General features: G+C 60.9%; 61 protein-coding genes and 2 pseudogenes (1 of these 63 cut by a window edge). 30 read left to right on the top strand and 33 right to left on the bottom strand.

Annotated elements, in window-relative coordinates:
* From AO240_RS09830 to AO240_RS09815, 4 genes are all read left to right on the top strand, one after another.
* Positions 1-10287, top strand: a 10287-nt coding sequence (locus AO240_RS09830) for a non-ribosomal peptide synthetase (protein ID WP_143505351.1), incomplete at its 5' end; no start/stop codon positions are given.
* A 339-nt stretch (positions 10288-10626) separates the two neighbouring features.
* Positions 10627-31827 (top strand): non-ribosomal peptide synthetase, encoded by a 21201-nt coding sequence (locus tag AO240_RS09825; protein WP_099236376.1) that lies wholly within the window; start codon positions 10627-10629, stop codon positions 31825-31827.
* A 122-nt stretch (positions 31828-31949) separates the two neighbouring features.
* Positions 31950-33101: a macrolide transporter subunit MacA gene (gene macA / locus AO240_RS09820; protein WP_058411217.1), complete on the top strand. Its 1152-nt coding sequence runs from the start codon at positions 31950-31952 to the stop codon at positions 33099-33101.
* Between the two features lie 2 nt (positions 33102-33103).
* Positions 33104-35062, top strand: a complete 1959-nt coding sequence (locus AO240_RS09815; protein WP_099236375.1) for a MacB family efflux pump subunit — start codon at positions 33104-33106, stop codon at positions 35060-35062.
* 58 nt (positions 35063-35120) lie between these two features.
* On the opposite strand, the gene AO240_RS09810 is transcribed toward AO240_RS09815, so the two are convergent.
* From AO240_RS09810 to AO240_RS09795, 4 genes are all read right to left on the bottom strand, one after another.
* Positions 35121-36461, bottom strand: a complete 1341-nt coding sequence (locus tag AO240_RS09810; protein WP_099236374.1) for a diaminobutyrate--2-oxoglutarate transaminase family protein — start codon at positions 36459-36461, stop codon at positions 35121-35123.
* Between the two features lie 390 nt (positions 36462-36851).
* A complete protein-coding gene (locus AO240_RS09805) occupies positions 36852-37694 on the bottom strand; it encodes a helix-turn-helix transcriptional regulator (protein ID WP_241679180.1) in 843 nt (280 codons plus the stop codon).
* Between the two features lie 83 nt (positions 37695-37777).
* Positions 37778-38407, bottom strand: coding sequence for a LysE family translocator (locus AO240_RS09800; RefSeq protein WP_099236373.1), 630 nt, complete (start codon positions 38405-38407; stop codon positions 37778-37780).
* Complete coding sequence (locus tag AO240_RS09795; RefSeq protein ID WP_058411213.1) at positions 38404-39294, bottom strand: TauD/TfdA family dioxygenase; 891 nt, start codon at positions 39292-39294, stop codon at positions 38404-38406. The genes AO240_RS09800 and AO240_RS09795 overlap by 4 nt, the downstream gene beginning before the upstream one ends.
* Before the next feature lie 180 nt (positions 39295-39474).
* Between AO240_RS09795 and AO240_RS09790 the strand changes: the two genes are divergently transcribed.
* Positions 39475-40425 carry a LysR substrate-binding domain-containing protein gene (locus AO240_RS09790; protein ID WP_256585909.1) on the top strand — a complete coding sequence of 317 codons (951 nt, stop codon included), beginning with the start codon at positions 39475-39477 and terminating at the stop codon, positions 40423-40425.
* 223 nt (positions 40426-40648) lie between these two features.
* Complete coding sequence (locus AO240_RS09785) at positions 40649-41926, top strand: serine/threonine transporter (RefSeq protein WP_099236372.1); 1278 nt, start codon at positions 40649-40651, stop codon at positions 41924-41926.
* Between the two features lie 112 nt (positions 41927-42038).
* Here the strand turns inward: AO240_RS09785 and acnB are convergent, their stop codons facing one another.
* Entirely contained in the window at positions 42039-44648 is a 2610-nt protein-coding gene (acnB, locus tag AO240_RS09780; protein WP_099236371.1) for a bifunctional aconitate hydratase 2/2-methylisocitrate dehydratase, read from the bottom strand.
* A gap of 393 nt (positions 44649-45041) precedes the next feature.
* Between acnB and AO240_RS09775 the strand changes: the two genes are divergently transcribed.
* Positions 45042-45512: a DUF1289 domain-containing protein gene (locus tag AO240_RS09775; RefSeq protein WP_099236370.1), complete on the top strand. Its 471-nt coding sequence runs from the start codon at positions 45042-45044 to the stop codon at positions 45510-45512.
* 575 nt (positions 45513-46087) lie between these two features.
* Here the strand turns inward: AO240_RS09775 and AO240_RS09770 are convergent.
* Positions 46088-46951: a universal stress protein gene (locus tag AO240_RS09770; RefSeq protein WP_099236369.1), complete on the bottom strand. Its 864-nt coding sequence runs from the start codon at positions 46949-46951 to the stop codon at positions 46088-46090.
* A gap of 157 nt (positions 46952-47108) precedes the next feature.
* Here AO240_RS09770 and AO240_RS09765 point away from each other — a divergent pair, with 157 nt between their 5' ends.
* A complete protein-coding gene (locus AO240_RS09765; protein ID WP_099236368.1) occupies positions 47109-47711 on the top strand; it encodes a tRNA-(ms[2]io[6]A)-hydroxylase in 603 nt (200 codons plus the stop codon).
* On the opposite strand, the gene AO240_RS09760 is transcribed toward AO240_RS09765, so the two are convergent.
* Positions 47667-48866, bottom strand: coding sequence for an MFS transporter (locus AO240_RS09760; RefSeq protein ID WP_099236367.1), 1200 nt, complete (start codon positions 48864-48866; stop codon positions 47667-47669). The genes AO240_RS09765 and AO240_RS09760 overlap by 45 nt on opposite strands.
* 128 nt (positions 48867-48994) lie before the next feature.
* Complete coding sequence (gene idi / locus AO240_RS28920; protein WP_256585908.1) at positions 48995-50524, bottom strand: isopentenyl-diphosphate Delta-isomerase; 1530 nt, start codon at positions 50522-50524, stop codon at positions 48995-48997.
* Between the two features lie 307 nt (positions 50525-50831).
* On the opposite strand from idi, the gene AO240_RS09745 reads away from it, so the two are divergent.
* Entirely contained in the window at positions 50832-51779 is a 948-nt protein-coding gene (locus AO240_RS09745; RefSeq protein WP_099236366.1) for a polyprenyl synthetase family protein, read from the top strand.
* A 44-nt stretch (positions 51780-51823) separates the two neighbouring features.
* Here AO240_RS09745 and ampC read toward each other — a convergent pair whose 3' ends face one another.
* Positions 51824-52966, bottom strand: a complete 1143-nt coding sequence (ampC, locus tag AO240_RS09740; protein ID WP_099236365.1) for a class C beta-lactamase — start codon at positions 52964-52966, stop codon at positions 51824-51826.
* 131 nt (positions 52967-53097) lie between these two features.
* On the opposite strand from ampC, the gene AO240_RS09735 reads away from it, so the two are divergent.
* Both AO240_RS09735 and AO240_RS09730 read left to right on the top strand, forming a co-directional pair.
* A complete protein-coding gene (locus AO240_RS09735; protein ID WP_099236364.1) occupies positions 53098-53988 on the top strand; it encodes a LysR substrate-binding domain-containing protein in 891 nt (296 codons plus the stop codon).
* A gap of 52 nt (positions 53989-54040) precedes the next feature.
* Entirely contained in the window at positions 54041-55225 is a 1185-nt protein-coding gene (locus AO240_RS09730; RefSeq protein WP_099236363.1) for a DUF2252 domain-containing protein, read from the top strand.
* Between the two features lie 29 nt (positions 55226-55254).
* Here AO240_RS09730 and yghX read toward each other — a convergent pair whose 3' ends face one another.
* Positions 55255-56142, bottom strand: coding sequence for a YghX family hydrolase (gene yghX / locus AO240_RS09725; RefSeq protein ID WP_099236362.1), 888 nt, complete (start codon positions 56140-56142; stop codon positions 55255-55257).
* Positions 56143-56186: 44 nt separating this feature from the next.
* The gene (locus tag AO240_RS09720; RefSeq protein WP_099236361.1) at positions 56187-56681 is read right to left on the bottom strand and encodes a PaaI family thioesterase; all 495 of its coding nucleotides are present in this window, start codon (positions 56679-56681) and stop codon (positions 56187-56189) included.
* Positions 56682-56776: 95 nt separating this feature from the next.
* On the opposite strand from AO240_RS09720, the gene AO240_RS09715 reads away from it, so the two are divergent.
* A complete protein-coding gene (locus AO240_RS09715) occupies positions 56777-57331 on the top strand; it encodes a YceI family protein (RefSeq protein WP_256585907.1) in 555 nt (184 codons plus the stop codon).
* Here AO240_RS09715 and AO240_RS09710 read toward each other — a convergent pair.
* Positions 57328-58218, bottom strand: coding sequence for a DMT family transporter (locus AO240_RS09710; protein ID WP_099236359.1), 891 nt, complete (start codon positions 58216-58218; stop codon positions 57328-57330). The two genes, AO240_RS09715 and AO240_RS09710, sit on opposite strands and share 4 nt — an antisense overlap.
* Positions 58219-58319: 101 nt before the next feature.
* Here AO240_RS09710 and AO240_RS09705 point away from each other — a divergent pair, with 101 nt between their 5' ends.
* On the top strand, positions 58320-59645 hold the full coding sequence (locus AO240_RS09705) for a PLP-dependent aminotransferase family protein (protein ID WP_099236358.1): 1326 nt from the start codon (positions 58320-58322) through the stop codon (positions 59643-59645).
* Positions 59646-59673: 28 nt separating this feature from the next.
* Here the strand turns inward: AO240_RS09705 and AO240_RS09700 are convergent, their stop codons facing one another.
* Both AO240_RS09700 and AO240_RS09695 read right to left on the bottom strand, forming a co-directional pair.
* The gene (locus tag AO240_RS09700) at positions 59674-60105 is read right to left on the bottom strand and encodes a nuclear transport factor 2 family protein (RefSeq protein WP_099236357.1); all 432 of its coding nucleotides are present in this window, start codon (positions 60103-60105) and stop codon (positions 59674-59676) included.
* A gap of 273 nt (positions 60106-60378) precedes the next feature.
* Positions 60379-62088: an amidase gene (locus AO240_RS09695; RefSeq protein WP_099236356.1), complete on the bottom strand. Its 1710-nt coding sequence runs from the start codon at positions 62086-62088 to the stop codon at positions 60379-60381.
* Between the two features lie 772 nt (positions 62089-62860).
* Between AO240_RS09695 and AO240_RS09685 the strand changes: the two genes are divergently transcribed.
* On the top strand, positions 62861-63181 hold the full coding sequence (locus AO240_RS09685; protein ID WP_099236355.1) for a DUF2834 domain-containing protein: 321 nt from the start codon (positions 62861-62863) through the stop codon (positions 63179-63181).
* Between the two features lie 66 nt (positions 63182-63247).
* On the opposite strand, the gene AO240_RS09680 is transcribed toward AO240_RS09685, so the two are convergent.
* On the bottom strand, positions 63248-64459 hold the full coding sequence (locus tag AO240_RS09680; protein WP_099236354.1) for an MFS transporter: 1212 nt from the start codon (positions 64457-64459) through the stop codon (positions 63248-63250).
* Between the two features lie 97 nt (positions 64460-64556).
* On the opposite strand from AO240_RS09680, the gene AO240_RS09675 reads away from it, so the two are divergent.
* Positions 64557-65378 (top strand): helix-turn-helix domain-containing protein, encoded by an 822-nt coding sequence (locus tag AO240_RS09675; RefSeq protein ID WP_099236353.1) that lies wholly within the window; start codon positions 64557-64559, stop codon positions 65376-65378.
* 35 nt (positions 65379-65413) lie between these two features.
* On the opposite strand, the gene AO240_RS09670 is transcribed toward AO240_RS09675, so the two are convergent.
* A complete protein-coding gene (locus AO240_RS09670; protein WP_099236352.1) occupies positions 65414-65920 on the bottom strand; it encodes a GAF domain-containing protein in 507 nt (168 codons plus the stop codon).
* 52 nt (positions 65921-65972) lie between these two features.
* Positions 65973-67475, bottom strand: coding sequence for a glycine betaine/L-proline transporter ProP (gene proP / locus AO240_RS09665; RefSeq protein WP_058411193.1), 1503 nt, complete (start codon positions 67473-67475; stop codon positions 65973-65975).
* A 153-nt stretch (positions 67476-67628) separates the two neighbouring features.
* On the opposite strand from proP, the gene AO240_RS09660 reads away from it, so the two are divergent.
* Together AO240_RS09660 and AO240_RS09655 are read left to right on the top strand one after the other, a co-directional pair.
* Entirely contained in the window at positions 67629-68159 is a 531-nt protein-coding gene (locus tag AO240_RS09660; protein ID WP_099236351.1) for a GNAT family N-acetyltransferase, read from the top strand.
* A 144-nt stretch (positions 68160-68303) separates the two neighbouring features.
* Positions 68304-69707, top strand: coding sequence for an MFS transporter (locus AO240_RS09655; RefSeq protein WP_058411191.1), 1404 nt, complete (start codon positions 68304-68306; stop codon positions 69705-69707).
* A 42-nt stretch (positions 69708-69749) separates the two neighbouring features.
* Here AO240_RS09655 and AO240_RS09650 read toward each other — a convergent pair whose 3' ends face one another.
* The 3 genes from AO240_RS09650 to AO240_RS09640 all read right to left on the bottom strand — a co-directional run bounded on the left by AO240_RS09650 (position 69750) and on the right by AO240_RS09640 (position 71857).
* Positions 69750-71042 (bottom strand): sorbosone dehydrogenase family protein, encoded by a 1293-nt coding sequence (locus tag AO240_RS09650; RefSeq protein ID WP_099236350.1) that lies wholly within the window; start codon positions 71040-71042, stop codon positions 69750-69752.
* Positions 71039-71452: a DUF2231 domain-containing protein gene (locus tag AO240_RS09645; protein WP_099236349.1), complete on the bottom strand. Its 414-nt coding sequence runs from the start codon at positions 71450-71452 to the stop codon at positions 71039-71041. The genes AO240_RS09650 and AO240_RS09645 overlap by 4 nt, the downstream gene beginning before the upstream one ends.
* Positions 71453-71542: 90 nt before the next feature.
* Complete coding sequence (locus tag AO240_RS09640) at positions 71543-71857, bottom strand: hypothetical protein (protein ID WP_371918613.1); 315 nt, start codon at positions 71855-71857, stop codon at positions 71543-71545.
* 301 nt (positions 71858-72158) lie between these two features.
* On the opposite strand from AO240_RS09640, the gene AO240_RS09635 reads away from it, so the two are divergent.
* Together AO240_RS09635 and AO240_RS09630 are read left to right on the top strand one after the other, a co-directional pair.
* Complete coding sequence (locus AO240_RS09635) at positions 72159-72638, top strand: ATP-binding protein (RefSeq protein ID WP_099236348.1); 480 nt, start codon at positions 72159-72161, stop codon at positions 72636-72638.
* Entirely contained in the window at positions 72635-73408 is a 774-nt protein-coding gene (locus tag AO240_RS09630) for a nucleotidyltransferase domain-containing protein (RefSeq protein ID WP_099236347.1), read from the top strand. Before AO240_RS09635 ends, AO240_RS09630 begins: the two co-directional genes overlap by 4 nt.
* Before the next feature lie 11 nt (positions 73409-73419).
* On the opposite strand, the gene AO240_RS09625 is transcribed toward AO240_RS09630, so the two are convergent.
* On the bottom strand, positions 73420-77454 hold the full coding sequence (locus AO240_RS09625; protein ID WP_099236346.1) for a bifunctional nitrate reductase/sulfite reductase flavoprotein subunit alpha: 4035 nt from the start codon (positions 77452-77454) through the stop codon (positions 73420-73422).
* Between the two features lie 530 nt (positions 77455-77984).
* Here AO240_RS09625 and nirB point away from each other — a divergent pair.
* Entirely contained in the window at positions 77985-80546 is a 2562-nt protein-coding gene (gene nirB, locus AO240_RS09620; protein ID WP_099236345.1) for a nitrite reductase large subunit NirB, read from the top strand.
* Complete coding sequence (nirD, locus tag AO240_RS09615) at positions 80546-80908, top strand: nitrite reductase small subunit NirD (RefSeq protein ID WP_099236344.1); 363 nt, start codon at positions 80546-80548, stop codon at positions 80906-80908. Before nirB ends, nirD begins: the two co-directional genes overlap by 1 nt.
* A gap of 237 nt (positions 80909-81145) precedes the next feature.
* Here the strand turns inward: nirD and AO240_RS09610 are convergent, their stop codons facing one another.
* On the bottom strand, positions 81146-82012 hold the full coding sequence (locus AO240_RS09610) for an aldo/keto reductase family oxidoreductase (RefSeq protein ID WP_099236343.1): 867 nt from the start codon (positions 82010-82012) through the stop codon (positions 81146-81148).
* A 72-nt stretch (positions 82013-82084) separates the two neighbouring features.
* On the opposite strand from AO240_RS09610, the gene AO240_RS09605 reads away from it, so the two are divergent.
* Both AO240_RS09605 and AO240_RS09600 read left to right on the top strand, forming a co-directional pair.
* Positions 82085-82729 (top strand): TetR/AcrR family transcriptional regulator, encoded by a 645-nt coding sequence (locus AO240_RS09605; RefSeq protein ID WP_099236342.1) that lies wholly within the window; start codon positions 82085-82087, stop codon positions 82727-82729.
* A gap of 4 nt (positions 82730-82733) precedes the next feature.
* A complete protein-coding gene (locus AO240_RS09600) occupies positions 82734-83195 on the top strand; it encodes an NUDIX hydrolase (RefSeq protein WP_099236341.1) in 462 nt (153 codons plus the stop codon).
* Here the strand turns inward: AO240_RS09600 and AO240_RS09595 are convergent.
* A complete protein-coding gene (locus AO240_RS09595) occupies positions 83192-83752 on the bottom strand; it encodes a cysteine hydrolase family protein (protein ID WP_099236340.1) in 561 nt (186 codons plus the stop codon). The genes AO240_RS09600 and AO240_RS09595 overlap by 4 nt on opposite strands.
* Positions 83753-83981: 229 nt before the next feature.
* Between AO240_RS09595 and AO240_RS09590 the strand changes: the two genes are divergently transcribed.
* Positions 83982-86180 (top strand): OsmC domain/YcaO domain-containing protein, encoded by a 2199-nt coding sequence (locus AO240_RS09590; RefSeq protein ID WP_099236339.1) that lies wholly within the window; start codon positions 83982-83984, stop codon positions 86178-86180.
* A 233-nt stretch (positions 86181-86413) separates the two neighbouring features.
* Here AO240_RS09590 and AO240_RS09585 read toward each other — a convergent pair whose 3' ends face one another.
* Complete coding sequence (locus AO240_RS09585) at positions 86414-87580, bottom strand: cystathionine gamma-synthase (RefSeq protein ID WP_099236338.1); 1167 nt, start codon at positions 87578-87580, stop codon at positions 86414-86416.
* The gene (locus AO240_RS09580; protein WP_099236337.1) at positions 87577-88953 is read right to left on the bottom strand and encodes a cystathionine beta-synthase; all 1377 of its coding nucleotides are present in this window, start codon (positions 88951-88953) and stop codon (positions 87577-87579) included. The genes AO240_RS09585 and AO240_RS09580 overlap by 4 nt, the downstream gene beginning before the upstream one ends.
* Before the next feature lie 246 nt (positions 88954-89199).
* On the opposite strand from AO240_RS09580, the pseudogene AO240_RS29290 reads away from it, so the two are divergent.
* From AO240_RS29290 to AO240_RS09570, 3 genes and pseudogenes are all read left to right on the top strand, one after another.
* Positions 89200-89973: pseudogene (locus AO240_RS29290) on the top strand (PAS domain-containing protein); the annotation flags it as partial.
* Between the two features lie 102 nt (positions 89974-90075).
* Complete coding sequence (locus AO240_RS29285) at positions 90076-90513, top strand: methyl-accepting chemotaxis protein (RefSeq protein ID WP_241678237.1); 438 nt, start codon at positions 90076-90078, stop codon at positions 90511-90513.
* 130 nt (positions 90514-90643) lie between these two features.
* A complete protein-coding gene (locus AO240_RS09570) occupies positions 90644-91102 on the top strand; it encodes an Hsp20 family protein (RefSeq protein WP_099236335.1) in 459 nt (152 codons plus the stop codon).
* Positions 91103-91168: 66 nt separating this feature from the next.
* On the opposite strand, the gene AO240_RS09565 is transcribed toward AO240_RS09570, so the two are convergent.
* The 3 genes from AO240_RS09565 to AO240_RS09555 form a co-directional block, all read right to left on the bottom strand.
* A complete protein-coding gene (locus AO240_RS09565; protein ID WP_099236334.1) occupies positions 91169-91594 on the bottom strand; it encodes a cupin domain-containing protein in 426 nt (141 codons plus the stop codon).
* Between the two features lie 202 nt (positions 91595-91796).
* Positions 91797-92690, bottom strand: a complete 894-nt coding sequence (locus AO240_RS09560) for an arginase family protein (RefSeq protein WP_099236333.1) — start codon at positions 92688-92690, stop codon at positions 91797-91799.
* Between the two features lie 152 nt (positions 92691-92842).
* A complete protein-coding gene (locus AO240_RS09555) occupies positions 92843-93817 on the bottom strand; it encodes a helix-turn-helix domain-containing protein (protein ID WP_371918612.1) in 975 nt (324 codons plus the stop codon).
* A 404-nt stretch (positions 93818-94221) separates the two neighbouring features.
* Here AO240_RS09555 and AO240_RS09550 point away from each other — a divergent pair, with 404 nt between their 5' ends.
* Complete coding sequence (locus AO240_RS09550; protein ID WP_099236332.1) at positions 94222-94554, top strand: DUF6124 family protein; 333 nt, start codon at positions 94222-94224, stop codon at positions 94552-94554.
* Positions 94555-94963: 409 nt separating this feature from the next.
* Positions 94964-95296: a DUF6124 family protein gene (locus AO240_RS09545; protein ID WP_099236331.1), complete on the top strand. Its 333-nt coding sequence runs from the start codon at positions 94964-94966 to the stop codon at positions 95294-95296.
* Between the two features lie 128 nt (positions 95297-95424).
* Here the strand turns inward: AO240_RS09545 and AO240_RS09540 are convergent.
* The 4 genes and pseudogenes from AO240_RS09540 to AO240_RS09520 form a co-directional block, all read right to left on the bottom strand.
* A pseudogene (locus AO240_RS09540) lies at positions 95425-95547 on the bottom strand (LysE family translocator); the annotation flags it as partial.
* Positions 95548-95664: 117 nt separating this feature from the next.
* Positions 95665-95967: a hypothetical protein gene (locus AO240_RS09535; RefSeq protein WP_099236330.1), complete on the bottom strand. Its 303-nt coding sequence runs from the start codon at positions 95965-95967 to the stop codon at positions 95665-95667.
* Between the two features lie 541 nt (positions 95968-96508).
* Complete coding sequence (locus AO240_RS09525) at positions 96509-96928, bottom strand: hypothetical protein (RefSeq protein ID WP_099236328.1); 420 nt, start codon at positions 96926-96928, stop codon at positions 96509-96511.
* A 199-nt stretch (positions 96929-97127) separates the two neighbouring features.
* The gene (locus AO240_RS09520; protein WP_099236380.1) at positions 97128-97493 is read right to left on the bottom strand and encodes a hypothetical protein; all 366 of its coding nucleotides are present in this window, start codon (positions 97491-97493) and stop codon (positions 97128-97130) included.
* Between the two features lie 460 nt (positions 97494-97953).
* Here AO240_RS09520 and AO240_RS09510 point away from each other — a divergent pair, with 460 nt between their 5' ends.
* A complete protein-coding gene (locus AO240_RS09510) occupies positions 97954-98169 on the top strand; it encodes a hypothetical protein (protein ID WP_099236327.1) in 216 nt (71 codons plus the stop codon).
* A gap of 213 nt (positions 98170-98382) precedes the next feature.
* Here the strand turns inward: AO240_RS09510 and AO240_RS09505 are convergent, their stop codons facing one another.
* On the bottom strand, positions 98383-98697 hold the final stretch of the coding sequence (locus AO240_RS09505; protein WP_099236326.1) for a LysR family transcriptional regulator. Its footprint extends 609 nt past the window's final position; 315 of the gene's 924 nt are visible here — the last part of the coding sequence; the start codon falls outside the window, past its right edge; the stop codon is at positions 98383-98385.

Raw genomic sequence — 98697 nt, 5'->3', positions numbered from 1 at the left:
GGCGACCTGGTAGCCTGGCGTGCCGACGGCACCTTGCAGTACCAGGGACGCAACGACCAGCAAGTAAAAATCCGTGGTTTCCGCATCGAACTGGGTGAAATCGAAACCCTGCTGGGCGAACACCCGCAGGTCAAGGACGTGGTGGTACTGGCGCGAGAAGACGAGCCAGGAAACAAACGTTTGGTGGCGTATTTCACCGAGCGTGTCAACGTTGAAATCGAAGCACTGCGCGACCATCTGCAAGCGCAGTTGCCGGATTACATGGTGCCCGCCGCCTATGTGCGCCTGGACAACCTGCCGCTGACCAACAACGGCAAAGTCGACCGCAAGGCGCTGCCGCTGCCGGATCAGGCTGCGCTGCTCAGCCGTGGTTATGAAGCGCCACAAGGTGAAGTTGAAAACGTTCTGGCAAAAATTTGGGCGGACGTACTCAAGATCGAGCAAATCGGCCGTCACGACAACTTCTTCGAACTCGGCGGCCATTCGCTGCTGGCGGTCAACCTGATCGAACGCATGCGCCAGGCCAGCCTCAGCGCCGACGTGCGGGTGCTGTTCAGCCAACCCACTCTGGCGGCACTCGCGGCGGCGGTCGGCAGCGGCCGTGAAGTAACAGTGCCGGCCAACCTGATTACGCCTGAGTGCCAGCGCATCACGCCCGAGCTGTTGCCGCTGGCGGACCTTGATCAATCGGCCATCGACCGCATCGTTGCAACGGTGCCGGGCGGCGTGACCAATGTGCAGGACATCTACGCGCTGGCGCCGTTGCAGGAAGGCATCCTCTACCACCACATCACGGCGGAGCAGGGCGACCCGTACCTGTTGCAATCACAACTGGAATTCGACAGCGTTGAGCGCGTGCAGGACTTCGCCCAAGCCTTGCAACACGTGGTCAACCGGCATGACATCCTGCGTACCGGCGTGGTCTGGGAAGACCTGGCCAGCCCGGCGCAGGTGGTGTGGCGCGAGGCACGTTTGCCGGTGGAAGAGGTCAACCTCAACCCGGCTGACGGCGACATTCTGGGCCAGTTGCACGCGCGTTTCGATGCGCGGCATTACCGACTGAATGTCAGCCAGGCGCCGCTGATTCGCCTGGTGTATGCCGAGGACGCGGCCAACCAACGGGTGGTGGCGATCCTGTTGTTCCATCACTTGGCACTCGACCATACCGCGCTGGAAGTGGTGAGCGAAGAAATGCAGGCCAGCCTGCTCGGGCTAACCGAGCCGCTGGCGGCGCCGATTCCGTACCGCAACTACGTGGCGCAGGCGCGTTTGGGCCTCAGTGAGCAAGAGCACGAGGCGTTCTTCAGTGACATGCTCGGCGACATTGATGAGCCGACGCTGCCGTTCGGTTTGCAGGATGTACAAGAAGAAGGGCATGCCATTCGTGAGGCGTCGCTTACCCTCGACGCCGGGTTGAGCCTGCGCCTGCGGGCTCGGTCGCGCCAATTGGGGGTCAGCGCGGCCAGCCTGTTCCATCTGGCGTGGGCCAAGGTGCTCGGGAGTATTGCCGACTCACGCAAGGTGGTGTTCGGCACCGTGCTGATGGGCCGCATGCAGGGCGGCGATGGCGCTGATCGCGCGCTGGGCATGTTCATCAATACCCTGCCGCTGCGCGTCGACATCGATGGCCTGGGCGTGCAAGCCGCCGTCAAGGCGACCCATGCACGCTTGACTGGTCTGCTCGGCCACGAACACGCGTCGCTGGCGTTGGTGCAGCGATGCAGCGGGGTGGCGCAATCGACGCCGCTGTTCAGTGCGTTGCTCAACTATCGGCATAGCCCGGCGACGGATACGCCGATCAGCGACGACGTCGCGCAGGCATGGCGCGGCATGCGCTTTCTGACGTCCGAGGAGCGCACCAACTACCCGATAAGCCTGAGTGTGAATGACTTGGGGGCGGGCTTCAGCCTCGATGCCTTGACGGTCGCCTCTGTCGATCCGCAACAGGTATGCGGTTATCTGGTCACACTTATCGAGCAACTGGTGGATGCGCTGGAGCACGCGCCACAGCGCTCGCTGGACAGCCTGTCGATTCTGTCACCGGCACAAACCCGCCAACTGTTGGTGGATTTCAACGCCAGCGACGCCGACTACCCGCGTGACACCAGCGTGGTGCAGATGATCGAGGCGCACGCGCGTCAAACGCCGCACGCCATCGCGCTGGTGCTGGGTGACCACGCCGTCAGCTATGCCGAACTGAATCAGCACGCCAACCAGATTGCTCATCACCTGCAAAGCCTCGGCGCCACGGCCGACACGCGTATTGCGATCTGCATGGAGCGCAGCCCGCAGATGATTGTCGGGTTGCTCGGCATCCTCAAATCCGGTGCCTGCTACGTGCCGCTCGACCCTGAGTACCCGGCGCAGCGCCTCGCGTTTGCGCTGGAAGACAGCCAGCCGCTGGCGGTGCTGGTGCATGCGCCGACCCGCGCGGTGCTGGCGGGCAGCGCGGTTGCGCTGGTTGACGTGGACGCTGAGCATTTGCTGAATCAGCCGACCCACAACCCGGCGCCGGTGGCAGGCCCGAACGACCTCGCGTATGTGATCTTCACCTCCGGTTCCACCGGCCGCCCCAAAGGCGTGATGGTCGAACACGGCTCGCTGGTCAACCACATCGCCTGGCAGGCCCGTACCTTTGGTTTTGATGCCAACGAGCGAATCTTGCAGCGCACCTCGGTGGCCTTTGATGCGTCGGTGTGGGAGATCTGGACCCCGCTGGCCATCGGCGCGCGCCTGGTGCTGTTGCCGGCGCACGCTTCAAGGGATGTCGAGCAAATGGCGCGCACGCTGGTCGAACAGCAGGTCAGCGTCGCGCAGTTTGTGCCGAGCCTGTTACGCCTGTTGGTGCAACTGCCAGCGCCCGCGGTGCAGTGCCGTTACCTGTTTAGCGGCGGCGAAGCGCTGGAGCCGCAACTGGCGGTGCAGGCCCGCGCGCTGACTACTCACGGCATCGTCAACCTGTACGGGCCCACCGAGGCGACCATCGACAGCACGTCATGGACCTGCGATGGCAACGCTGTGGTCGAATCGGTGCCGATTGGCAAGCCGATCGCCAACGCGCGTGCCTATGTACTCGACAGCCGCTTGCAGCCAGTGGCGATTGGCGTTGCCGGTGAGCTGTACATCGGCGGCGCGGGTGTCGCACGCGGTTACCTGGGGCGTGATGACCTGACGGCCGAACGTTTCCTGCCGGACCCGTTCAGCGGTAGCGGGCGCCTGTACAAGACCGGCGACCTGGTGCGCTACCTGGCTGACGGCACCTTGGAATACCTGGGGCGCAATGACGACCAGGTCAAGCTGCGTGGCTTGCGCATCGAGCTGGGTGAAATCGAAGTGCGCCTGGCGGCGCATCCGAGCGTGCAAGAGGCCGTGGTGCTGGTGCGCGACGAGCGTCTGGTCGCCTATTGCACGCCACGCGAGGCGCAGGTTCAGATTGACGTTGAAGCGCTGCGCGAGCATGTGCAGCAGCATCTGCCAGCCTACATGGTGCCGCAGGCTTATGTGGTTCTCGCTGAGTTGCCACTCAGCCCCAACGGCAAGCTGGACCGCAAAGCATTGCCGGAGCCGGGCATGCAGTCGGTGATCAGCCGGGGTTATGAAGCACCCATAGGTGACGTCGAAACACGGCTGGCGAACATCTGGGCCGAGGTGCTCAAGGTTGAACAAGTCGGTCGGCATGACCACTTCTTCGAGCTGGGCGGGCATTCGCTGTTGGCGGTCGGCCTGATCGGGCGCATGCGCCAGGCAGGCCTGAGCGCCGACATACGCGTGCTGTTCAACCAGCCGACGCTGGCAGCGCTGGCGGCTGCCGTGGGCAGCGGGCGCGAGGTCGCGGTGCCGGCGAACGCTATTCCGCAGGGCTGCACGCACATCACGCCGAACCTGCTGCCGCTGGTGACGCTGGACCAGCCGAGCATCGACCGCATCGTCGCGACCGTTGCGGGCGGGGCGGCCAACGTGCAAGACATTTACCCGTTGGCACCGCTGCAAGAGGGCATTCTTTACCACCATATCAGCGCCGAAGAAGGCGACCTTTACATCCAGCAAGGGCAATTCGCCTTTGCCAACCTTGAGCGCATGCAGTGCTTCGCGCAGGCGTTGCAGCAGGTGATCGACCGCCACGACGTATTGCGTACCGGGTTTGTCTGGGAAGGCCTGGAACACCCGGTGCAAGTGGTGTGGCGCAAGGCTCAAATGCAGGTTCGGGCGCTGCACCTTGACCCGTGCGACGGTGATATTGCCGAGCAACTGGCGGCGCAGGTTGACCCGCGCCGCCACCGCCTGGATGTCAGCCGCGCGCCGCTGATGCAGTTGGTCTACGCCGAGGACGAGGCTGGCCAGCGCGTGGTCGCCACGCTGTTGTTCCACCACACGATCATGGACCACATGGCCATGGACGTGGTGTGGCGTGAGATGCAAGCCTTCCTGATGGGCGAGGGCGACACGCTGAGTGCGTCGGTGCCGTATCGCAACTATGTGGTGCAAACGCGCCTCGCCAGCCGTGAGCAGGAACACGAGGTGTTTTTCCGTGACATGCTCGGCGACATCGACGAGCCGACGCTGCCGTTTGCGCTGCGCGATGTGCGCGCCGATGGTTACGACATCGATGAGGTCGATTTGGCCCTTGATACCGGCCTGAGCCAGCGCCTGCGGGCACTCACGCGAAAAAACGGGGTTACGCCTGCCAGCGTGTTTCACTTGGCCTGGGCCCGCGTGTTGGGGGTGGTTGCCAGCACCGAGCGGGTGGTCTTCGGCACGGTGATGATGGGCCGCTTGCAGGGCGGTGAAGGCGCCGACCGGGCGATTGGCATGTTCATTAACACCTTGCCGTTGCGCGTCGACATCTCACAGGTCGGGGTGCTGGACGCGGTCAAAACCACGCATGCGCGACTCTCGGGCTTGCTCGCTCACGAGCTGGCATCGTTGGCCCACGTGCAACGCTGCAGCGGCGTGCCGCAATCGATGCCGCTGTTCAGTGCATTGTTCAACTACCGGCATACGCCGACCGACAGCGCCGAGGTCAGTCAAGCGGTGGTGCAGGCGTGGCAAGGCATGCACATGTTGCAGTCGCGCGAGCGCTCCAACTACCCGCTGACCCTGAGCGTCAACGATTTGGGCGAGGCCTTCAGCCTGAGTGCGCTGGCGCTGACCTCGATCGGTGCGCAACGTATCTGCGACTATGTGAACATCGTAGTCGAACAACTGGTCGAGGCGCTGGAGCACGCGCCGCAGACGCCGATGAACAGCCTGTCGATCCTGCCCGCCAGCGAGCGCGAGCAACTGCTCGCAGGCTTCAACGACACGCGTTTTGACTACGCGCACGGCTTGACCATTCACCAGCGCTTCGAACTGCAAGTGGCGCTGTACCCGCATGCAATTGCAGCGGTCTATCAGGCGCAAAGCCTCACGTATACCGAGCTGAACCGGCAGGCCAACCAGTTGGCACACCAACTGATCGAACTCGGCGTGCGGCCCGATGACCGCGTGGCGATCTGTGCCCGGCGCAGCCTGGAAATGCTCGTCGGCCTGGTGGCGATTCTCAAGGCCGGTGCCGCGTACGTGCCGATTGACCCGGCGCACCCGGCGGAGCGCTTGAGTTACCTGCTCAGCGACAGCGCGCCGGTGGCCGTGTTGATCCAACCGGTGCTGGCCCAGCGCCTGCCGGCGGTGACGGTGCCGGTACTCGAGCTGGACAGCCGCCTGTGGCAAGGCCCGACGAAGGGCAACCCGCAAGTCTACGGGTTGACCCCTGCGAACCTGGCCTACGTGATCTACACCTCCGGCTCCACCGGCTTGCCCAAAGGCGTGATGGTGGAACATCAGACGCTGGAAAACCTGGTGGATTGGCACTGCGATGCGTTTGACCTGACGCACGCCAGCAACACCTCCAGCGTCGCCGGTTTTGGCTTCGACGCCATGGCGTGGGAAGTCTGGCCGACGCTGTGCTCGGGGGCGACGCTGCACCTGCCGCCGGCACAAGACGGCAGTGAAGACATCGATGCGCTGCTTGAATGGTGGATGGCGCAGCCGCTGGACGTCAGCTTCCTGCCGACGCCGGTGGCCGAATATGCTTTCAGCCAGAACCTTGAGCACCCGACCCTCAAGACCTTGTTGATCGGCGGTGATCGCCTGCGTCAGTTCAACACGCCGCAGCGCTTTAACCTGGTCAACAACTACGGCCCGACCGAGGCCACGGTGGTCGCCACGTCCGGGCGGGTTGAGGCCGGCCAGGTGTTGCACATCGGCAAGCCGGTGACCAATACCCAGGTGTACCTGCTTGATGAAAATCAGCAGCCGGTGCCATTGGGTGTGGCGGGCGAGCTGTATGTGGCCGGCGCCGGGGTGGCACGTGGTTACCTGAACCGTGCGCAAATGACCGCCGAACGTTTCCTCAAGGACCCGTTCAGCAGCAACCCGGCTGCACGCATGTACCGCACCGGTGACTTGGCGCGCTGGCTGGCGGACGGCACCCTGGATTACTTGGGCCGTAACGACGACCAGGTAAAAATCCGTGGTGTGCGTATCGAACTCGGTGAAATCGAAACCCGCCTGGGCGAGCATGCGCAGGTGCGCGAAGCCGTGGTGCTGGCGCGTGAAGGGCGCTTGGTGGCTTACTTTACCGAGACTCGGCCGCTGGACATCGAGGTGCTGCGCAACTGGCTGCAAACGCAGTTGCCGGAGTACATGGTGCCGGCCGCCTATGTGCGCCTGGAAAGCCTGCCGCTGACCGCCAACGGCAAGCTCGACCGCAAAGCGTTGCCGGAGCCGGGGCTGGACGCGCTGCTCAGCCGTGGTTATGAAGCGCCGAGCGGCGAGGTGGAAACCACCCTGGCGCAGATATGGGCGGACGTGCTCAAGCTGGAACTGGTGGGCCGTCACGACAACTTCTTCGAGTTGGGCGGGCATTCGTTGCTGGCGGTCGGTTTGGTTGAGCGTATGCGCCAGGCCGGTTTGCAGGCTGACGTGCGCGTGCTGTTCAGCCAGCCAACCCTGGCGGCGCTGGCGGCCGCGGTGGGCGCCGACAACGAAGTGGCCGTACCGGCCAATCGCATTGCCCACGACTGCACGCAGATCACGCCGGACCTGTTGCCACTGGCCACACTGGATCAGGCGAGCATCGAGCGTATCGTCGCCAGCGTGCCGGGTGGCGTCGCCAACGTACAGGACATTTATGCGCTGGCGCCGTTGCAGGAAGGCCTGTTGTACCACCACATCAGCGCCGAACACGGCGACCCATACCAGCAACATGTGCTGTTCGCGTTTGACAGCCGCCAACGCTTCGACGCGTTTGCGCAGGCCTTGCAACAGGTCATCGCGCGTCACGACATATTGCGTACCGCGCTGTTCTGGGAGCAACTGGAAGCACCGGTGCAAGTGGTGTGGCGCGAGGCGCCGCTGGACGTGCAAGAGTTCGTCGCGCAACGCGGCGATGTGCTGGCGCAGTTGCGTGAACACTTCAGCCTTAACCGCCACCGCATGGACATCCGCCGCGCACCGATGATGCACCTCGGGTTTGCGCACGACCCGCAGCAGCAGCGCTGGGTCGGCATGCTGTCGTTTCACCACTTGGTCAACGACGCAACGTCGATGGGCGTGCTGGCGCAAGAAATCGAAGCGCACATGAGCGGGCACGAGCAGCAGCTCGGGGCGTCGGTGCCTTACCGCAACTACGTGGCACAGGCCCGCCAGGGCAAGGACCGCGCGGCCCATGAGGCGTTCTTCGGCGAGATGCTGGGCGATGTCGATGAACCGACCCTGCCGTTCGGGATGCAACAGATCGACGCTGCGCACGATGCCAGCGAAGAGGCGGAGCACTGGCTGGGCGCGGCGTTCAGCCAGCGGTTGCGTCAGCAGGCGCGGCAGTTGGGCGTGAGTGCGGCCAGCCTGTATCACTGGGTTTGGGCGCAGGTGGTGGGCGCGGTGTCGGCCAGCGACGACGTGGTCTTCGGCACCGTGTTGCTCGGCCGCTTGCAGGCCGGTGACGGTGCGGATCGTTCGTTGGGCATGTTCATCAACACCTTGCCACTGCGCGTGCGCCTGGCGGACGAAAGCCTCAGCGCGGCGGTGAAACACACCCACGTGGCGTTGAGCCAATTGCTCGCGCACGAGCATGCCTCGCTGACCCTGGCGCAGCGTTGCAGTGGCGTGGCCGCACCGGCGCCGTTGTTCAGCGCGTTGCTCAACTACCGTCACGGTTCGACCACGGTTAACGAAGGCCGGCGCGCCGCGTGGGAAGGCATTGAAATGCTCGGCGGCGAAGGGGTCGACAGTTATCCGTTGATCCTGTCGGTGGATGACGTGGGCGAGGACTTCCGGGTCAATGCCCTGGCACCGCGCTCGGTGGGCGCCCAGCGCGTGCTCGGGTATGTGTGCAACGTGCTGAACGGTTTGGTGGACGCGCTGGAGCAGGCACCGCATACGGCCACACGCCGCGTGTCGATTCTGCCGGCAAACGAACGCCTGCAACTGGTGCAGACATTCAACGCGACGCAACGTGACTACCCAAGCAGCGAACCGCTGCACCGGGTGTTCGAGGCGCAGGCACAGGCTCGCCCGGATGCGCTGGCCGCGGTGCATGGCGAACAACGCGTCAGCTATGGCGAATTGAACGCGCGTGCCAACCGCCTGGCGCATCACTTGATCGGCCTTGGCGTCAAGCCAGGCGCGAGCGTTGCAGTGGCGCTGGCGCGTTCGATTGACCTGCTGGTCAGCCAACTGGCAATCAGCAAATGCGCAGCAGTGTATGTGCCGCTGGACATCAATGCGCCGGTTGAACGCCAGGCCTTTATGGTCAGCGACAGCGCAGCCGCGTTGCTGCTCAGCCACGCACACCCGACGCTGACGTTTGACGTGCCGCGCGTCGACCTGGATGGCCTGAACCTTGACCACCCGCCGCTGCATAACCCGGCGCTTGAGCAAAGCGCCGAGACCGCGGCGTACATCATGTACACCTCTGGCTCCACCGGCACGCCCAAAGGCGTGCTGGTGCCACACCGGGCGATCACGCGGTTGGTGATCAACAACGGCTATGCCGAGTTCAATGCGCATGACCGTGTGGCATTTGCGTCTAACCCGGCGTTCGACGCGAGTACGCTGGAGGTGTGGGCGCCGCTGCTGAATGGCGGCGCCGTGGTGGTGGTCGATCAGCACGTGCTGTTGTCCCGCAGCGGTTTTGCCGAGCTGTTGCAGGCGCAATCGGTCAGCGTGTTGTGGATGACCGCAGGCTTGTTCCATCAATACGCCGAAGGGCTGTTGCCGGTGTTCGCGCAACTGCGCTACCTGATCGTCGGTGGCGACGTGCTCGACCCCAGCGTGATTGCGCGCGTGCTCAAGGAGGGCGCACCGCAGCACTTGCTCAACGGTTATGGCCCGACTGAGGCGACGACGTTCTCGACCACCCACCGGATTACGCGGGCGGACGAGGGCAGCATTCCTATCGGGCGGCCAGTCGGTAACAGCCGCGCCTACGTGCTGGATAACCATCAGCAACCGGTGCCGGTGGGTGTTACCGGCGAGCTGTATGTCGGTGGCCAGGGTGTTGCGCTGGGCTACTTGAACCGTGCCGAGCTGACGGCGCAAACGTTCCTCAGCGACCCGTTCAGTGACGGCGGTTTGATGTACCGCACCGGCGACCTGGTGGCGTGGCGCGCCGACGGTACGTTGCAGTATCAGGGGCGTAACGACCAGCAAGTGAAAATCCGCGGTTTCCGTATCGAGCTGGGTGAAATCGAAACCCGCCTGGCCGGTTGCCCAGGCGTCAAGGACGCCGTGGTCCTCGCGCGCCAGGACGCGCCGGGGCACAAGCGTCTGGTGGCCTACTTCACCGAGCGTGAGGCGTTGGACATCGAGGTGCTGCGCACGCGTCTGCAGGGGCAACTGCCGGAATACATGGTGCCTTCGGCCTATGTACGCCTGGACAGCCTGCCGCTGACCAACAACGGCAAGGTCGATCGCAAGGCCCTGCCGGTGCCGGACCATGAGGCGTTGCTGAGCCGTGTTTACGAGGCGCCGCAAGGGCCGGTGGAAGTGGCGTTGGCGCAGTTGTGGTCGCAGGTACTCAAGGTGGAGCAGGTGGGGCGGCATGACCACTTCTTTGAATTGGGTGGGCATTCATTGTTGGCCGTCAGCCTGGTGGAACAGATGCGCAAGCAAGGCCTGGATGCCGACCTGCGCGTGCTGTTGGCGCAGCCGACGCTGGCCGGCATGGCAGCGGCGGTCGGCAAGGTAGAACACCTGGAGGTGCCGCAGTCGAGCGTGCCGACGCTCGAACGCAAACGCCGGATTTAATCAACGCGCCTGGCGGCCTTCGGGCCGACCAGGCGCTTTGCATTGCCCAGGTACAGCGTCAAACCGCCACACACCAAGGCTCGCGTTTTGCCTGCGAACACCTTGCCCCCCCGCAGTTGTCCCTGCTTCCTATGACAGACACCTCCCCACCGATGTTTTAGTTTTCCTGCGCAGTGGGAAGCCCCAGAGCGCGCGCTAAACCCATGCTCTTTTTGAACCTGACGGCTACAGCATTTGGCCCATGAAGGCCCAAACGCTGCTGTTCGACGCTCGGACATTACGTTGCATCTGAAGCCGGACTTTCTCGTCACCGTTTCCGAATCTTAAGCAGGTTACAAAATGCACTTCAGCGAATTGATGGCAGTTCTTTCAACCCACGCGATCCACCTGCAACGTGAAGGGGATGACCTGGTTATCCTGGGCGACGATGAGGGGCTCGACGATGAGCTGTTCGACAACCTGCGCAAGCACAAGGCGCAATTGCTTGAGTTGATTGGCCGCAACGGTGGTGACTGGGTCAGCCCGGCGTATCGCATCACCCCGCAGATGCTGCCGCTGGCAGCGCTCGATCAAGCCAGCATCGACCGCATCGTCGAGGCTGTGCCCGGTGGCGTGGGCAACGTCAAGGACATCTATCCGCTGGCGCCGTTGCAGGAAGGCATGCTGTACCACCATTTGTCCGCCGAACAGGGCGACCCTTACCTGCTGCAAGCGCACTACGCTTTTGACAGCCGCGAACGCCTTGAAAGCTTCACTCAGGCGCTGCAATACGTGGTGCAGCGCCATGACATTTTGCGCACCACCGTGGTCTGGGAAAGCCTCGATGAACCGGTACAGGTGGTGCTGCGCAAGGCCACGTTGGTCAGCGAAGAGGTGCACCTGGCGCCGCGTGACGGTGACGTGCTGAGCCAACTGCAAGCGCGCTTTGATGCGCGCACTTACCGTTTGGATATTCGCCAGGCGCCGATGATGCGTGTGGCCTTTGCCGAAGACTCGCCGAACCAGCGCTGGGTGGCCGTGCTGTTGTTTCATCACATGGCGCTGGACCACACCGCGATGGACGTGGTGTTGCGCGAAATGCAGGCGTTCCTGCTGGGGCTGACCGAGCACTTGGGCGAGCCGGTGCCGTACCGCAACTATGTAGCGCAGGCGCGTCTTGGGGTCAGCGAACAACAGCACGAAACATTCTTTCGCGAGATGCTTGGTGACATCGACGAGCCAACCCTGCCGTTCGGTCTGCAGGACGTGCAGGGCGACGGCCACGGTATCGAAGAAAGCCGCTTGATGGTTGAGCCCGGCATGAGCCAGCGGCTGCGTGCGCAGGCGCGGCAACACGGGGTGAGTGCCGCCAGCGTGATGCACCTGGCCCTGGCGCAGGTGCTGGGCAAGGTGTCTGGCCGCCATGAAGTGGTGTTCGGCACCGTATTGTTGGGGCGCATGCACGCGGGCGAGGGCTCGGACCGTGCCCTTGGGATGTTCATCAATACCTTGCCGTTGCGTGTCAGCGTGGGCGAGCAAAGTGTGCGCAGCGGCCTCAAGCTGACGCATGATCGCCTGACCGCCTTGCTTAAACACGAGCACGCCTCGCTGGCCCTGGCCCAGCGCTGCAGCGCCGTGGCAACCCCGACGCCGTTGTTCAGCGCGATGCTCAACTACCGTCACAGTGCCTCTGGCGGCAGCGCCGAAGCCGAGTCCGCCTGGGCCGGCATGCAAGCCTTGGGCGCGGAAGAACGCACCAACTACCCGTTGACCGTCAACCTTGATGACCTCGGCGACGACTTCCATATCACGATTCTGGCGGATGTCGGTATCGGCGCCGCGCGTGTCGCGCACTACTTGCACGCCGCGCTGGAAAGCCTGGTGGCCGCGCTTGAGCAAACGCCGGATGCGCCGTTGCAGAGCCTCGGCATTTTGCCCGCCACCGAGCGCCAACACCTGTTGCACCACTGGAACAGCACCGACGCCGTGTTTGCCGACAGCGCGCTGATCCACAGCCAAGTCGAAGCGCAGGCGGCCGCACAGCCGGACGCAATCGCCGTGCTGTTTGAAGGCGAGGCCCTCAGCTACGGCGAATTGAACCGCCGCGCCAATCAGCTCGCACACCACCTGCTGAGCCTCGGCGTGTGCCCGGATGAGCGCGTGGCGATCTGCGTCGAGCGCGGCGTGCAGATGATTGTCGGCCTGCTCGGCATCCTCAAGGCCGGTGCCGGTTATGTGCCGATTGATCCGGCGTACCCGCAAGCACGCATCAGCTACACGCTGCAAGACAGTGCGCCGGTTGCGGTGCTGGTACAGGCGACCACCGCCGCGCGCGTCGCCGAGTTGTCGGCAGCGGTTATCGACCTGGATGCCGGCGATTGGCAAGCCCGGCCCACGCACAATCCGCAGGTGGCGGGCCTGACCTCGGCCAACCTGGCCTATGTGATCTACACCTCCGGTTCCACCGGCCTGCCCAAGGGCGTGATGATCGAGCACCGCAACGTGGCGCGCCTGTTCAGCGCCACCGAAGGCTGGTTCAACTTTAACCAGCATGACGTGTGGGCCTTGTTCCACTCGTTTGCCTTCGACTTCTCGGTCTGGGAAATCTGGGGCGCGCTGGTGCACGGCGGCCAATTGCTGGTGGTGCCGCAACTCACCAGCCGTTCGCCGGATGAGTGTTATGCACTGCTGTGCAGCGCCGGCGTGACCATCCTCAACCAGACCCCAAGCGCTTTTCGCGCGTTGATCGTCGCGCAGGGCCAAAGCCAACTCACACACTCGCTGCGTCAAGTGATCTTTGGCGGCGAAGCGTTGGAACCGGGGATTCTCAAACCCTGGTACGCCCGCGCCACCAACGCCGGCACGCAACTGGTGAACATGTACGGCATCACCGAAACCACGGTGCACGTGACCTACCGCGCGATGCACGCGGCCGATGCGCAGTTGGTCGGTGTGAGCCCGATTGGCGGGCGCATTCCTGACTTGCAGCTGTACGTGCTGGATCCACGCGGCGAGCCGGTGCCGGTTGGCGTGGTCGGTGAGTTGTATGTGGGTGGCGCAGGCGTTGCGCGTGGCTACCTGAACCGGCCTGAGCTGAACGCCGAACGCTTTATCGTCGACCCGTTCAGTGGCCGCGCCGATGCACGCCTGTACCGGACCGGCGATTTGGGGCGGCGCCTGGCAGACGGCAGCATCGACTACCTGGGACGCAACGATGACCAGGTTAAAATTCGCGGTTTCCGTATCGAGCTGGGTGAGATCGAAGCGCGCCTCGCCGCGTGCAACGGTGTGCGTGAAGCCGTGGTGATCGCGCGTGAAGACCAGCCCGGCGACAAGCGTTTGGTGGCCTATGTGATTGGCAGCGAAGGCGCGCAGCCGAGCGCTGCCGAGTTGCGCACGCAATTGCTGCTGTCACTCGCCGACTATATGGTTCCTGCCGCGTTTGTGCTGCTGGAGCAGTTCCCGCTGACCACCAACGGCAAGCTCGACCGCAAAGCCCTGCCGGCGCCGGACGCCGATGCGTTGGCCCGCAGGCACTACGAAGCGCCCGAGGGCGACGTAGAAGTTGCAATCGCGGCGATCTGGCAAGACTTGCTCAAGGTTGAGCAAGTAGGCCGCCAGGATCACTTTTTTGAACTGGGCGGCCACTCGTTGTTGGCGGTCAAGTTGATCGAGCGCATGCGCCAGGTCGGGCTGGGCGCCGATGTACGTGTGCTGTTCGGGCAGCCCACCCTGGCCGCACTGGCGGCGGCGGTGGCCGGCGCGAGCAAAGGCGTGGAGGTACCGGCGAATCGCGTGCCGAGTGGCTGCGCACACATCACCCCGGACATGCTGGCGCTGGCCGAACTCGACCAAACCGCTATCGAGCGTATCGTTGCGACCGTGCCGGGCGGTGCGGCCAACGTCCAGGAAATCTACAGCCTGGCGCCGCTGCAAGAGGGCATTTTGTATCACCACCTGGCCGCCGCCCAAGGCGACCCATACTTGCAATACGTGACCTTCAGCTTCGACAGCCGTGAGCGCCTGCAAAGCTTCGCCAGCGCGCTGCAAGGGGTGATTTCGCGGCATGACATTTTGCGTACCGCCGTGGTTTGGGAGCGGCTGGACGAACCGGTGCAAGTGGTCTGGCGTGAAGCCGAACTGGGCCTGGATGAAATCCACCTGGACCCGGCCGCCGGCGATATTGCCGAGCAACTGAGCGAACACCTCAGCCCGCGTCACCATCGCCTGGATATTCGCCAGGCGCCGATGATGCGCATCGGTTACAGCGAAGATGTGCCCAACGCGCGTTGGGTGGCTGTGTTGCTGCTGCACCACCTGGTCGACGACGCCACCTCGCTGCGCATGCTGACGGCCGAAATTGAAGCGCATACGCGTGGTGAAGAGGCGCAACTGGCCGCTTCAGTGCCGTACCGCAACTACGTGGCGCAAGCGCGCATGGGCGTCAGCCGCGAAGAGCATGAGGCGTTCTTCAGTGAAATGCTTGGTGACATCGATGAGCCGACGCTGCCCTTCGGTTTGCAGGACGTGCAGGGCGAAGGCCACGGTGTTGAAGAGGTTAACCGCCTGCTCGATGACACGCTCAGCCAGCGCCTGCGCGCTCAGGCGCGCCAGTTGGGCGTGACCCCGGCCAGCCTGTATCACCTGGCGTGGGCGCGGGTACTCGGCGGCGTGTCGGGGCGCGATGACGTGGTGTTTGGCACGGTGTTGCTCGGGCGCCTGCAAGGCGGTGAAGGTTCTGACCGTGCGCTGGGCATGTTCATCAATACCTTGCCGCTGCGCATCAGCCTGGGTGAGGCGGGCGTGCGCGCGATGGTCAAGAGCACCCACGCACGCTTGACCGGGCTGCTCGGCCACGAGCATGCCTCGCTGGTGCTGGCGCAGCGCTGCAGCAAGGTCGCGGCGTCGACGCCGCTGTTCAGTTCGCTGCTTAACTACCGCCAGCTCGGCGGTGCCGACGTGTCCGAACAGGCCGCCGCCGCATGGGAAGGCATCAGCGTGCTCGACAGTAAGGAGCGCACCAACTACCCGCTGACCTTGTCGGTCAACGACATGGGTGAAGCGTTCAGCCTGTCGGTCATGGCTGATGGCGCGATTGGCGCCGAGCGCGTGTGCGGTTACATGCAGTGCGCCGTGGAGCACCTGGTCGAGGCGCTCGAACAGACGCCGCAAGCGTCGGTGCTCGGGCTGTCGATTCTGCCGGCCGTTGAGCGTGAGCAACTGCTGCAACACTGGAATGCTACCGACAGCCTGTTCGCCGACGCCGCGTTGATTCATCACCAGGTTGAGCGCCAGGCACGCGAACGGCCGCACGCCACGGCAGTGGTATTTGAAGACCAGCGCCTGAGCTACGCCGAATTGAACCGCCGCGCCAACCAGGTCGCGCACCACTTGTTGAGCCTGGGCGTACGCCTGGATGAGCGTGTAGCGATCTGCGTCGAGCGTGGCCTGGAAATGATCATCGGCCTGCTCGGCATTCTCAAGGCCGGTGCCGGTTATGTGCCGATTGACCCGGCGTACCCGCAAGAGCGCATCAACTACACCTTGCACGACAGCGCCCCGGTGGCGGTGCTGGTGCAGGCCGCGACTGCCGCGCGCGTCATAGAGCTGTCTGCGCCGGTGATTGATCTGGATTCAGCGCAACTGCACGCCGCGCCCGAAACCAACCCGGTCGTCGCGGGCCTTACCTCGGCCAACCTCGCCTACGTGATCTACACCTCCGGTTCCACCGGTTTGCCCAAGGGCGTGATGATCGAACACCGCAACGTAGCGCGGCTGTTCTCGGCCACCGAAGGCTGGTTCAACTTTAATGATCAGGACGTGTGGGCGTTGTTTCACTCGTTCGCCTTCGACTTTTCGGTCTGGGAAATCTGGGGCGCGCTGGTGCACGGCGGTGAGTTGCTGGTGGTGCCGCAACTCACCAGCCGTTCGCCGGACGAGTGCTACGCGCTGCTGTGCAGCGCCGGCGTGACCGTGCTCAACCAAACCCCAAGCGCGTTCCGCCAATTGATCGCGGCGCAAGGCCAGAGCGCCTTGAAGCACTCCTTGCGCCAAGTGATTTTCGGCGGTGAAGCGCTCGAACCGGGCATGCTCAAACCGTGGTATGCGCGTGTCGCCAACACCGGCACGCAACTGGTGAACATGTACGGCATCACCGAAACCACGGTGCACGTGACGTACCGTGCCCTGCAAGCAGCCGATGCGCAGTTGGTCGGCGTCAGCCCGATTGGCGGGCGCATTCCCGACTTGCAGGTGTACGTGCTCGACAGCCAGCGCGAACCGGTGCCGGTCGGTGTGGTGGGCGAGTTGTATGTGGGCGGCGCGGGCGTTGCGCGTGGCTACCTGAACCGGCCTGAGCTGAACGCCGAACGCTTTATTGCCGACCCCTTCAGCGGTCGCGCCGACGCGCGCCTGTATAAAACCGGTGACCTGGGGCGCTGGCTGGCCGACGGCAGCATCGACTACCTGGGGCGCAACGACGACCAGGTGAAAATCCGTGGTTTCCGTATCGAACTGGGCGAGATCGAAGCGCGGCTGGCCGCGTGTGACGGCGTGCGCGACGCGGTGGTCATCGCCCGCGAAGACCAACCGGGCAACAAACGCCTGGTGGCTTACGTTATAGCCACCGACGGCGCTGAACCTTCGGCGGCTGACCTGCGCACGCAGTTGTTGCTGTCACTGGCTGACTACATGGTGCCCAGCGCATTCGTCATGCTCGCAAGCTTGCCGCTGACCACCAACGGCAAGCTCGACCGCAAGGCCTTGCCAGCACCGGACGCCGACGCGTTGGCCCGTCGCGAGTACGAGCGGCCGCAAGGCGAAGTCGAGCAAACCCTCGCCGCGCTCTGGCAAGAACTGCTCGGCGTTGAGCGCGTGGGCCGCCACGATAACTTCTTTGAAATGGGCGGCCATTCGTTGCTGGCGGTCAAGCTGGTCGAGCGCATGCGCCAACTTGAGCTGAGCGCCGACGTGCGCGTGCTGTTCGGCCAGCCGACCCTGGCTGCGCTGGCGGCCGCGGTCAGTGGCCATCAGGAGCGCGTGGTGCCGGCCAACCGGATTACCGCCGATTGCCAACACATTACCCCCGACTTGCTGCCGCTGGCAGCGCTGGACCAGGCCGCCATCGACCGTATTGTCGCCAGCGTAGCGGGCGGCACGCGCAATGTGCAGGACATCTACAGCCTGGCGCCATTGCAAGACGGCATGCTCTATCACCACTTGGCCGCGCCGCAAGGCGACGCCTACTTGCTGCACATGAAGTTTGCCTTTGCCGGCCCGGAGCTGGTCAATCAGTTCGCCAAGGCGCTGCAAAGCGTGATCGACCGCCACGACATTCTGCGCAGCAGCATGGCCTGGGAAGGGCTCGACGAGCCGGTGCAGGTAGTCTGGCGCCAAGCGACGATGGGCCTTGAAGAAGTGCTCATCGACCCGGACGAAGGCGATGTGCTTGCGCAACTGCACCGCCAGTTCGACCCGCGCCACTACCGCCTCGACATGACCCGTGCACCGCTGATGCACCTGGCGTACACCCAGGACACGCCTAACCAGCGCTGGGTGGGCATCTTGCTGTTCCACCACATGGTGCTCGACCACACCGCGCTTGAGGTGTTGATCGGCGAAGTGCAGGCCAGCCTCAAGGGCAGTACCGAGCAGTTGCCGCCGTCGATTCCCTATCGCAACCATGTGGCGCAATCGCGCCACGGCGCTGATCGCGAGGCGCACGAAGGGTTCTTCCGCCAGATGCTCGGCGACATCGACGAACCGACGCTGGCGTTCGGCTTGCAGGATGTGCAGGGCGACGGCAACGGCATCGAAGAAGCGCACCTGATGCTCGACAGCGTGCTCAGCGGGCGCTTGCGCGAGCAGGCACGCGTGCTGGGCGTCAGCGCTGCGAGCCTGATGCACTTGGCGTGGGGCCAGGTGCTGGGGCAAGTGGCGGGCCGCGATGAAGTGGTGTTCGGCACCGTGCTGCTCGGTCGCCTGCAAGGCGGCGAAGGCTCCGGCCGGGCCTTGGGCCTGTTCATCAACACCTTGCCGTTGCGCGTCAGTGTGGGCGCGCACGGCGCCCGCGAAGCGGTGCGTGCGACCCACGCGCAGTTGTCGCAACTGCTTGCGCATGAACACGCCTCGTTGTCGCTGGCTCAGCATTGCAGCGGTTTGCCTGCGGCGCAGCCACTGTTCAATACCTTGCTCAATTACCGCCACAGTGCACAGGCCGAGGTATCCGGCGCTGATATTGCTGCCTGGGAAGGCATCCAGGCGCTGAGCATGGAAGAACGCACCAACTACCCGCTGGTGCTCAACGTCGATGACTTTGTCGCAGGCTTCCAACTGAATGCCCAAGCCTTGGTAAAGGTCGGCGCGCAACGGGTGTGCGGCTATATGCAGGCCGCGTTGCAGCACTTGGTCGATGCGCTGGAACATGCGCCGGGCACCGAGTTGCACACGATGTCGATTTTGCCAGCAGCCGAGCGCCAACAATTGCTGGAAACCTTCAATCAGACCGCGCGTGCCTACCCGCATGCGTCCACCGTGCACGCGCTGTTTGAAGCGCAGGTTCAGGCACGGCCGCAAGCGCCTGCGGCGGTCCACGGCGAACAGTCGCTGAGCTACGAGCAATTAAATCGCCGGGCTAACCGCCTGGCGCACCACCTGATTGGCCTTGGCGTAACGCCAGGCGACAGCGTGGCGATCCTGCTCGAGCGTTCGTTTGAACTGCTGGTCAGCCAACTGGCGATCAGCAAGTGCGCGGCGGTGTATGTGCCGCTGGACATCAATGCCCCGGCGGACCGTCAGGGCTTCATGATCGAAGACAGCGGCGCGCAATGGTTACTCACCACCCGTGACGAAGATGCCGTTCACGCGGTGCAGCGCGTCGACCTGGATGCGCTCGACCTGGTAGATGTGCCCGAACACAACCCGGGCCTCGAGCAATCGGCGGAATCGGTGGCGTACATCATGTACACCTCCGGCTCCACCGGCGTGCCCAAAGGCGTACTGGTGCCGCACCGGGGCATCACGCGGTTGGTGATCAACAACGGCTACGCCGATTTTGGCGCGCATGACCGCATCGCCTTTGCCTCCAACCCGGCGTTTGACGCCAGTACCATGGACGTGTGGGGCGCGTTGCTGAATGGCGGCCAAGTGGTGGTGATTGATCACGCTACGCTGCTCAACCCGCAGCGCTTCGGCGAGGTGTTGAGCGCATCGGCAGCCACCATTTTGTTCACCACCACCGCGCTGTTTAACCAGTATGTGCAGCTGATTCCCGACGCGCTCAAAGGCCTGCGCATGCTCTTGTGCGGTGGCGAGCGCGCCGACCCGGCGGCGTTCCGCAGCCTGTTGGCGCATGCGCCGCAGTTGCGCCTGGTGCATTGCTATGGCCCGACTGAAACCACCACCTATGCCACTACGTTTGAAGTGCGCGCGGTGGCTGAAGAGGCCGAGAGCGTGCCGATCGGCGGACCGATTTCGAACACGCGCATTTACCTGCTCAATGAGCGTCAGCAACCGGTGCCGCTGGGCGTCATCGGTGAAATCTACATTGGCGGCAAAGGGGTGGCGAAGGGTTACCTGAACCGCCCTGAGCTGACGCTCGAGAAGTTCCTCGTCGACCCGTTCAGTGATGAAAGCGCTGCGTTGATGTACCGCACCGGTGACCTGGGCCGCTGGTTGGCCAAGGGCGAGCTGGAGTGCCTGGGCCGTAACGACGACCAGGTGAAGATTCGCGGCTTCCGTATCGAGCTGGGGGAAATCGAAAATCGCTTGAGCGAACACCCGCAGGTCAAGGATGTGATCGTGCTGGCGCGTGAAGACGAGCCGGGGCACAAGCGCCTGGTGGCGTATTTCACCGCGCACGCGGCGCTTGAAATCGAAGCGCTGCGTGACTACTTGCAAGAGCAACTGCCGGACTACATGGTGCCGAGCGCGTATGTGCACCTCGACAACCTGCCATTGACCAACAACGGCAAGGTCGACCGCAAGGCGTTGCCGGTGCCCGATCAGCACGCGTTGCTTAGCCGTGGCTACGAAGCGCCGCAAGGCGAAGTTGAAATCGCGCTGGCGCAGATCTGGAGCCAGGTGCTCAAGGTCGAGCAGGTCGGGCGTGAGGACCACTTCTTTGAACTGGGCGGGCATTCGTTGTTGGCGATGCGCTTGATTTCCCAGGTGCGCCTGCAACTCGGGGTTGAGCTGGACCTGGCGGCGCTGTTTGACCACCCGCAACTGTCGGCATTGGCGCAGGCAGTGGCGAAGACCGGGCGCAGTAACCTGCCGCCGATTCTGCCGGTGTCGCGTGAAGAAGCGCTGCCGCTGTCGTTTGCGCAGCAGCGCCTGTGGTTCCTGGCGCAGATGGAAAACGTCGGGGCCGCCTACAACATGCCCATCGGTCTGAGCCTGCGCGGTGAACTCGACGCGCTGGCGCTGGAACGCGCGCTGGCGCAGATCGTCAGCCGCCACGAAGTGCTGCGCAGTGCGTTTGTTCTCGATAATGATCAGCCGCAGTTGCTGATCACGCCGGTCGAGGGCTCGTTTGTGCTGGTGCAGAATGATTTGCGCGAACAGGCTGACGCGCAGCAGCAGTTGCAGGCATTGACCGAACACGAAGCGCTGGCGCCGTTTGACCTGGTCAACGGCCCGTTGCTGCGGGCGCGTCTGGTGCGCATGGGCGATGCGCACCATGTGTTGCTGATGACCTTGCACCACGTGGTCTGCGATGGCTGGTCGATGGGCGTGCTGACCCGCGAGTGGGTGGCGTTGTATGCCGCCTTCAGCCAGGGCCAGGCCGACCCGTTGCCAGCGCTTGAATTGCAATACGCCGACTTTGCCGTGTGGCAACGCCGCTGGTTGAGCGGTGAGGTGCTGCAAAAACAAAGCCTGTACTGGCAGCAGACCCTGGCCGGTGCGCCGGCGATGCTGGCGTTGCCCACCGACCGTGCGCGCCCGCCGCAGCAGGACTTCACCGGTGCGGTGCTGCACCTGCAATTGGACGCAGAACTGACGCAGGGCCTCAAAGCCTTGAGCCAGCGGCATGGCACTACGTTGTACATGACCACACTGGCGGCGTGGGGCGCGCTGTTGAGTCGCTTGTCCGGGCAGGATGAGGTGGTCATCGGTTCGCCGGTGGCCAACCGCACCCGCGCTGAAGTCGAAGGCCTGATCGGCCTGTTCGTCAACACATTGGCGCTGCGCATCGATGCTTCCGGTGCGCCGACCGCACACGCCTTGCTGGCACGCGTCAAGGCCCAGACCCTGAGCGCACAGGCGCATCAGGACCTGCCGTTCGAGCAGGTGGTGGACATCATCAAACCGGCGCGCAGCATGGCTTACAGCCCGGTTTTCCAAACGATGCTGACCTGGCAGAACAACGAGGGCGCAGCGTTGGCACTCGGCGATCTGGTGCTGGAGAGCATCGGCCAGATCAACACTGCGGCGAAATTTGAGCTGTCGTTGGAACTGAGCGAAGCCGAGGGCCAGATCATCGGCGCGTTGAGCTATGCCACCGCGCTGTTCGATGAAGCCACGGTGATTCGCCATCTGGGCTATTTCGAGCGCCTGTTACGCGCGATGGTCGCGGACGATCAGTGCGTGCTCGAGCAAGTGCCGCTGCTGGATGACCAAGAGCGTCAACATCAATTGGCCGACCTGAGCGGCCTGCGCACGGCGCTCAACCCGGCCACGGTTCACAGCCTGTTCGAAGCGCAGGTCATGCGCACGCCTGATGCCGTGGCCGTGCAGGCTGCCGGCGAGGCGCTGACCTACCGTGAGCTTAACCAGCGCGCCAATCAGCTCGCCCATCATTTGCGCACGCTGGGTGTGCAGCCGGACGTGCGCGTGGCGATTTGCGTGCAGCGCAGCGCCGAGCTGATCGTCGGCCTGCTGGCGATTCTCAAGGCGGGCGGCGCCTACGTGCCGATCGACCCGAATTACCCGATCGAGCGCATCCATTACATGCTGCAAGACAGCGCGCCGGCAGCATTGCTGGTGCATGGCAGCACCGCGCACTTGGCCGCCGAGCTGAGCCTGGCGGTGGTCGACCTCGACCACGCGGGTGCGACCGAACAAAGCCTAAACAACCCGCAGATTGCCGAGCTGGCCGCCACGCACCTGACCTATGTGATTTACACCTCGGGCTCGACCGGCCAGCCAAAAGGCGTGATGGTCGAGCACCAGGGCGTGGTCAACATGCTCGGCTGGTACCTCGATGAAGTCGGGCTGAACGCGCAGGACGCGGTGTTGCTTTTGACCTCGCACAGCTTCGACCTGACCCAGAAAAACATCTTCGCCAGCCTCGCGGTCGGCGCCACTTTGCACCTGGCGGACAGCCCGTTCGACCCTGCGAGCATCGTGCGTCAGATCGCCGAGCAGCAGATCACCCACATCAACCTGGCGCCGAGTGCGTTCTATACGCTGATCGAGGCCGATCAACAGCACGCGTTGAGCAACCTGCGGCGGGTGGTGCTGGGCGGCGAGCCAATCAAACTCTCGCAGTTGGAAAAACTCGCGGTGCCACGGCCGCAGTTCATCAACAGCTATGGCCCCACTGAATGCAGTGACGTGGTGGCCTGGCATGCGGTCAACCCAGACTTTACCCAGTACACGGCAGGCGAGATTCCGTTGGGCCGGCCGCTGCGCAACGTCACGCTGTACGTGCTCGACGCCTGCGCGCAACTGCTGCCGACCGGCAGTGTCGGTGAGTTGTACATCGGCGGCGCCGGCGTGGCGCGCGGTTACCTGGGCCGCGAAGACCTCAGCACCGAGCGCTTCCTCGACGATCCGTTCACGGCGCAGGGGCGCATGTACCGCACCGGCGACCTGGCGCGTTACCGGCCCGATGGCACGCTTGAATACCTCGGCCGCAATGACGACCAAGTGAAAATCCGCGGCCTGCGCATCGAACTCGGCGAAATTGAAGCGCTGCTCGCCGCACATCCGCAGGTGCTCGAAGCCGCTGTGTTGGTGCGTGACGAACGCCTGGTCGGCTACTTCACGCCGCAGGCAGGCGCGCAGGGGCCGCAGATCGAGGACCTGCGCACGCACCTGCAAGGCGTCTTACCGGAGTACATGGTGCCGTCGGCGTATGTTCAGCTCGCGGCATTGCCGCTGAGCCCCAACGGCAAGCTGGACCGCAAGGCATTGCCGGCGCCGGGGCTGGACGCCGTGGTCAGTGCTGCCTATGAAGCGCCTGAGGGCGAGATCGAGATCACGCTGGCGCAGATCTGGCAGGAACTGCTGGGGCTGGAGCAGGTGGGTCGCCAGGGGCATTTCTTTGAATTGGGCGGGCATTCGCTGTTGGCGATGCGCTTGATCTCTCAAGTGCGTCAACGCATGGGCGTAGAGCTGGCGCTCGGCGAATTGTTCGCCCAGCCGCAACTGGCCGCCTTGGCGAAAGTGCTGGCGCAGGCTGCGCGCAGCACCTTGCCGGCGATCTTGCCGGTGCCGCGTGACCAAGACTTGCCGCTGTCGTTTGCCCAGCAACGTTTGTGGTTCCTGGCGCAGATGGAAGGCGCCAGCACCGCCTATAACATGCCGCTTGGCTTGGGCCTGCGCGGCCAGTTAGACGCGGACGCGCTGGAGCAGGCGCTGACGCGTATTGTTGCGCGCCACGAAACCCTGCGCAGCCGCTTTGTTCGACACAACAACGAACCGCGCGTGCACATCGACCCGGCCCAGCGCGCCTTTGCGCTCTTGCGCCTCGACGTGGACGGCGACGACGCCCTGCAAACGCGGGTGCGTGCCGAAGCCCTTGAACCGTTCAACCTGGAGCAGGGGCCGCTGATTCGAGCGAGCCTGTTGCGCCTGGCGGACGACCACCATGTGCTGTTGCTGACCATGCACCACATCGTCTCCGATGGCTGGTCGATGGGCGTGCTGACCCGCGAGCTGATGGCGCTGTACGCAGCGTTCCGTCAAGGCCTGGACGACCCGCTGCCCGCGTTGACTTTGCAATACAGCGACTTCGCCGTGTGGCAACGGCGCTGGTTGAGCGGCGAAGTGCTGCAGCAACAAAGCCAGTATTGGCAGCACGCGCTGGCCGATGCACCGGCGTTGTTGATGTTGCCGACCGACCGCCCACGCCCTGCGCAACAGGATTACAGCGGCGCAACCTTGAGCCTGCTGCTGGATGTTGAGCTGACGGCCGGGCTTAAAGCCTTGAGCCAGCGTCACGGCGCGACCTTGTACATGACCATGATGGCGGCGTGGGGCGCGTTGCTGTGTCGTTTGTCCGGGCAGGAAGAGGTGGTGATCGGTTCGCCGGTCGCCAACCGCATGCGCGCTGAAGTCGAAGGGCTGATCGGCCTGTTCGTCAACACCCTGGCGGTGCGCATCGAAGCCGGTGCAGCGCTTAACGTGGCCGGTTTGCTGGCCCATGCCAAAGACCGCACGCTGGCCGCGCAAGCGCATCAGGACTTGCCGTTCGAACAGGTAGTGGAGGTGGTCAAACCGCCGCGCAGCCTGGCGCACAGCCCGGTGTTCCAGACCTTGTTGACCTGGCAGGCCAGCGACGGCCCAAGCCTGGTACTCGGCGACCTGCAATTTGAAGGGGTTGGCGAAACCAGCAATTTTGCCAAGTTCGACCTGTCGCTGGACCTCAGCGAAGTGCAAGGGCACATCGCCGGCAACCTTGAGTACGCCACGGCGCTGTTCGACGAGGCCACGGTGCGCCGTTACATCGGCTACTTCGAGCGGCTGTTGCACGCGATGGTCGCCGACGACCAGGCGCTGCTGGCGCAGATCACGCTGCTCGACGCCGAGGAACGTGCCTACCTGCTGCATGAACTTAATGACACCGAGGTGGCCTACGCCCACGACAGCACGATTCATCAGCTGTTCGAAGCGCAGGTCGAGGCGCGCCCCGAGGCCGTTGCGGTGGCGTTCGAAGATCAGCGTTTGAGTTACGCCGAGTTGAACCGCCGCGCCAACCGCCTGGCTCACCACCTGATTGGCTTGGGCGTTGGCCCCGACGACCGCGTGGCGATCTGCGCCGAGCGCGGTGACGAAGTACTGGTCGGCCTGCTCGGGATTCTCAAGGCAGGCGCGGCGTATGTGCCGCTGGACCCGCATTACCCGCCGGAGCGCCTGGCCTACATGATTGAGGACAGCGCGCCGTCGGTGCTGCTGACCCAGCACGCGTTGCTGGACCGCTTGCCGGCGCTGGCCATCGCGCAAGTGCTTCTGGACACGCCGTTGAGCGGTGCCGAGCACAACCCGCAGGTGCCAGGCCTGACCGCCGAGCACCTGGCGTATGTGATTTACACCTCGGGCTCTACCGGTAACCCCAAGGGCGTAATGATCGAACACCGTGGGCTGGTCAACTACAGCCTCGACGCGGCACGCCTGTTCGGGTTGACGCCGGACGACACGGTGTTGCAGCAAAACACCTTGAACTTCGACCTGTCGGTAGAGGAAATCTTCCCGGCCTTGCTGGCGGGCGCCACCCCGGCGCCGAGCCGGCACGTGTTCGGCACCGACGCGGCGCAGGACCCGGCGATCCGCCCGACCTTCCTGCACCTGACGGCCGCGCACTGGCACACCCTGGCCGCTGAATGGCACCACACGCCGTTGCAGGCCGAGGAGCGTTTGCGCCATGTACGCCTGATTAACGTCACCGGTGACGCACTGTCGGCGCAGAAATTAAAACTCTGGGACGAGGTGCGCCCGGCCCATACCCGCTTGATCAACACCTATGGCCCGACCGAGGCGACCGTGTCGTGCACCGCCGCCTACGTCAGCCACGATGCGCTGGCGGGTGTCGAAGGCAGCGGCAACGCAACCATCGGCAAACCGATGGCCAACACACGTATTTACCTGCTCGACAGCCAGCAACAACCCGTGCCGTTCGGCGTGGCCGGGGAGATTTTCATCGGCGGCGATGGCGTTGCCCGAGGCTATCTGAACCTCGACGCGGTGAGTGCCGAGCGCTTCCTCGCCGACCCGTTCAGTGAGGTGCAAGGCGCGCGCATGTACAAAACCGGTGACTTGGCGCGCTACCTGGCGGATGGGCGTATCGAGTACCTGGGGCGCAATGACTTCCAGGTCAAGGTGCGTGGCTTCCGTATCGAGTTGGGCGAGATCGAGTCCAGGCTCGGCAACTGTGTCGGGGTCAAAGAGGCCGCGGTGATTGCGCGTGAAGACCGCCCTGGCGAGAAGCGCCTGGTGGCCTACGTGGTGCCGCATGCCGGCGCCAGCTTGAGCGCCGCCGGCTTGCGCAGCTACCTGGCGCCGCTGTTGGCGGAATACATGATCCCGGGCGCGTTTGTGCTGCTTGAGGCATTGCCGCTGACACCGAACCGCAAGCTCGACCGCAAGGCGCTGCCGGCACCGGACCAGTCGGCCGTGGCCAGCCGTGATTACGAAGCGCCGCAAGGCCGTATCGAACGCAGCCTGGCGCTGGTCTGGGCGCAGGTTTTGCAACTGGAGCAAGTGGGGCGCCACGACAACTTCTTCGAGCTGGGCGGGCATTCGCTGCTGGCGGTCAAACTGGTGGAGCGCCTGCGCCAGGAAGACCTGCGGGTCGACGTCGGTGCACTGTTTACCCACCCGACGCTGGCCGGGCTGGCCAAGGTAGTGGGCGGCAGCCGCGCGCTGGTGATCCCGCCGAACGCTATCAGCGCTGATTGCCGACGCATTACCCCGCAAATGCTGCCGCTGGCCAGCCTTAGCCAGGATGAAATCGACAGCTTGGTTGCCGGTGTGCCGGGCCAACTGGCCAACGTGCAAGACATCTACGCGATGACGCCGTTGCAAGAGGGCATCCTTTACCACCACTTGCTGGCCGAGGAGGGCGACCTGTACCTGGAGCAGGCGTCGTTTAACTTCGATTCTCACGAGCGGCTCGCAGCCTTTGCCCTCGCGTTGCAGGGCGTGATCGAACGTAACGACATCCTGCGCTCCGCCATGCGCTGGGATGGCTTGAGCGAGCCGGTGCAGGTGGTGTTGCGCCACGTACCGTTCGCGCTGGAAGAGATCGCGCTGGCAGGCGATGCCGAGGCGGGCGCGCAATTGCGCGAGCGCTTCAACCCGCAGCGTTTCCGCATGGACCTGCGCGACGCGCCGCTGATGCGCCTGGTGTATGCCTACGACGCACAGCAGCAACACTGGGCAGCTTTGTTGATGTTCCATCACATGCTGTTCGACCACGTTGCCATGGACATTCTGCAACACGAATTGCAGGCGTTCCTGTCGGGCCAGGAAGGCCGTTTGAATGCGCCAGTGCCGTACCGCAACTATGTGGCTCAGGCACGCCTCGGGATGACCGAGCAGGAGCATGAAGCGTTTTTCAGCGAGATGCTTGCCGACATCGACGAGCCAACCCTGCCGTTTGGCCTGCACGACGTGCACGCGGGCGGCGTGCTGGAGCTGGCGCACCTGCGCGTGGACGACGACCTCGGCCAGCGTGTGCGCGCCAGTGCGCGGCAATTGGGCGTGAGCGCCGCAAGCCTGATGCACATGGCGTGGGCGCAAGTGCTGGGGCATGTGTGTGGCCAGGCTGAGGTGGTGTTCGGCACCGTGTTGATGGGCGGCATGCAAGGTGGCGAACGCGCGCTGGGGCTGTTTATCAATACCTTGCCGCTGCGCATCAGCGTGGGCGCCGACAGTGTGTATGCCGGGGTCAAGGCCACGCATGCACGCTTGAGCAGGTTGTTAAGCCACGAACACGCTTCGCTGGCGCTGGCACAGCGTTGCAGCGGCGTGGCCGCTCCGGCGCCGCTGTTCAGTGCCTTGCTCAATTACCGGCACAGTGCCGCTGCGGCTTCCAGTGAAGACATCGCGGTATGGGCGGGCATTCAGGCGCTGGGCGGCGAAGAACGCAGCAACTACCCGCTGTCGCTGGACGTCGATGATTTTGGCGAGGCGTTTGGCCTCACGGTCCAAGTCACCCCGGGCGTGGGTGCACAGCGTCTTTGCGGCTATATGCACGGCGCGCTGGAGAGCCTGGTCGATGCCCTGGAGCGAACCCCGGACGCCTCGTTGAGCAGCCTGGATATTTTGCCGTTGGCCGAGCGCCGCCAGGTGCTGCTGGACTTCAACCAAACGCGTACCGACGCTGCGCAGGACCGCTTGATCCACGCGTTGTTCGAGGAGCAGGTGCTGCTCCACGCCGATGCAATCGCTTTGGAGTATGAAGGTCAGCAACTGACGTACGCCGAACTGAATGCCCAGGCCAACCAGTTGGCGCATCACCTGATCGCCCTCGGTGTGCAACCGGATGACCGCGTGGCCATCGCGCTCGAGCGTGGCCTGCAGATGATCGTGGGGTTGCTCGCGACGCTGAAGGCCGGTGCCGCTTACGTGCCGCTGGACCCGGCGTATCCGCCACAACGTTTGGCGTTCATGCTCGCCGACAGCACACCGCGCGTGTTGCTCAGCGAGTACGCGGTACTGCCGTTGCTCGGTGCACTGCCGGAAAGCGTGCAGGTTCTGACCTTGAACAGTGCGCTGCAGCCGTGGCGCGAGTTGAGCCCGCACAACCCGCTGGCCGAGGAGCGTGGGCTGACCGCCGAACACCTCGCTTACGTGCTCTACACGTCCGGTTCTACCGGGCAGCCCAAAGGCGTGATGATCGAGCATGCCGGGCTGTGCAACGAGATCCAGGCGATTCGCGACTTGACCGGGCTGACCGCTGGTGACCGCACGCTGCAATTTGCGACGATCAACTTCGACGCGTCGATTGAGGAAATTTTCGGCGCGCTGACTTGTGGCGCCACCCTGGTGCTGCGTAGTGCCGCCTGGTTGACCGATGCCGCGCACTTCTGGGCATTGGCGGCGCAAGCACGCTTGTCGATTATCAGCCTGCCCACGCGTTTCTGGCAGGGCCTGGCGCAAGACCGCGACGCCGCAATCCCGGCCTCGGTGCGCATGATTGTGGTGGGTGGCGAGGAACTGAGCCCGGACGCGGTGCAGCATTGGTTCCTGCGCAGCGGGCATACGCCGCGCTTGCTGAATACCTACGGCCCGACCGAAGCGACGATTATTGCCACCGCCAGTGAAGTGTTCGCCGCCAACCCGCAGCCACGCAAGATCGGCAAGCCGATTGCCAACATGCGTGCGTACGTGCTGGATGCGCACGGCAACCCGACCGGGGTGGGCGTGACGGGCGAAATTCACCTCGCCGGTGTTGGTGTTGCGCGTGGCTACCTCAATCAACCGCAGTTAAGCAGCGAGCGTTTTCTGAGTGACCCGTTCAGCGACGGCGTGGGCCGCTTGTATAAAACCGGCGACCTCGGCCGCTGGCTGGTGGATGGCAGCCTGGAATACCTCGGGCGTAACGATGACCAGGTGAAAATCCGTGGGTTCCGCATCGAGCTGGGCGAAGTCGAAAGTGCGCTGCTGGCCTGCGAAGGCGTGCGTGCGGCGGTGGTAATGGCGCGCGACGACAGCGCCGGGCAGGTCAGTGGCAAGCAGTTGGTGGCGTACCTGTGTGGTACGACGGGCACGCTTGAGCAACTGCGCGAAGAGCTGTTGACCCACCTGCCGGAGTACATGCTGCCGAGTGCCTTTGTGCACCTGGACACGCTGCCGGTCACGCCGAACGGCAAGCTCGACCGCAAAGCCTTGCCGGCCCCTGAACAGGCGGTGCTCAGCCGCGACTACGAGGCGCCAGCGGATGCGCTGGAAGAAACCCTCGCCGCGTGCTGGGCCGAGGTCTTGAAGCTGGTGCGGGTAGGGCGCCACGACAATTTCTTTGAAATGGGCGGGCATTCCTTGCTGGCGATTCGTCTGGTCAGCCAACTGGCGCAGGCGAATGTTCAGGTGACGTTGGCGGAGTGCTTCCAGCACGCCAGTGTCGCGTCGATGGCGGCGATGCTGCGCCTGCGCACGCAGGCGCCACAGCCGCAGCACGATGGGCTGGTCACGGTGCGCCGTGGCGGCAGTCAAACCCCGCTGTTCCTGGTGCATGAGTTCAGCGGGCTCGACGTGTATTTTCCGGCGTTGGCGCAACACATCGACGCGCAGATTCCGGTGTATGGCTTGCCGGGTTTGTCGTGGGGTGAACCGCAACTGCGTAGCATGGAGTGCCTGGCGACGCGGCATATCGCACTGATGCGCTCGGTTCAGCCGCACGGGCCGTACCGCGTGGCCGGCTGGTCGTTCGGCGGCGTGCTGGCCTATGAGATCGCCGCGCAGTTGCTCGGCATGGACGAGGCGGTGGAATTCGTCGGGCTGATCGACACCCATGTGCCGCGTCTGGTCGACCAAGGCAAGGCGCGCTGGTCGGCGGCCAACGCCCACAGCCTGCACCTGCTGGAGCTGTGCAGCGCGTTTTGCGCCGCGCAGCCGCCGTTGGACCCGCAAGCGCCGGCCACCCTGGCAACACTTGAGCGCGAGGTGGCGCACCTCGACTTTGACAGCCTGTGGCAGCGTTGCCGTGACGCCCGGTTGCTGCAACCGCAACTGGCGGCGCTGCCGCGTGAGGCGTTGTTTGCCTACCTGGACCGTGAAGTGGCGCATGGGCATGCGCAGGCGCATTACACCCTGTGCCCGCTGACCGTCCCGGTGCATTTATTTACCGCCGAACAGCGTACCGACGAGGCCTCGCGCAGCAGCGCAACGTTGGGCTGGGATCAGGTGGTTCCGGCTACGTTGTTGCAGCGCATCGATGTACCGGGCGATCACCAAAGCATGATGCAGGCGCCGCATATCCAGGCACTCGGGCAAGCCATTGGCGCCGCGCTGGCCAAGGCACCGGCGCTTGCGACTAATGCGCCGTATCAACCGCTGTTAACCATTCAAAGTGGGCAGGCAGGGCGTGCACCGGTGTTCTGCGTGCCGGGCGCCGGCGACAGTGTGACCGGTTTTATCGGCCTCACCGATGCCTTCGGCCCGACTTGGCCGATTCATGGCCTGCAACCGCGCGGGCTGGACGGCAAAGCGGTGCCGCATAGCCGCGTGGAAGCGGCGGCGAGTGCCTATCTGGTCGCGCTTGAGCAGGTGTGTCCAAGTGGCCCGGTGCATCTGTTGGGGCATTCCTTCGGCGGCTGGGTGGCGTTCGAAATGGCGCTGCAGTTGCAGGCGCGTGGGCGTGAAGTGGCGTCGTTGACCTTGGTCGACAGCGAGTCGCCCGGCGGCAATGGCGTGGTCGGCAAGCCCTACACCGCAACGCAAGTGCTGGAGCGGCTGATCGACACCATGCAACTGGCGGCAGGCAAACCCTTGGGCATTGACCGGCAAGCGTTTGTCAGCCTCAACGAAGCGCAACAACTGGCGGCGTTGCACGCGGGAATGGTGCGCGCGGGCATGCTGTCGGCGCGTTCGACGCCGGAGGTGATGTACGGACCGGCGCGCGCTTTCGGCGCGGCGTTACGCACGGTTTACCGGCCCCGCCAGCACTACATCGGCCCGGTGCGCCTGGTGCTGGCCGATGATCCGAGCCTGGATGCGCAGGGCAATCAACGCGAGCAAGCCGACATGATCGAAGGCTGGGGCAAATACGCAGAGGGTTTGGAAACCTGGTACGGCCCAGGCAACCATTTCACGCTGCTCAAGGCGCCGCACGTGTACAGCCTCGCGTCGTGGTGGCACGACGGCTTGGTCGTACCGGCAGGCAAGGTGACGTCATGAACCATGTCAAAGGGGGAGCCGGCACAGGCGCTTGCGCCCTTATCTGAAGCGAACCGTCACGCAGCTTAGTGCGCAGCCCGGCGATTGGCCGGGTCTACCTTTCAACGTATTAGTGGTCATCTATGGAAAAGCCAAAGTTTCGCAAGATTGTCTGGGGCCTGGGTCTGGTTGTTGTGGCAGGGCTGATTATCTATTCCGTGCAAGCGCCGGCTGAGCCGCCGCAGTACCTGACCGCCAAGGTGGAACGTGGCGAGATTGAAAACTCGGTGCTGGCCACCGGGATTCTGCAAGGGGTCAAGCAGGTTGACGTGGGCGCGCAAGTCTCGGGCCAATTGAAGTCACTGAAGGTCAAGCTCGGCGATAAGGTCAAGAAGGGCCAGTGGCTGGCGGAAATCGACCCGCTGGTGCTGCAGAACACCCTGCGTCAGGCCCAAGTCAGCGAAGAAAACCTGGAGGCGCAGCGCAAGGCCACGTCGGCGCAACTGGCGCAGACCAAATCGGTGTGGGAGCGCTACAGCAAACTGCAATCGGATGCGGCGATTTCCAAGCAGGATTTCGAAACCGCTGAATCCAATTACCTGGTGCAAAACGCCAACCTGGTCGCGTTGGATGCCCAGCTGAAAAATGCACGCATCCAGATCGACACCGCCAAGGTCAACCTCGGCTACACGCGCATTATTGCGCCGATCGATGGCGACGTAGTGGGCATCGTTACCCAGGAAGGCCAGACCGTGATCGCCGAGCAATTGGCACCGGTGCTGCTCAAACTGGCGGACCTGGACACCATGACCGTCAAGGCTCAGGTGTCGGAAGCGGACGTGATCCACATCCAGCCGGGCCAAGAGGTGTACTTCACCATTCTTGGCGAAGCCAACAAGCGTTATTACGCCAAACTGCGCGGCACTGAACCGGCGCCGCAGAACTACCTCGACACGCAGGCGGCGGGTACGCCCAAAACCAACACGGCGGTGTTCTACAACGCCTTGTTCGATGTACCCAACCCGGACCACCGCCTGCGTATTTCGATGACCGCCCAAGTGCGCATCGTGCGCGATACCGCCAAGGATGTGTTGTTGGTGCCGGTGGCCGCACTCGGCAAACGCAATACCGACGGCTCCTACGTGGTGCGTGTGCTCGACGAGACCGGCCACGCGCAGGACCGCAACGTTAAAGTGGGCATCAACAACAACGTCAAGGCGCAGATCAACGACGGCCTGGCTGAAGGTGACAAGGTGGTGATCGGTGATCCGACGCCGGCCGTGGCGGGGATCTGACCATGACCCAAGCACTGTTGGAGCTCAAAGGCATCAGCCGCAGTTTTATCGCGGGCGAAAAGGCCTTTATGGCCCTCAAGGATGTCAACCTGACCATCAACGCCGGGGAAATGGTGGCCATCACCGGCGCGTCGGGGTCCGGCAAGTCGACCCTGATGAACATTCTTGGCTGCCTGGATTACGCCACCGACGGCAGTTACACCATCAGCGGCCGCGAAACCCGCGACTTGGGCGACCAGGAACTGGCAGAGCTGCGCCGTGACCACTTCGGGTTCATCTTCCAGCGCTACCACTTGCTGCCGCACCTGAGCGCCATGCACAACGTCGAGATGCCGGCGATCTACGCAGGCGTGCCCGAGGGCCAGCGCCACAGCCGCGCCAAGGAACTGCTGGCGCGGCTCGGGCTGGCGACGCACTTGGCCAACCGCCCCAGCCAGTTGTCTGGCGGGCAACAGCAACGCGTGAGTATTGCGCGCGCGTTGATGAATGGCGGGCAAGTGATTCTGGCCGATGAACCGACCGGCGCCCTCGACACCGCCAGCGGCAAAGAGGTGATGAATATCCTATTGGAGCTGCACGCGGCCGGCCACACCGTGATCATCGTGACCCACGACCCCAAGGTGGCCGCGAACGCCGAGCGCATTATTGAAATGCGTGACGGTGAGGTGCTCAGTGACCGCGTCAATGAGCGCGTCGGCGTGGAGCTGGCAGCCCCCGACGCCACCGCGACCAAGGCCAAACCCGGTCGCCGCCTGGTGGCGAGCCTGGGGTTGTTCAAGGAAGCGTTTGTGATGGCGTGGGTCGCGTTGATTTCACACCGCATGCGCACGTTGTTGACCATGCTCGGTATTGTCATCGGCATCACCTCAGTGGTGTCGATCGTGGCGATCGGCGAGGGCGCCAAGCGCTACGTGCTGAGTGACATTCAGGCGATTGGCAGTAACACCATCGACATTTACCCCGGCACCGATTTTGGCGACAGCCATGCCTCGGCCATCGAAACGCTGGTGTTGGCGGATGTCACGGCGCTGAGCCAATTGCATTACATCGACAGCGCGACCCCCAACGCCGGGCGCAACCTGTTGCTGCGCTTTGGCAATATCGACGTCGACGCGACGGTCAACGGGGTCAGCGCCAGCTCGTTCCAGGTGCGCGGGATCAAGTTGGCCGAAGGCATCACCTTCAGCCAGGATGACGACACCCGCCAGGCGCAGGTGGTAGTGATCGATCACAACACGCGTAACCGCTTGTTCGGGCCGAACGTTGACGCCCTCGGCCAAATAATCCTGGTGGGTAACTTACCCTGCACGGTGATTGGCGTGGCGGCAGACAACAAAAACATCTTCAACACCAGCAAGGCGTTGAATGTGTGGGTGCCTTACGAAACCGCGGCGGGCCGGCTGTTGGGCCAGCGTTACCTTGACAGCATCACCGTGCGCATCAAGGACGGCCAGCCGAGCAAGGTGGTGGAAGACAACGTGATCAAACTGATGGAGCAACGCCACGGCACCAAGGACTTCTTCACCTACAACCTCGACAGCATTATGCAAACCGTGCAGAAAACCAGCCAGTCGCTGGCCTTGCTGCTGTCGCTGATCGCGTTGATTTCGTTGGTGGTGGGCGGCATCGGCGTGATGAATATCATGCTGGTATCGGTGACCGAACGCACCCGCGAAATTGGTATCCGCATGGCCGTGGGCGCACGTCAGTCAGATATTCGCCAACAGTTTTTGGTGGAGGCGGTGATGGTCTGCCTGATCGGCGGGGTTATCGGTATTTCATTGTCATTCGGTATCGGCTTTGTGTTTTCGCTGCTGATCAAGGAATGGCAGATGGTGTTTTCGCTGGAGTCGATTATTACCGCGTTTGTGTGTTCAAGCCTGATCGGCATTATCTTCGGGTTTGTGCCGGCACGTAATGCGGCGCGGCTGGACCCGATTGAAGCGCTTGCCCGCGACTGAGGCGGCGTAAAAAAGCCCGCCAACCGTGACCGGTGGCGGGCTTTTTTGTAGCGTTGGCTCAGGCCGATTGGCCGACCACGTGCAGGCGGTTTTCAGTTGCCGCGCTGATCGCATCTTCAAAACGTTCAAGTACGCTGCCGACCTCGGCTGCGCTGATGGTCAGCGCGGGCAGGAAGCGCAAGACCGAGCTGTGGCGGCCACCGGTTTCGATAATCAGGCCATTGTCGAAGCAATTGAGCTTGATCGCCCGGGCCAGCGCACCGTCGCCTTGGCCGGGTCGGTCCTCGGCGCCCGGCTTGGTGATCTCGACACCCAGCATCAGGCCGCGCCCACGTACGTCGCCGATCTGCTCATAACGCAGGGCAATGTCGCGCAAACCATTGCTCAATTGTTCGCCGCGCTCGGCAGCGTGCTCAACCAGTTGGTGTTGCTGGATATGCCGCATGGTCGCGCGACCGGCGACCATGGCGATCTGATTACCCCGGAACGTGCCGGCATGCATGCCCGGCCCCCAAGTGTCGAGGTGCTCGGCGTAAACAATCACCGACAGCGGGTAACCGCCGCCAATCGCCTTGGACAGCACCAGAATGTCGGGCGTGATGCCCGCGTGCTCGATGGCAAAGGTGCTGCCGGTACGGCCCAGGCCGGTCTGCACCTCATCAACGATCAGCACAATGCCCAGCTCGCGGGTAATTTCTCGCAGCCCGCGCAGCCATTGGGCCGAGGCCGGAATGCAACCGCCTTCACCTTGCACCACTTCGACGAGCACTGCGGCCGGGCGCGTGACGCCGCCTTCCGGGTCCGACAGCACGGTGCGAATGTAATCAATCGAGAGTTGGTCGGTTTGCTTGCCGTCGGTGCCGAAAGGGCAGCGGAAGCGATAAGGGAAGGGCAGGAAGTGGGTGTTCTGCGTGGTGACGTTATTGATGCTTTTGGGGCCGAGGTTACCCATCGCCGACAACGCGCCGGCCGTCATGCCATGGTAACCGCCATGAAAGGCCATCAGTGTTGAGCGCTTGGTGTAATGCCGGGCGAGCTTTATTGCAGCTTCGACGGCGTCCGAACCACTTGGGCCGCAGAACAGGATTTTGCTCGAGTCGCGCATGTTGGCCGGCAGTTGGGAGAATAGTTCCTGCACAAACGCATGCTTGGCCGGTGTGGCCAGGTCCAGGGCTTGTTGCAGTTGGTCGCTGCCGAGAAAGTCCATTACGGCGGCTTTCACTGCGGGCGGGTTGTGCCCCAGCGCCAGGGTGCCAGCGTTGGCCAGGCAGTCGAGGTATTCCTTGCCCTGGGCATCCTTGACCCACACGCCTTTGCCGCTGACGAACAGCCGTTGGAATGTCGCCGCATAGCTGCGCGCATTCGACTCGATTTTTTTCAGATAACTTAACTCTTCCATATTCATGCACTCATCGGCTGTGGGAAAGAACAGCACTGGATAGTTGATGAAACAAAGCCACGGGAGCGTGTAAACGTATAAATGGCCAGCGTGTTAATTAGCCGGTAGTTAAGCCGCAGGGCCAACGTTTACGCGTGTTTTAGTGTGTAGGAAGGAGGTCTTGATCGCCATGTATTCAGGCGTGGGATGTCCCTGAAATCTATGTCTTTAGCGGGTTTTTTTAACGGCTGATAAATATGACCGCTGCCAGGCCATACGCATGAAAGTTTGAATATAAAGGGCGGGTCAACGATCGCTTAGTGTTGCTGATGCAAAATCAGCCGCAGGGTAATGAGGCATACGCGAGTACGTTCTGCCTCATTGTCAGGTGTAATCGAAACGGGCTTTATTTCAGTGAACGCGGCGATCAGGTTGCGCTGAGGCCGTCATCAGTGAAGGAGTGCCGGGTGCCGCGTGCATCCAGCGAATCAGTGAATGCCGACCACTGATGCCCATTTTGATCACCGCGCGCTTGAGGTAACTCTCGACGGTATTGACCTTCAGCGAAAGCGCTTCAGCCAGCTCGGGTGCAGTGCGCCCCGACAGAAGGCCTGTGCAGATTTGTTTTTCACGCGTGGACAGGTGCAGGCCCGATTGCGCCAGGCGGTCTTCAAAGCGCTGCCTGAGGGTATGGATGTCCCGGTTTTCCGGGACAAGCAGGTCAGCCGGAAGATTTTTATTGATCCGCGTCTGTGGACTTATCGCATTAATGTGTTTCTCTACCAACGGCAGCAGCAGGGACGAGAAATCCTTAAGCATTAGCTGCTCTTGTGCGGAGAAATCGTTCGCCTGTTGTTCGCGATAAACCGAAATAATGTAGCAGTATTCGTCTTTACGCGAGGTCAGGTGCAACTGGGAATTGAACTCTACCGGGCGACGGTCAGGCACATCGGACGAGAAGTCGGTGAGGCGGCGATGAATGGCGCGCTCATCAGCGTCAACGAGCAATGGCGGAGTTTTCATGAAGTTGGACCCGATCAATGAATCCATGCAGGCCGGACTTACCCACTCAACACTGGCATCGTTCGCCCCCTCGGACGACAGCGCGCTGCTCTTTACCCGAAGTTGAGTAATGTGCGTAGCGTCCACGGGCAATTTGGTCAGTATTAAATCGTGCAACAGTCGCGAGAAGTTACGTTTGCCTGTATTGGCGATGACCTTACCGATACGCGGGAACAACGTTTGTGAGTTCATCATTTTCACCGGATGTTTCAGGGTTGAAAGGGGGAACGGTTAGGTGAGTTTGATTGGCACGAGCCACAGATCAGTGCGAACGACTAGTTAAAAATAAGTTGTACGTTTTTCACGGCCAGCAGTTTTTCGGTGCCCATGTAAATCGACAACAGGCCAATCGCAAGCAGAAAAATACCCGGTGCCTTGGTCATGATTTTTTGCACCTCGTTATAGGGCAACAGTTGTCGGGAGACCGCACCGTAGGCCAGTAATATTGAGGCATCGATGACGCCCCAGATCACTGCCAGTATCAGGCCCTGCTGGAGGAAGCTACCGCCGGGTTCGATGAAGCCGGGCAGGAAAGCCAGGAAAAACAGAATGTCTTTGGGGTTCGACAAACCGACTTTAAGGGCTCGCCAGAAAAAGTGCCGTTGACTGTATTGAATGCTTGCAGGTCCGTCGGCCTTACGCAGCAGGGCGGTTATGCCCAACCAGGCCAAGTAGAGGCCGCCGACCAATTGGCCCCAATCCAGCAGAACCGGGCTGACGTCCAGCGCGGTATAGATGAGTGTCAGGGTCATTAGCAGCAATAATTGGGCGGACACCACACCCCCCGTGATGGTGGCTGCAGGCCAGGCATGTTTGGCGTCGGAGATGACCAATGCCACCACCGGACCAGGAGAGGCAATCAGGAAAAATACGGCGAGGGCAAAGGTCAGGTGCAACGAGTTCATCGGCTGGTTACCAGATCAAGTACGCGTTGGTTTTTTCCGAATTTTTGCGCGTAGTGGCGGTAGCCGGTCACAGCGAACGTGCGCTGCATCCAGCGATCATTGCCATCCAGATTGGCCGAAAAGGCACTGCGTGCATGGGCGGTTTTACGGTTGTCGATAATCAGCAGGTCGCCGGCCTTCATGTGCACGGGCTCCGCCACTTGCCAGGCGGCCTTGCGCAACACCTCCAACTTCATTTGCGCGGATTTGCTCCGCGCGACCATGAACTGAGGGTCGAAGCGAAAGAACGGAGCGTCAGGATCACCGTAGAGAACGGTTTGTTTTTGGTTGATGTCAATGCGACAGTTCTTTTCTGTGATGCAATAGTCCGAAAGGAAATTGTATTTTTCTTCGAGGAAATAGCGGATGTCGTCAGGCGTAAGGTGGTCGCGAATACGGTCGATGGAACTGATAAAGGTTGCTGCCTCGGCAGCCGGATCCTGGCGCAGGCACAAGAGCACCAGATAATCAGGTGAAACAGTATGAAATGCGTTTTCGGTGTGCAACTCCAGCTCACAGTCATAGCTGTCTGAGTTAGTGTCTTTGGAGTGTTTTTTTTGCGGAAAAAAGTTGTTGATAATGTCGCCGTTCGACTCTTGTATATAGCCGATCGGATCACCCAGTACAGCCGTTGCTTTAAGAATTGTATGTTCGCTTATTGTGCAATTCTTTTGCAGCGTGGCACGGTCCATGGGCGTGGGTGGAATATCACCAATGGGTAAGTTTTCGAGGTGCAGGTAACCTTTTTTATTACCAAATAACCGAAAATTTAAGAGGGCCGACTGAAGGGTTTCGTCGAGTTTTGTGTGAGTGATGCTGCGGGACAGAATATGATCGAAATCGGGCATTTTAAGGAGTCTGCTATGTGTTAACTAGAGTAAGGGCTGCAGAGGAATAAGCGTCCGATACACAAATTAAGTAGTCGAAATAGGGCTGATCCGCTTTCCGATTTTTATAAGTCTTATTTATGCCGCTAAGTATTTGGCAAATTCGCTGCCTTTAAAAGCAGAAAAAAAGGATGGGTAAGGATGAGTATGAGTCATGATGCTCTAGATCACACGCCACGCCGCCTGCCGCCGCTGTATGCACTGCGTGCTTTTGAGCTGGCGGCACGTTTCAGTTCATTCACATTGGCTGCTGATCATCTTTTTATTACTCAAAGTGCCGTCAGCCGCCACGTGAAAACCCTTGAAGAGCATTTTGGCTGCGCGCTATTCGAACGCAGAGGGCCAAGAATCTATTTGACCCAGGCCGGAAAGTTGTTGGCGCAGGAACTCAAAATCGGTTTTCGATTGATTGAACAAGCCTGCACGACTATCAGCCGCAAGGAGAAAATACTGCGCGTCAAGGCGCCCTCTACCTTGACCATGCGCTGGTTGTTACAGGTACTTGATACGTTCAACACGTTGGACACTGAAGAGCAGGTTCAGTTGTCCAGCGAATGGATGGACGTAGACTTTGTCAACTTCCATATTGAACCGTTCGATTGCGCTGTGCTGTTAGGCAATGGGCGATTTTCCAGCGACCTTGAGTCGATTAAACTGTTTGATGAGTGGCTGATCCCTGTTTGTTCACCCGGCTTGCTCGAACAGCGTAACTTGAGTGCGCAAGATGTGTTCTCCGCCGGGTTGATCCACCCGTCCCGAGACCGGCGTGACTGGCAGTGTTGGTTGGAACGCGTGGGCATGATCGCCGCCGTTTCGTGGCAGAAAGGCAAGATTTTCGACACGTTGGAGCTGGGCATATCAGCCGCCATTCAAGGCCGTGGCGTGTCCATGGGCGACCTGACGCTGGTGGGTGATGAACTGGTGAAGGGCGCGTTGGTGCTGCCCTTTAACAAAGCCGTCAGCACGGGCGACAGCTATTACCTGGTGTGGCCGAAGCGCAGCAACAGCAACGCGACACTGGCCAACTTCAGGCGTTACTTGCTGGAGAGCGTGCCGGTGATCAATCAGCGGGGTCTGGAGTTCTTGAGTTGAACCGCCTCAAAATGCCTTGAAAAACCGCTGGCAGAGGGCGAAAAATCCATAAAAAGCGTGGTTTATAGCTGCCGTTGAGAGGCTGCACCGCAGCACCATTCCTCAGCTAAGTCTTTGCATACTCACGATAATCCCGGACAATCGCGCCCCTGTTACGGTCGGGGCGCTGCCTGTCAGGTTTTTCTGACTCGTCCCGGCTGTGGAAATGCGGAGATCCGACCGGATGAATGATCATGCCAATAGCGTCGACGAACGCTATGCAACGACACCTGCAACCCTCACACGCTGGAGCCGCCAGGACACCACCTGGATGCTCGGTTTGTTCGGCACCGCGATTGGCGCCGGCACTTTGTTTTTACCCATCAACGCGGGCCTGGGAGGCTTCTGGCCGCTGGTGATCCTGGCGCTGCTGGCATTCCCGATGACCTTCTTTGCCCACCGTGGGCTGACCCGTTTCGTACTGTCCGGCCGTGAAGGCTCCGACATTACCGATGTGGTCGAAGAACACTTCGGGCTCACGGCCGGTGCACTGATCACCTTGCTGTACTTTTTCGCGATCTTCCCGATCCTGCTGATCTACAGCGTGGCGCTGACCAACACCGTGGGCAGCTTCATGGAACACCAACTGCACATCATGCCGCCGCCTCGCGCGATCCTGGCGTTTGTGCTGATCCTCGGCCTGCTGGCTGTGGTGCGCTGCGGTGAGCAAGTGATCGTCAAGGCCATGAGCCTGATGGTGTATCCGTTTATTGTCGCGTTGCTGTTTTTGGCGGTGTACCTGATCCCGCACTGGAACGGCGGCATCCTCAGTACCGCAACTGAAGTGCCGGCGCCCTCAGCGTTGCTTAGCACGCTGTGGCTGGCGATTCCGGTGATGGTGTTCTCGTTCAACCACTCGCCGATTATTTCCGCGTTTGCGGTGGACCAGAAGCGCCAGTACGGCGTGCATGCCGATGAGCGCAGTTCGCAAATTCTGTCACGCGCGCACTTACTGATGGTGGTGATGGTGCTGTTCTTCGTGTTCAGCTGCGTGCTGACCCTGTCTCCGGCGCAGTTGGCTGAAGCGAAAGCGCAGAACCTGTCGATCCTGTCGTACCTGGCCAACCATTTTGATAACCCGACCATTGCGTTCGCCGCGCCGTTGATTGCGTTTGTGGCGATTGCCAAGTCGTTCCTCGGCCATTACATCGGCGCCAGTGAAGGTCTTAAAGGGTTGGTGTTGAAGACGGGGCGGCGTCCGGCCGCCAAGGTGCTGGACCGCATGACGGCTGCGTTTATGCTGGTGGTGTGCTGGGCGGTGGCGACGTTGAACCCGAGCATTCTGGGGATGATCGAAACCATGGGCGGTCCGATTATCGCGTCGATTTTGTTCTTGATGCCGATGTACGCGATCCGCAAGGTGCCGGCGATGGCCAAGTACCGTGGGCAGGCGTCGAACGTGTTCGTGACGGCGGTGGGGTTGGTGGCGATTACTGCGCTGGTGTATTCGTTTATTGCTTGAGCCAACGTGAGAGGGGGCTTGCTCCCGATAGCGGTGAATCAGTCACTGAAGTTATTGACTGACCCACTGCAATCGGGAGCAAGCCCCCTCTCATTTGTTACATCAACACAGCTTAGGCTTGAATCACCGGAATGTTGGCGCTTGCTGCGATTTTACGGAACTCGGCGATCTGGTCGAAGTTCAGGTAGCGGTAGACGTCACTGGCCATGGTGTCCAGTTTCGCTGCGTAACCCATGTACTCTTCGACGGTCGGCAGGCGACCCAGCGTGGAGGCGACCGCCGCCAGCTCAGCCGAGGCGAGGTAGACGTTCGCGCCATCACCCAGACGGTTCGGGAAGTTCCGCGTCGACGTCGACACCACGGTCGAGTTCGGCTCTACACGTGCCTGGTTACCCATGCACAGCGAGCAGCCCGGCATTTCCATGCGCGCGCCAGCTTTGCCGTAGATGCCGTAGTAGCCTTCTTCGGTCAGTTGGTGAGCGTCCATCTTGGTCGGCGGCGACAGCCACAGACGCGTTGGCAGCTTGCCCTTGACCTGCTCCAGCAACTTGCCGGCAGCGCGGAAGTGACCGATGTTGGTCATGCACGAGCCGATGAACACTTCGTCGATCTTCTCGCCGGCAACGCTGGACAACAGACGGGCATCGTCCGGGTCGTTCGGTGCGCAGAGGATTGGCTCGTTGATTTCAGCCAGGTCGATCTCGATGATTTCGGCGTATTCCGCGTCGGCATCGGCTTCCATCAGCTCCGGGTTGGCAACCCAGGCTTCCATCGCTTGGGCGCGACGTTCCAGGGTACGTGCATCGCCGTAGCCTTCGCCGATCATCCAGCGCAGCAGGGTGATGTTGGAGTTCAGGTACTCGGTAACGGAGGCTTTCGACAGTTTGATGGTGCAACCGGCAGCCGAACGTTCGGCCGAGGCGTCAGACAGCTCGAACGCTTGTTCCAGCGTCAGGTCGTTCAGGCCTTCGATTTCAAGGATGCGGCCGGAGAAGGCGTTCTTCTTGCCCTTTTTCTCTACGGTCAGCAGGCCAGCCTGAATCGCGTAGTAAGGGATGGCATGCACCAGGTCACGCAGGGTGATGCCAGGTTGCATTTTGCCTTTGAAGCGCACCAGGATCGATTCCGGCATGTCCAGTGGCATGACGCCAGTGGCTGCGGCGAACGCGACCAGACCGGAACCGGCCGGGAACGAGATGCCCATCGGGAAACGGGTGTGCGAGTCACCACCGGTGCCGACGGTGTCCGGCAGCAGCATGCGGTTCAACCAGCTGTGAATGATGCCGTCGCCCGGACGCAGCGATACGCCGCCACGGGTCATGATGAAGTCAGGCAGCGTGTGGTGGGTGGTCACGTCGATCGGCTTTGGATAGGCCGCGGTGTGGCAGAAAGACTGCATCACCAGGTCGGTCGAGAAGCCCAGGCACGCCAGGTCTTTGAGTTCATCACGGGTCATCGGACCGGTGGTGTCCTGCGAGCCCACGGTGGTCATTTTCGGTTCGCAGTAGGTGCCAGGACGAACGCCTTTGCCTTCTTCGAGGCCGCACGCACGGCCAACCATTTTCTGCGCCAGGGTAAAGCCCTTGTCGCTTTCAGCCGGAGCTTCCGGCAGTTTGAACAGGGTCGAAGGTGGCAGGCCCAGCTCGGTACGCGCTTTTTCAGTCAGGCCACGGCCGATGATCAGCGGGATACGGCCGCCAGCGCGGACTTCGTCCAACAGCACCGGGGTCTTCATTTCGAAGGTGGTCAGCACTTCATCGGTGCCGTGCTTGCAGACTTTGCCAGCATGCGGGTACAGGTCGATTACGTCGCCCATGTTCATGTTGGTGACGTCGAATTCGATTGGCAGTGCGCCAGCATCTTCCATGGTGTTGTAGAAGATTGGAGCGATCTTGCTGCCGAAGCAGAAGCCACCGGCGCGCTTGTTCGGCACGTAAGGTACGTCGTCGCCGAAGAACCACAGCACCGAGTTGGTTGCCGACTTGCGCGACGAACCGGTACCGACCACGTCACCGACGTAGGCAATCGGGAAACCCTGGCCGCGCATCTCTTCGATCTGCTTCATCGGGCCAGTTTTGCCTTGCTCGTCCGGCACGATGCCTTCACGGGCCATTTTCAGCATGGCCAGGGCGTGCAGCGGGATGTCCGGGCGCGACCAGGCATCAGGCGCAGGGGAGAGGTCGTCGGTGTTGGTTTCGCCGGTGACCTTGAACACGCGCAGGCTGATCTTGTCGGCCAGGGTTGGGCGGTTCTTGAACCACTCGCCGTCAGCCCAGGACTGGATCACGGCTTTGGCATGCGGGTTGCCGTTCTTGGCTTTTTCGGCCACGTCGTGGAACGCGTCGAACATCAGCAGGGTGTGCTTGAGTTGGGCGGCAGCGACAGGCGCAAGCGTAGCGTCGTCCAGCAGCTCGACCAACGTCACGATGTTGTAGCCGCCTTGCATGGTGCCGAGCAGTTCAACAGCGCGTTTTTTGTCGATCAGGGGGGAAGTGGCTTCGCCCTTGGCCAGGGCAGACAGGAAACCGGCCTTGACGTAGGCAGCTTCGTCAACGCCTGGTGGAATGCGGTTGGTGATCAGGTCAACGAGGAATTCTTCTTCGCCAGCCGGGGGATTTTTCAGCAGCTCGACCAGGCCTGCGGTTTGTTCGGCGTTAAGCGGCTGGGGAACGATACCCAGTGCTGCACGCTCTTCGATATGTTTGCGGTAGGCTTCAAGCACAGTTATTACCCTCATCAGTGGTCCCACGGGACGCTCATCCAGAAATGATCGGCACGCGTGCGCTCGGGGCTTTTTGGGCCGCAAAGCCAGCGCTGCCGGCATTTCTCACAGAAGCTGCTTTCAAAGTTTTACGCCTGCAGAACGGTGCTGATGAGGGTTGGCGCGGGTTTGACCTACCGGGTCATGCCCGCGCCAACACCGTTCTGAAGGAACGACTGTGCTCGTGACGCTTTGAAAACAGCTTCCAGCGGATTATTGGCGCCTTACAAGGCCGGATGATTCTACGGCAAAAAAAATTTAAAGGTAAGTTGCCTAACCAAGTTTGCTGGGTGATCAACCTTAGACAAAGGGCTAACATGGCGCACTGTTTCGCTGATTTGCGTGTCATTGCCCATGTCCAGCCACACCATCAAAACCCCCTGCGTCGGCCTGTGCTCCACGGTTTACGGCGATCTTGTGTGCCGCGGCTGCAAGCGGTTTCACCACGAGGTCATCCAGTGGAATGGTTATAACGAAGAGGAAAAACGCGCGGTCTGGCTCCGGCTTGAGCAATTGTTGGTGCAGGTGATGGCCGGTAAACTGGAAGTCTTCGACCCCAAAACCCTGCGCGGGCAACTGGAGCAACGCAAGATCCGCTTCGTGCCGCACCAGTCCGAGTACTGCTGGGCGTACCAATTGATCGCGCGCGGCGCGCGAGTGATTTCCAATTTGGAAGCCTACGGCATGGTCCTGCTGCCGGAGTTTCGTGACTGGGCATTGCCGGAACTGCGCGACGCCATCGACCGGGAGTTTTTCATCCTCTCCGAAGCGCACTACCAACGCTACATCGCCCCCGGTTTCCTCAGGGATGCGTTCGCCGACTGACCTACCGCCATCGGGAGCAAGCCCCCTCCCACAGTGACCTCCAATGTTTGTGAGGGCGGGGTTTTGTGATTGGGCATTGCCGCCACTGAATCGAGCCGGGTTTCCTGAGGAATGCTTTTACTGCCTGACAACACAGATCAACACTGTGGTAGCAAGCCCCCTCCCACAGTGACCTCCAGTGTTTGGGAGAGCAGGGTTTTGTGACTGGGCATCGCCGCCACTGAATCGAGCCGGGTTTTCTGAGGGATGCTTTTACTGCCTGACAACACAGATCAAAACTGTGGGAGCAAGCCCCCTGCCACAGTGACCTCCAATGTTTGGGAAAGCAGGGTTTGGTGACTGGACATTGCCGCCACTGAATTGAGCCGGGTTTTCTGAGGGATGCTTTTGCTGCCTGACAACACAGATCAAAACTGTGGGAGCGGGCTTGCTCGCGATGGCGGTGCGTCAGCTGCAGATAAATGGGCTGACCCACCGCCATCGGGAGCAAGCCCCCTGCCACAGTGATCTCCAGTGTTTGGGAGGGCGGGGTTTGCTGGCTGACAGCACTTTTTTGATGGTTTGAAATTCTTGAGTCAGGCCTTGGTGGCCAGCTCTTCAAGGTGATCCATCAAGGCCTGTGGCTTGAGCACCAGCACGTCGCTTTCCACCGCATCGAGTATCACTTCCGCGGTGTTACCAATCAGTGCCCCCGAAAGCCCGGTGCGCGCCACGGTGCCGATGATGGTCAGCGCTGCCTGCCATTGATGCGCCGCATGCGGGATCAGCACGTCTGCCGGGCCTTCTTCGATGTGCAGGTGCGCGTCATCCACGTCGAACTCAGCCTGAAAAGCCTTGCACTGCTCGCGATAGCGCGCCTCGATGGTTTCCTTGAGCTGAAACGTCGGGTCCGCCGCCGACAGCATCGGCGACGGATGCGCACTGATCACGTGCAGTTGCGCCTTGGCCAGGCGCGCAATATCAAACCCGTGGTCGATGATGGTGTTGTGCAGCGCCTGGTGTTCGCTGTCGCTGTTGCCCACATCAATCGCCGCCAGCACCACTTTGTCGGCCCAAGGCGTCGAGGTTTTCACCAGCAGCACCGGGGTAGGGCAGTAGCGCAGCAGTTTCCAGTCCGCCGGCGTCAACAAGGCCTTTTTCAACGTGCTGTCGGCAACGTGCTGTTTGATCACCAGGCCACAGCCTTCGGCTTGCTGCACGTCGATGATGGTTTCATGCAGGCTGTCATTCCACGCCTGCTCCGTGGTCACGCTGTAGCCAGCTTCGTGCAAGCCGGACTTGAGCTGGCTCAACAAAGCCGAATGCTCGTGTTGCTTGTCGCAGACCAACAAATGCAGGTGCGCGCCGGTGACCCCGGCGATCAGCTTGGCGCGCTTGAGGGCCAGGCTTTCAGGATGCTCGGGCTCGATGACCACGAGGATGCTGCGGATAGCTTGCATGGACTGATCTCCAGAGACGCAAAGGAAGGTGCCTGCAATCACTATAGTTGCTGCCCGCCAGACGGCATGTTGATACACATCACGGCCGGTGGCTGGTGGTCTGCGGCGCGGTCGGTATAATCGGCGATCTTTTGTGACCCTCTTGCCCGTGAGCCCGATGAACCTGCCCGAAATCCACGACTTCCTCGGCTGCCGCACGCCCGACGCCTGGGTACAGGCTGCGTTGGCCGATCAGCCGACCCTGCTGATCGACCACAAGAACTGCGAATTCAAGGCCGCCAGCACCGCGCTGAGCCTGATCGCCAAGTACCACGCGCACGTCGACCTGATCAGTATGATGTCGCGCCTGGCCCGCGAAGAGCTGGTGCACCACGAGCAAGTCATGCGCCTGATCAAAAAGCGCAAAGTCGAATTGCGCCAACTGCATGCGGGCCGTTATGCCTCGGGTTTGCGCAAAGTGGTGCGCAGCCACGAACCGGTCAAACTGGTGGACACGCTGGTGGTTGGCGCGTTTATCGAAGCGCGTAGTTGCGAGCGTTTTGAAGCACTGGTGCCGCATTTGGACGAAGAACTCGGCAAGTTCTATTTCGGTTTGCTGAAAAGCGAAGCGCGGCACTTTCAGGGTTACTTGAAGCTGGCGTACCAGTACGGTGACGCTAAAGACATCGCCCAGGTGATTGAGCGGGTCAGGGCGGCCGAACAGGAACTGATCGAGTCACCCGACACCGAGTTCCGTTTTCACAGTGGCGTGCCAGCCTGACGCCACGGCCAGCCCGAGCAGCGCGGTGATTGCGCTCAACAGCAAGATCACCGTTTGCGTGCCCAGCGGCGCCGCCAGCAGCGCAATCATCAAGCCAGCCAATGGCTGGGCCAGGTTGTTGAGCAAGGTGATCACGCCGACGGTCTTGCCAAAATCCTGCAGCGGAATCACCCGCTGACGGGTACTGCGCAGGTACACGTTAAACATCTTGTCGAAGCCGCTGACCAGCAGGAAACCCACGGTGTAAGCCCATAAGTGGCTGCTGATGGCCATGATCAACGCGCCCGCGGCTATCAGCGAATATGCGAGCCCGCCCATGACCTTCAGCGGCAACGTGGCGCGTGCCAGGTAAAACAGAATGGCGATGGTGACCAGCGCGCCCGCCGCCTGCAGCAGCGCGTAAGCATCGTTGCCCGCAGCAAACTGGCCGGTGACCATCGCGGCAGAAGTGGCCAGCGTCACGCCGATGATCAGGTTCACACCCAACGCCAGCGTGATGATGCGCTTCAACTCGACCACGTTGCGGATATGCGTGAGCGCAATGCGCAGCGGTTGCAGCCAGATACCCTGATGCTGTTCGAAGGTGTGCAGGTTCACCGTGCTGTTGCGCTGCCAAACCCGCATCGCCAGGTCCGCCAGCACAAACAATCCGGCAACCCCCACCACCACCCAGTGCCACGCCCACACTCGCAGCATCAGAGCTGCCAGCAGCGGCCCCAGCACCAGCCCGCTCTGGTCGGCTATTTGTGAGTAGGACAGCGTCTTGGCGTAGGTGTAATGCTTGAAAATATGCGGCATCAGCACTTCGCGGGCCATGATGCCCTGGGTGGTCAACACGCCGCACAGCGCCGACAGCGCGACCAACCAAAACAGACCGTCGAACAGCGCGTACAGGGCCACCGCCAGGCCACACGCCAGCGCCCGGTAGCGCTGGCTGATCTGCAGAATGCGTACCGGCGAAAACTTGTCGCACAAGGCGCCGCACACCGGGAATGCCAGGTAACGCGGCAGCGACTCGACAAAAAACGCCAGCCCGGCCCACGACACACTTTGGGTGGTCTGAAACACCACCAGTGGCACGATGAACAGCAAAATTTGATCCGCCAGCCGCGACAGGAACAGCGAAACAAAGAACGCCAGGTAATCCTTGCGCATACAACTCCCTGGGAATGGCGTTACAGATCGCGGGCAACCGCGTGTGCCGCCTAGCTTGCCACCTGGAATGCGCGCACTTCAATCTGCTCACCTACGCTGAAGTGAGCTGGCGTGGCGGTTTTTTTGCGCTAAACGCCCTTGAAGCGAATTTCCCGGTAACGCGGCACTGCCAGGTGCCAGGCAATGTTGCCGCGCCATTGGTTATGCAGGGCGTGCGCGCACGTCACCACGGCGTGCACTGCTTGCTCGTCATAGCCCAACTCGGCCAGGCGATGGGGCAATTGTGCCTGCGCATCCGAAAATGCATGGGCCCATTGATCAATGCGCCGCGACACTTCGCGAGCAGCCTCATGCGCAGATAAACCCTGGGTGTGCCGCAAATGAGTCAACACGTTATAGGTGTCCTCATCGGGATTTTCCATTATCCGAAACGAGAGTAAATCATTCACCGCTTTGAACAGGTTGAGCGCCAAGCGGCGCAGCTCCTGCCAGGGTTGGCTGTAGTAGAGGGACGACGGCAGGTAAATGTTCTGCGCCCAATAAGTGAATTCCAGGCAAAGCTGAAACCCGCCTGCGTTGCGCCAAAGGCTATCGTAACCTTCTACGCCTGGTTGAGTGTGATGAGTGCGGTGCATCAAAGCGGTGGTGCAGGGTTCCAGGTAATTTGCGTATTGCTGGCCTGCTCGAGCTTTCCAGAGTGGCGGCGCGAGGCGTGCCGCACGGCGAATAATATCGGTGAGCCCAGCGGCCAGCGGACCCTGCGCAGTGGCGGAGCTTGCGAATGCACTGCTATAGACCCCACGGAGCAAATGCTCCAACGCTTGCGGGTCCGTGCAGTCGTCGTCTGCGCTGTCATCCTGGCAACTGAACCAGCCCAAAAGGTCGGACAGAATCAGCAATAGCGCCAGCGGCGCGTCGGGCCACATGTAAGCGGCATACAGGCCGGGCACGTAAATGTCCTGCTGGTGCGTCTCATGTGATGTTTTTTCCAGGCCCATGCGCTTGAGCCATTGACGTGTGCGAAGTTGCACTTCGTCGGCAAAGGGGCTGATCGGGTAATCGGCTTCAGCCAGCCAGCCTGGAAGGTCAAACGCGCTTTCTGACAGAGGCGGCGAATCGGCCAGCCGAGGCTGAGGTGCCCACCCCTTGATGCCCGTCAACCCGGCGCGCAATACCAGTGTGCGCAACCAGATGGTGAAGGTCAGTGGCGCGTTGTGCAGTTCTTGCTGTAACTGCACGGGGTCCACCCAGCGCCAGGCTTTGGCTTCTTCCGGGTTGGCAATGGGGTTGGTGGCGCAGCGGCCTACAAATACATGATCGTATTCATACTCCGTCATGGTGGGTGAAACCTGTTCCTGGTAGACCAGCGTGGAGTGTTGCTCAAGCTCACAGGTCAGGCCCATTTCTTCGAACAGCCGGCGCCGCGCCGCGTCGGCGGTTTTCTCGCCCTGGCGCGGGTGACCGCAGCATGCATTGCTCCACAATCCCGGGGAGTGATACTTAGTGTCTGCCCGTTGTTGCAGAAGCAGCCTGGAGTGCTCATCAAATATGAATATCGAGAATGCACGGTGCAGCAGGCCTTCATCATGCACCTGCTGTTTTCCAGCGAAGCCTGTGGGTTGGTCATTCAGGTCAACCAGAATCAGTACGTCTTCCATATCAGCCTCCCGGGCTATTTATGTCGGACGGTAATGCGGTCCATTTCAAGGGTCTGGGCGTCGCCGAGAGATCAGAGCGTATAGGAATTAACGAGGGAGCTATTGCCCAAAGGTTATATTTTTTCGCTATACGGCTATGATAAAAACCCATGAAAATAAATCTCTCATTGTTCGCCAGTCAACTAGATTCAAGTGGTTAAGGTAAAGGGGTGTCCGCTGCAGTTCCGGTCTTTTACTTCTAGTTAATCCATGTGCCTTTAGGGCGGGTAAATGCGCTTGCCTGACGGGCCCGCTAGAGGCTGACGCAATGACCGGTCCACACGTGTTATCAAGGCAAAAAAATTATAAGGCGGCTGAAGCGCAATGGCGTGAGGCGTTTGACTACCAAGAACAAGTGTCTGGCAAAAAAGTGCGTACGGCCATCGGGTGTGCGCTTGCAGCTGTTTACAAACTCCCGGCCGATCAGACACATGTATTCTGCGAAGCCGTAGAACTTATCAATACCGCCTCGTTGATACATGACGATGTGCTCGACGGCGATCTTGTGCGCCGTGGGCTTCCTTCGGTATGGGCCAAATACGGCGTTGAAATTGCTCTGAATTCGGGTATGTACGGCTACATCGCCAGCCTGCAACGTCTGGCAGAGCTGTCCAATGTGAATATTCTACGGGCCTGCCTTACGAGTCTCGAATACCTGCACGTCGGGCAGCACTTGGATCTGAAATTCAGCAACGGCAGTATTCTGCCGACAATGGCCGAATACACGTTGATTGCTCAGGCTAATACCAGTGGTTTTTTTGTTCTGTTGCTGGAAGTCTGTCAGTGCCTGCGCCCAGTGGATGACGACAGTTACCTGGCGCTCAAGCACCTGCTGCTGGAACTAGGCGTGTATTATCGCTATGTCAACGATTACTGTGATGTTAACCATATTCCGCACTTCGAAAAAAAAGGATTTGCCCCGGACCTTGAGGGCGGCCCAAAGTCTATTTTAATGATTCTTGCCGGTCAGCCATTAGTTAAAGGTAAAAAAACAGACCTGCAAAAACAACAGGTGATAAAAGCCTATGGTCGTGCGGGTGTGTTTGATGCCGCGCTGGCGTTAATAATCGGCACTTACGCTACGCTTGAGGAGCGCTTGCAAGCTATCCGGCATAACCACCCCGAGCACGACATCGCTGCGTTGGTGGAGGTATTGAGTGAACTGCAGTTTCAGCCTGGCCCTGCCGATAATTACTATCTGCAGTGCCTGGCCTGAGGTAGAAAGTTACCACCGCATCGTGCAGCCGCAGCGATCGGTTCTCAAGGAGCCATCGCGCTCAAGATCGCATGCGCCACCTTCACCCGTTCGGCATTCGGGTAGTTTTTGTTCGCCAAAATCACGACGCCCATGTCTTTGCTCGGTACGTAGGCCACATAGGCGCCAAAACCGCTGGTTGATCCGGTTTTGTTATACAAAACGTCAGCCGGTTGCGGCTGGGCGGGCGTCAGCCAGGTAACGGTGTGCGGCTGCATCGCCATTGCGGTGGAATTGCCGTCGAGCAAAGCCTGCAAGGTGATCGGATAAGGGTAACGCTCCCAACCCAGCCCCTGAGTCATGCCATTCACGCTGTAGTAGCCGGCGTGAGTGGTGGCGACGGCTTGTTGCAGAGGCTTTTCCAGGGTGTCGGGGTGCAGGTTCGCGATCACATAGCGGGCCAGGTCCTGCGTGCTGGTCTTGATGCCGTACGCTTCGCCGTCCAATGCGCCAGGGCTTACGCGTACTGGCTTCTGCTGGCTGTCGTAGCCCTGAGCATAGTGGCCGGCCTTGTTCGCGGGCACGCTGAGGTAGGTGTTACTTAAACCGAGCTTCGGCAGCAGGGTCTGCTCCATCAGCACGTTGAAGGGCTGGCCGAGGCTCTGCGCTGCCAGGTAGCCAAACAAGCCAATGCTTGGGTTGGAATAAAGACGCTGAGTGCCGGGCGCGTACGCAGGTTTCCAGTGCTGGTAGTAGGTGAGCATGGTCGCCGCGCTGTCGGCGGTAGCGGGAAACTGCAACGGCAGGCCGCCTGGCGTGTAGGTCGCCAATTGCAGCAGGCTGATGCTGTCAAAAGCACTGCCGGCCAACGCGGGCAGGTGCTGGCTGGCCTTGTCCGAGAGCGTGAGCTTGCCGATGGCTTGCGCGTAACCACCCAGGGTTGCGGTGAAGGTTTTACTCAGCGAACCGACTTCAAACAGCGTGTCTTCGGTAACCGGTTGCTGCGTTTCCCTGGAGGCCACGCCGTAGTTAAAGTATTGCACCTTGCCTTGGTTCACCACAGCGACCGAAAGGCCGGCGATGCCCTGTTGGCGCATCAAGGGTTCAACGCGGCTGCCCACCACCTGGCGCATGTCGGTGGCGGCCGCACAATAGCCGCAACCCAACAGTAATGTTGAAATAAGGGTTTTTTGATAGGTATGTTTCATGCTGGTTGGTTTCCATGTGAGTCATCCCCGACGATCAAAGCCTGCGCAGGCGGGGCAAATCTAGGTGGATTTTGTGCGTGCGGCAAACGATCATATCTCGCACCAGCCATTAGAAAAATTAGGGGTAGCGCATGCTGCGCTCACATCTGCCACTCAACGCCTTGCGTGCATTCGAGGCATCGGCCCGGCACTTGAGTTTTACCCGCGCGGCCATCGAGTTGTGCGTGACCCAGGCGGCCGTCAGTCATCAGGTCAAAAGCCTTGAGGCGCAACTCAATGTCACCTTGTTCAAACGCCTGCCACGCGGTTTGATGTTGACCCGCGAAGGCGAAACATTGCTGCCGGTGCTGCGCGAATCATTTGACCGCATTGCGCATACCTTGGGCCAATTCGAGGGCGGGCATTACCGCGAAGTGCTCACGGTGGGCGCTGTCGGCACCTTCGCCGTCGGCTGGCTGTTGCCACGCCTGCCGGACTTTCAGCGGCGCTACCCGTTTATCGACCTGCGCTTGTCCACCCACAACAACCGCGTCGACGTTGCCGCCGAAGGCCTGGATTACGCGATCCGCTTTGGCGCTGGCGCGTGGCACGGCACCGAAGCCTGCCAATTGCTTGAGGCGCCGCTCACCGTGCTGTGCGTGCCCGCGCTTGCCGAGCAACTGCACACGCCGGCCGACCTGTTGAAACACACCTTGCTGCGTTCCTATCGCGCCGATGAATGGACCCTGTGGTTTCAGGCCGCCGGGTTGCCCGCCGACACCTTGATACCGCGCAACATCGTCTTCGACTCGTCGCTCTCGATGATGGAGGCCGCGTTGCAAGGCGTCGGCGTGGCACTGGCACCGGCGATGATGTTTTCGCGGCAACTGGCGACCGATGTGATTCGCCAGCCGTTCGCGGTGGGTATTACCACTGGCAGTTACTGGCTGACGCGCCTGCAGTCACGGGCCGAAACCTCAGCGATGCTGGCGTTCAAGGGCTGGTTGCAAGAAGTGTCCTGTCATTATTCAGAAACAAAATGAAACATTTGCGCGGAGGCCAGGTTCTACCGTTTCTCCCGTATTGAGTGTGTTCATGAAAATCCCGCGCCCCTCCGACCGCATTCCCCACCTCACGCAATTGCGCAATTTAAAGATGGCGCGCTCTGCCCACGCCTATGTCCGCGGCAGCACCGTGCAGTTTTACGAATGGCTGCACAGCCAATCGGGTCGGCGGCTGCCGCATGGCCCGGCGATCTGGATCTGCGGCGATTGCCACGCGGGCAACCTTGGTCCCACCGGCGACAACAATGGCCGCATCGACATGCATATCCGCGACCTCGACCAAACGGTGATCGGTAACCCGGCGCATGACCTGGTGCGCCTGGCCTTGTCGTTGGCGACCGCCGCGCGCGGTTCGGATTTGCCCGGTGTGACCACCGCGCGCATGCTTGAAGAAATGATGCTGGGCTACGCGCAAGCGTTTAAAGACAAACCCGACGAAGCACCGCCGCGCCCGTCGCAGGTCAAGGCGGGCATGCGCAGTTCGGTAGAGCGAACCTGGAAAAACCTCGCCCGCGAGCGTATCGAAAGTGCCCGGCCGACAATTCCGTTGGGCAAGCATTTCTGGTCGTTGTCACGCGCAGAAAAGAGCGCCCTTGCAACGCTGTGCGCTTCTGAAGACCTGCACCAGTTGGTGACCTCACTCAAAGGCCGCCCCAAAGACGCCAAAGTCGAACTGCTCGACTCGGCTTATTGGGTCAAGGGCTGCAGTTCCCTCGGCCTGTTGCGTTACGCGGCCCTGCTGGGCGTTGGCGACAAGGACGATCAGGAATATTGCCTGATCGATATCAAGGAAGCGGTGGGCGCCGCCGCACCGCGTTCAGCGCGGGCAAAGATGCCGCGCGACAACGCGCGGCGCGTCGTCGAAGGTGCGCGCCAGCTGTCCCCGGGCTTGGGTGAGCGCATGTTGGCGACACGTTTTCTCGATCACGGTTTTTTCATCCGCGAACTGCTGCCTCAGGACATGAAGCTGGAGCTGGATGAATTAAGCGAGATCGACGCGATGCACGCGGCCGGTTACCTGGCACGCGTGGTCGGCATCGCCCACGCCCGGCAGATGGACCGCGCAACCCGCAAGGCGTGGATGGGCGTGCTCCAGGAAAACCGCTCCAGGCAACTGGACGCGCCTTCCTGGTTATGGACCAGCGTGGTGCAATTGGTCGGCAGCCACGAGCAGGGTTACCTCAACCATTGCCGCCGCTACGCACTGGAACACTGAGCCTCAGGTGATGAGCGCTCAACGTGTGCCTAGGCCAGGTATTTGTGGAACCAGCCCAGCGTGCGCTCCCACGCCAGATTCGCCGCCGCCTCGTCATAACGCGGCGTCGAGTCATTGTGGAAACCGTGGTTGGCGCCCTTGTAGATATACGCTTCATACGTAGTGCCGGCGGCCTTCAACGCCTTCTCATACGGCGGCCACCCTTCATTGATACGCGTGTCCAGCTCGCCGAAGTGCAACATGATCGGCGCCTTGATGCGCGGCACGTCTTTGGCTTCGGGCTGACGCCCATAGAACGACACCGCCGCGGCCAATTCCGGATAAGCCACCGCCGCCGCATTGGTCACGCCGCCGCCGTAGCAGAAGCCGGTGATCCCGACTTTGCCGGTGCTGCTGTCGTGGTGCATCAGCCATTCGATGGCCGCAAAGAAGTCGTTCATGAGTTTTGTGGGGTCGACCTTCTGTTGCAACTCCACGCCTTTTTCATCGTTGCCGGGGTAGCCGCCGACGGACGTGAGGCCATCCGGCGCCAGGGCGATAAACCCGGCTTTGGCCAAGCGCCGGGCGACGTCTTCGATGTACGGGTTGAGGCCACGGTTTTCGTGGACCACCACCACCGCCGGCAATTTACCGGCGGCCTTGGCCGGGCGCACCAGGTAGCCGCGTACGCTGCCATTGCCCTTCGGCGAAGGGTAGGTGATGTAGTCCGCGACGATGTCGGGGTCGGTAAATTTAACCTGTTCGGCCAACGCGTAATTGGGGCTCAGTGCCGCCAGCAGCGCCGAGGCGGTGAGGCCACCGAAGGTAAACAGTGCGGCGCGGTCGAGAAATTCGCGACGATTGATCTTGCCATGGGCGTAGCCGTCATAGAGTTCGAGCAGTTCGGGGGCAAAGTCTTTCGCGGTGAGACGAGTCATCGGTGCAATCCTCGATTAGCGGTGACAGTTAATGTAGACCAGGATCAGCCCTCGCGGCGATGCGCGGCGGCGGCCAATTGCGCGGTGTCGACGCGCACGAATACCGAATCGCCAATCGCGGTGAGCACGTCACCCGCATACACCTCGCAGACCACCCGGCTTTTACGTCCTACCTCGCCCTCGACGCGCGCGCGCAGCCTCAGCGTAATGCCCATGGGCGCAGGTTTGATGAATTTGATAGCGAGGTTGCCGGTGACGCAGTCGATGCGCGGCAAACTCCCAGGTTCGCGAAGCTCGGCCCGGTAGTGGTAGGCCATGGCGGTCCAGTTCGAATGACAATCCACCAGCATCGCGATCAGCCCACCATAGACCAGTTCGGGCCAGCCGCTGTATTTTGCCTCGGGTTGATGCTCGGCAATCACATGGACGGCATCGGTGTCCCAACGACTTTTGAGGTGCAGGCCATGCGGGTTGTTGCCGCCGCAGCCGTAACAGATGCCTTCGGGCGCAGCGGTGTCCTGCAGAGACGGGGTGTGCATGCAAAATCCTTTTTGTTCGGAGGCGACTACGCTGTTTGGCAGCGCTCTATTTAGCAGAGCATACGCCTGAGGCGAATAAAATCATGACGCGTCGAATGCCCTTCGTCGTTCTGCTGGCAGTGGCCTGCGGTTGCTTGCCCAGCGCCGGGGCTGTCGAGTACAAAGACGTCAACCGCGCGGCAAGCCAGATCAGCTTTACCTTTCAACAATTCGGGCAACGGGTTTACGGCACCTTCAGCGACTTTGAGGGAAGCCTGGCCTTCGACACGCAAAAGCCCGAGGCGGCGCATGCGTTGCTCAAGATCCAACTCACCAGCATCGATGCTGGCAGCCCGGACGCCAATACCCAGTTGCAACAGCCTGGCTGGTTCGACACCGGGGCCTATCCCGTCGGCGTGTATGAATCCAGCAGTGCTTTAGCGCTGGGCGACAACCGCTACCAGATCATCGGCAACCTGACGATCAAGGGCATTACGCGGCCGGTAAATATTGCGGTGATGCTCAAGGAGCAAAGCGGCATCGGTGTGTTCGACGGCGAGTTCGTGCTCAAGCGCGACGCGTTCAAAATCGGCGAGGGCGAGTGGGCGGGCAACAGCGTGGTGTCCAACGACATCAACATCAAATTCAAGATGGTCGCGCCGCAGCGCTAGCGGGCAAACTTTTTCGCCCCGGCCACGCAGCCGATCACCGCAACTGTCACCAGCAGCATGCCGAGGCTGACGTGTTCATGCAGCAGGCCCGCGGCCAGCGCCAGGCCGAAGAACGGTTGCAGCAATTGCAACTGGCCGACGGCGGCAATACCGCCTTGGGCCAGGCCGCGATACCAGAACACAAAGCCGATCAGCATGCTGAACAGCGACACGTACCCCAGGCTCAGCCACGCCGGCAGGCTGATGCCGGTCAGCGTCGCGGGCGCCATCATCAGGCTCAAGGGCGCTACCACCGGCAGCGACACCAGCAGTGCCCAGCAGATCACTTGCCAACCGCCGAGGTTGCGCGCCAACCGGGCGCCTTCGGCATACCCCAGCCCGCACACCAGCACCGCCAACAGCATGAGCACGTCACCGGCGGGCGCGGCGCTCAAGCCCTGAGCGAAGGCGTAGCCCATCACCAGCAGGCTGCCGAGCATCGAAAACAACCAGAACACCGCGCGCGGGCGCTCGCCGCCACGCGCTACGCCGAATACGGCCGTGGCCAAGGGCAGCAGGCCGATAAATACGATGGAGTGCGCGGAGGTCACAGATTGCAGCGCCAGCGCGGTCAGCAGCGGAAAACCGATCACCACGCCGAGGGCAACCATCGCCAGCGGTATCCATTGAGTGCGCGCCGGGCATTGCGCTTTAAACAGCCGCAGTAGGCAAAGGCCCAACAGGGCGGCGAGGGTGGCGCGGAGCATGGTCAGGAACACCGGGTCAAATTCCATCACCGCCAGGCGCGTGGCCGGCAATGAACCACTGAAAATCACCACGCCGATAAAGCCGTTGATCCAACCCTGTGTGCTGCTGTCCAGAGTATTGAGTGCTGAGGTACGTTTCATGCGGACAGGCTCGATAAGGTAATCGCTGGCGGGGCTTGCACTGAGGCCATCCTAGAGTTGAAAATCAAGACAATCAAAAAATTGTCATGGATACATCGCCTATGCCGCGCGCTCGCTATAAGTCGCTGGTCGACACCTTTGCCGAGGACATTCGCAGCGCCAAGCTGGCGCCCGGCACGCGCCTGCCCACGCATCGGCAACTGGCCGCCGACCACGGCTTGGCGCTCGCCACCGCCAGCCGTGTCTACAGCGAGCTTGAGGCCATGGGCCTGGTGAGTGGCGAGACCGGCCGGGGCACCTTTGTGCGCGAAATTTGGTTGCCGCCGGGGCAGGGCAGCGGGCAGATGAGCGTCGCGAAGGGCTTGCTCGATCTCAACTTCAATTACCCTTCGTTGCCGGGCCAGGCCGAGCTGTTACGCAGCGCTTTACGCCAACTGGCGCTGTCGGGTGACCTCGAAGCACTGCTGCGTTACCAGCCCCATGCCGGCCGCCTGCATGAGCGCGCCGCGTTCGCGCGGCATCTGTTGAGCCGGGGGCTTGGGGTCGAGGCCGAACAGGTGCTGGTGGTCAACGGCGCTCAGCACGGGTTGGCGGTGACCATGATGGCGTTGCTAAAACCGGGTGATGTTATTGCCGTCGACGCACTGACGTATTCGGGGTTCAAGGTGCTGGCCGAAACCCTGCACCTGGAAATTGTCGCGATCCCGGTCACCCCGTATGGCCCGGACCTGGCATTCCTGCAACGTCTGTGTCGTCAGCGCCCGGTGCGTGCCGTGTACAGTATTCCGACCTTGCACAACCCGCTGGGTTGGGTGATGAGTTTGGCGCAACGCGAGCAGTTGGCAGGCATCGCGCGCCACCATCACCTGCTGATTATCGAGGACGCGGCCTACGCGTTTCTGGTTGAGGATGCGCCCCCGCCACTGGCGACAATCGCGCCTGAGCGAACGGTTTACGTCGGCGGTCTTTCCAAGAGTGTCGCCACCGGCTTGCGCGTTGGTTTTGTGGCGGCGCCAGAGGTGTGGGTAAAAGCCCTGGAACGCACCATTATGGCCACTGCCTGGAACGTACCCGGAGTGATGAGCGCGATCGCCGTGGCCTGGATCGAAGACGGCACGGTCGCGCAACTTGAAGCGCAGAAACGCCAAGATGCCCAGGCGCGGCAAGCCTTGGCCGCGCAGGTACTCAAAGGCGTCAATTACATCAGCCACCCGTCATCGTATTTTCTGTGGTTGCCGCTGGGCGAGGATGCGCGCGCCGATCAGGTCGCCATGACGCTACAACGCGAAGGTGTTTCGGTCTCCACCGCCGAGCCGTTTGCCGTCTCCGCGCATGTGCCGCATGCACTGCGCCTGGCGTTGGGCTCGGTCAGTACCGCGGCGTTGCGTGAGGCACTGGTAAAAGTGCGCACAGTGCTGCACGGGTGAGCCGACCACAACGGCTCACCCACACTCATCAGTACTTGTAAGCCTGACGCCCGATCAGCAGCCACTTGCCTTTTTGTTTCTGCCAGACCTGGAAGTTATCAATGTCGGTGGGCACTTCGACGCCGCTGTTCACCGCCAGGGCGTGAAAGTGGTTGCGCACCAGGGCGGTGTCGCCACTCAGGGTGATGGTCTGGTTCTGCATTTCGAGGGTTTTGAAGGTGCTGGTGTGGGTTTCGAGGTCGGCGATAAATTGCGCCTTGTTCTGCACTTTGCCGCTGGAATGGCCGTAGGTCAGCGAGTCGGCGGTCAAGGCATGCAGTTGCTTGAGGTCCAGGTGCAGCATCGCTTGGGTCAGGTGGTCGACGGCTTGAGCGACATCCTTTTCAGCCGTGGCAGGCGCAGCGGCGACGTAGCTTGAGAACAGGCAGAGAAAGCCGATCAATACTTTGACGTTTGGCATGGGTGTTTCCTTATTGTTGTTAGGGCGGATGCGACGATTTGAGTCGTCGTACAACCATGCAATATTTACCGTGGGGAAAGAAAGTTAAATTTCGAAATATCCGGAAATGTATGCAGCTTATGTGGGAGCGGGCTTGCTCGCGATTGCGGTGTGTCAGTTGAAAAATACTTATCTGAGACACCGCAATCGCGAGCAAGCCCGCTCCCACAATTTGACCACGCTCGGCTTGGGAGATTGGGGCGGTTTGCGGGCGCTGCCAAAGCGCGGCCCGCGTTATCCCTTGGCCAGCGCTGGGGTACGCGGTGGGATCAGGCGTTTACTGCCGGTGGCTTCAAACGCACAGGCAAACCGCAGCAGCGCCGAATCATCATAAGCCCGCCCGGCAAACGTCAGGCCTACCGGCATGCCAATGTCCGCCATCACGCCCATCGGCACGGTGACGGTGGGCACGCCCAAATGGCGAATTGCCAGGTTGCCGTTGGCCACCCAGACGCCGTTGCTCCAGGCGATATCGGCCGAAGCTTGGTTGACATCGGCATCCGCCGGGCCAACATCCGCCACGGTCGGGAACAGCACTGCATCCAGCCCCAGGGTGCCCATCCAGTCTTCCAGGTCCAGGCGCCGGGTCTGTTCCAGGCCGCGCAGGCCGTCCGGCAGGCTGCTGATCTGATCCCATGGCGTAATGCCGCGCTCGGCCATGCGCACGTATTGGTCCATGCCTGCGGCCAGGTCGTCTTCGCGATTGGGCAGGGTGCCCGGGTCGTGCGGAAAGATCTTAGGCCCGTCTACATCGGCCAGGCGGTTCAGGCTCGGGTCGTCGTTGGCGCGCAAGAAGTCATCGAAAGCCCAGGCCGACAGCTCCCACAATTCGTCGTGCAGAAATTCCTTCGAGACCAGGCCACGGGTAAACACCGTGGGCGCGCCGGGCCGGTCGCCTTCGCAGTTGGAGACCAGCGGAAAGTCCACCTCGATCACTTCGGCACCGGCGGCTTGCAGTGCCTGGCGTGCGGCTTGCCAGAGGTCGATGACGCTGGCGCGGGTGTTGATGTTTTGCCCGGTCGGCCCGCCGATGCCGGGTTTTTCGCTGGTGCCGGCCTCGGGGTCGGCGTTGATGTACATGCGCGGTACACCAAAACGCTTGCCGGCGAGGGCGTCGCGGTTGACGGCCAATTGCGCGTAGGACGCAGGGCGCACCGAGGCCACGCTCGGGATGGCGACCCAAGGTTGCAGGCGCCACAGGTCGCCGCGTGTGTCGGGGTCTTCGGCGACCACGACATCGAGTACTTCGAGAAGGTCAGCCATGGTGCGCGCGTAAGGCACCACCACGTCCATGGTCGGCGTCAAAGGCCAGTTGCCGCGTACCGAAATCACCCCGCGCGACGGGGTGTAGGCGCACAAGCCATTGTTGGAGGCCGGGCCGCGTCCGCTTGACCAGGTTTCTTCGGCCAGGCCGAAGGCTGCAAAGCTTGCTGCGGTCGCGGTGCCGGCGCCGTTGGATGAGCCGGAGGCGAACGGCGCTGTCAGGTAATCGGCGTTGTACGGGCTTTCGGCGCGGCCATATACACCGCGCTGCATGCCGCCGTTGGCCATCGGCGGCATATTGGTTTTGCCCAGGCAAATGGCCCCGCCGGCACGCAGGCGCTCGATGGTAAAGGCATCGCGTTGCGCGGTCAGCTTGGCGAAGGCCGGGCTGCCGGAGGCTGCCGTCAAGCCTTTTACCAAATAACTGTCTTTGGCGGTGTAGGGAATGCCATCCAATGGCCCCAAGGTTTCGCCTTTGGCACGTCGGGCGTCGGACGCCTCGGCTTCTTTAAGGGCGTCGGTGTTACGCACCACGACGGCGTTCAGCGCGGTCGCGGTTTGCGGGCCGTCATAGGCATCGATTCGCGCCAGGTAGGCCTGCACCAGTTCAACGGCAGTGGTGTGGCCGCTTTCAAGCGCAGCGCGCAATTGAGCAATGGAGACTTCGGTAACTTGCATCACGTTTCTTTAGCCGCCTTCAAGTGGGAGGTATGGCGGCAGTCTACGTACAGATATTTCACAAAACCAGCGCCGGGTAGCTGCGGGAACGCAGCGCATGCCCCTCACCCTTGTGGCGAGCGGGCTTGCTCGCGTTGGGCTGCGCAGCAGCCCCATCAAGATCGCCGGGTTGTTTCAGTGAGGTCGCGGTGGCAGGTTTTGGGGCCGCTGCGCAGCCCAACGCGAGCAAGCCCGNAGCCCGCTCGCCACAGGGTGTGCGCGCAGCAGGGGGTTTGAATTGGGCGATGAGGCAGAGAAACCGTGGAGCGCAGCCTGAGCAGGCATGACCGTTATCAGTGTGGCGAGCGGGCTTGCTCGCGTTGGGCTGCGCAGCGGCCCCATCAAGATCGCTGCGTTGTTTCAGTGAGGTCGCGGTGGCAGGTTTTGGGGCCGCTACGCGCCCCAACGCGAGCAAGCCCGCTCGCCACAGGGTGTGCGCGCAGCAGGAGCTTTGAGTGGGGAGCAGCGGAGGAGAAGTCGTGGCGTGCCGCCTGAGCGGGCATGACCGTTATCAGTGTGGCGAGCGGGCTTGCTCGCGTTGGGCTGCGCAGCAGCCCCATCAAGATCGCTGCGTTGTTTCAGTGAGGTCGCGGTGGCAGGTTTTGGGGCCGCTGCGCAGCCCAACGCGAGCAAGCCCGCTCGCCACAGGTGTGCGCGCAGCAGGAGCTTGGCGAGGTCATTGCGAGGGGGCGGCCTTATCGCTAGGGTAGGGGTCTATTATTTCAAGGAAGAGACCATGCAAAGACCTTATATCGCTCTGGCCGCTTTGCTCGGCTTTTCGCTGTATACCCTGGTAACGATGCTCACGGCCGAGCAGTCGCTATTGGCTTTTGGACGGCAACTGTTGTCGAGGCCGGACACGGCACAGGTGGTGATCGACCTGTACCTGATGGCGGCGCTGGCGTGTGTGTGGATGTATCGGGATGCGCGCAAGCGAGGGCGGTCGGTCGCGTCTGTGGTGCCGTATTGGTTGCTGACGGCAGTGTTCGTTTCGGTGGGACCGTTGTTGTACATCGTCGTTAATGGGTTTGCGTCGCGTCCGAGTACGAACCCCTGACGGTTCGAGCCGGCAAGGGCGCGATCCGTCAGTCGGGTGTCATAAAGAGTGATCGCACCCTTCCGGTTACACGCCTTTGGTCGATGGCAGCAATATCGTCATGATGCCCAGCAGCGGCAGGAACGAACACAGGGTGTAGACGTATTCGATGCCGTGGCTGTCGGCGAGCAGGCCGAGCAGCGCGGCGCCTATGCCGCTGAAACCGAACATCAGGCCGAAGAATATACCGGCGATCATGCCCACATTGCCCGGCACCAGTTCCTGGGCGAAGACCACGATGGCCGAGAACGCCGAGGCGAGGATGAAACCAATCATCACGCTGAGCACGGCCGTCCAGAACAGGTCGACGTAGGGCAGGGCCAAGGTAAAGGGCGCGGCGCCCAGGATCGAAAACCAGATGACTTTCTTGCGCCCGATCTTGTCGCCAATCGGGCCACCGGCGAAGGTGCCGACGGCTACCGCGCCGAGGAACAGAAACAGGTACATCTGCGAGCTGGCGACCGACAACTGGAATTTTTCAATCAGGTAGAAGGTGAAGTAGCTGGTCATGCTGGTCATGTAGATGTATTTGGAAAACACCAACAGCGCCAGCACCACCAGGGCAAACGTCACGCGGCCTTTGGACAAGCCGTGAGTGGCTTTGCCGCCTTGCTTGAGCTTGAACAGGTTGAGGTGGTTGCGGTACCAGCGGCTCAAGCCGTACAGCACCAAAATCGCCAACACCGCGAACACCCCGAACCAGGCGATATGCGTTTGGCCGTATGGAATGATGATCGCCGCCGCGAGCAACGGGCCGAAGGCGCTGCCGGTGTTGCCGCCGACCTGGAAGGTCGATTGCGCCAAACCGTAACGCCCGCCGGAGGCCAGGCGCGCCACGCGTGAGGTTTCCGGGTGGAAGGTCGACGAGCCCACGCCCACCAGCGCCGCCGCCATCAGGATCGCCGGGAAGCTGCCGACAAACGCCAGCATCAAAATACCGATCAAGGTGCACACCATGCCCGCCGGTAGCAGCCACGGTTTGGGGTGACGGTCGGTGTGGTAGCCGATCCACGGTTGCAGCAACGACGCGGTCAGTTGGAAGGTCAGGGTGATCAGGCCGACCAGGGTAAAACTCAGCCCGTAGTTGGCCTTGAGCATCGGGTAGATCGACGGCAGCACGGCCTGGATCAGGTCGTTGATCATATGCGCCACGGCACACGCGCCGAGCACGCGCATGACCAAGGGGCTGATGTGCGGCGTGCTGGTTGCAGCGGCGGGTGAAGCGGACAGGCTCGACATGCAGGCATTCCATACAAGGCAGCGAACAGGGGCAGCGAGTACTTAAGCCCGTTGCCCATTTCATAATGTTTCGGAGTTTATGCTAGATTCGCCGCAAATGCCTGTCTCGCGCAATTCGGGCGGCAACTGTCGCGAAAAGGGCGAAATGATCAAATCACTGGATAAATTTCTGCAGGAGATCGATCAGGGCGACTGGGCTGTCATCAGTTCCGCCACCGACTATCCCGAGAATTGGTTAGTGCCCGACCACAGCCATGAGAAGCACCAACTGCTCTATGCCATCGAGGGCGTGATGGTGGTGCGCTCGGCGCAAAACCAGTGGACGGTGCCGCCCAATCGCGGCTTCTGGATGCCGTGCGGGCAGGTGCATTCGCTGCGTTGCGTCGGCGCGCTGAAAATGCGCAGTGTGTTTGTGCGGCCCGACAGTTTTGCCAACCTGCCCACCGAAACCAAAGCCGTGAGCATTTCAGGATTGCTCAGCGAACTGATCAAGGCCTCCGTGAGTGTGCAACCACCGTACGCCGAGGACTCGCGGGACGCGCGCATCATGCGCCTGATCCTTGACGAGCTGGTCATTTTGCCTGCGTTGCCGTTGTCCTTGCCGCAGCCCGCCGACCTGCGCATCCAGCGTATTTGCCAGGCACTGCAAAGCGACCCCGGCGATGCGTCGACCGTGGCGGATTGGAGTCGCAGGCTTGAGCTTGATCAAAAAACCATTCAGCGCTTGTTTCGCAAGGAAACCGGCCTGACCTTCGGCCAATGGCGCCAGCAGGCGCGGTTGCTGTTGGCGTTGGAACGCATTGCGCTGGGGCAGAAGATTATTGATGTGGCGGTTGAACTGGCCTACGACAGCCCAAGCGCCTTTACCAGCATGTTCAAGAAGCAGTTTGGCAAGACGCCGAGTCAGTTTTTCAGGTAACCGCAGCCTTGCTGCGCCGCGAGGCACGCTGGCGGTCACTGCTCCGCTGCGGTCAGGTTAGCGTAGAAAATGCAGCCGATCAGCCGGGCAAACAGGCTGAGGGTTTCCGGCAGGTTCGGATCTTCGAACAGCATTGCCTTTGAATCCAGCGCACACAGCGCGCCAAACAAGCGACCATCAGGCAGAAAGATCGGCGCGCCAGCGTAGCTCTCGATGGCGAATTGCTTGACCACCGGGCGCGTTGCATAACGGCCATTTTGACTGATTTGAGTGATAAACAGTGCCTTCGGGTTGACGCAAAATTCACTGCACAGCGTGTTTTCAAGGTTGAGCACGTCATCGACATTGATGCCCATTGCCATTGGGTCATGCACCGAGCAAACGATCCATTCCACGTCGGTGAACTTGGCGATGCTGGCGAATCTCATCCCGGTCAGGCGTGTGACCAGTTGCAAAATGCTGGTAGTGGCTTCTATTTCGGCGATAGCGGCACGTTCATCGGCGCTGAGAAGCGAATGTGCTGGGGTGACGCTGGAATTCATGCTTTAACACTCCAAGGGTGTGGCGGGCGGGGGCGCCACGAACCTTCAGGTCCTAATTAATCCGTGGGTGCTGTTGCACCAGGTTTTTACGTTTCGCTTCAAGCTCGGCAATTTCGGCGTCGATGTCTTCAATTTTCTGCTCGATATTGTCATGGTGCTCTTGCAGCAACTCTTTGGCTTCTTCCATGTCCGAAGCCGCCGGCGCCGCACCACGCAGAGGTTTATTCGCAGTTTCCTTCATGGTCAGGCCGGTAATCAAGCCGACTACCGCAAATACCATCAGATAGTAGGCGGGCATAAACAAATCGTTGGTGCTTTCCACCAGCCAAGCCACAGCCGTCGGCGTAATACCGGCGATCAAAACCGACACATTGAACGCGCTGGCCAAGGCGCTGTAGCGCAGGTGCGTGGGGAACATCGCGGGCAGAGTGGACGCCATCACGCCGATAAAGAAGTTGAGGATAATCGCCAGGATCAACAGGCCCGCAAAGATCAAGCCGATCTTGCCGCTGGTGATCAGCATGAACGCCGGAATCGCCAGGAACAGCAGGCCGACGCTACCGGCAATAATGAACGGTTTGCGACCGATCTTGTCGCTGACAAAGCCAATAAACGGCTGCACGAACAGCATGCCGACCATGATCGCGATGATGATCAGTACACCGCTGTTTTCTTCGTAATGCAGGTTGTGCGACAGGTAGCTCGGCATATACGTGAGCAGCATGTAGTACGTCACGTTGGTCGCCGCGACGATGCCGATGCAGGTCAGCAGGCTGCGCCAGTGTTTGGTGGCAACCTCCTTGAACGACACTTTGGGGCCGTGGGTCAGGCCTTCGCGGTCGCCTTGTTCAAGCTTGTCCATGTGTTGCTGAAAGGCTGGGGTTTCTTCGAGTGCGTGGCGCAGGTACAGGCCGATGATGCCCAGCGGCAGTGCCAGGAAGAACGGCAGGCGCCAGCCCCACGCTTCAAATTCGGCTTCGCCCAGCACGCTGGAGATCAGCACCACGACGCCGGCGCCAAGTACGAAACCTGCTATCGAGCCGAAGTCCAGCCAACTGCCGAGGAACCCGCGTTTACGGTCCGGGGCATATTCGGCGACGAAGATCGAGGCGCCGGTGTATTCACCGCCCACCGAGAAGCCTTGGGCCATTTTGCACACCAGCAACAGGATCGGCGCCCAGACGCCAATCGAGGCATAACCGGGTATCAGGCCGATGGCAAAGGTGCTGAGGGACATGATCACGATGGTGGCGGCGAGAACTTTCTGCCGCCCGTATTTATCGCCCAACGCGCCAAAGAACAGGCCGCCCAACGGGCGAATCAAGAAAGGTACGGAGAACGTGGCCAACGCGGCGATCATTTGAACGCTGGGCGAGGCGTCGGGGAAAAACACCTTGCCGAGCACATAGGCGACAAACCCGTACACGCCGAAGTCGAACCATTCCATGGCGTTACCCAGCGCGGCGGCGGTGATCGCTTTGCGCACTTTGGCATCGTCAACAATGGTGATGTCTTTCAAACCGATCGGTTTGACGCTTTTTTTACGTAATTTCATGCGGGCCACTCTAAAACTGAACAGGGGTGGTGCCACCGTCCCGATGGCACCGCTCTGTCACTTCAGATACAACTGCACATGAAATAATTCACCGCTATTTACCTTTTTTTGCAAACGCATTGAACTTCACGGCTTACCCGAGGAATTATCCGAATGGCTGTCACTGCCTCACGCCTGATTTATCGCAAACCTCTGGCCGGTGACGTGCAGCGATTGTTCACGATCTTCGGCGACCCGCAGACTAACGTGTTCAACCCCGCCGGGCCGATCACCACGCTTGCCGAGGCGCAACGCCTGTTGGACCGCTGGCTCGAACAATGGGCCGCCGAAGGTTATGGCTGGTGGGCAATTGCCCGTTGCGAGGCGCCTGCGCACGTTATCGGGTTTGGCGGCGTAGCGCCGCTCAACTACCTGACCGAGCGGCGTATCAACCTCGGCTACCGTTTCGCGGTTGAAGCGTGGGGGCAGGGCTATGCCACCGAAATGGGCCAAGACGCGTTGGCGATGGCGTTCCACACGCTCGGTGTGCCCGAGGTGTTCGGGCTGGTACGGCCCGAGCATGCGGCCTCAATTCGGGTGCTGGAAAAGCTCGGCCTGCAGCGCGTCGGCCTGCTCGATGATGTGCCTCGACAAGCGCCAAGCCTGGTGTTTCGGATTTGTCATCCTATAACCATGTCTGGCTGATCATTTTTACAACCCCGCAATAGCTCGGCGAGCGCCAATCTTTGCGATTGACAGCGCTTAGGCAGCCCGCTATAAAAGTGGCAGTTGTACGACGACATATGACGTTACATATGTCTTATCTAACAAAAATAAAAAAGTGATGCCATGAACCTGAGTGAGCCCATCAACGCCCATCGCGTCGGCCAGGCCGTCGGCAACTATCGCTGGACTATCTGCGCGATGTTGTTTTTTGCCACCACCGTCAACTACCTCGACCGCCAGGTGCTTAGCCTGTTGGCGCCGCAGTTGTCGACGCAATTTGGCTGGAGTAACACCGACTACGCCAACATTGCGGCGGTGTTCCAGTTTGTCTACGCGATTTCAATGCTGTTTGCCGGACGCTTTGTCGACAAGATCGGTACCAAGGCTGCCTATGTGGTGGCGATTGCCATCTGGTCCACCGGCGCGATCATGCACGCGTTCGCCGTGCCGATGGGCGAGGGCATCGCTGCCGTCAGCGGCGCGATTGGCTTGGCGGTGATCCCGGTGTCGATTGCCGGCTTCATGCTCTCACGCGCGGTGCTGGCGATTGGCGAGGCGGGGAACTTCCCGATCGCGATTAAGGCCACCGCCGAATACTTCCCCAAAAAAGAGCGTTCGCTGGCCACGGGTATCTTCAACTCGGGCGCTAACGTGGGGGCGATTCTGGCGCCGATCTGCGTACCGTTGATCGCTGGCCTGTGGGGCTGGGAAGCGGCGTTCATGGTCATCGGCATGCTCGGGTTCGTGTGGGTGGCGGTGTGGTCGGCGCTGTACCAGAAACCCGAGGATCAAAAACGCCTCTCGGCCGAAGAACTTGCCTACATTCGCAGCGACCAAAGCGTACAGCCGGTTACGCCTGCACCGGCCGGCGCGGCGCAGAAAAAAGTCTCGTGGTTCAAGTTGCTCACCTACCGCCAGACGTGGGCGTTTGCCTTCGGCAAGTTCATGACCGACGGCGTGTGGTGGTTTTTCCTGTTCTGGCTACCGACCTATTTGTCGGCGCAATACGGCATGAAAGGCCCGGACATCGTGATGCCGCTGGCGGTGCTGTACAGCATGACCATGGTTGGCAGTATCGGTGGTGGCTGGTTCCCGAGCTATTTCATGGCGCGCGGCGATGCACCGTATGACGGGCGCATGAAGGCGATGCTGGTGATCGCGCTGTTCCCGTTGGTGGTGTTGCTGGCGCAGCCGTTCGGCTATATCAGCTTCTGGGTGCCGGTGCTGTTGATCGGCGTGGGCGCTTCGGCGCATCAGGCGTGGTCGTGCAACATCTTCACCACCGTGTCTGACATGTTCCCGCAAAAAACCGTGGCCTCGGTGGTTGGCATCGGCGGCATGGCGGGTGGTTTGGGCGGTGTGGTGATGACCAAGATTGGCGGGTGGGTGTTTGACTACTACAAGTCAATCAACGACATCCACACCGGCTACATGATCATGTTTGCGATTTGTGCGTTGGCGTATCTGGTGGCCTGGAGCGTGATGAAAGCGCTGGTGCCACGCCACAAGGAAATTACTGACCTGTAAATAGAAGCGCCGGAGCGGGCACGCCGCTCCGGCCGCAAAGGTTCAGCGGTTACGCGTCACCCGCCACACGGTGTTGGCCAGGTCGTCGGCGATAATCAGTGCACCTTTAGGGTCCACCGTCACCCCCACCGGGCGCCCGCGCGTCTTGCCGTCATCGCCGCGAAAGCCGGTGGCGAAGTCAATCGGTTCGCCCGCCGGTTTACCGTTGCTGAAGGGCACAAAGATGACTTTGTAGCCCACCGGGTTTTCACGGTTCCAACTGCCGTGCTCGCCGACGAATACACCGTCGGCAAATTTCTCACCCATCTCGGGTATCGAAAAGTCCACGCCCAGCGCAGCGACGTGGGAGCCGAGGCTGTAATCGGGCTTGATCGCAGCCGCGACTTTCGCCGGGTTCTGCGGTTGCGCGCGGCTGTCGACATTCTGGCCCCAATAGCTGTAAGGCCAGCCATAAAACGCGCCTTCACGCACCGAGGTCAGGTAATCCGGCACCAGGTCGGGGCCGAGTTCATCGCGCTCGTTGACCACCGTCCACAGTTGCCCGGAACCCGGTTGAATGGTCAGCGCCGTCGGGTTGCGCAGGCCGGTAGCATAGGGCTTGTGCGCGCCGGTGGCGGCGTCGATCTGCCAGACCATGGCGCGGTCGATTTCGACTTCCATGCCGCGCTCGGTGACGTTGCTGTTGGAGCCAATGCCCACGTAAAGCTGGCGCCCATCCGCGCTCACGGCCAGCGACTTGGTCCAGTGGTGGTTGATCTGCGCCGGCAAGTCGGTGACTTTGGTCGGTGCACCGCTGGCTTTGGTCTGGCCGTCGGTATAGTCGAAGCGCACCAATGCATCCTGGTTGGCGACGTACAGTTTGCCGTCGGCAAATGCCAGGCCGTACGGCGCGTTGAGGTTCTCGGCGAACACGGTTTTCAACTCATACGTGCCGTCACCGTCGGCATCGCGCAGCAGGGTCAGGCGGTTGCCACCCTTGACCTTGGTGTTGCCTTCGGCCTTGATCACGCTGGCGATCACATCTTTGGGCTTGAGCTTGGCCGCGCTGCCGCCACGCCCTTCGGCGATCAGAATGTCGCCGTTGGGCAATACCAGGGTTTGGCGCGGAATGGCCAGGCCGGTGGCGATGGCGGTCACGCTGTAGCCTTCGGGCACCTTGGGTTTTTGCTCGCCCCACGGCGTCGGCTCGGCGATTTTCATGCTCGGCAGCAGGCTGCTTTGTTGCTCCGGCAATTTAGGGTCAGGCCCGCGAGCCTGGTTCTTGTCGCCTTCGCCACCACAGGCACTCAGCAACAGCGCAGCGCTGAGTAAGGTCAATGTGCTCGACGTTTTCATTTGGCACCTCCGCGCAGGCCAGTCCAGGTTGCCGCCAGTGTCAGCAGCGTGACGACGACTGACAGCACCAAGCCGGTCGGCATGGCGGCGTACGCGTCTTTGGCGTGTTGGAAGGCGTTAACCAGGCCGAGAATCCAGGTGGCCAACAGCAGCAAAAAATACACCACGGGTTGCCCCGACTTGCGTTCGGCACGCACCAGATTGACCAACGCAAACAGCAGCGCAAATCCACAGAACACCAACGCACCGGCAATCAGCCAAGAGGCAAAGTTAGCCCACTGAATCTGGAAAGTCTGGGTATAGGCGATGTCGCTGATCAGGGCACCGAGAAACAGCGGCACGGTACCGGCCAGCAAGGTCGCGTGCAGCGGACCCGGCGTTGAGGTTTGGTAGACGGGAAGGGTGGTCATGGGATGGCAACTCCTTGTTTATACAACGCCCCTGGGGTTGGGGCAGCGCATAGGAAAGGAGCGCAGCGTTTGAAAGAAAGTTCACCGTGGTTACGTATCGAAATGTGTTTCGTACCAACCGGCGTACGGCGTGTTAGCCACCTGGCGGCGGTTGAAGTCCGGGCTGCCGTCGTCCCACCACACCGGGCCTCGTTCGCCCAATGCAACCTTGGCGGCCTGCACGCGGCGCCGCGCATCCTTCAACGCGCTCGCGTCGCTTGAGGCTTTGGCGGCTTTGACCGAGCGGCGCGCGTCCATCAATTCGTTAACCCAGTGCTGGCGCAGGCTTTCTTCCAGTGCGGGGTTGGTCGCGCGCCATAGCTGGCCCTTGACCACGAAGTAACGGCCATCCGGCGTGTTAATCATGGTGCCAACGGGCCACGCGTAACACGCCCCACAGCATTGAAATCATAATCGCCATCCACCCGGCAAACAGGCTGAAAAGTGTCATTGCAAGGTTCATCACGGCCTCCGTAGCGTCATCGGCTTGCTGCTGTCCTTATAGGTGACCGCCGCTGAAAAGCAGGATTCAACTTAATTGATGGCCAGGCTCAGCCAGTGAGCTTAGGGCGCAGCTGCACACCGAAAGGCTTGTTCATGCGCATTGGCAGCGTCGCAGGGCGTGAAAAAATGCCATCCTTGATAGCCCCCAATAAGGAACTGCCCTATGCCAACCCTGCATCTGCTGTGCGGCAAGATCGCCTCCGGCAAATCCACGCTCGCTAAGGCCCTCGCGACCCAACACGACGCTATTCTGCTCAGCGAAGACGCATGGCTTGCAACGCTGTATCCCGCTGAAATCGCGTGTATTGCAGATTACCTGCGCTGCGCCCAGCGTGTTCGCGGGGTGCTTGGGCCACTGGTGACTAATCTTTTGCAGGCGGGTGTCACCGTAGTGCTGGACTTTCCGGCCAATACCCTGGCAAACCGCGAATGGCTGCTCAGCTTGGCGCAAACGGCTCAAGTGCCGCATTGCTTGCATTACCTCGAACTGGATGACGCTACTTGCCGCGCTCGGCTACATGCCCGCAATGCATTCGGTGAGCATGATTTTGCCGCCACCGACGCTGAGTTTGACCTGATCACTCGCCACTTCTGTGTGCCAAGTGCGTCGGAAGGTTTGGTAATTGAGGTCCACCACCCATGAGCGCACTAAAACCGACAGGCGTTGATGCAGAGGGCTTTGTGCTCAGCGTCGCCGCTATTGCCCTGCAACCCGAGTTCGAGCCACTGCTGGCGGACGTGTGCGCAACCCTGTCGCAGGCGGTGCTGGGGCTGGACGGCATTTATGTGTATGGCAGTGTCGCGAGAGGCGAGGCCAGCCAAGGTGACTCGGACCTTGACCTCACGCTGGTACTGCGCGAGCCGCCGGGTGCGCAGGTGCTTGAACAATTGGAAGGGCTGCGGCAGGCACTGGAAAAACGCCACCCGCTGGTGACCAAAATCGACTTCGATATCGGCCACCGCTCGCAGGTGCTGGCGCCCGAGCATAAAAACAAATGGGGCTTTTGGCTCAAGCATCATTGCCGTTGTGTGTGGGGTGATGACCTGTCCCGGCACTTTGAGTGGTTTCGGCCCTCGCGCGAAATCGCGCTGGCGATCAATGATGACGTTGAACAAGTGTTAAACGCTTACCCTGCGCGCATAGGCGACGCAGGCAGCGTGCCGGAGCGCCTTCGCCTGCAACGCGAAGCGGCGCGCAGGTTGATTCGAGCGACGCAACTACTGCGCCCGGAGGACGCGTTGAGCTGGCCGCACACGCTCGAAGAGCACGTCGCGCTGTTCGTCCAGCACTGCCCGACGATGCGCGTGCAGGTCGCGTACTTTCTGTTTGAGGCGCGCAACCCGAGCGCCGAGGGCGAAGCATTTTGCACGCGGTTGCAGACCTTTCTGAGCTGGCTGCTGGCCGCGCGCTGATCAGCGCCCACTCAGTACACATCACGCAGGTAACGTTTTTGCTCGCTCAACTGGCGCCAGTAATCCACGGCGCCTTCGCCGTCGAGCCCGCCGTGCGCCTGTGCGACCTGGCGCAGCGCGTGGTCGACATCCTTGGCCATGTGGCTGGCGTCGCCGCAGATGTAGACTTTTGCGCCGTCCTGCAGCCAGCGCCATAGCTCGGCGCCCTGTTCGGCGATGCGGTCTTGCACGTAGATTTTTTGCGCCTGGTCGCGCGAAAAGGCGAGGCTCAGGTGCGTCAGCAGGCCGTCGCGCTGCATGCCTTGCAGTTCATCCTGGTAGTAAAAGTCGCTGGCGGCGTGCTGTTCGCCAAAAAACAGCCAATTCCGCCCCTGATGGCCTTGCGCGCGGCGCTCCTGCAAAAAAGCCCGGAACGGTGCCACGCCGGTGCCGGGGCCGATCATGATCATCGGCACGCTACCGTCGCCGGGCGTGCGAAAGTGTTTGGCCGGTTGCACGAATATTGGCACTTCGCAGTCGCTTGCACGGTCGGCCAAAAAGGTCGACGACACGCCTTTGCGCTTGCCGTAGCGCACGGCCGCCACGGTCAGGTGGACTTCCTGCGGGTAGGCTTTGGCGCTGGAAGCAATCGAATACAGGCGCGGTTGCAGGCGCTTGAGGGTGCCGAGCAGTTCGTTGGCCGAGCAATCGATAGGGTATTGCTGCAACACATCGGTCAGTTGCCGGCCCCACAGCCAGTCTTTCAGTTCGGCTTTATGCTCGGGGTCAAGCAGTTGCTTAAGGCCCGGGTTGCTGCTGCGCTCGGCGATAAACGCCAGGGTGTCGCTGCTCGGCCGGGCGATTTCGAAGCGCTGCGTCAGTGCCTGGTGCAGCGGCACATCGCCGAAGGTGTCGATGTTCACGCAGGTGGCCGCATCCAGGCGGGTCAGGTCGAGCAGTTCGCTGACCAGCTCCGGGCAGTTGCGCGGCATCACGCCCAGTGCATCACCGGCTTCATAGCTGATGCCGGAGTCGGCCAGGTCCAGCGCGAACTGGCGGGTTTCCTTGTGCGAACTCTGCGAGTTCAGGTGCCGGTTGAGCAGCAGGCGTGACCCATGCAACTTGGTTTTGCCAGCGGGCGTGGCTGGCGCTGCGGGGGTTATGGGCGCTATTGGCTTGGCCGGGTGCAGCGACTCCAGGAACTGTGCCAGCCAGGCATCCGCGCGTTCTTCGAATTCGGTGTCGCAGTCGACGCGTTCCAGCAGGCGGGTGGCGCCCAGTTCCAACAGGCGCTGATCAAGTTGTTTACCGTGTTTGCAGAATTGGTCGTAATTCGGATCGCCCAAGGCCAGCACCGCAAAGCGCAGCGATTCCAGGCGCGTGTCGACGCTGTTGAGGCCGTGCCAGAAACTTTCGCCATTGTCGGGCGGGTCGCCATCGCCGAAGGTGCTGCTGATCAGCGCCAGGTTTTGCGTGCTCGCCAACTTGCTCGCGGGGAAGTCCGCCATGGCGCTCAACTCCACCGCAATGCCGCCCTCGCGCAAACGCTTGGCAAAGCGCTCGGCGAGGGTTTCGGCATTACCGGTTTGCGACGCCCATAACAGCGTGACTGCCGGGGAGGACGCCGACGCCACGGCATCGACCGCCGCGCCTGCCTGCGTGCGGCTGAACAAGCCGCCGAGCAAACCGTCCAGCCACAGCCGCGAATCCTTGGCCAGCGGCGCATTCGCCGGCATCACCGGCACGCCGACGGCCTGGCGCCCGGCACTCGATTGCAGGCCACTCAAGAAACCCGCGAGGTAGGTGCGTTCGCTGTCGCTCAGTGGTGGCGGCGCAAGGTTACGGATGCCGGCGAGGTCGGCGAAGGCGTCGAGTCGCGACATGGCGAGGTCCTCTGCTACAGGGGCTAGGTCATTGGCAACGGCGGCCGGCGCGTGCAAAAACTGATGCTCGATCAACTCGACGCGGGTCAGCGCCACGGCACAAAACTTGAACTCGGGCTGCAGCGAAATCGGGTCGACGGCATCGTTGGTCACCGCGTTGATCGCCAGGTGTTCGCCAAACACATCGTTCCAGTGAAACGGCGCAAAACAGTTGCCGGGGCGCACCCGGTCAGTGACCACCGCGGGCAGCACCGCACGCCCGCGCTGTGAGCGCACTTCCACCGAGTCTTTAGGCTTGATGCCCAGGCTTGCGGCGTCTTCGGGGTGCAGTTCAACGAACGGGCCGGGGTTGAGTTTGTTCAGGGTGGCGACCTTGCCGGTCTTGGTCAGCGTGTGCCACTGGTGTTGCAAACGGCCGGTGTTGAGGACAAACGGGAAGGCCGCGTCGGGCATCTCGGCGGGCGGCAGGTGTGGGCGCGCGAGGAACTGGCCTTTGCCGCTGTCGGTGGCGAAGGTGAGCGTGCCCTCATTCAAATAGCGGATCGGGTTGCGGTCTGCGCCATCGGCTGTCGCGCAGGGCCATTGCAACGGGGTTTCGCGCAGGCGTTGGTGGCTTGCGCCGCGAATGTCATAGCCAGTCTTGGGGTTCCAGGCGCGTTTGATTTCGTCAAACACCTCCGCGGCATGCGCATAGGTGAAGGCCTCGGCAAAGCCCATCTCGCACGCGACCCTGGCGATGATTTGCCAGTCGGGCAAGCTCTCGCCGGGCGCGTCGACGGCTTTTTGCATCAGCGTGAGGTTGCGCTCGGAGTTGATCATCACGCCTTCGGCCTCGGCCCACAGCGCGCCGGGTAGCAGGATATCGGCGTAGCGGTTGGTCTCGGTGTCGAGGTAGGCATCCTGGGTGATCACCAGTTCGGCGGCTTGCAAGCCTTCGATCACCTTGCGGCGGTTCGGCGCGCTGGCGACCGGGTTGGTGCAGATAACCCAGCAGGCTTTGATCCGCCCGCTGATCATCTGCTCGAACATCGCCACCGTACCGCCACCGGCCTGGCGCGGCAGGCTGCCTGCGGGGATGTGCCAGAGGTCTTCGATAAACGCGCGGTCGGCCTCGACCAGCACCGAGCGCTGGCCCGGCAGGCCGGGGCCCATGTAGCCCATTTCGCGGCCGCCCATCGCGTTCGGTTGGCCGGTGAGCGAAAACGGCCCGCTGCCCGGTCGGCAAATCGCGCCGGTGGCCAAGTGCAAATTGCACAGCGCGTTGGTGTTCCAGGTGCCATGCGTGCTTTGGTTGAGGCCCATGGTCCAGCAACTCATCCACTCGGCGGCCTCGCCGATCCACTCGGCGGCTTGGCGGATGTCGGCTTCGGCGAGGCCGGTGATCTCGGCGACGCGGTGCGGCGGGTAGTCCTCCAGGAATCCCGGCATCGCCTCCCAACCTTGGGTGAAGGCCGCGATAAACGCGGGGTCGGTGTGGCCGTTTTTTACCAGCAGGTGCAGCAGGCCGTTGAGCAACGCGAGGTCGGTGCCGGGCTCAATCTGCAGGAACAGGTGGGCCTTGTCTGCGGTGGCGCTGCGCCGTGGGTCGACCACGATCAGCTTAGCCCCGGCCTTGACGCGGTCCATCATGCGCAGAAACAAAATCGGGTGACAGTCGGCCATGTTGGCGCCGATCACGAAGAACAGGTCGGCGCGGTCGAAATCTTCATACGAGCCCGGTGGCCCGTCGGAACCCAGCGACAGTTTGTAGCCGCTGCCGGCGCTGGCCATGCACAGGCGGGAGTTGGATTCGAGGTTGGCGGTGCGCACAAAGCCCTTGGCCAGTTTGTTGATCAGGTACTGCGCTTCCAGCGACATTTGCCCGGACACGTAAAAGGCCAGCGCGTCTGGGCCATGCGTGTCGAGCAGGCTGCGCAACCGGCTGGCGGTTTCGCTGATCGCCTTGTCCATGCCGATGCGCACCGGGTCGTGGTCGCGCGCCTGGCGCACATACGCGCTGGCCATGCGCCCGGACTCGGCGATGGCCTGCCCGCAGGTGGTGCCTTTGGTGCACAGGCGGCCGAAGTTGGTGGGGTGGGCCTTGTCGCCAGTCACCTTGACCACTGTATTGTTCTCGACCTGCATGACGATGCCGCAGCCCACGCCACAATAAGGACACACGCTGCGTACGCTCTGGTTTGCCATCCGTAACCCTCGAAAACTTTTGCTGCCCGCAAACAAAAAGCGCCCTGCAACCCTCCGTTAAAAACGGGAGTTGCACGGCGCCTTTGTCGTGAATGGGCAATCAGCGTTGACTGCTCTGTGGAGTGTTCCTAGCAAGTCACGCGCCAGGTTTTCAATCGGGCTTGTGTGGCGAGCAAGCCCGCTCGCCACAACAGCCGCGCTGCCTACAGTTAGGGTTGAAAATGCACTTTTATGACGCGAGGCGCACCAGTTGGAGGCGCCAAAACACGCATCCGCTGCTTGCAGGCCCGCTTGCAGCCCGTGCCACAGGCGCCCGCGGCGGATTGGCACGGCGCCTGCAAGCTCAGCTTCAACCCACCTCGGTCAACGATGATCGACAGGCCATACAGGTCATGGGCAATAACGGAAGGACCGGCGAAGTCGCCCGATCCGAACCCGTATAAGAACAGGCAAAGACGCCTGGAACCGTAAGGTTTCAGGCGTTTTTTTTTGCTTTTTTAAACCGTGATGAGCTTTGTCGGGTGCTTTCCATGAATTCCACTATCGCCAGTCTGAAACCGCAGAAAACCCTGATTGTCGTCGGCAATGGCATGGTCGGCCATCATTGTGTGGCGCAACTGATCGAGCGCGGCGCGCTGGACCACTACCGCTTGCACGTGTTCAGCGAGGAGCCGATGCGCGCCTATGACCGCGTGCATCTTTCCGAATACTTCACCGGGCGTGATGCCGAGTCGCTGGCGCTGTCCGACGCGTCGCTGTACCACACGCCGGGTGTGACCTTGCATTTGGGCGTGCCGGTGCTGGAAATCGACCGCGCCCGTTGCGAGGTGATTACCGCGCAAGGGTGTGTGGCCTACGACAAGTTGGTGCTGGCCACCGGTTCTTACCCGTTTGTGCCGCCGATTGAAGGCGCTGAAGGCGACTCGCGGCTGGTGTACCGCACCCTCGAAGACCTAGACGCGATTCGCGCGGCAGCCGCCAATGCGCGGCGCGGCGTGGTGGTGGGTGGCGGGTTGCTCGGTCTGGAAGCCGCCAACGCCCTGAAAAGCCTTGGCCTGGAAGCACATGTGGTGGAGTTCGCGCCGCGCTTGATGCCGGTGCAACTGGATGATTTTGGCGGGCTGGCGCTCAAGGCTCAGATCGAACGGCTGGGCGTCGGTGTGCACTTGTCCCGCGCCACGCAGTCGATCAGCGCGGGCGAGGCGTATCGCTACCGCATGAACTTTGCGAATGACGAATTCCTCGAAACCGACCTGATCGTGTTCTCAGCCGGTATCCGTGCCCAAGATGCGCTGGCGCGTCAGGCCGCGCTGGAGATTGGCCCGCGCGGCGGCGTGGTGATCAACGATGAATGCCAAAGCTGCGACCCGAACATCTACGCGATTGGCGAATGCGCCTCGTGGAACGGCAGTTTGTTCGGCCTGGTTGCGCCGGGTTACCAGATGGCCCGCGGGGTTGCCGCGCTGTTGTGCGAGCAGGCTACCGAGCCGTTTGTGGGCGCTGACATGTCGACCAAACTCAAACTGCTCGGCGTCGACGTCGGCTCGATCGGCGACGCGCATGCGCACACGCCGGGTGCGCGCAGCTACCAATTCATCGACGAAGCCAGCGCCAGCTATCGACGCCTGGTGGTGGACGCGAGCGGCAAGCACGTGATCGGCGCGGTGCTGGTCGGCGACAACAGTTACTACGACACCCTGCTGCAATACATGCAAAACCGTATCGCGTTGCCGTCCGAACCGGCCAGCCTGATCTTGCCATCGTCCACTGGCGCGCCGACCCTCGGTCCGGGCGCCTTGCCGCAAGCAGCCACCGTGTGCTCGTGCCACAACGTGACCAAGGGTTCGATTTGCTCGGCGATTGACGGCGGCTGCAGCGACCTCGGCCTGCTCAAGTCGCAGACCAAGGCCGGCACCGGTTGCGGCGGCTGCGCCGGGTTGCTTAAACAGGTGTTCGAGCATGAACTGATTGCGCGCGGCGTCAGCGTCGACAAAAGCCTGTGCGAACACTTCGCCTATACGCGTCAGGAACTGTATGCGCTGGTGCGCGTGGAAGGCGTGATCACCTTCGAAGAACTGCTGGCCAAACACGGCCGTGGCCACACCGGTTGTGACGTGTGCAAGCCAGCGGTGGGCTCGATTTTGGCCTCGTGCTGGAACCAGCCGATCATGGACGCATCCCTCGTGCCGTTGCAGGACACCAACGACACCTTCATGGCGAATATGCAGAAGAACGGCACCTATTCGGTGGTGCCGCGTATTCCAGGCGGTGAAATCTCTGCGGATAAACTCATCGCAATCGGCGAAGTCGCAAAAAAATACGACCTTTACACCAAGATCACCGGCGGCCAGCGCATCGACCTGTTCGGCGCGCAACTGCATGAGCTGCCGGAGATCTGGGCCGAGCTGATCGCCGCCGGGTTTGAAACCGGGCATGCCTATGGCAAGTCCACGCGTACGGTAAAGTCGTGCGTGGGCAGCACCTGGTGCCGCTACGGCGTGCAGGACAGCGTGAAAATGGCCTTGCTCATCGAGGACCGTTACAAGGGCCTGCGCTCGCCGCACAAACTCAAGTTTGCGGTGTCCGGCTGCACCCGCGAGTGCGCCGAAGCGCAGAGCAAAGACGTCGGCGTGATCGCCACCGAGAAGGGCTGGAACCTTTACATCGCGGGCAACGGCGGCATGCGCCCGCGCCATGCCGAGCTGTTCGCCACCGACCTCGACGATGCCACGCTGATCCAGTACATCGACCGTTTCCTGATGTTCTACATTCGCACTGCCGACAAATTGCAGCGCACCTCGGTATGGCGCGAAAGCCTCGACGGCGGCCTCGACTTCCTCAAAGACGTGATATTGCACGACAGCCTCGGGCTGGGCGCCGAGCTTGAAGCGCAGATGCAACTGGTGGTCGACCGCTATGAATGCGAGTGGGCCAACGCCCTCAAAGACCCGGAAAAACTCAAGCGCTTCCGCACCTTCGTCAACGACAAACGCCCCGACCCGGACATTCATTTTGTCCAGGAACGTGGCCAGCGCCGCCCGATCATGGCGAGCGAACTGAACCTGATTCCCGTCATCGAGGAGATTGCCTGATGAGTTCATCCAACATTCAGCCCAACCTGGCTAAGTGGAAAAGCGTGTGCACTGAGCAAGACCTGGTGAGCAACTCCGGCGTAGTGGTGTGGCTCGACGGCGCGCAGGTGGCGCTGTTTTACTTGCCGGGCGCGCAAGACCAGCGCCTGTACGCCATCGACAACCATGACCCGGAGTCCGGGGCGAACGTGATCGGTCGCGGGCTGGTCGGCAGCATCAAGGGTGACTTGGTGGTGGCGGCGCCGATCTACAAGCAGCATTATCGCTTGCACGACGGCCAATGCCTGGAGGCGCCGGATCAGCGCCTGCGCGTGTGGCCGGTGCGGTTGAACGCCGGGCTGGTGGAGTTGGGCGTGGACTGAGTGTGGCAGCGCCCCCTGATTGGTTAGCTCAGGCACGCTTTTGTGGGAGCGGGCTTGCTCGCGATTGCCGTGTGTCAGTTGAAAAATACTTATCTGACACACGGCAATCGCGAGCAAGCCCGCTCCCACAGTTGACCGAGTTCGGCTTGGGGGATAGGGCCGGCTTTCAGGCCGCCTGCTTTTGCTCCTGGAAGCGCCCCGTTAAACCACGATGGGCTCGGCCCAGGGTTTGGCGATTTAACCCGCGATTGCGTTTAACTCGGCCATTACTTCGTCGGTCAATTGCAGTTCGCCCACCGCAAGATTTTCACGCAAATGACCCACCGATGAGGTGCCGGGAATCAACAGGATATTGGGTGAGCGCCGCAACAACCAGGCCAGCGCCAGTTGCTTGGGCGTCACCCCGAGTCGCTGCGCAACGCTGGACAGCGTCGATGATTGAACCGGGGTAAACCCGCCCAGTGGGAAGAACGGTACATAGGCAATGCCTTGCTCGGCCAGTTCGTCGATCAACGCGTTATCGTGCTGATGGGCGATGTTGTAGAGGTTCTGTACGCACACAAACTTAACCACTGCACGGGCCTCGGCCACTTGGGTCGGCGTGACGTTGCTGAGGCCGATATGGCGCACCAGGCCCTGTTGTTGCAACTGTGAGAGCACCTCCAGTGAGGCGGCGATTGAGCCTTCAGCCGTGCCCATCATGCTGTGCGCCGCGCGAAAGTTGACCACGTCCAGCACGTCCAGCCCCAGGTTGCGCAAGTTGTCGTGCACGGCCTGTGTCAGTTCTTGTTTTGACGCAGCGGCCAGCCATCCACCTTCGTTGTCGCGGCGGGCGCCGATTTTGGTGACAAGGGCGAGGTCGTCCCGATAAGGGTGCAGCGCTTCGCGAATCAGTTGATTGGTGACATGCGGCCCATAGAAATCACTGGTGTCGATATGATTAACGCCGGCTGCGACCGCCTCACGCAGCACGGCCAGCGCCGCATCGCGATCTTTGGGCGGGCCGAACACACCGGGGCCCGCCAGCTGCATCGCGCCGTAGCCAATGCGGTTGACCTGGCGGTCGCCGAGGGTGAATGTGCCGCTGTTTGCCAAGTTGTTCATTACCGTTGCCCTTGCTTCGACTAAGTAAGCGTCTAATATGAAGGATCCTTCATTTTTTGGAATTCGCATTCCGTGAGCACCCCCAAAGCCTCCTTGAAGCCAAGAAAATCGGCGGTTCAGGCGCGCTCAGTCGCTACCGTTGAGGCGTTGCACACGGCAACCCTTCAGGTTTTAACCCAGCAGGGCTTGATCCGCTGCACCACCACGCGGGTGGCCGAGCGGGCTGGCATGTCGGTGGGCAGTCTCTATCAGTACTACCCGAACCGCGATGCACTGTTGGCCGCGGTGCTGGAGAACCACCTGTCGTGGGTGGCTGAGGCGGTCGAGTTGGCGTGCAGCCGCCATCAACACTTGCCCGTGGCGGACATGGCGTCGGGGTTGGTCAGTGCGTTGCTGGTTGCCAAATTGCGTAACAAGGGCGCTTCCAAGGCGTTGTATGCCATCGCGAGCGAGCGCGGCGGCGCCGAGCTGATGGCCCTGATCTACACGCGGATGGTGACGGCGATTGCGGGCATGTTGCGCACCGCAACGGATGCGTATTTTGCCGAGCCGGTGCTGACGGCTGGCATGTCCCTCAGTGCTATTCTCGGGCCGGTGCGAATCGTGCTCGAAGGCAATGCGTCGCCTGCGCTCGAAGCGGGGCTTGAACAGCAGACTACCTTGTTGTTGAAGTCCTATCTGCAAGCGCACCACCCGCCCACTTCAAGCAAGGAATAGCGCCATGCGCGAGCGAAAGGCCGCACGTTTACTGGTCATAAACCCTGCGGGCGAAGTGCTGTTGTTCAGGTTCGTGCACACAACCGGCGCGCTGGCCGGCGACGATTACTGGGCCACGCCCGGCGGTGGCGTTGAACCGGGTGAAACCTTCCAGGCTGCGGCCCTGCGTGAGCTGCGCGAAGAAACCGGCATAGTGCTCAGCGCCGTTCAAGCGCCTGTCGCGGATCGCAGGGTTTCGCTGATGCTGCCCAGCGGTGAAACGGTGCTGGCGGTTGAGCAGTACTTTGTTGTTCATGTGCAAAACCAGACGCTGTCCCGAGCCGAATGGACGGAGCAAGAGACCCAGGTGATGGCCGATCATCACTGGTGGTCTGCTCAGGCGCTGCGTTCGACTAACGCAACGGTATGGCCGCAAGGTTTGGTCGACATGCTGGTGAGCGCGAACGTGTTTGAAGCCGTGACTTAGCCACTCGTCAGGATGTGGGCGGTATCAATCACCCTGGCGTAGTCCATCGCCAGGTTACTCAGTGACAGGGCGTGCACATCCTCCGCCGGCCAGACACGCCCCGATAAATCGGTTTGATCAAACGTATAACAAGCATCCGCCGCCACTATTACATCAAAACCGAGGTTGCCGCCTGAGCGCGCCGTGGCTTCAACCGAGTTGTTGGTGATCACCCCAACGATCACCAACTGCTTGATCGAGCGCGCGTGCAGCCAACGCTCCAGGCCCGTGGCCGTGAACGCATCCGGAACGTTTTTTTCCAGCACATGCTCGTGTTTCAGGGGCTGTAACTCCTCCTGAAACTCGCAGCCAGGTTGGCCAGGCCAAAACACCGAATCGGGCGAGCGCGACATATGCCGCACATGAATAACCGGGCGCTTGGCGTGTCGCCACGCGCTCAAAAGCGCCTGTATCTGCGACTCCGCGTTCGGGTTGTTGCGCCGCCCGAGCTGTGGGTGGTGCATGCCCTGTTGCATGTCGATGATCACCAGTGCTGCGTTCGTATCCAGCGGCTGCATAGCGCCTCCCTTTGCTGACAAAGCCGCCAACATAGCAGTGGCGCGCGAGCATTTCACCTTGGGTGCGAGAGCGACTCGGTTGAAGCCTGTTAAAGCCTGGCAGTGGCCGGGTTACGCCCGTCAACAGCGGCACCGATCGGCGGTCGCTCTGGAAAACCCTGAAACTTCCCGCTGAAAAACCTCATAATGACGGCCATTTTTGTTTAGCTCGTTATTCTGGTGTGCCCGCATGGAAATTAAGGTCAACTTTCTCGACAACCTTCGGCTTGAAGCCAAGTTCGATGACTTCACGGTAATTGCCGACCAACCGATTCGCTACAAGGGCGATGGTTCGGCACCGGGGCCATTCGATTACTTCCTGGCTTCGTCGGCGTTGTGCGCGGCGTACTTTGTGAAGTTGTACTGCGCGACGCGCGATATTCCCACCGAGAATATTCGCCTGTCGCAGAACAATATTGTCGACCCGGAAAACCGTTACAACCAGATCTTCAAGATTCAGGTGGAGTTGCCAGCGGATATCTCCGACAAGGACCGCCAAGGCATCCTGCGTTCCATCGACCGTTGCACCGTAAAAAAAGTGGTGCAGGCCGGGCCTGAGTTTGTGATTGAGCAAGTCGACAACCTCGATGCCGATGCCCAGGCGTTGTTGATGCCAAGCACCAGCACCGAGGCGGGCACCTACATTGCGGGCAAGGACCTGCCGCTGGAGCAGACCATCGCCAACATGTCGGGCATCCTCGCGGGCCTGGGCATGAAGATTGAAATCGCCTCGTGGCGCAATATCGTGCCCAACGTGTGGTCGCTGCATATCCGCGATGCACACTCGCCGATGTGTTTTACCAACGGCAAGGGCGCGACCAAGGAAGGCGCGCTGGCGTCGGCCTTGGGCGAGTTTATCGAGCGGCTTAATTGCAACTTCTTCTACAACGATCAGTTTTGGGGTGAGGAACTGGCCAATGCGCCTTTCGTGCACTACCCGGATGAGCGCTGGTTCCAGCCGGGCCGCAACGATGCGCTGCCGACGGAAATCCTCGACGCCTATTGCCTGAAAATCTACAACCGCGACGGCGAACTGCGCGGCTCGCACCTGTACGACACCAACTCCGGCAATGAAGCGCGCGGCATTGTTTCGCTGCCGTTTGTGCGCCAGTCCGACGGCGAGGTGGTGTACTTTCCGTCAAACCTGATCGAAAACCTTTACCTCAGCAACGGCATGAGCGCCGGTAACACGCTGGCCGAAGCGCAGGTACAGTGCCTGTCGGAGATTTTCGAGCGGGCGGTTAAACGCGAGATCATCGAAGGCGAATTTGCGCTGCCGGATGTTCCCGCCGAGGTGCTGGCCAAGTACCCGGGGATTCTGGCCGGCATTCAAGGCCTGGAAGCCCAAGGGTTCCCGGTGCTGGTCAAGGATGCATCGTTGGGGGGTGAATTCCCGGTGATGTGCGTGACCTTGATGAACCCGCGCACCGGCGGCGTATTTGCCTCATTCGGCGCGCACCCAAGCCTGGAAGTCGCGCTGGAACGCAGCCTGACTGAATTGCTGCAGGGCCGCAGTTTTGAAGGTTTGAACGATTTGCCGCAACCGACCTTTGAAGGCCACGCGGTGACGGAGCCGAACAATTTCGTCGAGCACTTTATCGATTCCAGCGGCGTGGTGTCGTGGCGCTTCTTCAGCGCCCAGTCGGAGTATGAATTCGTCGAGTGGGATTTCTCTGGCGAGGGTGAAGACTCCAACGCCCAAGAAGCCGCGACGCTGTTCGGTATTCTCCAAGGCATGGGCAAAGAGTCCTACATGGCGGTGTACGAACACCTCGGCGCAACCGCCTGCCGCATTCTGGTGCCGGACTACTCGGAAATCTATCCGGTGGACGACCTGATCTGGGATAACACCAACAAGGCCTTGTTCTTCCGCGCCGACATTCTCAACCTGCACAGCCTCAGCGACGACGACCTTAAAGCCTTGGCTGAGCGCCTGGTAGAAAGCGAGCTGGACGACTACACCGACATCACCACCTTGATCGGCATCGAGTTCGACGACAACACCGCATGGGGTCAACTGACCATCCTGGAGTTGAAGCTACTGATCTACCTCGCGTTGCAGCAGTACGAAGAAGCCAAGGAATGCGTGGAAATGTTCCTGCAGTACAACGACAACACCGCCGAGCGCGGCCTGTTTTACCAAGCGGTGAACGCGGTGTTGGAGATGCAGTTGGACGAGGACCTGGAGTTGGCCGATTACGAGGCCAACTTCCGCCGGATGTTTGGTGATGAGCGCATGGATGCGGTGATCGGTTCGGTCAACGGCAGCGTGCGGTTTTACGGGCTGACGCCGACCAGCACGCAGCTGGAAGGCTTGGACCGGCATTTGCGCCTGATCGACAGCTATAAAAAGCTGCATGCGGCACGTGCGAATGTGAAGACTGGCTGACACGCTTGGTGTGGCAAGCAGCCTTGCGTGGAGAGCGGGCTCCTTGTGGCGAGCGGGCTTGCTGTGGCGAGCGGGCTTGCTCGCGTTGGGCTGCATAGCAGCCCCTGTCATGAAGAATGCAATGCTTCAGGCACTCCTCAGCGCCTGGTTTTGGGGCTGCTGCGCACCCCCGCGCGAGCAAGCCCGCTCGCCACAACAAGCGGGCTCGCCACAGTAGCCTAGGCGAAGGTAGGTTAAATCTTCGCCAGCGCCTGGGCCAGATCGGCCCTCAGGTCTTCCACATCTTCAACCCCCACCGACAACCGCACCAGCCCATCGCCAATGCCTAGCTGCGCGCGGGTCGCCGCCGGGATGCTCGCATGCGTCATGATCGCCGGGTGTTCGATCAGGCTTTCTACACCGCCAAGGCTTTCGGCAAGGGCAAAAACCTTCACGTTTTCCAAAAAGCGCGTAGCGCCCGCGAGGTCGCTGTTCAAATCCACCGAAATCATCCCGCCGAACCCATGCATCTGCCGACGTGCGAGTTCGTGCTGAGGGTGCGATGCCAAGCCAGGGTAGTAAACGCGCGACACTTGCGGCTGTTGTTCCAGCCAGGTGGCCAAATCCAGCGCATTGCTGCAATGGCGCTCCATGCGCAGCGCCAGAGTTTTCACGCCGCGCAGGGTCAGGAAGGCATCGAAGGGGCCGGCGATGGCACCTACGGAGTTTTGCAGAAAGCCCAGCCGCTCGGCCAATTCCGGGTTGTGGCCGACGATCGCGATGCCGCCGATCACGTCGGAGTGGCCATTGAGGTATTTGGTGGTGGAGTGCACCACGATGTCGAAGCCCAGCTCCAGCGGGCGCTGGATCCATGGGCTGGCGAAAGTGTTGTCGGCCACGCAGATGATGCCGCGGTCGCGGCAGATGCGCGCAATTGCGCTGAGGTCGGTCAGGCTCAGCAGCGGGTTGCTCGGGGTTTCGACCCAGACCATGCGCGTATCGGCCTGCAATGACGCTTCAAACGCCGACACGTCGCTGAGGTCGACAAAGCTGAACCGGTGCCCGGCACTGCGTTGGCGCACCTTGTCGAACAGGCGGAAGGTGCCGCCGTACAGGTCGTTGCCGGAGACGATGTGCGAGCCGGCATCGAGCAATTCCAGCACCGTGGAAATCGCCGCCAACCCGGAGGCGAAGGCAAACGCCTGGCTGCCACCTTCAAGGTCGGCGACGCAGCGCTCCAGGGCAAACCGTGTCGGGTTATGCGAGCGCCCATAGTCGAAGCCCTTGTGTACGCCGGGGCTTTCTTGCAGGTAGGTGGAGTTGGCGTAGATCGGCGGCATCAAGGCGCCCGTGGTCGGGTCGGGTGACTGCCCGGCGTGAATCACGCGGGTGGCAAACGCAGTTTTATCGGGCTGACTCATGCAAGGGATCTCCGTAGGTGGTTGAGCAGGTCGACACGCGTGATCAGGCCATGAAAGCCCGACGCGTCGGCGATGATCGCGACCAGGCCGCGATCCAGTTCTGCCTGCAATTGGCCGAGGCTGGCGCTGGGGGCCAGGGTGTGCACGGTGCCAGTCATGGCACTCGCGACGGTCATGGAAAAGTGCTCGGCGTCGGTGTGCAACCCCAACAAAATGTCGGATTCGTCGATTACGCCGACCAGTGTCTGGCCATCCACCAACACCGGCAGTTGCGAAACATCGGCCAGGCGCATGCGCTGGAAGGCCATGAGCAAGGTGTCGTCGGGGCTCACACTGATCACGCGGCCGTCTTCGAAGCGGCGGGCGATCAAGTCGCGCAGGTCGCCGTAATGCTTGTAGTGCAGCAGGCCCGCGTCGTTCATCCACTGGTCGTTGTAGACCTTCGACAGGTAGCGTGTGCCGGTGTCGCAGACGAAGGTGACCACGCGTTTCGGCTCGGTTTGCTCGCGGCAATAGCGCAGGGCGGCGGCGAGCAGGGTGCCGGTGGACGAGCCACCCAGAATGCCTTCGGCTTTGAGCAGTTGGCGGGCGTGGTCGAAGCTTTCTTCATCGCTGATGGAATAGGCGTGGCGCACGCTGGAGAGGTCGGCAATCGAGGGGATAAAGTCCTCGCCGATACCTTCCACGGCCCACGAGCCCGGCGTTTCAATCTTGCCGCTGCGGCTGTATTCAGCCATCACCGAACCCACCGGGTCGGCCAGCACCATGGCCAGTTCCGGCTGCACCCGCTTGAAAAAGCGCGTCAGGCCGGTGAGGGTGCCCGCAGAACCGACGCCCACCACTATCGCGTCCAGGTCATGCTGGGTTTGCGCCCATATTTCCGGCGCGGTGCTGGTTTCATGCGCCAGCGGGTTGGCCGGGTTGTTGAACTGGTCGGCGAAAAACGAGCCCGGAATATCTTTGGCCAGCCGCGCTGCCACGTCCTGGTAATACTCGGGGTGGCCCTTGCCGACGTCCGAGCGGGTGATGTGCACCTCGGCGCCCATGGCCTTGAGGTGCAGCACCTTTTCGGTGGACATTTTGTCGGGCACCACCAGCACCACGCGGTAGCCTTTGGCCCGGCCGACCAGCGCCAGACCCAGCCCGGTATTGCCGGCGGTGGCTTCGATAATGGTACCGCCGGGGCGCAGGCGGCCGTCGCGCTCGGCGGCGTCGATCATCGCCAGCCCGATGCGGTCCTTGATCGAACCTCCGGGGTTTTGCGATTCAAGTTTCAAAAACAGCGTGCACAGGCCGGTATCGAAGCGGCTGACCCGCACCAGCGGGGTGTTGCCGATCAATTCAAGGACGGCGGGGCGTGGGAGGCTGGGCATGATTTCACCTGGTGACGAAAGGGCTTAAGTGAAGCAGCAAAATGCAAACATGCCTTTGAACATAGGCCGCGATTGCGCCGCTCGCCACCGAGCGGTCCGCAGGATGTATTTTTTTGGCGCATGCGCCGGTTTCAGCGCCTACGCTTTGCTGCAAGGCTGCAGCCTGAGGGCACTCGCCCGCTGAGTGGCCTCAATTTGCTGCGGTCTACGCCGATAGCATTGTTATGACCAAGGAGGCCGTAGCTGATGTTTAATAAAAAACTCAAGAACCAGGTTAACGCTCAGGCCGCCGAATTGTCGGAGCTGCGCCAACTGCGCGATGGCCTCAACCGTGAAATGCTGACGTTGAGCATCGATCCAACGTTTAAAATCATCGGCTGTAACGCGAACTTTGCCGAGGCTTTGGGCTACACCCCGGACCAACTGCTGGGGCGCGAGATGGCGGATATTGTTCCCAAGTACGTCTCGAAGTTGCCGTGCTTTCATAACTTTCAAGCGGCCGTCGCCGCAGGCCGATCAATCACTGACGAGTACCGGTATTTGCATGCCGACGGCTCGCTGGTATGGATTCATGCGCACTGGCAACCCGTCGCCGACATTGCCGGCAACCTGAGCCACGTCACCTGCTATGCAACCAACATTACGTCCCGCGTTGAGCAGGCTTCGGAAAACACCTCGTTTATCGAGGCACTGCTGCGTTCAACTGCAGTGATCGAGTTCGACCTCTCCGGGCACGTACTCAAAGCCAATGACCAATTCTTGAAAGCCATGGGTTACAGCCTCAGCGACGCCAAAGGCAGCCATCACCGCATATTCTGTACGCCGGAAGAAACCTCGTCGCAGAAGTACAAGGATTTTTGGTTAACGCTGAACAAGGGCGAGTTTGTTGCCGGTCGGTTTGAACGTGTCGACAGTCGCGGTCAAACCGTGTGGTTAGAGGCGACTTACAACCCGGTGTACGACGCCGAAGGCACACTCTGCAAAGTGGTCAAGTTCGCGACGGTGGTGACCGATCAAGTTGCCCGTGAACAAGACGTCAGCACCGCCGCGCAAACCGCCTTTGAAATCTCCCAACACACCGATGTGAGTGCCCAGCGCGGCGCCGTGGTGGTTAACGACACCATGCACACCATGCGCAAGATCGCGGTGGATATACAGGCCGCGTCTGGTGGGGTAGAGGCACTCGGCAAGCAATCCCTGTTGATCAGCTCGATTGTTCAAACCATCAGCAGTATTGCCCAACAAACCAACTTGCTCGCCCTGAACGCTGCAATTGAAGCCGCCCGCGCCGGTGAACAGGGGCGCGGCTTCGCGGTCGTTGCGGATGAAGTTCGACAATTGGCTGGACGCACCAGCACCGCCACAGAAGAAATTGCCTCGGTGGTTGCGCAAAACCAGAAGCTGGTGGGCGAAACCGTCGCGGAGATGGCGAACAGCAAATCCCAGGCAGAGCAGGGCCTCGACCTGGCTACGCAGGCGGGCCAGGTGATTGTCGAGATTCAGGATGGCGCCAAGCGCGTCGTCGACGCCGTGGGCAGGTTTGCGACGCAATTGGGCTAGGTAAGTGGGGCGTTAAAATTTTTTTTGAGGCGCCCTTGAAAGCCGTTGGGTAGTCCCTATTTTGGCCTTACGCGATGCCGAAAGCGGGTCGCGTATTAAATCACTTGGATAAAACTCAGGAGATTTTGTTATGGCTACTACTCTCTCGTTGGCCCCACTGTTCCGTCAGTCTGTGGGCTTTGATCGCTTTAACGACCTGTTTGAATCGACGCTGCGCAATGAGGCGGGCAACACCTACCCACCTCACAACGTCGAAAAACACGCTGATGACCAGTACCGCATCGTGATTGCAGTGGCGGGCCTCGTAGAGGACGACATAGACATTCAGGTCGAGAATGGCGTTTTAAGCGTTTCGGGTGGGAAACGTGAAAGCGATGAGAAGGTCACGTACCTGCACCAGGGAATCGCGCAACGGGCCTTCCGTTTGTCGTTCCGGCTGGCTGACCATATCGAGGTGCAAGGCGCATCACTCACCAACGGTTTGCTGGCAATCGAGTTGCTTCGCGTCGTACCCGAAGAAGCCAAGCCAAAACGTATCGAAATCGGTACTGGCGGCAAGCCAGACTTGCGCCAGGTCAGCCTGCAATAACGTGATAAAAGGCGCTCTTCGGAGCGCCTTTTTTTAATCTGGCCCGCGCACAGCGAAAGGCCTGTTCTAGCCCTGCTTTGAAGCCATTAACGCATCAAGCTCCGGCAACAGCGTTACACTTTCTTGCTCATTCGGGTCGGTGCGAGCAACTAACACAGTGGCTACTTGCTCGTTGCTGCGGTTATACGGCACATGCGGCATTCCCGCAGGGATATAAAAAAAGTTACCTTCTTCCACGATGGCATGCTTTTCAAGCGCCTCGCCGTACCAACAGCCGGTGGCGCCACTTAGCGCATAAATAGCGGTTTCATGTTGCTGATGTTTATGTGCCTTGCCTTTCCCGCCAGGCGCAATGTTCAACACCTGCATATGGATATGTTGCGCACCGGCGCTTTCAGCCGAAATGCCAACTTGATAATCCAGCCCTTGTTTGCCCTGATAAGACTCGGCGGGTTTTAACAGGACACAGTCAAGCACGCGGTCAGTGGTCATGGTTTCCTCCAACGTGGTGTTAGTCAGTCAGATTCACTCAGCCGGTTACGGGTTGATAACAGGCAGGGAAGGGGGAGTCGGCGGTCCATCTATCGGATAAATTAGTGCAATCGGCGGTGGAAGTCACCTTTATGACTCAGGCATCGGCAGCAGGTGTTCAATCGTGCGGGTCGACGGCAGATTGACGCTCCCCTGGGCAGGCTCAAACAGCAGAGCCGATCAGCGGAAGACGGGCCAACATGTTCTTCAACGCAAGTGCATCCCACGGCAGGTGTTCGGCGATGCCAATGCCTACGACGTCGGTAACAGTGGCCACATCGCTCAGCAGGCGCACCACGTGGGAAATCGTCATGTTGCCTTGCGCGACCCCGTCAAACGCATCCGCAGCGGCCTGCGGATCGGCGAACAGCACTGAGCGAAAGCCGTTCGGGTCCAATACATCCAGATCAAGGTGAATGGCCAGGTGTTTCGCCCCGGTTGAACGTAACCATTGCAGCACTGGTTCGCTGCTGTCAGCCAATTGCGCAGGGCTTGCATGCTGCAGTCCCAGCCGCTTAATCACGGTGTTTTCCACGGGCGAGGTTTCCATCAGGCCGGCGTACATCACGTTCGCCGGTTTCAGCGCAAGTTTGACCGTGTCAGCGAAATCTGCATCGCCTTCACCGAGCAAATGGCCCAGCACCATCGCATGCGCATTCGGAAAATCCCTGGGCGTCAAGACATCAGGATGTGCATCGACCCACAGCACCGCCAAGTCACCTGCATAGCGTTCATTCAGGTAGGCGAACGGCGCAAGGTCCACCAGGCAATCGCCGCCGAGCACCACCAGTCTGTCCGGTGCATGCTCATCGATGATCGCGCGTGCGCTACGCAACTGACGCAGCAGAGCGCTGCGCCCGCGTATGCCATTTTCAATCGGCAACGGCTCGTCGCTCGGCACGGTCACCGGCGCTGTCACCGGCACTTCGGCGACCGGCCCGTGCGCTTCGGGTGCCAGCCATGACAACAGTTGAGCGCCGAAATGGTAGGGCGGGTTATTGCCACCTTGCCACTGGGGGAAAAGCAATCGCAGGGTTTTAGCGTTCGAGGTGTTCATGGTGAGGTTCCTGATGGGCGTGCAGAAGCGTCAGAGACGAAGAAGCACGGCGCCTCTCCCATCTCGTCTATCCAAGTGCATGCAGGGTGACGGCGGCAGACGCTGCATGCTTTGCCCAGCCAGCCAGACACTTCGCCTGGCAGGCCAATCTGTCAGTTGTTTTTGCAGAACACGCTGGGCGAGACCCCAAAAGCGGCTTTGAAGGCGCGGCTGAAGTGCGCCATGTTGGTGAAACCAACACTGAGCGCGACGTCGCTGATGCTCCGGTTTTCGCCCTTCAGCAACGCCGCCCGGCACGCCTGCAGTCGTTGCTGCCACAGCCAGCGAGTGGCGGTGGTGCCTTCCATAGCAAACAGCCGGCTCAGCGCGCGCGGTGACACATGAATCGCGTGTGCGATGGATGCCAGGTCCAGCGCGGGATCATCCAGGTTTGCCAGCAAAAACCCTTTCGCTTTCATCAACAGTGCAGCATGACGACTGGAATGGCCCAGGTCAGCCAAGCCAAAGGCACCTTCAAAAGCAGTCGCCACGACGTCCAGCAACGCACCGCTCAAACGCTCACCGGCGCGCGCTTCCTGGGCGCCCGCGTTGAACACCTCAAGCAGCATGTTGCCCGCCAGCCTGCCAAGGCTCGAACCGCCGTCAAGCGTGCGGCTGACCAGCGCTTCGGGCCTTGGCAAATGATTGATCAAGCGCCCACGCGGGATCGAAATAACAATCTGGTCGTCGCCGCGAGGAAACGCGCACCGATAAGGTTGGGCGCTGTTGAACAACACGATATCGCCGCATTGCTGCGACGATCGCCGCCCGCATTGTTCCAGCTCGGCTTCGGTACTCAGCGTGAGGCAAAGAAAATAGTCGTCGCCCTCCGCATCAGCGCTGTTGCGCTCGTACTCAATGGGCGCGGATGAGATGTGCGTCAGCAGAATATCGCCGAGCGTGTTGGCCTCAAGTTGGCCATCGAAAGGCGCGTCGGACAACGCCCGGTTTTTGGTCGGGCAATAGGTAGCACACACCACTTCGTTCCAATAACTGAAGCGCTCTTGCGCCTGTAGAGATCGGGGAGGGTAGAGAATCGCCATCGCCTGCATACCTTCAACCAGGTTCAATGCTGGGTATGCTATCAAAGAACTTCCAGCATTGGCTGCTGGGGGCTTAGGGTGTTGCGCGCGGGGGGATCAGCACAATTTCCTACAGCAAGCCGTGAAACGTTGAGGTGACAGGCGACAGCGCCTTGCTGCATTGCCTACGCTTGCGTCAGAATCGGCCGGCTTGTGCGCTTGAGTGAGCGTCTCTAAGGTTGCTCGGTCGCTGAAAACTCAGTGATCGGGTTTAGTAGCCTGGGGTTATTCCAATCAGTGCATAAGCTTCATCTATCGGACGGCCTCGTCCGTGCTTGATGGTGGCTGTGTGCAGGGCGTCCTCGGGCGCGCCGGCTTTCTTGGAATTCCCCGGTCTACTAACCTGCGCACGGCTGCCACCCCTTTGTTTAGTAGCTCAGAGGTGGCGCCCCCAAGAGGGAATTCCAAGTATGTTCAAAATCACGCCTAACCCTCCGAGCGAGGCAGACCTGAAACTCAATCAGGCCGCGCATCGAGCGATAGACCGATACGTCAATCCAGAAACTGCCCCACCTTCGCCACCACCGGGTTTGTTCAGCGTTGCCGCTGACGCCAGCAGTGAAACCCTGATCGCCAACAGTTATGAAACCTTTTCTTCGGTTAGCACGTTGTTGCTGGACCTGTCGGAGGATTTGACCGGGAAACAGCGCGATGTGGCGCTGGCGATTCACCAATTGAGTGAGCTGGGGGTTTTGTTGATCGATAGGTTGATGGAGCGGGAGGCGGGTGTAGCGGGTGGCTGAACGTTCAACCCGCGTTGAGTGACGCGAGCGGGCTAGCGACTGCTTTTGTGTTTTGCAGGATCAGCACATTTCCTACAGCAAGCCGTGAAACGTCGAGGTTATAGGCGACAGCGCCTTGCTCCATTGCCTACGCTTGCGTCAGAATCGGCCGGCTTGTGCGCTTGAGTGGGCGTCTCTAAGGTTGCTCGGTCGCTGAAAACTCAGTGATCGGGTTTAGTAGCCCGAGTGACAACATAAAGTGCATAAGCCTCATCTCCCAGATGCTCTTGTCTGTGCTTGATGGTGGCTGTGCGCAGGGCGCCCTCGGGCGCGCCGGCTTTGTGTGTTTCCCCGGTCTACTAACCTGCGCACAGCTGCCACCCCTCGTTTAGTAGCGAAGACGTGTTGGCCCTGATCAGGTACAACACACATGTTCAAAATCACGCCTAACCCTCCGAGCGAGCCAGACCTGAAACTCAATCAGGCCGCGCATCGAGCGATAGACCGATACCTCAATCCAGAAACTGCCCCACCTTCGCCACCACCGGGTTTGTTCAGCGTTGCTGCTGACGCCAGCAGTGAAACCCTGATCACCAACAGTTATGAAACCTTTTCCTCGGTTAGCGCGTTGTTGCTGGACCTGTCGGAGGATTTGACCGGGAAACAGCGCGATGTGGCGCTGGCGATTCACCAACTGAGTGAGCTGGGAGTTTTGTTGATCGATAGGTTGATGGAGCGGGAGGCGGGTGTAGTGGGTGGCTGAGTTTTAAATTGGATAACCTGACGATTCGGTAGCGACTGCAAAAAACTCAGTGCTTTTGCATCCGATAGTCAGGTCGCCAAACCCTATCACCAAGTGCATTAACGACAGAGCAAGCTTCGTCTAGTCGCTCAAGCCCTCCGCGCCAGCAATAACACCGTCGCCGCCGCTGACAACAAGCCCGCGCAGCATCGATTGAACATCCGCCTGCCACGCGGCTAGGCGAACCAGCGGCGCATGTGTAGGCCCATATAGTAGGCCATGGCGGCTCCGGGTTCGGTTCGACTTTACGTCGAGAATAAGGCCTGTGGCGGTTGGACAATCCGCGCGTTGAAGTCGCATTGACGCCAACGCGCGTGGAGCGTTTAAAGCTAGCTAACAGGCGTTACGGGTGTTTCTTCGGTATCCGAGACCTGCGCACGTAAGCGTCGACCGATTACCTCCAGCAAGTCACAGCCATCACGCAGTGGAATAGCGACCAACTGCGCAAAGTCGGAAAGCACGACGGCGTCGGTTTCCATTTCGCTGCGATAGGCGATGTTTTCCATCACCTGCGTCACGGTGCGAATACGGTAATCGGCCATCGCTTGCAGCACGTCGAGCGGTGCTTCTGAATCAATCAACAGAGAGGCAGGAACCAGATCGATTCCAGTCAGCGGGATATATCTTTCCATCTTTGAAGCTCCGATAAATGCAGCGATTAACCGCCACTCACTCGTCGCCAAACGATAGGGTGGCAGCTGTACGCAGGTTGGCGAACCGGTATCGGAGAACCCGGCAGACCCGAAGGTCTCCCGCGCACAGCCGCCATAGGTAGCAGCTTTGCGAACGTGCAACAGCATCTGCAAAAAAGCGCAGTGCTTTTGCATCCGATAGACAGGTCGCCAAACCTGATCGCCATGTGGGCGACGGGGCGGACTATAAGCGTCATTGCATTCGGGGATCAACCTAATAGGTGTAAGCAATGCGGGTTGAGCGAGGTTGGCGTGGTCTCTCAGGCTCGACGGGATAGCAATGACTGAGTGGCCTCAGCTGACAACATCACGCGCAGTACTAACTCGCTTGCCACGCGGTTGCCCGGGCATGAGGAGTTATGGGAGGAGGGCGGCGAACATCAGGATGCGTCGAGCGACGAGATAGTCGTGGTTTTGCCAACCTTCGTTCATAAAATAATTACTCACTGTCAACAGAGAGCGGCAAACCATACCGATTGGATTAATCGTTTGGGGTGATTTCATAAGGTACATTGGCGACAAAGAAATTAAGCCAACTGTCCTTCCACTCGGGAACCCCCAGAGAAAACGTTTTGCGCGCCTTATCAAACGTGATCCAGGTGATGGACAATTCGCCCTCACTTTCATACGGCGAGCGCATATCCAACGTTGAGACAGCGTAAAGCGGTGTTCGATATACGTCCCTCGGACGCTTCGTGTCCACGACCCTGAGGAAAGCCATATCGTGAAAAGGAAACAACACGCCGCCAAGGGTCACACTTTCAAGCAGGTAATCGCCATTAGGGCTACGCAGCGTAAAGTCCGCAGCACCATTCACTTGCCTGAACAGCTCAGCACCAGCCGCAAAAACCATCACGATAACGGCAACTGCCAAGACCTTAAGCTTTTTCGAGATAGTCATTTGATACCAATCACCGCAGACGTCGGAAGCTTCTTGTACAGAATATCGGAATACACAGTGTAATCACCGCCAACGTTGTACCAATCCCGGCTTTTCTGGAAGCTATCGATCAATTCCATGCAGTTACGCAAGATCAAAAAAACCGGCCTCGCCCCGTGCACATTCGATGACGGAGGGGCCAGGTTCTGTAAGCATCAAATTAGGGTTTCGCCTTGTCGGTGATGCAAGGCTTCAAGCGATCAGCATCCGTGCCACTATCTTCGCTTCTATCGATGTCGCCGTTCGCATCGAGGTAGATATGCGTTGTCGGCCATTTTGGGGTGATGTTGACGCAGTGGTTGCGAGTCTTTTTCCCCCACCAGTAGAACTCCATAAAAAAGCTTTCATCTGGAAATATGTGGCCGAAGTCCATCGAGGTTTCGCCGGGGTACAGACCTCCATGACCGCTTCTATAGATCCTGTTCTCCGTGTTCCAAACGACGCCAAGATTCTCTGTGGCTTCCTTTGAATAGTGGACTGTTACAGTGGGGGTTGCGACATACCAAAATGCAAACGGTGAGAGCATCAGTAAGACGACGGCAAAGATCCGCAGGTAGCTAATTGGTTTCACATTTATGCTCACGATTCAGTGACGCTAATGCCGGCGTTACTCACAAACGTGTGGTCTTGCCCCTTGTTCGTGAAGTGCCAGCGCAGCGTGCGGTTGTTCTGACCAGACAGGAAATTAACGCCTCGATGGCCTGTGAGTTCGTCGAGCGTTTGCGGTTGGCCGTGCTGGTGCAAATACTCGGGCGCAGCGCGCAGTCGATGCCTTCGCCGATCAGGTCAACGGCACGATTTGTCACGCCCAGTACCAGGTTAATGCCTGGGAAAATTGCCACAAAGAAACATTATGTTTCAAATCTCTGAATCCCTTAGCGGCTGGATCTCTCCGGGCGACTGCGCAACTTCTTGCGTAGTTCAATCAGGCTATCATTTACAGCCTTACAACCCATGAAAACCCCCATCACTAAAGGACCAACACGATGCGTAAATTCTGGCGAGTATTGGCGGCTTTGCTTTTCGCCATTTCGATACTGGGTGCGTTGCTGTGGATGGGCGGTGTTGCAGGGGCGGTAACCGGAGGTGGGCGGAATACCAATGATATTGAGTTTCTCCTGACTGCAGCGAAGGTGCTGTTTATCTTGAGTCTGATTAGCGCGGCGTTGGCCTTTTTCTGGCCAAAAAAAGCCAAATTATAAACCGAAGAATTTTAAGCTCAAAAACGGGCTTAATTAAGTACTCATTCTCAGGCGTCACCGACTTGATAAAACTAAGGCCTGCCTATCGGCAGGCCGTTACCGGCCCGCACACAAAAAATCTGACACTCTCCCGACGCCCACCTTTACCCTCAACCGCAAGTTGCCCGCTTTTGCTTCAAGCGTCCTGCCAGCCCAAAAATCCCCACCACATAATTACACCGAGGCTTCCTGCAACCACGCACCCTGCAACTGCACAAACCGCTCCTGCAGCCATTCAACAAAAACCTGCACCTGAGGCGCCAGGTGCGTCCTGCTCGGGTACACCACCCACACTGGCCGTGGCGCTGGGCGATAAGGCCGCAGAATCTCCACCAGCGCGCCGCTGTTCAGATGCTCAGCCACGGTGATGCCGGGCGCCTGAATAATGCCGAAGCCTGACACGCCACATTGAACGTAGGCGTTCGATTCGGTGACGGTAATGCCGGCGTTACTCACAAACGTGTGGTCTTGCCCCTTGTTCGTGAAGTG

This window comes from Pseudomonas sp. ICMP 460, from assembly GCF_002723595.1.
In the GTDB taxonomy this organism is placed as follows: Bacteria; Pseudomonadota; Gammaproteobacteria; order Pseudomonadales; family Pseudomonadaceae; genus Aquipseudomonas; species Aquipseudomonas kitaguniensis.
This window is presented reverse-complemented; position numbering and strand designations above follow the sequence as displayed.

Coding starts and splice junctions, on each gene's coding strand:
- AO240_RS09825 (WP_099236376.1), top strand. CDS start 10,627: ATGCACTTCAGCGAATTGATGGCAGTTCTTTCAACCCACGCGATCCAC.
- macA (WP_058411217.1), top strand. CDS start 31,950: ATGGAAAAGCCAAAGTTTCGCAAGATTGTCTGGGGCCTGGGTCTGGTT.
- AO240_RS09815 (WP_099236375.1), top strand. CDS start 33,104: ATGACCCAAGCACTGTTGGAGCTCAAAGGCATCAGCCGCAGTTTTATC.
- AO240_RS09810 (WP_099236374.1), bottom strand. CDS start 36,461: ATGGAAGAGTTAAGTTATCTGAAAAAAATCGAGTCGAATGCGCGCAGC.
- AO240_RS09805 (WP_241679180.1), bottom strand. CDS start 37,694: ATGAACTCACAAACGTTGTTCCCGCGTATCGGTAAGGTCATCGCCAAT.
- AO240_RS09800 (WP_099236373.1), bottom strand. CDS start 38,407: ATGAACTCGTTGCACCTGACCTTTGCCCTCGCCGTATTTTTCCTGATT.
- AO240_RS09795 (WP_058411213.1), bottom strand. CDS start 39,294: ATGCCCGATTTCGATCATATTCTGTCCCGCAGCATCACTCACACAAAA.
- AO240_RS09790 (WP_256585909.1), top strand. CDS start 39,475: ATGAGTATGAGTCATGATGCTCTAGATCACACGCCACGCCGCCTGCCG.
- AO240_RS09785 (WP_099236372.1), top strand. CDS start 40,649: ATGAATGATCATGCCAATAGCGTCGACGAACGCTATGCAACGACACCT.
- AO240_RS09775 (WP_099236370.1), top strand. CDS start 45,042: ATGTCCAGCCACACCATCAAAACCCCCTGCGTCGGCCTGTGCTCCACG.
- AO240_RS09770 (WP_099236369.1), bottom strand. CDS start 46,951: ATGCAAGCTATCCGCAGCATCCTCGTGGTCATCGAGCCCGAGCATCCT.
- AO240_RS09765 (WP_099236368.1), top strand. CDS start 47,109: ATGAACCTGCCCGAAATCCACGACTTCCTCGGCTGCCGCACGCCCGAC.
- AO240_RS09760 (WP_099236367.1), bottom strand. CDS start 48,866: ATGCGCAAGGATTACCTGGCGTTCTTTGTTTCGCTGTTCCTGTCGCGG.
- idi (WP_256585908.1), bottom strand. CDS start 50,524: ATGGAAGACGTACTGATTCTGGTTGACCTGAATGACCAACCCACAGGC.
- AO240_RS09745 (WP_099236366.1), top strand. CDS start 50,832: ATGACCGGTCCACACGTGTTATCAAGGCAAAAAAATTATAAGGCGGCT.
- ampC (WP_099236365.1), bottom strand. CDS start 52,966: ATGAAACATACCTATCAAAAAACCCTTATTTCAACATTACTGTTGGGT.
- AO240_RS09735 (WP_099236364.1), top strand. CDS start 53,098: ATGCTGCGCTCACATCTGCCACTCAACGCCTTGCGTGCATTCGAGGCA.
- AO240_RS09730 (WP_099236363.1), top strand. CDS start 54,041: ATGAAAATCCCGCGCCCCTCCGACCGCATTCCCCACCTCACGCAATTG.
- yghX (WP_099236362.1), bottom strand. CDS start 56,142: ATGACTCGTCTCACCGCGAAAGACTTTGCCCCCGAACTGCTCGAACTC.
- AO240_RS09720 (WP_099236361.1), bottom strand. CDS start 56,681: ATGCACACCCCGTCTCTGCAGGACACCGCTGCGCCCGAAGGCATCTGT.
- AO240_RS09715 (WP_256585907.1), top strand. CDS start 56,777: ATGCCCTTCGTCGTTCTGCTGGCAGTGGCCTGCGGTTGCTTGCCCAGC.
- AO240_RS09710 (WP_099236359.1), bottom strand. CDS start 58,218: ATGAAACGTACCTCAGCACTCAATACTCTGGACAGCAGCACACAGGGT.
- AO240_RS09705 (WP_099236358.1), top strand. CDS start 58,320: ATGCCGCGCGCTCGCTATAAGTCGCTGGTCGACACCTTTGCCGAGGAC.
- AO240_RS09700 (WP_099236357.1), bottom strand. CDS start 60,105: ATGCCAAACGTCAAAGTATTGATCGGCTTTCTCTGCCTGTTCTCAAGC.
- AO240_RS09685 (WP_099236355.1), top strand. CDS start 62,861: ATGCAAAGACCTTATATCGCTCTGGCCGCTTTGCTCGGCTTTTCGCTG.
- AO240_RS09680 (WP_099236354.1), bottom strand. CDS start 64,459: ATGTCGAGCCTGTCCGCTTCACCCGCCGCTGCAACCAGCACGCCGCAC.
- AO240_RS09675 (WP_099236353.1), top strand. CDS start 64,557: ATGCCTGTCTCGCGCAATTCGGGCGGCAACTGTCGCGAAAAGGGCGAA.
- AO240_RS09670 (WP_099236352.1), bottom strand. CDS start 65,920: ATGAATTCCAGCGTCACCCCAGCACATTCGCTTCTCAGCGCCGATGAA.
- proP (WP_058411193.1), bottom strand. CDS start 67,475: ATGAAATTACGTAAAAAAAGCGTCAAACCGATCGGTTTGAAAGACATC.
- AO240_RS09660 (WP_099236351.1), top strand. CDS start 67,629: ATGGCTGTCACTGCCTCACGCCTGATTTATCGCAAACCTCTGGCCGGT.
- AO240_RS09655 (WP_058411191.1), top strand. CDS start 68,304: ATGAACCTGAGTGAGCCCATCAACGCCCATCGCGTCGGCCAGGCCGTC.
- AO240_RS09650 (WP_099236350.1), bottom strand. CDS start 71,042: ATGAAAACGTCGAGCACATTGACCTTACTCAGCGCTGCGCTGTTGCTG.
- AO240_RS09645 (WP_099236349.1), bottom strand. CDS start 71,452: ATGACCACCCTTCCCGTCTACCAAACCTCAACGCCGGGTCCGCTGCAC.
- AO240_RS09640 (WP_371918613.1), bottom strand. CDS start 71,857: ATGATTAACACGCCGGATGGCCGTTACTTCGTGGTCAAGGGCCAGCTA.
- AO240_RS09635 (WP_099236348.1), top strand. CDS start 72,159: ATGCCAACCCTGCATCTGCTGTGCGGCAAGATCGCCTCCGGCAAATCC.
- AO240_RS09630 (WP_099236347.1), top strand. CDS start 72,635: ATGAGCGCACTAAAACCGACAGGCGTTGATGCAGAGGGCTTTGTGCTC.
- AO240_RS09625 (WP_099236346.1), bottom strand. CDS start 77,454: ATGGCAAACCAGAGCGTACGCAGCGTGTGTCCTTATTGTGGCGTGGGC.
- nirB (WP_099236345.1), top strand. CDS start 77,985: ATGAATTCCACTATCGCCAGTCTGAAACCGCAGAAAACCCTGATTGTC.
- nirD (WP_099236344.1), top strand. CDS start 80,546: ATGAGTTCATCCAACATTCAGCCCAACCTGGCTAAGTGGAAAAGCGTG.
- AO240_RS09610 (WP_099236343.1), bottom strand. CDS start 82,012: ATGAACAACTTGGCAAACAGCGGCACATTCACCCTCGGCGACCGCCAG.
- AO240_RS09600 (WP_099236341.1), top strand. CDS start 82,734: ATGCGCGAGCGAAAGGCCGCACGTTTACTGGTCATAAACCCTGCGGGC.
- AO240_RS09595 (WP_099236340.1), bottom strand. CDS start 83,752: ATGCAGCCGCTGGATACGAACGCAGCACTGGTGATCATCGACATGCAA.
- AO240_RS09590 (WP_099236339.1), top strand. CDS start 83,982: ATGGAAATTAAGGTCAACTTTCTCGACAACCTTCGGCTTGAAGCCAAG.
- AO240_RS09585 (WP_099236338.1), bottom strand. CDS start 87,580: ATGAGTCAGCCCGATAAAACTGCGTTTGCCACCCGCGTGATTCACGCC.
- AO240_RS09580 (WP_099236337.1), bottom strand. CDS start 88,953: ATGCCCAGCCTCCCACGCCCCGCCGTCCTTGAATTGATCGGCAACACC.
- AO240_RS29285 (WP_241678237.1), top strand. CDS start 90,076: ATGCACACCATGCGCAAGATCGCGGTGGATATACAGGCCGCGTCTGGT.
- AO240_RS09570 (WP_099236335.1), top strand. CDS start 90,644: ATGGCTACTACTCTCTCGTTGGCCCCACTGTTCCGTCAGTCTGTGGGC.
- AO240_RS09565 (WP_099236334.1), bottom strand. CDS start 91,594: ATGACCACTGACCGCGTGCTTGACTGTGTCCTGTTAAAACCCGCCGAG.
- AO240_RS09560 (WP_099236333.1), bottom strand. CDS start 92,690: ATGAACACCTCGAACGCTAAAACCCTGCGATTGCTTTTCCCCCAGTGG.
- AO240_RS09550 (WP_099236332.1), top strand. CDS start 94,222: ATGTTCAAAATCACGCCTAACCCTCCGAGCGAGGCAGACCTGAAACTC.
- AO240_RS09545 (WP_099236331.1), top strand. CDS start 94,964: ATGTTCAAAATCACGCCTAACCCTCCGAGCGAGCCAGACCTGAAACTC.
- AO240_RS09535 (WP_099236330.1), bottom strand. CDS start 95,967: ATGGAAAGATATATCCCGCTGACTGGAATCGATCTGGTTCCTGCCTCT.
- AO240_RS09525 (WP_099236328.1), bottom strand. CDS start 96,928: ATGACTATCTCGAAAAAGCTTAAGGTCTTGGCAGTTGCCGTTATCGTG.
- AO240_RS09520 (WP_099236380.1), bottom strand. CDS start 97,493: ATGCTCTCACCGTTTGCATTTTGGTATGTCGCAACCCCCACTGTAACA.
- AO240_RS09510 (WP_099236327.1), top strand. CDS start 97,954: ATGCGTAAATTCTGGCGAGTATTGGCGGCTTTGCTTTTCGCCATTTCG.